Below are 112,088 nucleotides of genomic sequence, written 5' to 3' on the forward strand. Positions count from 1 at the left end.
AAATTCCTCATTTTTACCCCCTTTCTCTTAATTTTTCAATAAAAAAAGAATTAAGAAGTACATATTTCACTAAAATAGTGATTAAGTGTTCTCCTTAATTCTATTACTCCAGCTGCCAGCTTATATTTCTTATATTGCTTAACTGCAAAATGACTTGGGTCTTTCTTTTCAAGAGCTTCAAAGAGCCTATCAATTGGGTTCATATAGGTTTCGTCATCTTCTCTAACTTCACTTGCGTCAATCATATCCAAAAGCGTCTTAAAGTTTTTTTCTTCTTCTGGTGCTACATAATAGATATAACCGATGAGGGCAGTGTAATATAGCTTTTCAGCCTTTACCCAGAAATCTTCTCCTGCCTTTTCTCCATCTCCCTTGGTGTTGGCTATAATTGTTTGGACTAGCTTTAAAATATCTTTTTCACTTCTCAAATATGCAAAGGGATTGTATTTCATAGATTTTTTAAAGTTTATTGTGTTTAATATCTTTATGTCGTAGCCATTTTCATATAGCATTTTTCCACACTCTAACACAAGTGTCCCTTTAGGGTCTGTTACTACATAGGAAGAGTGCATTTGCATTAGATTTGGCTTTACATAAAATCTTGTCTTACCTGATCCAGAACCACCTATTACCAATACATTTTTATTTCTAGCGTATTTAGGATTTTTAGGTCTTGAGTTCATTGTTAGTCTTTCGGTATTAGTTATGAGAACATTGTTTTCAAACTTAGGGTCAATATATGGAGCAATATCCTTACTTTCTCCCCATCTTGCAGATCCATATTCTTTACCTTGCCTATATTTCTTTTTATTTTTACCTTTACTATAAACTATTAGCTTAACAAGACCAGCAACTGAAATACCCAATAACAAGTCCCTTGGATTAAGGCTTGGTACATAAGATAAAGTTCCTATATCAGAAATTCCCACCATTATTTTATCAATAATATCTCCTCCTACATAAGAATTGATGTGCTTAGAAAAGATATTTCCAATGTAGAAGAATGATAGATAGGGAATGTTTGATAATATAAATTTCTTTGGGTTGTCTATTTTAATTAGGTTTTTAATATCAGAAAGAATGGCTTCTAATATCTTATTCATCGTAGAAACCTTCACTATCTAATAAAATTAGTAGGTAGTGTCTTCCCTTTGGTGTTATTAATGTTTGTATTCCTACAAGTGTACCTAGTGGATCAATCCATTCTTTTACTTCAAAATATCCCTTGTTCTTATCTGCATAAGGTAAGAGTTTCTTTTTCTTATCTCTGTAAATTAATCCCTTATCCATTAGAAAACTTATAAATTGATTTTGTGGTATTCCTAACTCTTTGGCAGTATTTCTAAAGTTTGTAAGTAGGTTATAATCTACTAATTTGTCATAATAATCTGCCTTTGGTCTTAATTCTTCAATTTCTTCTTCTCTTTCGGCAATAATTCTATTGGCTACAAGAATTGCATCTGCAAATAGCTCTTCGTTAGTTTTCTTTTCTTGCCCTACTATATATCCTCCGTTTTTTCTAATACTTGGTAAGACTTCTCTAGTTACCCAAGCTTTAAATATTTTTGCTTGTGGCAGTTTTGATGAGAGGATAAGTGAATACAGTCCTGATTCGTTAATTATTGAAATATTCTGTATTCCTCCAGGGGTGTTCCATTTCGTTACACCCTTATCTTCTTCATCTACATGGTCATAAATAGCTTTTCTTGGATTGACGTATCCCAACATCGTTGCTACTTCATTTGCTATAAAGAAAAACTCACCGTCTTTTTCTATAACAGTGAGTTTCCCAAAATTCTTATTTTCAAATGTTTTTAAATTACTTATCATAAGCTTTGCTCCTTATGTTTATTTTTAACTTTATCTTTGCTAATAGTGTCCTTAGCCATATCTTTAAACTTATTTATAGTCTTTGTTATTGAATCTTTTCTATCGGACTTTCTTTCAGAAGCCTTAACTGCTTTTTTAAAGGCGTGTTCCATTACTTTTATATCCTTAGATTGAAAAAACACAGAGTGGTTACCAGTTTCCTTATCTTTCATAACAGAAAACTTCACTCCGTGCTTATTTAAAATTTTCTTTAATTCTTTTAACTCAGGATCCTTTAGATTAATTTCTTCTAACTGTCCCTTTTTAACCATATCCTTTAGCTTTACTTCTTCTCCATTATTTTTTATTACATTTTTCAAACCTCCTTGTTCTTCTATTTGCTTGTGAACTTTCTTTAAGACATCAAGAATTGCTTTACTCGTTGCTTTTGCAAGTCTTACTTCAAGATTAAGACTTGACCTAGATACTTCTTCATTAATCATCTATTCCACCTCCATATAAAAGTAACTCTTTGTATTTTCTTAACTTCTCTTGATGGATTTTTCTTCTAAAATCTTCTCCCGTAACTTTAACTGGTATTGTCATTTCAAGTATTCTTGAATATATCCTCTGATACTCAAGTTCAATATTAGGATTTTGAACAATTTCCAATGATAAGTTTGTAGTGAAAATTGTCGGCCTACCCTTTAAGTATCTTGAGTTTATAATGTTATATACCTGTTCTCTTGCATAAGATGTATCCCTTTCAATTCCAAGATCATCTAAAATTAACAAGGGAATATTTGATAGGTTATCTATAATTTCATTTGAATCTATCTTGAATGCAGATTTTTGTATTTGGTTTATAACTTGAGATAAATTCATAATCTTAACTTTAACTTGTTCTCTTTTGATTAATTCATTTGCAATAGAACAAGCAAGATAAGTCTTTCCACTGCCAACATCTCCATAAAATAAAAGTCCAACATTGTCTTTTTTCATTTGTTCAAAACTTTTAGCATAATTATAGGCAACCTTATAGGCTTGACCTTTTTCATTTAAGAATTTCTCAAAAGTATATTGGTGTTGGAGCGGCGATGAGAAGCAATCTCTTTTCAATGACGATATTCTCATTAGTCTTTCTCTTTCTTCATTTTCCTTATCTCTTTTTATTTCACATTCACATTTAATTCTTGGAATAAACTTTGTAAATCCAAGGTCAAGTAATTCTCCATCGACTCTTTTACCGCATACCTTGCAATAGATATACCCATTTCTTTCAATATCATTTTCTCTTAATACAAAATCTTTTAAACTTGTCATAAACTCTCTCCTATATCGTAATTCATTTTCCTTGTTGTATTATCATTAATGTTTTTCGACTGATCATTAAGATACCAATTGATTATCGTTGCCTTGTGGTCTTGATACTCTCTGTTATTTGCTTTCATATATGACGAGAGCCTATCAATGTATTCATTAATTCTACTTCCTAACTCATTTGTTAAGTCCTTGTATTCTTCATCAGTCAAAAATATATTTTTATATATTCCATAAGGCTTTTGACCTTTACTAAAATCATTCTTTCTTAACTCATTATTATTAATATTGTTATAGTTACCTTCCGATTTTCGAAAATCTTGACTTTCGATATTCAAATCTCTTGAATTTCGATTATCGAACTTCTGGAATTTTGTTTTTCGAACTTCTTGATTTTTTAATTCCTTATTATTAAATATGCTCATAAAGTCTTTAACATAAATTCTGTTAGGCTTTCCAAGTCCTTGTCTTTTCTTTTCAATCAGTCCTATTCCTGATTTAATATCAAGTTCAGCTATTAATTTATTTGCTTTTTCACTCGCACAATTAAATTGCTCTTTTATACTTTCAATTGTGTAGTAAATAAAGACTTTTTCATCTTCATCTATCCAGCCATTTTTATATGAAAGACCCATTCGATTAAGCATATATGAATACAAAACTTTAGCTTCAATAGAAATGCTCTCAAAAATCTCATCTTCCATTAATACCATAGGTAACCTAATAAAGTTATACATTTCAGATTGCCTATTATAAAAATAATCAAAATTCATCCTTACCTCCTTTCTTTGAAATAAAAAAAAGACGACAGAATTATTACTTTCTATCGTCTACGATTGTCTAATATTTATTTTTCTTCAAATTGAGTTTATTGTATATTTTAATAATTCTAATAATCCAATAACATATATACCTAATTTAGGTAATCCAAATGGACTAAATAAAAATGCTAATATTAGTGCTTCAATTACAATTTGCTTATCTCCTTGAAATATGCTAGCTAATCCAATTATAAAAATTAAAGTAGAAACTACGCTTAACAACGCAGTACTCAAACTTAATATGAAGGTTAAAAAAGCTATGAGCAAACTCAACACTAATCTTATCGGTAATAAAATTATTCTAATTATCCATCTCATACATACCCCTAAAAATTTAACTGGGATTCATAACAAACCCCAGTTTCATAATTAGCGTGTTCTTTAATATAATTTTGATCCTGCTGGAATATTATCATCCAACATTGTTAAGTTAAGTTTTTCTTCTCCGTCGTACCCGCAAATTTCAGATATAATCATACCTTCTGAGTCGATTCCCATCATCTTACGTGGAGGAAGATTACAAATCGCAAGCAGTGTCTTTCCAATTAAAGACTCTGCGCTGTAATATTCTTTAATACCAGATAAAATAACTCTTTCTTTTTCAGAAACATCATCTAATGTAAATTTCAAAAGTTTTTTTGATTTTGGAACTTCTTCGCAGTTTAAAACTTTTACAACTCTAAAATCAGATTTTGAGAATGTATCAAAATCAACCATATCTTCAAATAATGGCTCTACTCTTACTTTTGAAAAGTCGATTTTTTCTGTCGTAAGTTTGTCGTAAGTTTCGTAAGTTTCTTTTGACGAATCCTTATTTTCTGCCTTTTCTAAGCCTATTGGCTTCATCGTGGGGAAAAACAAAAGCCTGAAAAAAAGAAACCCCTTCGGGAACGCGTCCACGAAGAGGATTAAGGAAGACAGCCGTCTTCCTTTTTTATTTGTTATTCAACCTTTGTGACATCAGTCGAATTGTATTCTCTCATTATAAAAAAGGATCCATTGAGGATTGACTATCAACGGATCCTTTAAAGTCTTTCGTGGAATGCGACGCCGCAGCAATGTATCGTATAAGGCTAATGGCACCTTTAGACAACTTATTCTTTTTTCTCACCCAACAGGCATGAGACTAAGCCCAATCCGACGGGCACAAGGGGCAACGCCAAATAAGAAGGAATGCCGCCCATTGAAGGATCGAAATACTCGTGCCATAGTCTTATCAATTGCAAGAGAATGTAGGACAAGGCGATGAGATAAAGACAAATTCGACTTCTTTGGTTCATAACTCCTCCTTTACTGAACAATTGTGTTTTTTATTTTATATATTTATTGCAGACCTGTCAATGAGAAATTCGCACTCAAATGCGGAATACTTTATGGGGTCACTCTAGACGTTGGCTTTGCTTTTTTTGTGTCATTTTTCGATTGGCCGAAGCATTTTCTGTAAGCCGACGGAGATAATCCCGTAAACTGCTTAAAGGCACGAGAAAAATTCGACGGGTTGTCGTAGCCCACGGACTCGGCGATGTAGGTCATGGAGGCGTTGGTGTCGATTAATTGCCGCTCCGCTTCCATCATGCGCAAGTTCGCCAAGTATTTCATGGGAGTGTATTGGCAGGTGCGGATGAATTTGTTGATGATCGTAGATTTGGAGCAACCAAAGACTTCTTCCAGGCGGTCTAAGGTCACGGGCTCCTTTAAATTCTCCCGTAAGTACTGCTCTATTTCAGCAACAAATTCATCCTCCGTCTCTTGAAAATAGCGCTTGCGATTGGCGCTCACTTGCTCCTTGGAAATGGTGGAGAGCAGTCGAAAGGCCATGAGACCGATGCCGGCGCGATCCGCTTTTGCCAATGCGTCGATTAAGCCGCGGGCTTCATCCAGGGCATCTTTTCGCTTCACCGTAAAGCCCATGTCCTTGACCTCTTTTACCGCTTCGACAAAATCTCGGGACAGATCCGCCAAAAACGTGCGTCCCTCGATTTCATCGGGTGCCACCACGATATTAAAAGCGACGATGCCCTCTTGCGTACCGTAGGAAGCCTTGGCTTCGGGAATCGCTTTACCCACAAAAACTTCCGCCGAGGTGATTAACACTTTGCTTCCGTTAATGTGGGTGTAGTAGTTTCCGCTGCTGCAATAGGCGATGCGATAGCCCCGCCTGCCGCTGTGAGCGGCATTTTCCGAGCGGTAGCGGCTCTTTATGTTGATGTAATCGACGAAGACGCCGGGGGCGATGCGATAGGTGACCATGGTGTCATCGTCCCTTTCAATGCCTTCAAAAAACATGGTGTCCTCGTCGTAATCCACGACGCGAAACCCCCAAGACTCAACGCCGTCAACCCAATCTTCTAAATTTGTCAAAGTGAACAATCCCTTCATCTGTTCGGTTGATAAGCTCGTAATCGTGTGTAACGACGATGATGAGCTTCCCCGCTTCTTTCATTTTTTTCAGGGCATGGATGACGCGACACATGGTATCAAAACAGAGACCTGAGGTCGGCTCATCCAAAATAACCAGTTCTTTTTCGCTTCCATAGGCCTGCGCCATGGCGAGCCGCTGTTTTTCACCGCCCGATAAATTTTGCGGATGCGCGTCTTTTTTATGCCATAAATCAAAGGTTTTTAGCGCGTCTTCAATCTGCGCTCGGTCATTTACGACCAAGGCCACTTCCTTATATACCGATTCCGTGAAAAGCTGGTGATTCACGTCCTGCATCACGAGGGAAATGACTTTTCCCGGTTTCTTAATCACCCTTTGCTTCCAGTAGGTGACGCCTTTTTGTTTTTTGTTCAAGCCGCACATTTGACGGATAAAAGACGATTTCCCGATTCCATTGTCCCCGGTGATAAAATAAATGCCCGGCTCGAAAGAGATATTCATATCGTAAATCTCCCGAATTTCTTTCGTATAGGGATTTTTATACCGACAGCGGAAATTCTTACATAGACAAGCGGCTTTTTCATCACATACTTTCTCCCGCAAATCCTGTTGCCTGTACGTCTTATGACTCAGCTCGCATTCTTTCGGTGTTTCCAAGCATCGAAGGTGATGCTTTTCAATCACTTGCTCGTCGATCTCGCCGCGATTGTATTGAATGAGGCGGCCATGATCGATGATACACAAACTGTCCATCACATCGTTTAAATAGTACAGACGATGCTCTGCAATTAAGATGATCTTTCCGGCATCTTTTAACTTGACGATCACGTCTTTGATCTTTTGGATCGAATGCTGATCCAAGGAAGCAGACGGTTCGTCGAACACGTACACGGCATTATCCATCATGGCGACCGATGCAATGGCGACCCGTTGTTTCTCGCCTCCGGATAATGTCATTAAATCCTTATCCAGTAACTGTTTTAGTTCCAATTGATCTGCGTAATAATCAATGCGTCGCAAAATTTCCTCACGCGGTATTCCACGATTCTCCAAGGCAAAAGCCATCTCATCTTTTACGTTCACGGCATAAAATTGATTCTTCGGATTTTGAAAAACCGTACCGATCAATTGACTCCGCTCACTTATGGTCATAGGCAAAAGCGGTTTTTCGTTATAGTTTATCGTCCCGCTCAGATCAGCCGGTATGATTTCGGGAATAATCCCGTTCACGGCACGGATCAGCGAGGTTTTTCCCGAGCCGGATTTGCCTGTGATGACATGCACCGTGCCGGGAGAAAAAGCAAGGTTTACGCGATCCAAGATCTTCTCTGATTTTCCATAGGAAAGGGAAAAATCCTTAAATTCCAGCATACTTACTCCTTACTGCCAAGCCGATAACGACAAAGGCAAATGCAAGCAATACACCATCGAAACATCGTATCCGCGTGGTCGAAATACTGCTCCTGTTGCAATCCTCCGTCATGCCACGCGTCATGGCAGAAATAGCCACGTGATCGGCGGTATTCGATGTAATCATTAAAAGAGGCATGAAACGGTACTCCAAATACTCCACCGGTTTTGTCAAGAGGTCCTGTCTGCCCATGCCGTGCATCCACATCGCTTCTTTTATTTTTCCGTAATCTTCTTTAATTGAGTAAAAGAAACGAAACATAACGGAGACGGGAATTAAGATGCCGTTGGGCATATGCCATTTTTTTAATGCGCATACCAAATCGGACAAGGTTGTGGTCGTAATGGCATAATAGCCCATCATCACCCCGGGCAAGATCCGAAGGACGATGCCTGCGTATAAATTAAAACACAAGCTGAAAAATCCCTCTCCTTGCAAATAAAGGGTTGCCCCATAAGCCAAGGCCGAGGTGATCGTGCCCTTCAATACAAAGGACCATTTTCTATCCAATGCTCCCAACAAATAGGGAAAAAGACAAAGGATCGGTCCGAAATGCGGGTAACTGTGAGCGAGACTGCCTCCCACACATACAATCCCTACAACCAGTGTCAAGACCAGCTTCGTTCGAAAATCTAAGTTCATTTTTCCGTATCGATCGCCCGGGCATGTTTATTAATTAATTTCAAACCGATCGTACAGCCTAAATAACCGCCAAGCATTCCCAAAAGGACCACGGGAACAAAGGACCAATTCGGCATAACCGCGACCAATTTATCCACGAAATCCACGCCGTATCCTCGATCGACCAGGGACTGAATGTATTGATCCCGCGCAAAATAGAGAGGCAATAAGTTCGCCGCTGCAAAGAGCATAAATACCGTATAGGCCCGTCGCGCTTGTTTCGGACTGTTGTAGCCGCCTTTCTTCATAACCCACTCCGATAAAAGCGAAACGGCAATAATCAATGGCAGTGCCACGGCGCCGTGGCCTCCCAAGGAAAAGACCAGGCCGCAAACGACGCCCATGACGAGGATCATCCCGAATCGATGGATCTTGGTGGAATAAAGCATAAATACCGGTCCCGAAAGCAAGCCGCAGGCAAATGGGACGAAGGGCATGGCGACAGGAATAAAGCCGATCATGCCGCCGACCCAAATAGCCATTACCGTGAGCAGGGAAAATGCACCCGCGTTCACTAAATCTCGTACATTTAATTTCATGATAACCTCCTAATAGACATAGGCGTCTGAGCGCTCGAAGCTTTCGATCATGGTGCGGTAGGTGGGGCTTTCATCCAAAAGCGCCTCGTGCCGTCCGCAGGCTTCGATCTTTCCGCCGTTCATCACGATGATCTGATCCACTCCTTCGATGGATTTCATGCGGTGGGAAATAATCATCACCGTCTTATTTTTTATCAGCCGATTCAAGGATTCCTGAATGTATTTTTCGTTTTCCACATCCAGGGACGCGGCGATTTCATCCAAAAGAATGATTTCCGCATCTTTCAAAAAGGCGCGGGCGATGGAGATTCGCTGCCGCTGGCCGCCGGAAAGGCGGGAGCCGTTTTCGCCGATGATTGTGTCGTATCCCTGGGGCAATTGCTTTACGAAATCGTCGCAGCCGGCACGTTTCGCCGCTTCGTAGACTTCTTCTTCCGTGGCGTCGTATTTGCCGATGCGAATGTTATCGAAGACGGAGCCGTTGAAGAGGAGCACGTCTTGAAAGACCATGGACACGTGCTTAAACAGATCCTCCGTTTGAATGGAGGAAAGCTCTTTGCCGTCCACAGTCATATGCCCGGCGTCGTAATCGTAGAGGCGGCTTACCAAGCGGAGCAAAGTGGATTTGCCGCAGCCGGAGGGGCCCACCAATGCCGTTACCGTGTTTTGCTTCGCTTCAAAGGCGATGCCATCGATGACATTCTTTTTCTTATCGTAGGCGAAGCAGACATCTTCCCCGGCGATGTCAAAGCCGGTGAGGGCCGTCGGGCTTCCCGTTTGTTCCGGCGCATCCACCAAGCTTTTGATTTTATCGACGCTACTTGAAATGTAGGCGATTTCCGCGTGGGCCATGGTGAAGGCGGTGGTGGCGTCGATCAGGCGGGCCGCCGCAAAGACATAGCCGGCAAAGTAGAGCACGTTAATGGTGCCGCTTTGCAGAAGCCGGGTGCCCGCCACCATGGCAAAGCCCAGAGACAAAAAGCTAATTGCGCCGGAAAAGGTGACGGGAAGAGCCTGACCTAGCTCCGTGTGAATGTGCACGGCTTCGTTTCGCCGCACCAGTCGCGTCGCCTCACTTTTCTTTGTCTCGCTTAAATGGTAGGACTGAATCTCCTCGTGAAGATCGATAAGCTCCTGAAAGGCTTTCGAGGACTTGCGCTGACGAAGATAATACTTTTTCGTCGCTCGTTTTTGCATTTTTTGCGACAGATGGGCGAGAAAAATGCTAAGCACAATGGGCGCCAAGACGGCGAGCCCCAGAAGGGGTTGGCCGATGAGAAGCATGATGCCGATCACCGCCACCGTGGCAAGGTAGGCGTAGTAGGTCGGCACGGAGTGAGACAGAGCGTGTTCGATGGCCTCCACATCCTTCATCATGGTTTGGGAGACATCGGTTAAGTCCTTTTTATTAAAGGAGGACAGGGGCAATTGCCTGATTCCCTCGGCGATTTCCATGCGCAGATTCGCCGATTCTTTGTAGGTTTCGTTAAAGGTGGTGTGGTACTCCTTATTGATGACCAGAAACATGACTACGCCGATAAGCACAAAGCCGAGGGCGCCGTAGGCCCCATTGAAACCGCCGAAGCCCAAGAGACCGTTAGTGGCGTACATTAAGAGAAACATGGGGAGCATGTAGGTGATGTTTTTTAAAAAGCCGTAAACCGTCGCTCGCCACAGGCCGTCCGCTCCCCGTTCCGTGAGGGCGTAGGTTTTTCGTAAATACTCTTTCATCCGTCAATCCTCCATTCATTGGCCTCGTGATACAAGTTGACAAACCGGGCGTAGCGGCCGTCCTCTTTCATAAGGGCGTCGTGATTGCCTCTCTCCACGACCTTTCCCCCTTCGATAAAGAGAATCTCGTCGACGCCGCGAATGCTGCTCATGCGATGGGCGATCATGATGGTGGTGCGACCCTTCATTAAGTTCGAAAAGGCCTTTTGGATCTCGTATTCGTTTTCGGGATCTGCCGCCGCCGAGGCTTCATCCAGAATGAGGATTTTCGGATCTTTTAAAAACAATCGGGCGATGGCGACCCGTTGGCACTCGCCGCCGGAAAGCTTCACGCCCTCGGCGCCGATGACGGTGTCGTAGCCTGCGGGAAATTTCTCCTTAAACTCTTCGCAGCGAGCTAAGGCCAGCGCCCGATGCACTTCTTCCGGGGATGCCTCGGGGCCTGCAAGTTTCACATTATCGTAAATGGTGAGGCCTTCAAAAAGTTTCGCTTGTTGAAACACCATGCCCACCGTTTCCATGACCACTTCTTTGTCGTAGGCGGTCATGGATTTCTCGCCGATCATCACTTCGCCCTTATCCACCGGGTAGAGCCCGGAGACGAGCTTGGCGATTGTGGACTTGCCGCCGCCGGAGGGGCCGACGAAAGCGTAAATTTTTCCCGCATCCAAGTGGAGGGAGAAATCGGAGAGAATTTTTTCGTCCTCGTAAGAAAAGTCTACGTGGCTAAAGGTAATGGAGCCGTCTGCGAAGTCTTTTTCTTTTCCGAAGACCATTTTCTTTTCTTCCATCTCCTTAAACAGGCTCTCCAGAGTATCCACGGCGCGATTGGCCTGCGCGTGATACATGGACACATACATAATTTTCATAATGTTGGCAAAAAACATCCCCATAAACAGGGCGAAGAACAGGGCCTTTGCCGCCCACAGGCCGCCGCCGTCCCCTGCGCCCACGCGATAAACGGCGTAGAAAACAGGCACGACGATGAATAAATTCAACAGCCACTGAAAGGTGACATAGGGAATGCGACAGGACATGGAGTAGTTGTAAACCATGTCGGCGTAATCGTTGATGGTACTGTATAGTCGCTTAAAGCTCACGATGGGCGCGGCAAAAAGCTTCACCACCTGCATGCCCCGCACGTATTCCACGGCTTCGGCATTTAGCAGATCCAGCTGCTCCATATAGGCGCTCATAAATTCTTTTTCCCCCATCATTTTGAAGCAGAGGAAGCCCGACAAGAGGACGATGACGCCGAAAAAGCCCGCCAGCCGCAAATCCACCAGGCCGATGACGACAAACATAAGAATGGGCGTTAAAATGGCCACGGTCTGATCGGGAATCAAATGGGCCACGGCCATGTGGGTCTGCTCCACATTGTCGTCGATGATTTTTCGCACGCGACCCGATTGGTTTTTATCGTAAAAGGTATTGGACGCCGTCAAGAGATGATCGATGCCCTTTTCCCTCAGGCGGGTCTCCAAGCGAAAGGCCGCCAAGTGGCTCATCCATGTACCGAGAAAATAGAGAATCCCGTAAGCGACAAATGCCGCTACCACGCGAAGGGCGTAATCGCTGCCCGCACTGAAATCCTGTTGAATGAAAATGGCCTTTAGGGCGAGCCACAGACAGTAATAGCCGAATAAATGACAGCACACGGCGGCTATGGAAAAAATCGCCGATAAAAAGCCGTTGCTTCGCTTCTCCGGTATGTAAGCAAATAGTTTGCGATAGGTGTTCAAACAGATCTCCTTTCATTAATGATAGTGCTTATCTTTTGTCTTTTAAACACAGTGTAGCGATTTTCCTTTTCCTTGTCTATTCATAAAAGCGAAATTATTCATTTCGTATAGCGAAATCCACGCACGCCCGGCGATGCGAAGTCGGCCCGTCCGGTTGCCGCGGAAATGAATCCCATGGAGTGATTTTTCTTGATATAATAATAAAGAACCAAAGTGTTTTATAAGATGCGCGGCCCCCGTGCCGCCTCAGAAGGAGAGCACCATGTACCGAAAAGAGATCACGACCTATATCTTCTCGATTCTTTTAATTGCCGCGGCCGCGGCCGTTCAATTGGCAGAGGCCCGTGATGCATTGCCTTTTACGGGAAAGACTCTGGTGTTTTTTCTCTACGCCCTGATCTTTCTTCTCTGGGCGAAAAATATGGAAAATCGCGTGCTCCGCGCCGACGTGGCCCGGCGATTTAAGCTGATCGCCCTTTTGCTCATCGGCTATTTGGCGACGCGCACGGTGAAATACGAAATCCTCATCGCATCTTCCACGGCCGTTCGTTGGATTCGCTACATATACTACTTTTTCATCCTCACCACGGTCCATTTGGTCTTTTTTACGTCCCTCTACGTAGGAAAATCGGAGCGAGAACCCATAGACAGGCGCTGGTATCTCTTTTGGATTCCCACCGCATCGTTGATTCTTTTGATTTTGACCAACGATCTCCACGGCCTCGTCTTCGTTCCCTACGCCCACGCCTCGGGCTTTAAACAGTACGGCCCGGCGTATCTTCTCGTCAACGGCTACATCCTCCTTCTCGCCGCCCTGACTTTGATCATTACCTCGAAGCGGTCCTTGGCACAAAAGCGCCTGCGATCCATCGCCGCCCCGGTGGGGGTTTTGGCCCTTTGTTTTATCTACACCATGTTCTACATTGCGGATGCGCCCTCTTTTCACTATGTGAAGATCGCCTTTCAAAGTGCGGAGTTTAACAGCCTCACGGTGATTCTCTTTATCGAGTCCTTGGTCTTTACGCGGCTCATCGCTTCCAATCGCGGCTACGACACGTTTCTAAGTCTCTCGTCACTGAATATGGGTATGATGGATTTAAAGGGGCGCATGGTCGTAAAGCCAAACAAGGGCCCGGAGGTCAGCGCCGATGCGGTGATGCGGGCCGAAAGCCGCGCCATCGCCGTCGACGAAAACACGCTCCTCGAGAGTTCGCCCATTCACGGGGGCAGCTGTTTTTGGTTCGTGGATCTCACGGATTTCAACCGCCTGAAGGCACAGCTTCTCTCCGTCAACGAGGAAATGCTCAACGAAAACGAATTGCTCATGGCCAATAACAAATTAAGGGAAGAAATGGCCAAGGTGGAAGAGCAGAAGGAGATTCGCGCCGCCATTAACGAACATCTCAAGCCCCAATTCGCTCAGCTGAAAACCATTATGGCCGCGCTGCCCGAGGAGGAAGGGGCCTATGAAGACGCCTTAAAGGACGCCTGCCTTTTGAATGTGTACATTAAGCGCTTCTCCAATTTATTTTTACTGGGGCGAAACAAAAAGGGCCTTCCCCTTTCCGAGGTGCGCCTGGCCTTCGACGAATCCCTGGACTACCTGCGGCTGAAAGGCGTGATTACCTCCGACACCTGGACGGTGGAGGGCGTAGTGGATGCCGCTCTCGGCCTGAGCCTTTACGCCGCTTTTCAAATCATCTTGGAGGCCCATCTCCATTCCCTCTCGGCGCTATTTGTTCACTTTAAGGAAGACGACGGGGATCTTCTGCTTTCCATCTACGTGGAAACCGAGGAGAAAATCTCCCTGGAAAGAGAAATCCTCGAGGTGCTTCCCCCGGAAGGCGTCGCCTTTACGGAAGAATTTGAAGAGATGCTCTGCATTCGGCGCTTCTCCATCAGTAAGGCGGTGATGATCGATGCTTAATCTTTCCACCGCCGGCCTCGCCCTGTTGTTTATCGCAAGCCTCGTGATCCTTCTCATCGCCCTGGATCTTTCCGTGGAGGCGATCCTCACCTTACGCGTATCGACCCTCGTTCTTCTGAGCGCCCTCTTGGTCGCGGCCGCACTTCTTCCCGCCCAAGTGGTGGCGGAGCTGGGCACCGGGCACATGCACGTGGCCACGTATTTTCTGTCCATGCCCCTTTTTGGCTTCATCGCCTATCTCCTGCTTTTGCTCCTTCTTGAAGGCGCCCTGGCGCGAAAACTTTCCAAACTAAAAAAGGAACAGTTGGGGGTAAACTCCGTAAAAGAAAGCGTGGACAATCTTCCCGACGGGATTTGCTTTTCAAAACTTGACGGCACGCCTCTGTTGGTGAACCGCCAAATGCAGGAAATCAGCTACCAGGTCTTCGGCAAAAAGCTCGTCAACGACTTGCTCTGCGCCAGAGACATCGAAGCCAATCGCATCAAGCCTCGGACAAAAATTTTGCAGCGGGAGCCTTTGATCGTCGAAAGCAATTCCAAGGTGTGGCAGATTAAAATCATCCACCACGGCTTGGTGAAAGAAACTTTGGCCTACGACATTACCCTGGAGTGGGCGCTGTACGAGGAAATCGAAAAAATGACCCGGGCCAATCAGCGGATGAACGCCGAGTTAAAGGCGTACCGGGAAAAAATCGGCGAATACACGAGGCAGAAGGAAACTTTACAGGCCAAAATAAAAATTCACGACCGCCTGGGCCAGGCACTGATTTATTTCAGGCGCTATTTGGAAAAGGCGGAGAAGACGCCGGAGGATCGCCGCCGGTTGGAGACCCTGTGGGGGGAATGCCTTCTTCTTTTCGACGAAGAGGAGGAGCCTGTGAAAGTTGCCTCGGCCTGGGACAAGTTTATTACCACAGCGGGGGCCATCGGCGTGGGCGTCATGGTCCAAGGCGAGGTTCCCGAAAGCAAGGAAGATCAGGCGCTCTTGGTGGAATTGGTCCACGAGGCGTTAAATAACGCCATTCGCCACGGCCACGCCAAAAAGATTTGGATTACGCTGAAAGATCAAGGGCCCACATTTACCTGCTGCATTAAAAACGACGGCGACTTGCCCACGGGCCCGGTGGAGGAAAAGGGCGGCTTGAAAAACATGCGCCAACGCCTGGCCTATTACGACGGCAGTCTGGCCGTTCGAACAGAGTCGCTCTTTGAATTGGATTTATCCTGGACGAAAGGAGGTTTTCGTGACGTATAAACTCATGATCGTCGACGATCAATTCGTCTCCCGCGAGCTTTTTCGCCTGATTCTGGACAAAAGTCCCGATTACGAGGTGGTGTATTCCGTGGACACGGCCATGTTTGCCGACACCTACGTCCTGAACGGGGACTTGGATTTGGTGATTATGGACATTCTCATGCAAGACGGATCCAACGGATTGGATGCGGCGGAAAAGATAAAGAAGCTGAGGCCGGAGATGAAAATCGTCGCCGTCACCAGCATGCCGGAAGTTTCCTGGATGGATCGGGCAAAGGCCATCGGCATCGACAGTTTTTGGTACAAGGAAGCCTCGGAGGCCGGCATCCTCGAGGTAATCGGCCGCACCCTGGCCGGGGAATCCATTTATCCCGAGCAAACCCCGGTGATTCAATTGGGTCTGGCGAAATCCACGGAGTTTACGCCCCGGGAAATTCAGGTGCTGCGCCTTTTGACCACCGGCGCCGGAAACGACGAGATCGCGAGCAAATTGGAGATCTCTCTGAACACGGTGAAGACCCACGTCATGCACCTCATGGACAAGACGGGCTTTACCAGCCGCACCCAGCTGGCCATTCAGGCGCGCATTACGGGCTTTGTCATCGACGAAAGTGAACAATGAAGCCGCGGATATCCTCCGCGGTTTTTTTGTGCTCGCAAAAAAAGAGCCCGCCTCTGCGAGCTCTTTCGCGATTAATTTACCGCCACCACCTCTTCATAGCCGTCGGTGAGCGGATTGTATTCCATGATCACCGTGCCGGTTTTGTTTATAAAGAAATAGCACAGGTGATCGACGAGGTTTTTATCCACGGGATTGTCTTTGCGCAGGGCGACGAAGAAGCCTTCTTCCTTTAGATTCTTTTCATCCACCGTCACCGGCCGCGTGTCCGTAGCGTAGTAGCCCTCATCCAACAGGCCCATCTTCATCAGCCGATCGATCACTTCCGCCGCGGCGTTTTCGACATTCACATAGGGCTTTAAATAGTGATCGGGGGAGGAGATCCGCACCGCTCGCGCCGCCTCGTCCCAGGCCACATCCATGTCGAACATTTCCGCGATGGCCCGGAGGGGAAGCATGGTGCGATTATTTTTAATGAAGGCCGGCCCATCCAGAGGCACGGGGCCCGCCATCTCGGTCGTGCTGATGCGCATCTCTTTCTTTCCGATGGGGATGTAGATGAGCTTGTCGCCTTTTTCGATGGACACGGCTTTTTCATCTTTCAGATAAAAGACCTGCGCCCCTAAATTTTCGGCGATGACCCGCACGGGCACGAAGGTTCTGGAATTTTTAATCACCGGCGGCTGATCCGTCGAGATGATTTCGCCGTTCATATAGATCGTCACATCCTTCGGCCCTTTAAAGGCCAGGGCGAAAATCAACAGAGGCAAGAGCCATAACCATTTTCTGCGATCCGTCTTTTTCATGATTTTCTCCTTTCGGCCCGCGTGGTTCTTCTTTTATTATGCGCCCGGGAAATCTACTTCTTTTTCTTCTTCTCTTTCATGATCTTTTTCACGTCGTCGCCTTTTAAGTCCATGTAGTTTTCCTTCGCGATGCGGCTCGTGGTCACGCCGTGTTCCGAATGCAGGAACTCATCCACACAATCCAAATTGGAGACTTCGCTCTTCGTCTCGAATTCGTAGGTATGGCGGGCGTCTTGATTTCTATATTTTTTCACCATGCTGAAGAAGTAGATAAAACCGCCCACAAGCAGGAACCAGACAATGTCCCGTCCCTCTTGAATCTTCGTGCCGTCGAAGAAATCCATGGCTAAAATCAGTCGCAGGACGACGGCGGCAAAGAAGCTCGCGATTTCCACGAGAAGGGAGACGAGGGAGAGTTTGCCGTAGTTAATGGGGACGCTGCCCATGGTCTCTTTGGTTCTGGCGTTGACCGCCACGTAGTGGAGGAGCTGCTTCTTTCCCTTGATCTGCATGTAGCTGTAAAGCCACACGGGCAAATAGGCCGCCTTCCACGCGTCGCCTTTCACGGTGAAATCTTCCTGTTTCCAGTGGACGCCCCGGTCGTAGTCCATTAAGGTGTCTACAATGGCCAGGCGGGCCACGTCGGCGCCTTGCGCGTCGGTAATGTCTTTCAGACTCGTGATGTTTGTGTCCCGTTTCTCTGAAGTGTAGCCCCGAAGGTAATTGGCATTGTAGGCCACGCAATTTTCCGTGTCGAAGGGCAAAATGGAATTAATGATATTGGTGGTCTTGGTCTTGGATTTGTAATCCAATTTGTCGCTGCTGGATTCGATGGGGAGGTCGTCGATGGTAATGTCGAAGTCCCGCTCGACGTGGTAGGTGTCCACATCGTATTCCCTGTGCTCCCCGTCGTCGTCTTTCACCATGTAGCTGTTGGTTTCAATTTCCCCTTCCCCGGCCAGATTCATGTGGCCGTTTATATCCACCAGCATATAGGGAAGGTAGACGCCGCAAATATTTTCCGTGGTAAATTCCCTTGAAAATTTCGGATGAGCGAATTTTCTTCGCTCGCCGACGAATGCCTCGATTTCTTTTTGGGCCTCTTCTTTGGAGATGCTGAAGGGCAAAAGCACGTCGGGCACGGCGCCGTTGTCAATGACGTTGTTAATGGAAAGGGTGTTGCGGCACCAGTGGCAGCGAGCTTGGGTGGAGGAGGCCGTATCCACGACGACTTCCGCGCCGCAGCTTTCGCATTTTAAGGTGATGACATCCTCGGCATCGGCGTCGATGTCTTTGGCGCCGCCGCTTACGATGCTTCCCTTTAAGGTCTCGATGGCCGCATCGTCGGCCGCGCGAATCAGTTCAAATTCGTGACGACAGAAATTGCAGCGCAGCTTTCCTGTCTTCGTGTTGGTCTGAATGTCCGTGGCGCCGCATTTCGGGCATTTGATTTGGCCGTTGGCTTTGTCTTCTTCCGCGAGGGCGGTGTTCATCTTTTCATCAGCCATAATCCACCTCTAAAGTCCCAATAGTTCGGATTTGATTTTGTTGAATTCATCCTCGGTAATGACGCCGGCGTCCAGCAATTTTTTCATTTGAATGAGTTTTTCCGTGGGGTCCGCTTCCTGCGATGCAGGTGCCTGTTGTTGATTGTTCATTCCTTGATTTACCGGCTGCTGTGTCGCGCCCATGACATTCCCTGCCGCGCCCATGCCCATAAAGGCCATGTTGGCGCCGCCGCCGTTTTCTCCCGCCGCCTGCATGCCGCGAGCCACGGATTGTTGCATAAAGGAATTGCCTCGGGCCCCGGAAAGGGCATCGGCACGCTTCACATCTTTCATCATGGCCTTGGTGTCCTCGTCGTATTCCATGGCCAGGATGGCGGTCTTCACGATTTGAAGGCCGCGGCCCGTCTTCCATTGATAGCCTTCTTCCACGGCGTCGGTAAGGCTCTTGGCGAAGCCCATTTGATCCCCTTGAATGCGGCTCATGCGATTGCCCTTGGAGGGGTCGTTGGTGTAATTGGAGAAAGCGGCGGAGAGGGAGCCCACCACTTCGTTAAAGAGTTGTTCCGCCGCGTCGTTGTCCATGTCGCCGAAGTCGAAAACCGGCGCGTTTTGGGTCAGGAATTTTTGCGGTACGAAATTCTTTACAAAGAGCAAGGGATCCACAATCTGCAAGGTGTAGGTGCCTCGGGTCACGGCGCCGACTTGGGTGCCGAAAAAGGCGTCGTCCCAATAAATTTCACTTTGTGTGCCGAAGCGATTGTTCGGAATCTCCTTTAAATTGACGTAGAAGGCCAATTGTTGGGCGCCGGCTTGGCCGCCGAATTGGATCTTCTCCCAAGTCGACTGAATCAAGCTGCCCACGGGATCTTCCGTGGTGAAAATGCTTTGGGCGTTGGCGTCGTCGGTTTGATAGATGAATCCGCCGGGCTCTGCCACAATGCCGGTAATGGCGCCGTCTTCCATGGTAATGAGGGCCGTCCCTTCGGGTACGATGATCTTGCTGCCCGAAGTAATGATGTTGTCGTTGCCTTTGGTATTTTCACCGCGACCGTTGTTGGTTCCCTTGGGCTTGGCTGCAAAAATCGCTGCCGTGGCGGGGAGGCCTTCCGGCACCATGTAAAAATCTTTCCATTGATCGGCCAGGCTTCCGCCTAAAGCGCCGGTAAATGCTTTAATAAATCCCATCTTGTCCTCCTTTTTCTCTCATGACACTTCTTACTCTCAGCTGATCTTCTTATCCTTTCGGCAATTCCACTCTCGTTTCGTCGAGCAAGAGACGCACGGCCAATGCCACTGCTTCGCTGCGGCGAATCTTTCCGTTGGGGTTAAAGCGCATCCACTCGTCGCCTACGGCGACCCCCATGCGGTACATCTTCAGAATTTCTTGATGGTGGGGCGTGCTTCTGTCCACATCGGGAATGTCCGTTAAGGGCACGTCGGGATTTAAAAACGCCCGTCCCGGCCGCTGATCCACGTGGGCAAACATGCCGGCCACGTCCCTTCGCTTCGCCGGCGCGTTCCAATTTTCGCAGGCATAGAGTTTGACTTGGCCTTTTGCAACTTTTGGATTTCTGTAAATTCCATTTTCGTAACAGTAGCGCAGGTATTGCCCGTACCACGGCGCGGTGCGGTTCGCCTCAAAATCGGTATGTCTTTCCATTAATCGATCGTGCAGTTTCGCCGCCATGGTGGCCACTTCCCCCATGGTCACGTAGCCATCAGGGTCGAAGGTGGTCTCGGTGCGTCCGTTTATAATGCCCTCGTTATAAGCGCATTGAACGTAGAAGCCGTACCAGCTGTCCCGGTCCACGTCGATAAAGGGCAGGTATTCTTCCCCGTCGGGCATAATACCATTTCCTCCGGCATATGCGGTCGTTGAAACGAACGGGATGCAGACGAAAGCCGCCAGGAAAAAAAGGGCTATGGATTTCTTGTTCATAGAGGACTCCTTTCTTTTTTAACAATCTACAAATGCACGTCCTCTTTATGGCTTTAGTCTACTCTATTTACAGAAAGCATCCATCACCTGGAAGTATGAGATAGGGGTTTTTTGAAAAATTTCTTAGCTCTTGTAAATGCGCACAAAAAAAGACACCGCCCGTAAGCAGTGCCTCTATGTAGCCGGACGTGCCGGCTATTAAACCAATTCAATAATGGCCATTTCTGCGCCGTCGCCACGGCGGGGACCTTTTTTCAGAATGCGCGTGTAACCGCCTTGACGGTCGGCGTATTCCGGTGCAATTTCTTCGAATAATTTCGTCACGACGGATTCGTCGAAGATATAAGCCAGGGCTTGGCGTCTTGCGTGAAGATCGCCTCTCTTGCCGAGGGTGATCATCTTTTCAGCCATGCGTCTGGTTTCTTTTGCACGGGTCACTGTGGTTTCAATACGGCCTTCGCGCAACAGATCGGTTGTTAAGTTTCTTAACATGGCCCGTCTATGGGGCGTCGTGCGGCCTAATTTTCTGAGCTGTGCCACAATGGTTCCTCCTTTATTCTTCGTTTTCTCTGAGAGAGAGTCCGAGTTCGTCCAGTTTTTCTTGTACTTCTTCCAGGCTCTTCTTTCCGAGATTTCTAACTTTCATCATTTCGTCTTCGGTTTTGTCCGTGAGTTCGCTCACGGTGTTGATGCCGGCGCGTTTCAGGCAATTAAAGCTGCGGACGGAAAGATCCAACTCTTCCACGGTCATTTCCAGGACTTTTTCCTTTTGTCCTTCGGGTTTTTCAACCATAATGTCCATGTCGTTGACTTCTTCCGTCATGGAGACGAACAGATCCAAGTGTTCCATAAGGATCTTGGCTGCCAGAGACGTGGCCTCGTCGGCGGTCATGGAACCGTCGGTTTCCACATCCAGGATCAAACGATCGTAGTCGGTACGCAAACCGACGCGGGTGTTTTCTACATTCCAATTCACCATGCGAATGGGCGTGTAGTTGGAATCCACGGCGATGACGCCGATCTCGGTGATTTCGTCTTTCTTCAGTTCGCTTGGCTCGTAGCCTCGGCCTCGCTCGATGACGAGTTCCATATAAAAGTTTGCATCGTCGTTTAAAGTGGCGATGTGGTGCTCGGGATTGACGATTTCCACACCGGCCGGCAGGGTAATGTCTCCGGCGACCAGTTCCCCGGCACCGACTTTCTCTACGGAAAGGCGCACGGGTTCGTCTTGATCGCTTTTAAACACGATGCCTTTAATGTTCAGGATAATCTCCGGAACGTCTTCTAAGACGCCGTCGATGACGCTGAATTCGTGTTCGACGCCGCGAATGTTGACGAAGGAAACAGCACAACCCGGAAGCGAGGAGAACAGCACTCTGCGAAGGGAGTTGCCTAATGTGATCCCGTAGCCATTTTCCAACGGCTCGACGATAAATCTTCCCTTATTGCCGTCGCTTGATACTTGTTCAACTACAATACTAGGCTTTTCAATTTCAATCATGTTTTCCGCCCTCCTAGGAATGGATCTGTAGAGACTTTCTCGTGAGATGGTATGCTGTTTTACTATCAGACTCTACGACGCTTCGGCGGACGGCAACCGTTGTGGGGAATGGGGGTTACGTCTTTGATCATGGTAACTTCCAAACCGGATGCTTGCAGGGAACGGATGGCAGCTTCACGTCCGCTGCCCGGGCCCTTGACGAAGACTTCAACGCTCTTTAAGCCGTGTTCCTTTGCCTTGGTGGCCGCTTCTTGTGCCGCTTCTTGTGCTGCAAAGGGCGTGGATTTTCTGGAGCCCTTGAAGCCGAGTTGACCGGCGCTGGACCAGGAAATTACGTTGCCGCTCATGTCGGTTAAGGTCACCATGGTGTTGTTAAAGGAAGAAGCGATATGCGCTTGTCCTTTTTCTATATTCTTGCGCACTCTCTTTTTGGAGCGCGTAGCTCTACCTTGTTTAGCCATTTAGCCCTCCTACTTCTTCTTGGATACAATCTTCTTCGGACCTTTGCGCGTTCTCGCATTGGTCTTGGTCTTTTGACCGCGAACGGGCAGGCCTCTCTTGTGACGAATGCCGCGGTAGCAGTTGATTTCGCGCAGACGCTTGATGTTCATAGCGATTTCGCGACGTAAATCCCCTTCTACATGGTACTCGTCGATGACTTTACGAATCGAGGCGATTTCCGCTTCGGTTAAGTCTTTAATATAGGTGTTGAAGTCGACGCCGGCTTTCGTCAGGATTTCTTGGGCGCGGGAACGTCCGATGCCGTAAATATAAGTGAGCCCGATTTCAGCTCGTTTTTCTCTCGGTAAGTCAATACCAGCAATTCTTGCCATGCCTACACCCCCTTATCCTTGTCTTTGTTTATGCTTCGGGTTTTCGCAAATCACCATGACGCGTCCTTTGCGTTTGATGACTTTGCATTTATCACACATCTTCTTAACTGAAGGTCTTACTTTCATTTCGTCCCCTCCTAAACTATTTCTTTCTCCAGGTAATACGTCCGCGGGTTAAGTCATAAGGACTCAGCTCGACGGTCACCCGATCGCCGGGCAATATACGAATGTAGTGCATGCGCAATTTTCCGGAGATATGAGCTAGAATTTCGTGTCCGTTTTCTAACTTAACTTTAAAGTTTGTATTGGGCAGGGCATCGGTTACGACGCCTTCCACTTCAATGACATCTTCTTTTGCCATGGTTGCATCCTCCTTATGCCTCTTGGAAGCGAGACAGTTGTTTACGAATATAGCTATCGTTTAACGGTCTATCCTCAGGTTTCAGATCCACAAGAGAATGGGTTTTTTGCAAATGCATGGCCTTTTTCCGCTTGGGATTGTCCAATGTTCTTCTCTTGCCGTCTGCCAGAAGAAGATATCTGTCGTCAATAACTTCCAAGACCACAAAGAAACCTTCTTTGTCTCTGCCCGCCTTGGATATGACTACCTGACCGACCTTAATATCTGCGGTGCCGTTCATCGACGATTAGGCCTCGTTTTCGAGTCCACGTCGTATTTGTTCAAATACATCGTCGATGGCCTTGGAACCGTCGATATCCAGTAACAGTCCTTGCGCTTTATAATAGTCGATTAACGGGGAAGTTTGTCTTTCGTAGACGTCGATGCGCTTCTTCACCGTTTCTTCCGTATCGTCATCACGTTGAATGAGCTTCGTGTTGTCGTCGTCGCAAATGCCTTCCACTTTCGGTTTTTGGTTCTTCACGTGGTAGGTTCTGCCGCAGGTGGGGCATACCCGTCTGCCCACGGCGCGATCGATTAAAAGCTCGCTCGGCACATGAATATTAATGACACAATCCAGCTTGGTGCCCATGGCTTCTAAGGCTGCGTCCAAAGAGACCGCTTGATTGACCGTGCGCGGGAAGCCGTCTAATAAAAAGCCTGCTTCCACATCGGGTTTTTTCAGGCGATCCACGACGATGTCGTTGACGACCTCATCGGGAACGAGTTCGCCGCGATCCATGTAGCTTTTCGCTTTCTTGCCGAGTTCCGTGGCGTTTTTAATGTTTTCGCGGAAAATATCGCCTGTGGAAATGTGCACCACATTGTAGGTTTCGACGATGGATGCCGCTTGGGTGCCTTTGCCGGCGCCCGGCGGGCCTAAAATGACTAGTCTCATGTGATCCTCCTTATTTTAGGAATCCCTTATAGTGTCGCATCATTAATTGTTGTTCCAAAATTCGTGCCGTTTCCATAATAACGCCGACGACGATGATCAAACTGGTGCCGCCGAAGCTGAAGTGCATGCCCGTGATTTTTTCTAAAATCGTAGGCAGAACAGACAACAGGGCCAGGGCCAATGCGCCGGGGAAAACCAAGCGGTTTACCAATTGTTGCAGGTATTCCGATGTTTTCTTGCCGGGGCGAATGCCGGGGATAAAGCCGCCGTTTTGTTGTAGGTTTTTGGAATATTCCACCGTGTTGAATTGGATGGCCGTGTAGAAGAAGGTAAAGAAGACGATCAACAGAACCATGAAGATGCTGTAAATGAAGATCCCGATATTACCTGCCGGCGTAAACCACTTGGTCATGAACTTGGCCGCTTGCGAATTCGGGCCTTGGAACATGACGATAATCGATGGAATGCTCATAATGGTTTGAGCGAAAATGATCGGCATGACGCCGCTCATGAGAACTTTAATGGGAATATGGGTGCTTTGCCCGCCGTACATTTTCCGTCCCACGACGCGCTTGGCGTATTGAACGGGTACTTTGCGTTGCCCTTCGTTAAGCAGGACGACGAAGAAGACGATGGCAATGGCCAGGACGATGAATACAACGACCCAAACCCAGGATACCATGCCGGCTGCCGCCATGCGGAAGGAAGCCCATATATCAGCGGGGAATCTGGCTACGATCCCTGCAAAGATGAGTAAAGAGATCCCGTTACCGATTCCTTTTTCCGTAATCATTTCACCGATCCAAATCAGGAAGGTACTCCCTGCCACAACAGAGAGGATAATGACCACGTCTTGGAACGCGTTTTGGGTGTTCACCGCTTGTCTGTAAAAGCCGTAGGTGTAACCGATGGCTTGAACGGCAGCGAGAGCAACCGCTAAATACCTTGTATACTTCGCGATCTTTTTGCGTCCCACTTCCCCTTCTTTGCTCAGCGCTTCCAAACTGGGAATGGCGATGGTCAAAAGTTGAAGGACGATGGACGCCGTGATATAGGGATAAATGCTCGTCGCAAAGACGGAGAAGTGTCCGAAGTTACCGCCGCTCATTAAATCCAGGAACGAGAGTATACCACCTTGTTGTTGGTTGAAGATCTTCGCAATTGCCGCCCGGTCCATAAAGGGCACGGGAACGTGGCTGCCGAAGCGGAAGACCACAAGCATCAACAGGGTGAAGAGAAGCTTTTTACGAATTTCCGGGATCTTCCAAGCATCTCTAAAGGTTTGGATCATCTAGATCACCTCAGCCTTTCCCCCTGCCGCTTCGATTTTTTCAGCGGCGGATTTGGAGAAGTGGTTGGCCTTGACGTTAACAGAAACGTTAATGTCGCCGTTACCTAAGATGCGTAAGCCGTCTTTGGCATCGGCGCGTTTTACCATACCGCTTTCAATCAAGGATTCCAAGGTGACGGTGGATCCGTTGTCAAATTGGTTCAGTGCGTCTACGTTGACGATGGCGTATTGTTTTTTGAATACATTGGTAAAGCCACGTTTCGGAAGACGACGGAAAAGGGGCATTTGGCCACCTTCAAAGCCGGGGCGAACGCCGCCGCCACTGCGGGCCTTTTGACCCTTGTGGCCGCGTCCGGCGGTCTTACCGGTACCGGAACCGATACCGCGGCCGAGACGTTTCTTTGCCTTGACTCCTCCACCTTCTTGAGGTCTTAAATCATGCAATTTCATTACGTCCACCTCCTTAGTCGACGATTTCAACCATGAAGTCTACTTTGTTGATCATGCCGCGAATTTGAGGGGTGTCCTGTTTTTCTACGACTTGACCGACTTTTCTGAGACCTAAGGCTTTGATCGTCCGTTTTTGTTTTTCGATTCTTCCGATGGGGCTTTTCTTGAGTTTAATTTTAATGGTACTCATCTTGTCCCCCTTATCCTAAAATTTCGTCGACACTTTTGCCGCGAAGTTTAGCTACATTTTCAACGGTCTTTAAGGACGTCAACCCTTCCATCGTGGCGTTCACGGTGTTTCTCGGATTTGAAGATCCGATGCTGTGGGTGTAGATGTCTTTAATCCCTGCAAGTTCACATACGGCACGCACGCTGCCGCCGGCGATAACGCCTGTACCGGGACGAGCCGGCTTCAGGAACACACGACCGGCACCGAAGATGCCGGTGACTTCGTGGGGGATGGTGTTTCCGACCATATTAATCTTAACCATGTTTTTCTTAGCCGCTTGGCTACCCTTGCGAATGGCTTCGGGAACTTCCAGGGCCTTGCCTGTACCGATGCCGACACGACCGTTTCTGTCGCCGACGACGACGAGGGCAGAAAAACGCATATTACGACCGCCCTTGACGGTCTTTGCAACACGGTTGATAGCAACGACTCTTTCGTCGAGTTCCGTGTCTCTATCTCTGGTATTGTTTTTCGTACGGTTCAATCTTTCCCTCCTTAGAACTTCAGTCCTGCTTCGCGAGCAGCTTCGGCTAAAGCGGCGATGCGACCGTGGTAGACGTAACCGGAGCGATCGAAAACAACTTCTTCGATGCCGTTTTCCTTTGCTTTCTTTCCGATTGCTTCACCGACGGCTTTGGCCGCTTCTACGTTCTTCGTGCTTTCCAGGTTCAAGGACTTGTCCAAGGTGGAAGCACTGGCTAATGTCTTTCCGTTTACATCGTCGATCAGTTGAGCGTATAAATGGTGCGCACTGCGGTAAATGGCAAGACGAGGTTTGGATTCCGTTCCGTTAATCTTCTGTCTGACGCGAATATGTCTCGCTTTTCGATTGCCTTGGCGATCAACTTTTTTAAACAAAACACTCCACTCCTTTCTTACTTACCGGTCTTACCGACTTTTCTGCGTACGTATTCGTCAACGTAGCGAATGCCCTTGCCCTTGTAAGGCTCCGGCGAACGGAAGCTGCGAATATAAGCGGCGTAAGCGCCGACTTTTTGCTTATCGATTCCCCGCACGATGATTTGCGTGTTGGACGGAACTTCGACTTCGATTCCTTCGGGATCTTCGAGTTCGATGGGGTGGGAGTGACCGAGGTTTAAGTTCAGCTTTTTGCCTTGCTTTTGCGCACGGTAACCGGTACCGATAATTTCCATTTGCTTTTCGTAGCCGTTGACGACGCCTTCGATGTTGTTGGCGATGAGGGTACGATAAAGGCCGTGGAGGGCGCGAATGTTTTTGTTGTCGTTGGGACGCGTGACGACGACTTGATTGTCTTCGACGGCGACGGTAATGGCCGGATCGACTTCCGTTTGAAGGGCGCCCTTGGGGCCTTTCACTTCGACGATGTGGCCGTTGACCTTCACTTCAACGCCGGAAGGGATTTCGATGGGATTCTTTCCGATTCTGGACATCTTTTACTCCTTCCTTTACCAAACGTAGCAGAGAACTTCTCCGCCAACTTGTTCCTTGCGTGCATCGCGATCCGTCATAATGCCCTTGGATGTAGAGATGACGGCAATGCCTAAGCCACCTAATACCTTGGGGATTTCCGTGTTCTTTGCATAGACGCGAAGACCGGGTTTGGAAATGCGCTTGATGCCGCTGATTACTTTTTCGTCGTTTCTTCCGTATTTTAATTCTACATTAATTTTGCCTTGAGGTCCTTCTTCAAGCACGTCGTAGCCTTTAATATAGCCTTCCTCGAGAAGGATACGGGCGATTTCCGCCTTCATTTTCGAAGCGGGAATCTCAACAGATTTATGTTTTGCATCGTTGCCATTACGGATTCTCGTAAGCATATCTGCAATAGGGTCTGTCATCATAATCAATTCCTCCTTTCGGTTAGCCTTACCAGCTTGCCTTTCTTACGCCGGGGATTTGCCCTGCGTAAGCCAGTTTACGGAAACAAATTCTGCAAATACCGTATTTTCTCAGCACTGCGTGAGGGCGACCGCAAATCTTGCATCGGGTGTAGTTTCTGGCGCTGTACTTGTTTTTACGTTTTTGCTTCGCTACCATGGATTTCTTTGCCACAGTTTAACCCTCCTTCTTTGCAAAAGGCATGCCCATCTTTTCAAGGAAGGACTTTGCCTCTTCGTCGGTTTCGGCGGTTGTCACGATGGTGATATCCATGCCGCGCAACGTGTCGATTTTATCGTATTCGATTTCCGGGAAAATCAATTGTTCTTTGAGTCCCAGAGCGTAGTTTCCTCTGCCGTCGAATGCCGTGGGCTTGATGCCGCGGAAGTCGCGAACGCGCGGCAGGGCGACGTTCATGAGCTTGTCGAGGAAATCATACATTCTGTCACCGCGCAGGGTAACTTTGCAACCGATGGCGCTGCCTTCACGCAATTTGAAGTTTGCGATGGACTTGCGCGCTTTGGTAATAATCGGTTTTTGGCCGGCGATTAAAGTCAAGTCGTTGACGGCACTTTCCAGTGCTTTCGGATTGTCCTTGGCTTCGCCCAGACCGATATTAATCACGACCTTTTCAAGGCGAGGAATTTGCATGGTGTTGGCATACTTAAACTCGTCCATTAAAGCAGGTGCGACTTCGTTTTGGATTTTTTCTTTTAATCTCGATGTCATCACAGGCCTCCTTACTTATCAGAAATCGTAGCGCCGGAGGACTTCAGGACACGTACCTTCTTGCCGTCTTTAAACTCGTAGCCGATGCGGCTTCTGGTGTTGGTCTTTGTATCGTAATACATGACATTGGATACGTGGATCGGTGCTTCAACCTTGTTGATGCCACCGGGATTTTGCGGTCCTCTCGGTTTTTCGTGTTTCGTCACGATGTTGACACCTTCGACGACAACGCGGTCAAGTTTGGGAAGGGTGCGAACGACCTTGCCTTTTTTGCCTTTGTCCTTGCCGGAAATGACTTCGACGGTATCTCCTTTTTTGATGCGCATTCTATGCCACCTCCTTAAAGAACTTCCGGAGCCAAGGAGATAATACGCATAAAGTTTTCTCCTCTGAGCTCACGGGTTACCGGCCCGAAAATACGGGTACCTTGGGGATTTTTATCGTCCTTAATGATGACGGCTGCGTTGTCGTCGAACTTAATGTAGGTTCCGTCGGGACGACGAATGCCTTTTTTCGAACGAACGATGACCGCCTTGACGACGGCACCTTTTTTGACAACGCCACCGGGTGTTGCGTGTTTGACGGAGCAAACGACGATGTCGCCAATGTTGGCATAGTGACGGTTCGTGCCGCCTAATACCTTGATGACGCCCAGTTCTCTTGCGCCGGAGTTGTCAGCAACTCTTAATCTGGTTTCTTGTTGAATCATCCCGAGAACCTCCTTATTTCGCTTTTTCTACGATTTGGACGAGGCGGAATCTCTTATCCTTCGAAAGGGGACGTGTCTCCATTGCGCGTACGGTATCGCCGACACTTGCTTCGTTGTTCTCGTCGTGCACCTTGTATTTCTTCGTGTTTTTGAATCGTTTATTGTAAATCGGGTGACTCTTGAAGGTCTCGACGGCGACGACAATCGTCTTGTCCATGGCATCGCTTACGACCTTACCGGAGATCACTTTTCGTTGATTTCTTTCCATAAGTTACGCCTCCTTTTCCATGTTGAGCTCGCGCTCTCTTTGGATGGTCTTAACCCGCGCGATGTCTTTCTTCACGCTTTTAATGGTGGACGGATTGTCTAGTTGACCTGTTGCAAGTTGAAAGCGAAGGTTAAAGAGCTCGTTCTTCAACTCGGACACCTTTTTATTCAGCTCGTCACCGGATAAATTGCGGATGTCTTTAATTTTCATTGCTATCGCCCTCACTTTCTTCCTTATTCTTGGCGATAAAACGCGTTTTGATGGGAAGCTTCATGGCTGCGAGACGCATGGCTTCTCTGGCAACTTCTTCTTCGACGCCACCCAGTTCAAACAGAACGCGGCCCGGTTTTACGACGGCTACCCAGTATTCGGGTGCCCCTTTACCGGAACCCATACGGGTTTCAGCCGGCTTTTCGGTAACCGGTTTGTCGGGGAATACTTTGATCCAGATGTTCCCGCCACGACGAATGTAGCGGGTCATGGCACGACGTGCGGCCTCGATTTGATTGGAAGTGATCCAGGTCGGTTCCAATGCTTGGATGCCAAATTCACCGTAGGTGAGCGTATTGCCTCTGTGCGCAACACCTTTCATTCTCCCGCGATGTTGTCTCCGATATTTTACTCTTTTCGGCATTAACATAGTGCTTTCCTCCTCACTTACCGTCTATCTTGGCCTTGGCCTTGATTTCTGCGGTTGCCCCCGCGGCGCTTGTCGTTGTTGCCGCGACGTCTGTTGTCTCGACGATTTCTGCGTCCTTGAGGCGCTTCGGGGAGAACTTCTCCCTTATAGAGCCATACCTTGACGCCGATCTTGCCGTAAGTCGTGTCCGCTTCGGCAAAACCGTAATCGATGTCTGCGCGTAAGGTTTGAAGGGGGATGGTACCTTCGCTGTAGCCTTCGCGACGGGCCATGTCGGCGCCGCCTAAACGGCCGGAGCATTGGGTACGGATTCCCTTTACGCCTAAGCGCATAACCCGTTGGATGGTTTGTTTCATGGCACGACGGAAGGCGACGCGGCGTTCCAATTGTGCTGCAATGTTTTCGGCGATTAAAGTCGCATCCAGGTCGGGATTTTTGATTTCATCGACGTTGATGACGACGCTTCTGCCGGTTAATTTTTCAAGCGCTTGGCGAAGTTCTTCCACGCCGGTGCCGCCGCGGCCGATGACCATGCCCGGCTTTGCCGTGGAGATGGAAATCTTTACTTTGTTGGCAGCCCGTTCGATTTCGATGCGGGAAACGCCTGCTTGGAATAAATTCTTCTTGATGTATTTACGAATTTCGTTGTCTTCGACGAGGAGATCTCCAAAGTCTTTTTTGTCGGCATACCATTTGGAATCCCAATCTTTAATGATCCCTACACGAAGACCGTGCGGATTTACTTTTTGACCCATTCTTCTCCCCCTTATTATTCTCTTTCGGAAACGACAACGCCGATGTGGCTGGAGCGCTTCAGAATCGGATACGCCATGCCCTTTGCTTTGGGGCGGTAACGTTTCATCGTCGGACCGTCGTTTGCGTAAGCTTCCTTAACAATGAGATCTTCACGATCCAAGTTCAGGTTGTTTTCCGCATTGGCGACGGCGGAGTGAAGAACTTTATAAAGTTCACGGGCGCCGCGCTTCGGTGTGAATTTCAGAAGCGCCAGGGCTTCATCCACTTGTTTGCCGCGAATTTCCGCGCAAATGAAGTTGACCTTCAAAGGAGAAATGCGTACGTATTTTGCAATTGCTCTTGCTTCCATTCGTTACTCCTCCTTACATTCTCGTGGTTTTTTCGCCGCCGCCGTGACCGCGGAAAGTGCGAGTCATGACGAATTCGCCGAGTTTGTGGCCGACCATATCTTCGGTGATGTAGATCGGTACGTGTTTTCTACCGTCGTGAACGGCGATGGTGTGGGACACCATTTCCGGGAAGATCGTCGAACGACGAGACCAAGTTTTTACCACTTCTTTTTTGTTTGCTTCGTTGAGGGCGTCAATTTTCTTCAACAGATGTTCATCTGCGAAAGGGCCCTTTTTAATGGATCTGGACATTGCTTCCTCCTCCCTTATTTCGTTCTACGACGAACGATGTAACGATCGCTCTTCTTGTTTTTCTTACGCGTCTTAAGACCCAGTGCCTTCTTACCCCAAGGTGTCATCGGGGACGGACGACCGATGGGGGTACGACCTTCACCACCGCCGTGGGGGTGATCAACCGGGTTCATTGCGGAACCGCGGACGTGGGGACGAATACCTAAGTGGCGTTTCTTCCCGGCCTTACCTAAGTTAATCAGTTCGTGGCTGATGTTTCCGACGGTGCCGACGGTGGCGCGGCAGTTGACGCTGACGCGGCGGTATTCGCCGGAGGGCAGACGGAGTTGAGCCATCGTGCCTTCTTTTGCGGAAAGTTGTGCCGAGGTGCCGGCTGCGCGAGCGATTTGGCCGCCCTTGCCGGGGGTCATTTCAATGTTGTGCACCGTAGTACCGACGGGAATGGCGTGCAAGGGAAGGGCGTTACCGATTTTAATGTCGGCATCTTCGCCGGATTCCACTTTGTCGCCGACCTTTAATCCCTTCGGGGCTAAGATGTAGCGCTTTTCGCCGTCTGCGTAGTTTAACAGGGCGATGTAGGACGTACGGTTCGGGTCGTATTCGATTTGTGCAACCTTTGCGGGTACGCCGTCTTTGGCGCGCTTAAAGTCGATGATTCTGTATTTTTTCGCAGCGCCGCCGCCTCTATGGCGACTGGTGATGCGACCGTGTGCATTGCGGCCGGCCGATTTATTGAGGCTGACGACCAAGCTTTTTTCAGGTTTGCTTCTGGTAATTTCTTCGAAACTGGCGACGGTCATGCCTCTGCGGCCGTTCGTCGTCGGTTTATATCTTTTGATCTCCATGAATGTCCCTCCTTAGGCTTATTGCATGCTGTCGAAGAATTCAATCGGTTGGGAATCATCCGTTAAGGTGACGATGGCTTTCTTCCAGTTGGGACGCTTGCCTACATTCATGCCTTGACGTTTGACTTTGCCTGTCATGTTCATCGTGTTGACCTTGGCTACCTTGACGGAGAAGATCGCTTCGATGGCTTTTTTGATTTCCGATTTGTTGCTCGTCTTCGCTACTTCAAAGGTGTACTTGTTATTTTCCATGTCCATCATGGATTGTTCAGTAATGATAGGACGAATGATGATATCAAAGTTTTTCATTAGTTATACACCTCCACGATTTTGTCCAGCGCATCCTTGGTGAGGATCAGGGAGTCGTATTTTAAGATGTCGTAAACATTCATGGTGCCGACCGTAGAAACTTCTGCATTCGGAAGGTTTCTTGCACTTAATACGACGTTTTTGTCGCTATCTGCCGTGACGATCAATGCCTTCTTGGCGGCGCCCATGTTTTTAAGCGCTTCGCTTAATGCCTTGGTCTTGGGTGCTTCCAGCGCCAGTTGATCGACGACGATGAGTTCTTTTTCTTGAACCTTGGAAGTCAAAACGGATTTCATGGCCAAACGACGAACCTTTTTCGGGGTCGTGTAGCGGTAGCTTCTCGGCTTCGGTGCAAAGACGATGCCGCCGCCGCGCCATTGAGGCGAACGGATGGAGCCTTGTCTTGCACGGCCCGTACCCTTTTGTCTCCAGGGTTTCTTGCCGCCGCCGCGAACCTCTGCGCGAGTTTTGGCGGACTGTGTACCTTGACGTCTGTTGGCCAGAATATTCTTTACGACCAAATAGACGACGTGTTCGTTAATTTCTACATTAAAGATATCGTCGGAAAGTTCGATTTCTTCTAAGGACTTGCCGGCCATATCTATCATTTGGAACTTAGTCATTATTCGTGTCCTCCTCTCGCTTATTTACCGCTTTTAACCGTGGCACGAACGCGAACGAGTCCGTTTTTCGGTCCGGGAACGGCACCTTTAATTAAAAGGAAGTTGTTGTCGGCATCGACACGTACAACTTCGAGGTTTTGAACGGTGACACGTTCATTCCCCATGCGTCCCATCATGCGGTGGCCCTTCCATACGCGACCCGGGTAGGATGCAGCACCCATACCACCGGGCATTCTGTGGAATTTCGAGCCGTGGGTTTCACGACCGCGACCGAAGTTGTGGCGCTTAATGAGACCTGCGGTCCCTTTACCCTTGCTGGTACCGGTGACATCGACCTTGTCGCCTTCTTCGAAAACGGTGACGTTCAACTCGTCGCCGACGTTGAAGTCTTCGCCTTCAGCCAAGGGGAATTCGCGGAGCACCCGTTTGTATTCCACACCGGCCTTGTCGAAGTGGCCCTTCAAGGGTTTGTTGACGCGTTTTTCTTTTACGGCGCCGGTGGCGACTTGAATCGCTTCGTAACCGTCGATGTCCGTGGTCTTTCTTTGAACGACCACTTGGGGTTCAACCGCCACGACGGTGACGGGAACTTGTACGCCTTCTTCGGTAAAGATTTGGGTCATGCCAATCTTTTTACCCAATGCATATTTCATAAAATACCTCCATTACAGCGGATTGCCTGGCAATCATATAGTCCGACAGCTTACAGTTTTATCTCGATATCTACACCTGCGGGCAGATTGAGTTTCATTAAAGAATCCACGGTCTTTTGGTTCGGGTTCATGATGTCGATTAAACGCTTGTGCGTTCTTTGTTCGAACTGTTCACGGGAATCCTTGTGTTTGTGTACGGAACGAAGAATGGTGATGATTTCTTTTTCCGTGGGCAAGGGTACCGGACCGGATACGTCGGCGCCGCTGGCTTTTGTCGCTTCGACAATTCTTTGAGCGGAGCTGTCTAATAACTCGTGGTCATAAGCTTTCAAACGAATTCTGATTTTTTGTTTTACATTTGCAGACATTTAGTCCCTCCTAGTGCATTTTCCTCAACGATAAGGGAAGAGCGCCGATCAACTTAGCCGGGTGTTTTCTGTGCCCCGTAAAAAAAGTCGGGCGCTCCGTCGCCCAATTCTCGATTGGACATTCTCGACAATAATTCCCTTTTCCGCAAGCCTCCGATGCGAACACATCTTTGCGCCTGTTTCAAAGCCACCTATTGTGTCAACGCATGTCTCACGCATACCCTAGTATTATACATAAAAAAGAACCTGAAATCAAGGGATTTAGGCATTTTTCAGGGATTTTTGCAGGCCGAAGCCCTTCATCCCGTGTATTTACTTTGGCAACTCAGCTATAATAACCGAAAATTCCTACGATTGCAAGGCTTTTTTCAAAACTTTACATAACGAGCGGCTTATCTTTTTTCATTGCATCTCTCTGTGATAAAATACGAATGGAAAGGACGGTGTCTATGAAACTCTTAATTTTATTTGCAAGCCCCCGGCCTCGAGGAAACACGGCGCAGCTTCTGGACAAAATCACTGAACGATTCGACGAATCCGTCGAGATCACCCGCTTCGATCTCTACACCATGGATTTAAAAAGCTGCATCGCCTGCCGCCGCTGCCAAAGAGTGACCGACAGCTTCCACTGCGTGCACGACGACGACATGCAGAAAATTTTCGACGCGGCCCTCGAAAGCGATCTGATTCTTTTCGCCACGCCGATTTATTCCTTCTATTGTACACCGCCCATGAAAATTGTCATGGACCGTTTGGTCTACGGCATGTGCAAGTACTACGGCGAAACCATGGGGCCCTCTCTTTGGGTGGGCAAAACCATCGCCCTTCTCTCCACCTTCGGCTATCCGGAGGAAAAGGCCTCGGATCTGTTGGTCGAAGGGCTTCGGCGCTACGCGAAGCACAACAAATTAAATTTCCTCGGCGCCTACGGCGAGCGTCAGCGTTCCTACAAGGAACCCTTTATGAACGAGCAGGTAAAAGAAAGAGCCCGCGCCTTTGCCGAAAAGCTTATGGCCTTTGGCGAGACCTTAAATTAAACGGAAGGCATGACGTTTACCCTATCATCCAAAAAATCCCCTTTCCGCGCGGAAAAGGGGATTTTTGTTCGATGTTTTACAGTTCGATGCCGTCTAATTGTTTGCCCGCCATATTTGCGTAGGACAGGCTGACATTTTCCAAGGTGTAGATTTCGAAGACGTCGTCTTCCACGCTGTAACCGGCTTTCGCCAACATGGGCATGGCTTCCAAGGCAGCCTTTTTGGATTCCGGAGAAGTGATGAATTTCGCTTCGCCGGTGATGCGCAGGGTATTCATCTTACTGTCCAGGGCGCAGAATTCCGTTTTCGGATTGGCCTTCAATTGTTTGCACATTTTTTTGCGGTTGTCCGTGTAAAAAGCCAATTGGCCTTCAAATTCCATGACGAAACCAATGGGGCGAACGTGGGGTTGATCCCCGTCCGTGGTGGCTGCGTAAAATACTTTGGCGTTTTGTAAATACTCGATCACTTTCATTGCCAGTCTCCTTTTTTCTTTCAACTTCATCACAATTCTTCCTATTCTATACCCCATATGGCTTTCGCCACGCAAAAAACGCCCGAGATCTCTCGAGCGTTTTTGTCTTTGGTTTATTTTCTGATGACGTAATCGTCGCCGTCGATGGCGATTTCCAAATGATCTCCGTCCATAATGTCTCCGGCAATGAGAGCGCGAGAGAGTTTGGTTTCGATGTGGTTTTGTATATAGCGCTTCACGGGCCGTGCGCCGTAGAGCACATTGTAGGCTTCCGACAAGATTTTGTCTTTGGCTTCGTCGGTGGCGGCGATGTGAATATCTCTGTCTTCCAGGCGGCTTTCGATTTCCGCGAGATCCGTATCGATGATCCTGACAATTTCTTCCTTCAACAGGGGCTTAAAGAGGACGATCTCATCCACCCGGTTTAAAAATTCCGGACGGAAGTGTTCTTTCATTTCCCTGTTTACGGCATCTTTCGCTTCCTCGGAGATGGCGCCGTCTTCCGTAACCCCTTCGATTAAGTCTTGAGAACCGATGTTGGAGGTCATGATGATGACCGTGTTTTTAAAGTCCACGGTGCGGCCTTGGTTGTCGGTTAAGCGGCCGTCGTCCAACACTTGCAAGAGGATGTTGAAGACGTCGCGGTGGGCTTTTTCGATTTCGTCGAAGAGGATGACGGAGTAGGGCTTTCTACGCACAGCCTCGGTGAGTTGGCCGCCTTCGTCGTAGCCCACGTAGCCCGGAGGCGAACCGACCAGGCGAGAGACGCTGTGCTTTTCCATGTATTCGCTCATGTCGATGCGAATCATGTTCCGTTCGTCGTCGAAGAGGGCTTCGGTCAAGGCCTTGGCCGTTTCCGTTTTGCCTACGCCGGTGGGCCCTAAGAAGATAAAGCTTCCGATGGGGCGGTTTTGCGCCTTGAGCCCGGCCCGCGCGCGGAGCACGGCGTCGCTTACGGCTTTCGTAGCATCGGCTTGTCCCACGACGCGCTTTTTCAGGATCTCGTCTAAGTGGAGGAGTTTTTCCCGCTCCGTTTCGGCGAGCTTTGCCACGGGAATGCCCGTCCACTTGCTCACCACTTCGGCGATTTCTTCTTCGGTGACTTCCTCTTTGATGAGTTTTCCGTCGCCTTTTTCTTTGGTTTGCTCTTGCTTTAACTCTTCTTCCAATTTAGGCAGTTCGCCGTATTTCAAGGCGGAGAGCTTTTCCAAATCGTAGTTGCGTTCCGCTTCTTCGATTTCGTGGCGCACCCGGTCGATGGCTTCTTTTATATTCTTTTCGCCTTCCAGCTCTTTCTTTTCCGTTTCCCAACGGGCGATGAGGGCGTCGTAATCGGCCTTTTCTTCGGCCAATTCTTCTTCCAAGGCGGCAAGGCGCTTTTTCGAGGCCTCGTCGGTTTCTTTCTTTAAGGCTTCCCGCTCGATTTCCAGTTGGAGGATGCGGCGGCGGATTTCATCGATTTCCGTGGGCATGGACTCGATTTCCGTGCGCACCATGGCGCAGGCTTCGTCCATGAGGTCGATGGCCTTATCGGGCAAAAAGCGATCGGTAATGTAGCGATCGGAAAGCAGGGCCGATTGAATGACGGCCCCGTCGGAGATGCGAATGCCGTGATAGATTTCGTATTTTTCCTTCAGGCCGCGCAAAATGGAAATGGTATCTTCCACTGTGGGCTCTTGCACTTGCACTTTTTGGAAGCGCCGCTCGAGGGCCGGATCTTTTTCGATGTACTTGCGGTACTCGTCCAAGGTGGTGGCGCCGATGGTGTGGAGTTCACCTCTGGCGAGCATGGGCTTTAAGAGATTGCCCGCGTCCATGGCCCCTTCGCTCTTTCCGGCGCCGACGATGTTGTGAATTTCGTCGATAAACATGATGATTTCGCCTTCGGAGCTCTTCACTTCGTTTAACACGGCCTTCAGTCGCTCTTCAAATTCGCCGCGGTACTTGGCCCCGGCGATTAAGGCCCCCATGTCCAGGGAGAAGACGGTTTTGTTCTTCAGGCCGTCGGGGACGTCGCCCGCCACGATTCGTTGGGCCAAGCCTTCGACGATGGCGGTTTTCCCGACGCCGGGCTCGCCGATTAAGACGGGATTGTTTTTCGTGCGGCGGGAGAGGATGCGGATCACGTGGCGCACTTCGTCGTCACGGCCGATGACCGGGTCCATTTTTCCTTTGGCCGCTTCCGCCGTTAAATCCCGGCCGAATTTGTTCAAGGCCTCGTAGGTATCTTCGGGATTGTCGCTGGTCACGTGTTGATTGCCGCGAATTTCTTTTAAGGCGCCCATAAAGCTGTCTTCGTCGATGCCGAATTCCCTAAAGATCCGCTTGTTGTTCACCCCGTCGCCTTTAATCATGGCCAGGTAGAGGTGTTCCACGCTGACGTAGCTGTCGCTTAAGCGTTTCGCTTCTTTCAGTGCATCGGTTAAGACGCCGTTCATGGCGCTTGAGAGGCGGGGGCTGGCGCCGGTTTGTTTCGAGAGGCGGCCGATTTCCCTGTCCAAGGCGTTTTCCACTTCCTTGGCGTCCACGCCCATGTAGCTTAATACGCGGGGAATGAGGCCTTCGTCGTCGGATACCAAGGCCTTATTTAAGTGGAGGACGTCTACCTCCGGGTTTCCGTATTCTTGTGCCAAATTTTGCGCGCTTTCCAACGCGGCCATGCTTTTTTGTGTAAATTTATCAATTTTCATATGGCACTCCTTTCGTGCTTATTATTTTTACTTTATTTTTTGTGTTTTTCACTTAATTGTTTGTAGAGCGCTTCTTCTTCCGCGCTTAAATTTTCCGGGTTTACGATCACGAAGCGAACGTAGGCGTCGCCGGTGTGGCCCTTTAAATCCTTCAGCCCTTTTTTGGCCAGGCGCAATTTTTGGCCGCCCTTGGTCTTTTCGGGCACGGTAATGCGAAGCTTTCCGGCGGGGAGATCGCAGGTGATCTTGTCGCCGAAATAGGCTTGCCAGGGATAAATGGCCTGATCCACGACGAGGTCCAGGCCGTGAATTTCCACGCCCTTCGGTGCCGTGACGTGAATCTTAAAGAGAATGTCGCCGTCGACGCCGAATTTATCGCCGCGCACCTTCAGCTTCTTTCCGTCGGTAATCCCCGCCGGTACTTTCACGGGAATGTCCACGGCCTTTCCGCCGATGGTCAGGCTCACTTGCCGGTTCACGCCGTTGAAGGCGTCGTCCATGGAGATGGTGAGATCGGTGCTGTATTGGGTGCGCTGCGGCTTGTGGCTACGCCGCGATCCGCCTTTGAGGTCGCCGAAAATATCCCCCATATTGAAGGTGGTGCTTCTGCGCTTCGAGCCTGCGCCTGCGCTCGCGCCGCCGAAGAACATATCGAAGAAATCGCTGAAGTCGCCGGCCCCGCCGGTGGTGGTGTAGGTGTAGCCGTATTGAGACGGATCGAAATTCATGCCTCCGGAGAAATTGCCGGCACTGCCGAATTGATCGTAGGTCTGCTTCTTCTTCGGATCGGACAAAACTTCGTAGGCCTCGTTGATTTCCTTAAACTTTTCATGGGCCTTTTTGTCGTCGGGATGAAGGTCCGGGTGATATTGCTTCGCCAGTTTGCGGAAGGCTTTTTTTATCGTTTTTTGATCGGCGCTTTTATCCACGCCCAATGTCTTGTAATAATCTTTATATTCCATAAATCACCTCAGTTGACTTTCTTTGACCTTGATTCCATTATAACACCTTCCCAAGGGAATGCAATAGGTTTTTTGACCTTGTTTGACTTTTCTTTTCATTCACGCCTAAAACAAGAAAAGCCCGCATTCAGCAGGCTTCTTGAATTCATTTAAAATCGTTCCGCGTGGGTCACAAAGGCATCGACGAAGCCTTGCAGGAAGTCTTCCGTGTCTTTGACCAATGCCCCTTCTTTGTCGAAGAGCTCGTGAACGGAGGCCAAATACACTTCCGGCTGTTGCAGGGGAATGAGGTCGACGAAGATCAGATTTTGACGCAAACTGAAATTTGCCGCCATGCCGCCGGATGAGCCCACGCTGGCGCTTACGACGGCCGCGGGCTTTGTGCCCCATTTGCTCTTGCCATAGGGGCGGCTCGCCACGTCGATGGCGTTTTTAATGGCCGGCGCGCAGAGACGATTGTATTCCGGCGTAAAGAAAATGTAGCCGTCTTTTTCTTCCACTTCTTTTCGGAAGCGGCCGTAGCTTTCCGGTTCGTTTTTCTCTTTTTCGTAGTCTTCGTTGTATAAGGGCAGATCGCTGATTTCGATAAATTCAGCCTCATAGCCTTCCGGGAACATGGCTTTCACTTTTTCTGCGACTTTTCTGTTCCAGGACTCTTTTCTGAGCGAGCCCACGATTAAGCCGATTTTTTTCGTCATGGGAAACTCCTTTTCTTTCTCAAAACTGTGCTTTTTTCATTTATATCCGAAAGAAAAGAAAATTAAACATTACCGGTCCACGTAGCGCTTTAAGTCCCGTTCAATGTCCCGTTTCTTCATGGCTTCCCGTTTGTCATGAAGCTTCTTGCCCTTGGCTTCGGCGATGGAAATCTTTACTCGGCCCCGCGTCAAGTGTACGTTCAAAGGCACGATGGTAAATCCCTCCTGCTCCGTGGCCTTGGCCAGCTGGGCGATTTCTCTTTTGTGCATAAGGAGCTTGCGCTTTCTCAAGGGATCCAAGTTAAAGCGGTTGCCTTGTTCGTAGGGGGCCACGTGCATGCCTTCGATGAAGATCTCGCCCCCTTCGATGGAGCAGTAGGCTTCTTTTATAGCCACACTGCCCTTGCGAATGCTCTTTACCTCCGTCCCCTTCAAGGCGATGCCCGCCTCGTAGGTGGTTCCGATGTGGTATTCGTGAAAGGCTTTTTTATTGTTTGCCAAATAGTCTCCGCCGGTATTCTTCTTTTTAGCCACGGGCGTCCTCCTCTAATTGAAAGTCGATGCGCCCCAATATGGGATCGGCGCCGGCCACGACGATGCGCATGGGATCGCCCATGTGAATGCTTTTTTTCGTCCGCTCGCCCACGGCCACGTAGTGATCCTCGTCGAAACGATAGAAGTCGTCCATGGAGGCGTAGCCGATGAGGCCTTCCACCGTGTTGTCCAGTTCGCAGAAAATGCCGAATGAAGTAATCCCCGACACTTTCGCGTCGAAGCTTTCCCCGATGTGATCGGCCATGTATTGGGCCATCTTCACATCCACCACCTTGCGCTCCGCTTCTTGGGCGATTTTTTCCGTAGCGGAAATGTGATCGGCAATGTCCGGGAAAGTTTTATTGTAGTGGTCGATGAGTTTCGTGTCCAGAACGTGGTTCAGATCCTGCTTAATGACCCGGTGGATGGTCAAATCCGCATAACGGCGAATGGGCGAAGTGAAGTGGGAGTAGTACTTGGCGGCGAGACCGAAGTGGCCGGCGAGTTCCTCGCTGTAGCGGGCCTTTTGCATGCTACGAAGCACCATGGTTTGAACCAATGCCTCTTCGTCTTTTCCCTTGCAGGCCAAGGTCAGCTTTTGAATGTCCTTGGGATGAACGTCTTTGGTGAGATCCAAGTGGTAGCCGAAGGGGCGAATCACTGCGTTTAACAGGGTGAGCTTTTCAGCATCCGGCTCTTCGTGGATGCGGTAGAGGAAGGGCAGTTTCTTTTTGTGGTAGGCCTCCGACACGGTTTCGTTGGCGAGGAGCATAAATTCCTCGATTAAGTCGTTGGCGTCCCGATGATCCACCAGGCCGATGTGGGTGGGGTGGCCGTCGGCGTCCAGCTCGATGGCCGGCTCTTCGAAGGAAAAGTCAATATTTCCCCGCTTATCCCGCATTTTTTTGCGATTCTTGGCGATGGTGTTTAAGGTCGTGAGCTCTTCCGTAAGATCCTCCAGGGATTCGTGGACCTTGCCGTCTTCCAAAAAGTCGCTGACATTGGAGTAGATCAGGCGGCGATCGCTGTTGATCACCGTTTCGGCGATGTGGTAATTGTACACCGTGCCCTTGTCATCTAATTCAAAGATCACGCTTAAACAGAGGCGATCCACTCCTTCGTTCAGGGAACAGATACCGTTGGAGAGAGCCTTGGGGAGCATGGGAAGCACTTCGCTTAAAAGATACACGCTGTTGCCCCGATGGAGGGCCTCCCGGTCCAGGGGGCTGTTTGCCCGCACGTATTCCGCCACGTCGGCGATGTGCACGCCCACTTCCCAATGGCCGCCTTTCATGGGCCGCACGCTCAAAGCGTCGTCAAAGTCCTTGGAATCGGCACCGTCGATGGTAAAGGTGGGCGCGTCGCGGAAATCTTCCCTGCCGGCCACGGCGGAAAGGCTCACTTTTTGGGGAATGGCGTCGGCCTCTTCGATGACGTCTCGCGGAAATTCCAGATCCAGGCCCATGGCGTAGGCGATGGAGAGGATGTCCACGTTTTTGTCGTCGGGATAGCCCAGAACTTCCACGATTTTCCCCTCGGCCTTTTTGTTGGGTTCCGGATACTTTTCAATATCCACCACGACTTTTTGGCCGTCTTCCGCGCCGTTTTTCCATTTTTTCGGAATGAAGATGTCGTCGGGAATTTTCTTGTCGTCGGGGGTGACGAAGCCGAAGCGCATGGCGTCGTCGAAAACGCCTACGATGCGGTGATTGGCTCGCTCCAACACGGCGACGACGCGGCCTTCATCGCCCTTGTCCGGATCCTTCGGGGGAATTTTTTCCACGAGGACCCGGTCCTTGTTCATGGCGGAGTTTACCTTGGTGCGGTGAATGTACAAATCCTCCATGTCCTCGTCGTCGGGAACGAAGAAGCCGAAGCCCTTGTCGTTGCCTTCGAAGGTGCCGGTCATGAGTCCGACGCGAAGGCTGGCGTGGTAATTTTTATCCTCGTCCCGGTAAAGGGTGCCGTCTTTTACCATATCCTTTAAAAGGCCCTTCATTTCCTTTTGCAGATTGTCGTTGACGTCCAGGGCGCGGAAAATTTCCCGCTTGCTCAATCCGTCGTTTTTTTCCAAAGCCTCCAGTACCCGGTCTCGAATAGTCATAATGCCTCCTTTGGCTTACAGTTTGCTACCGTAGGTGGTTTTCGTAAACAAATTGGATTCGTAGCTGTAAGTGGTGTCCTTGCGTTCCTTTGCGCGAATTTCGCCCAGTTCGATGACTCGATTCAACAGCTCGGCGAAGGGAATGCCCACAGGCTCCCACAAGTAAAAGCCCATGGATCCCGGCAGGGTGTTGATTTCATTGACCACCGGACCGGCTTCGGTGACGAGAAAGTCGATCCGCGCCGTGCCGCAGGCGTCGATGGCGGTAAAGGCGCTTTTCGCCAAGTCTTCGATTTTTTTCTTTAAGTCCTCGTCCACATCGGCCGGGCAGTTTCTCGCATTCTTCCCCTTGCTCGGGCCGGTCTTTTTGCCGCCGCCCACGTATTTGTCGTCGAAGCTCAAGAGATCCTTCCAGCCCACGGGCTCTTCCAGTGCCGATGCGATCACGTCTCCTGCGTAGCCCATGACGGCGCAGTTGATTTCCCGGGGATTTTCCGCAGCCTTTTCGACCAAGATCTTCCGGTCGTAGCTCGCGGCGAGATCCATGGCATCGTCAAGCGCTGCGGCTTCTTTTACCTTCGTAATGCCGATGGAGGAGCCCAAGTTTACGGGTTTCACGAAAACGGGATAGCCCAGTTCGGCGACGGCCTTTTTCACATCGTCTTTTTCTTCGCGCCACTGGCGGCGATAAAAACATTTCCCTTCCATGACGGGAATATCATGGGCGCGGAAGACGTCTTTCATGATTTTTTTGTCCATGCCCACGGCGGCGGAGAGGGTGGAGCAGCCGATGTAGGGAATGTCCATGGTGTCGAAATAGCCTTGAATGGATCCGTCTTCGCCGAAGGTGCCGTGAAGGGCTACAAACACCATGTCCACGTCGGCGTAGACTTCTTCTTTCATGCCGCCTTTGGAAAAGAGGCCGCCTTTTTCCTCGACTTGTCTATAAAGTTTTCCGCCTCGACCTGCCTTAAAGTAGACCTCGTAGGCGTCATCGAAATTTCCCTCTTTAAAGGTTTTGAAATTCGACAGACTTTCCCCGCCTAAAAACTTGCCGTCCTTGGTGATGTAGACGGGCACAGCCTCGTATTTGGATTTATCTAAATTTTCGATCACTTGCATGCCGGTAATGACGCTGACTTCGTGTTCCACACTACGTCCGCCGAAAAATACAGCGATTGTTTTCATAATGCACGTTCTCCCTTCGTGGTAATTCTTTTTTTATTCTATCATAGACGGCGCGGGGAATAATAAAGATCCGTGAAGATTGCGTAAAAAAGATGCACAGAAAAAGCGGCCCGAAAGCCGCTTTCTATATTATTCGTCGTAGGAATCAGGAAGGTCGTTTTCGAAGAGCACCACGTCGCCCACTGTGGCCACATGGCCCAAGGAAGCCGTGGCCTCATCGAGATTTTTCGCCACGATCATCTTCTCTTCGCCAAAGCCCGCGTCCATCAAGCCCTTTTGAATGGGCGCCGTGCGCTTTTTGCCCACGAGAATGGCCACGTCGCAGACCCCTGCGATTTCCTTGCCCAGTTTGTAATTCTCTTCCTCTTCCATATCGCCGAGTTCCACCATGCCCGGGGTGACGATGATCTTCTTGCCCTTTTCGAATTGACCGAGCACATCCAGCGCCGCCCGGGCGCCTACGGGATTGGAGTTAAAGGCGTCGTCGATGACGATGATCCCCGTGCCCCCGTCGACGATGTTCAGGCGGTGTTCCACCGGTTCCACTTTGCCGATGCCACGAGCCACGGCCTCCGGCTCCATGCCCAACACGTAGCCCACGCTTGCAGCGGCGAGAAGATTGGAGATATTGTGCTTGCCTAAAAGCTTCGTTTCCGCCCTTACCTCGCCCTTGTCCTTAAAGCCCAAAGTAAAGGAGCTGCCCCGCTCGTGAACGGCGATGTCTTTCGCATAAACATCCAGCTTGTCGATGGCTTCCATGCCGTAGCGAATGGTGCGTTTTTTCGTCTTGTCCGCCAAGGGCTTCACGTAGTCGTTGTCGTAATTAAAAATGGCGATGTCGTCGTCGGCCAAGGCTTCGATGAGCTCGTACTTGGTCTTTTGAATGTTTTCGATAGTCTTAAACAGATGCATGTGGGTGGGCCCGATGGCGGTAATAATCCCGATGGAGGGTTGCACCAGCTCCGCCACTTCGGCGATTTCTCCGGGCTCTTTGGCGCCGAGCTCGGCGAGGAAGATCTCGTCCTTTTCGTCCAATTCGTTGTTGATGACCTTGGAAAGGCCCATGGGCGTGTTGTAAGAAGAAGGCGTGTTTTGCACGACAAAGGCCTCTTCAAGGACGGTGGAGGTGATAAATTTCGTGGAGGTCTTGCCGAAACTACCCGTAATGCCTACCACTTGCAGGCCCTTTTCCTTCAAATCCCGCACCTTTTTCTGCGCCGCGTCGTAAAAGCCCTGATTGATCTTCATTTCCTTGGGATAATTGATGCGATTGGCATAAATCAAGATGGCGTATTGGAAATAATAAATCCCCACACAGAAAATGGCAAAGACCACCGTCGCCAAGGTAGGCGACACACCGTAGGCGGCCACGGAGGCTAGAAGCGCCACAATGAGGAGCAGGCGATTCAATAAGCGATGTACATTAAAGAGCCGCGTGGCCCGATCCGTCATCACCAGAGGCGTCTTTTCCGAGGTGGGTGCGTAGCGGAACGCTTTAATCTTGTCGCCGTTTGCGCGAATCCACGCCTTGTATTCCCCTTCGTTGTAGCCTTCCAACTGAAGCATGTGCAGGGGATAGAGGGCCCGCTCGTTAAACACCTTGTAGAGCGCGAAGCTCAGCGCCAGGTAAATGGCCAAAAAGATCACGAAAGAAACTGAATGATACATAGAGACTCCTTATAAAAATGAACGCAACACGGCGTCAAATTGGCCGTAGGCGTCGAGGTAACTGAAGTGGCCGCCTTTCAGGACCACGAGACCCGCTTCGGGGATTTTTTCTTCAAACACCTTCGCCATGGATAGGGGCGTGGCGTCGTCTTCGTCGCCCCAAATTAACAGGGTGTCCGTCTGAATCCGCGGGAAATACTCTTCCGTGGACTCGTTCACCACCTTCACGAAAACCTTGCGCATGATTCCGTCCGCCGCCTTGTAATCGTCGGAGCCGAATTTCTTGTAAAAGCGCGCCATGGCCTTCTCCGTGTCCTGCCAGAAAAACAGCAATTTGTAGAGCTTTTTCAAAAACTTAAAGGTGTAAACCTTCCTATAATAAGTAAAAGACCGCTTGGGCAACACACCGGAGGCGTCCACCAAAACCAGCTTGTCCACCTTTTCGGGATAGAGGGCGGCGAAGACGGTCAATGTCTTTCCGCCGAAGGAATGGCCGATACAGGTGGCTCGGGCGATACCGTAGTAATCGTAGATCTTCTTCAACAGATCCACGTAATCGTCGCCGCCGATGACCGCATCGGGTTCGTCACTGTCCCCGTGGCCCAAGCTGTCGTAGGCAATGACACGGTAGCGATCCTTCAGACTGCTCACAATGGGCATGACCGATTCGATGTTTGCGCCCCAACCATGCAAGACAAAGGCCACATCATCTCCCGTCTTTGTGTCGTAAACGGCAATCTTTTTCCCGTCGATACGAATAAATTCTTTCTCCATGGCTTCCCCCTTAAAAATTGATTATACCATAGGAGCCGCCGCGGGCCGAGGCCGACGACGCATTTTTATAAAATTGAGGCTATGGAAACCCTTTGCTTAATACATATTGTATACAGTAGTGAAAATTGTAGACATTGTTTTTTCCTGATGTTATGATTGTATTCAAAGAATGTCTTTAAAGGAGGTTAGAGAATGGAATTTTTATCTTTAAAGGACCACGTTTATAATTTTATTGCCGAACAAATCCGTCTCGGCAAACTTAATTCCAATGAAAAAGTTAATGAACAAGACATCTGCCAGCAATTAAACATCTCCCGTACGCCGGTTCGCGAAGCGTTAATTCAATTGGCCGCGGACGGCTTTTTGGATTCCGCTCCCCGCAGAGGCTTTCGGGTAAAGCCCCTCACGAAAAAAGAAAGCGAAGATATCTACCGCATTCTCGCACCTTTAGACGCCTTGGCTGCGGAACTCGCCGCCAACTATTTAACCCCGGAAGATTTAAAATCCATGGAGGATTTAGTTGAGCTCATGGACTTTCACATCGACCGCTTCCAATTCGACGAGTACTTCATTTTGCAAGAGCGCTTCCACGATATCTACATCGAAAAGTCCCACAATGAAACCTTGATTAACACCATCGACCGCCTCCAACGGCGCTTCATTCGCCAAGGCCACGACATGGGCAGCAACGAAGAATTTCAAAAGCTTTTACACGACACCAATCAACAACACTCCCACATTACGGATCTTTTCCGCGAAAACAAAATTGAAGAACTGGAAGATTTCCTCGTCCATACCCATTGGACCTATCACTTTTCCGAAGTGGGTCAGACAGCCACAGACGACTAAGCAAAATACAGGGCGAGTCCCTGTATTTTTTATTTGGAGGATGACATGACCATTTACATGAATACCATCGCCTACGATTCGCCGGCCCACGAGGCGGCCATCGCCCTGAGAAAACACATCCTATTTAATCCCTACGACGAAGCCTTCGACGAGGCGCGAAAAACCTGGGACCGGGACAAGATTCTCTACGGCCTTTTCGACGACGACCATTTAATCGGCGCCGCCGTGACGAAAACGACAGAAGAAGGCCTCCATGTGGAGGAAATCCTCGTGGCCTACGACAAACAGCGCCAAGGCCTGGGCAAGCAGATGCTGGCCTTTTTGGAAAACCGTTTGGAGAAAGATCAGGTCCTTACCGCCGAAGGCCCCCTTTCCGCCCGCGCCTTCTACGAAGCCTGCGGATTCACACCGAAGTCCAAATACCACGGACCGAAAGACCGCATGCGTTTGGATTTCGAAAAAAAGGTGACGGGAAAGACGAAAAATCCCATTCCCCTTTTCGAGCATCGCCAAAACTTGCCCCTTATGTATTTCACCATGGGCACGAAAGATTTCGAATTGATTCCCGTGATCCGCAACCACTTCCCCAAGGAGCATCTTTTCGTCGTGGATCTTTTAAGAGACGACGCCCCTTGGCTTGATTTTGCCAAGGAAACCAAGCGCCGCACGGGGAAATACACCTTTATCGCCCCGTCCCTCTACGGCAACCGCGCCTTTCGTCCTTTAGACGACTTCAATCTTCCGGCGAAATGCGCCGCCGAAGCCGATCGCCTGAGCAAGAGCAAAACCGCTCTTTTGATCGGCACGGCCGATGAATTTTCCGCCAACGCCTACCGGGCGGCCTTCGATTCACAAAACGCTTCCCTCTCCACGGCGGAAATGGTTCTGGAAGCGGAGAATCTCAGCGGTGCCCACCATTTGGATGCGGATTTCTACAACCGCTTCGCCGAAAAAATCGACACCTTAAAGGAAAATCCCTTCGACACTCTGGCCGTCATCGACGTGCCCTTCTCCACTCAGGCCGACGCCATGGAAAAGTTTTTGGAAGAAACCCTTGCTAGAAAGCTTACAAAAATCGACGTCTTCGACCTATTCGTCACCGGGCTTCGTCGAGACCTGCTCGAGAAAAACTACTTGCGTCACGATGCAACCGAAGGCCAATTACGCATCTTTTCCGAAACGCCGGATCGGGCACGAGCGGAACTGGCGCGCATTCATCCCGCGGAAATGAGCGCAAAGGTGGAAACCATTCGATGATTCTTTTGATTCTCGCCGATCTGGATAACGCCATCGCAAAAGACGGCAAGCAGATCACTTTTATTCCGGAAGATTTGGCCCGCTTCAAGGCCCGCACCACAGGCCAGGTGATTCTTATGGGCAGAAAGACTTTGGAAAATGCGGGAAAGCTCCCCCATCGCATCACCGGCGTCATGACGCGGAAAAATCTCCCCGACGAAGAGGATCTCTTCTACTTTTCCTCGGAAGAAGAGCTGGACGAAAAACTCAAGGCCTACGGCGACAGAAAAATCTATCTCGTCGGCGGCGCGGGAATTATTCAGGCCCTCTTTCACCGCATCGAGGAAGCCTACATTACCCGGGTCAATTACCGCTCCGGCGGCGATGTGAAGATCCCCTCATTAAAGGATGATTTCGACTTGGTGGAGACAACACCCATCACCCATAAGGCCACGGAAGAACATTGGATACGGAAAAAATAAGAAAAGGCAGAGAACCGAATAGATTGACCCCATAAAGTTGGACTTAATCGAGTAAGCATTTCGCTTGCTCGATTTTGTTTTACATACTATTCTTTTTGTGCAGATTGCATGCGTTCAAGGTACTCTTTCGGACTCAAGCCTCCTAACTTTTTTGATTCGATCGTTATTGTAGTAGCGGATAAAGCGATCAATGGCTCGCTCGAGTTCTCCCCGACTTTGGTAGTCGTGTCCGACGTAGATTTCTCTTTTTAGAATACTGAAGAAGTTTTCCGTAGGTGCGTCAGTTCCAAAAACAAAGGCAGCTGCGTAGAATGTACTATTGAATATATAGTTCTTGCTTACTCTACCATCAATAATCTTATTTTTATTTATGCACTCCTTTCTCAGTTCATTAGTTGATTTTGGAATGGCAGAATCTATAATTTCTATCACACTATCTTTTAGTACTACAAAACCTTCATCTGTTCTTTTACATTTTCCCTCTATCAATCTATTTGACTTGCCACTTTTTCTGGAAAGATATAGTAATAGTTCTTTATCTCCATTATTATTTTTACTTGATTCTTTTGGTGTTCTATCACCTATAGCAACAAATAGTTTATATCCTAGTACACCAAGAACCATTTTTGAACACTCTATAAAATCTTCCACCTCTGATTCTTTTTCTTCTGTTACATTTCCAGGGTTTGAATCATTTCCATTCCTTACTTTGTACCTATCTACATCTATAGTCATGTTGGTGGATTTAATCTCTAGATATGAGATTTCTGTTGGTCCAAATGAGTTGTAAATATGATTTTATTTTGCATTAAATTTAAGAGGTCTTTTGCATAAACAGAATAATTGATATATAGGGAACAGAAACTGTTATAATGGTTAACAAGTGAATTTATTAGTGCTCGTTGGAAATTCAAAATTTTTGAGAAGGCTAAAAAATAACTGTTATAAAGATTTGAAAGTAAGAAGGCGATAATTTGGCATATAATATATTGATAATCGAAGATGATTTTGGTTTAGCTAAAAGCATTACGAATGTGTTAGAAAAATATAATTTTCGTTCTTCTATTCTAGATGATTTTGAAAACATCGAAGATATAGTAGTTGACACTAAACCTAGTTTAATAGTTTTAGATATTAATTTACCCTACTATGATGGGTTTTATTGGTGTCGTAAAATCCGGAAAATAACATCGAATCCTATTATGATAATTTCTTCAAGAGATAGTAATATGGATCAAATTATGGCTCTTGAATATGGAGCAGATGATTACATTACCAAACCTTTTGATGTTGAAATTTTAATCGCAAAAATTAATAGTTTGCTTCGACGTACATTTGGAGAATTATCGTCAATTACTATAAATGAAACATTAAAGGTTGGCAATATTATCTTGGATAAGGACAGACAGCAGCTGTTAGCTGGCGAGAATCAAATTGATTTGTCTGTTACAGAACTGAAAATACTCAAAAAATTGATTGAAGAATACCCTAACTCTGTATCAAGAGATGAATTGTTTTTTGAAGTATGGGATGAAAATAATTTCGTGGAGGAAAATACCTTGAATGTAAATATAGGAAGAATCAGAAGAAAAATAGACGATAATCAATTGCCTATTGGCATACGGACAATCCGGACTTTTGGATATCAATTAGTGGCAGAGGAAGATGGTAGATGAAGTTATTCATAAAGGACCATGTGAGTTTTGTTTTATTATATGTGATTAATTTTATATTTATACTGCTTATAATTTGGTTAAGTGGGGATTATCTTAGTTCACAACTGATAATTTATATGTTTTTATTATGTTTGTTCATTCTCTTTATATTTCTTACCATACGGTATTACAAGAAAGCTACAGTATATAAAACCTTAAGTATACCGTCTTCAAATTTAAAAAGTATGAAAAAAAGGCTACAAGGGATCGATTTGTTCACTGATTCATTTATTAAGCATGAAAATCAAAATTATAATCAATTCTTGAGTGAAATCGAAAATTATAAAAATAAAAATAGTGAGTGGAGAACTTATATCGTTCAATGGGTACACCAAATGAAATCTCAAATCAGTTCAATGCGTCTAACATTGCAGAACAGAAAGCATAACGAAGAGAACATGCAACTATTAGTTGAGTTGGATCAAATAGATAAGCAACTAAACAACATTTTGAACTTAGCAAGGCTAGAGGCAGTAGACAGGGATTTGAAAATTGAGCCAATAAACCTAAGTGAAAGTATAAATAGAGTAATCAACCAAAACAAGCGATTGTTTATTCAAAGGAATGTATTTCCTAAAATCCAGATAGAAAATACTGTCCCAACTGTGCTAAGTGATAAAAAATGGTTAGACTTTATCCTTGATCAATTAGTCCATAACGCTATAAAATTTTCTAATCCAACAGATCAAATCATTTTTAACATAAAGCAAATAGATAATAAGTGTTGTTTAGATATTAGTGATACAGGTATAGGAATTGTAAAAGAAGATATTCCTCGTATATTTGATTTGTATTTTACTGGAAAAAACGGACGTACTAATAATACCTCATCGGGTATAGGGCTTTATTTAGTTAAACAAATTTTAGAGCAATTAGGGCATAAGATTAAAGTTGAGTCTGAACAGTCAAAAGGAACGAAATTCACTATATATTTTGATTAAGAGGAAAAGGTGACAGAATTGTCATCTTTTTTTATATTTCTCGATATTATAATCAAAAAAAATCTTTTAATATGTGGATAAAGGAGTGATAGGAATGAATTTATTAGAACTAAATAACGTGAGTCATGTGTATGGAGATGTAGTGAAGTCGAGAGGTCTGGATAATATTTCCTTAACTACTCAAAAGGGTGAGTTTGTCGCCATTATGGGGCCTTCTGGAAGCGGAAAATCAACTTTATTGAATGTTATTTCTGGTATTTTGCCTGCCACCTCTGGAAGTGTTTTGCTTGCAGGAAAAAACATAGCTAATCTTCATGATGAAGAAGCAGCATTATTTAGACGAAGCACATTAGGATTTGTTTTTCAAGACTTTAACCTTGTTGAAACATTAACAGTAAGAGAAAACATTATGCTACCTTTGATGTTTAAGAATGAGGAAGTTGAATCTATGAAGGAAAAATCAGAGAAGGTAGCTGAATCGTTAGGTATTTCTCATATATTAAATAAGCGTACGCAAGAAATTTCAGGAGGACAGGCTCAAAGAACAGCAATTGCACGGGCAATTGTTCATCAGCCGGAATTATTACTGGCAGACGAGCCGACAGGAAACTTGGATTCTGCTAATTCTGACGAAGTTATGAAAATTTTTGAAGATCTCAACCGTAACTATGGAATGTCTATTTTTTTGGTAACCCATGATGTTAAGACAGCAACTTATAGTCAGAGAGTCCTATTTATAAAAGACGGAAAAATTTATAATGAAATCCGTAAAGGGAACGATTTTATAGAATATCAAGAAAATATTCTCAATGTTCTTAATGTAATTGGAGGTGTGTAGAATGAATCTCCGAGATTTTGCTAAAAATAATATACTAAGGGATAAAGAAACGTACATTGGCTATTGGCTAAGTTGCACGTTTACTGTATTTGTCTTTTTTATCTTTTCAGTAAATCAGTTTCACCCCGAACTTAATCAAGGTCCGGGAGCAGTTGCAACCATTATGGGGTCTGCTCAAGTGATAGTTGTGTTGTTTGCTATATTCTTCTTAGGATTATCAATCAATTCATTTTTATCTAGACGTGAAAATATGTTTGGTGTTTTACTTATGATGGGAATGTCGAAAAAACAACTGCGTCGATTAATTATCATAGAAAATATGATAATTGGATTTTCATCTATAATAGTGGGGATACTTCTCGGGTTAGCATTTGGACATATACTGGTCTTGTTGATGGCAAATATAATTAATCTAAGCTCAATCTCCTTTTATTTCCCTATGGAATCAATCGTTGTTACGATTATTGCTTTTAGTATTTTATTCTTTATGATTGCATTCTTCCGATCACAAGTTATATTAAAAAAACCAATATATAACCTATTAGATGTAAACCAGAATGAATACGGAAGTATAGCATATTATCGTTTTTTATCTATTACGGCTATAATCTTAATTCTCCTGGGATACGCCCTAGCTAATATTCATCCAATCAATCGATTAATACCACAGGGATTTGATATGCTGAATACTCTTCAAAACTCAGATATATTACATGTTTTAATTGGCGGATTGGTAACAATTGGCATGTTCTTATTTTTCACTCAATTCTCTAAGTATTTTACAGACAAAGTAAGAAGAAACGAAGAATACTATCTGAAAGATACGAGAGCATTATGGGTTTCTGAGTTAATGTATCGATTATCCAGTAATTCAAAAACCATGTTTATTTCAGCATTGCTATTAACTGTAGCTTTTATTACTACTATTGGAACAATTGCCTTAAACTCTACTGCTGCTGACGAAGTTTCCGAAACAACTCCCTTTGATATTTCCTATTTTTCGTTTCAACCGAATGAAAAAGAAGAGGAAAACATAGAGTTTATTAGTTCTAACCTTAGTGAAGCCGGCATATCTTTTCAATTAAATAGTGTACCTATTTTACAAAAAGACAATCAATCGAAAGAGATTGTCATTTCTCAAGAAGACTACAATAGTGTGTCTAATGAGAATGAAAAGATAGAACTGACTGGCAATGAGGCGGTAACATTATCAAATGGAGATTCTCAAGAAAAAATTTCTATAACTGATAATGTAATAATTACTAGCGTCGATAATCGCCCGAACATTTTTGATTCTTACCGTTACAGTAACATTTATGTAGTGAATAATGAGCTTTTTAGCCAATTATCACAAATATTCGAACATACGCAAACAGCCTTTTTGTATCATTTTTCAGACACTACTACAGATGAGCAAGCAAGGCAAGCATCAACAGTTAATAGAGAAGTTTTAGGGTCCGGTCGTTCTGAAGGCAATGATTTTCTCTTGATACAAAAAATTGAAAGAGTTGATTTAGAAAGATATACGTATCAAGTTTTAACGTATATTGGGATTATGCTAAGTGTAATCTTTATTCTTGCGGCGGGAAGCTTAATTTATTTCCGTCTATTAAGTAATATTAGAGGATCTAGTCCCACATATACTAACCTCTATAAAATTGGATTGTCTATTAATAAAATCCAAGAAGTGCAACGCAGGCAATTTACGATCTTATTCTTTGCACCCGTTCTATTTGCGATAGTCAATACGATTTTTGCGGTTAACATGTTATCCTATTTACTCGCAGCCTCCATATGGAAGCAAACTATTCTGATTGCCTTAGTATTATTGGTTATTCAGATTCTATATTTCTACTTTATGAATAATCGTTTCAAAGCAAAAATTGAGTTGATTCTAACTCAACTTTACCATTGATTAAAAACAATCTGTTCTTAATGGAATCGCGGAACAGTTAGAAATCTTATGCGATAAAAGAAAATAACTAATCTAACAGAAAATGATCGAAATGCTTTACAAGTTGTTCATAGAGATATGACCAAAAAATGTGACTATGATCTTTATTGGAATGCCGGGTATAGAAAAGCGATTGACTCGTTATCCTCAACTCTACTCGAGAATAGGTTTTGCCCATGAATTTGATAGGTTGAGTAAAGACGAGATTCATCATATTCTCGAATACAGATGGGGAGAGTTGGGATTATCTGTCCAACTGGAAGATTTTTCTAATTATGAAGCTGTCATTCGTGTTATTTAAATTACCAGTGGACATTTTCGGCTTATTCAACGAATCTTCGCCCAAATCGAAAGGATATTGAAAATCAATAACTTTGAAACTATCTCGACCGAAGTAGGTGAAGCTGTACGAGATACTTTAGTCATTGGAATAAAATAAGTAATAAAAAAGACCATTTTCTGTAGAGTGACCCCATAAAGTTGGACCTAATCGAGTAAGCATTTCGCTTGCTCGATTTGTTTTACATACTATTCTTTCTATGCCCCTTTCTTTTTTCCGTCCATGATCCCGCTTAGGAGCAAGAGACTACCGAGAAACGAGAAGGGCGGCTCGTTGTACCACATGATCACGATCCAGCCAAACATCTTCTCATTTCCCGAAAAAGCCAAATACACGCCGAGCAAGCTAAAGACCAAAAGTCCAAAGCCCCACAGAATTTTTTCTCCCCTGCCCATGTGGGCGATAAAGCCATAGGCCAGCAGCCCTTCGATAAACAAAAAGGCCAGGCGGAAGGTCCATTGGGCGGCGTACATATCGGGCCCGCTCACATCTTCGGCATAGCGCACGCCGATGAATTGCCACAAAAATCCCAGGCCGATCATCAGAGCGAGAAAGCCGATTCGCTTCAGTGATTTCATTCTGCGCCTCCTTCATTTCGAGGATCTATCTCCAAATAACCAAACACTTCATTTCTTTGACGCCGTATTTCTCTTTTGTTTATACCCCCCGCCCGGTCCAAACCTTCGGAGGCGCTCCCGCCGATCATTTTTTTGTATTCCTTCAGAAAAATACAGGTAAAAGCGTTTAAAAGTATGCCGATCTCTAGTATACTTAATGATGAATTAGGAGGTATACATACAATGAAAGAATACTCTGTCCGTGAATTGGTGTTCACGGCCCTATTTATCGCCCTGGTCTACGTCTTTACGTGGCTCGTGAAAATCCAATTGCCCTTCGCCCCCAACGGCGGCCTGATCCACTTGGGGAATGTGCCCTTTTTTATCGCCTGCATCTTTTTTTCCAAGCGGGTGGGTATGTTATCCGGCGCTTTAGGCATGGGCCTCTTCGATCTGACCAGCGGTTGGGTGGCTTGGTCGCCGATGACGGTGATCTCCGCACTGATTATGGGTTATATTATGGCCACCCTAAACACTCGGGACTTCCGCTTAAGCCGCTACGTCCTCGCTGCCGTTTTGGTCACTGTCGTCAAAGTGCTCACCTACTACATCGGCGAAGCCATTATGTTCAAATCCCTCTTGGTCCCCTTGGCCAATATTCCGGGAAATGTGCTGCAAATCACCGTTTCCGCCATTATCGTCGGCGTCCTTATTCCGCCCATGAGCCGAATCTTGAAAGACGTCAAGCTGTAATTTCATTCATGATGCAAAAACACAGGTAGGCGAAAGCTTACCCGTGTTTTTCTTTGCCCGAAATTTCTCTCACTCAATAAAAATGCCCCTATTCCGAAGAATAAGGGCGTTTTTTTATACATTTGTCGCCGGTCCGTGGTACTCGTTGCTTCCGAAGGCGGGAAAGAGCAAAAAGAAGGGGAAGAAGATGGCGAGAACGGCGAGGAGTGTGCTGCACTCGAAGTATTTCATCATTTTGTAATTGAGGACGGCGGCGTAAACGACATTGACGACGGGCACGGCAAAGAGCAGAGTGTACCAGTAGCTGTCGAAGACGATTTTCGACGCCACGGCCAAATTCACGATGGGAATAATGGCCAGGATGCCGGAAAAGCCCGCTTTGGAAAAGAGTTTCCACCAGGCGATGACGGTAATGATGCCGACGCCGGCAAAGAGCGCCGTGTTCGACGACGAGGCGTTCGCGAATTGTTCCATATTGTTCATGATTTCATCCTTTATTTTAATAGATCTTTGATCACGTCGGATAAGAGCCGGCGCTCTCGTAGGGTTATGCCTTCGATTTTTTGATCGGCGGTAAGAGGCGGCGTGTAGATGGTTTCAAAGCCCATGCGCACGGCCTCTTTGATGCGGCTCGTCATGGCCGGCACTTGTTTCAACTCGCCGGTAAGGCCCACGTCGCCGATAAAAAGTACATTGCCCGGGATGGGGCGATTGGCCACGGCCGATGCAATGGAAAGGAGGGTGCCTAAATTGGCGGCCCCTTCTTTTAGTCGCAAATTCCCCGTGGTCTTCACCACGACGTTTTTGTCGTAAAGACCCATGCCGCCCCGCTCTTCCAAAATAGAGAGGAGGACGCCCAGCTGTTCTCTGCGCAAACATTCGGAGATGCGCTGGGGATAGGGGGTGAAGCTTTTCGACACCAGGCTCTCGACCTCCACGATCATGCTGCGGGTGCCTTCCCGCACGATGCACATGGCGCTGCCCGGCACTTCTCTCCCCGCCGCCCGCGCGGTCATAAAGTGGGCGGAGGGATTGTCGATGGAGATCATGCCCCCTTCGGTCATTTTGAAAAAGCCCATTTCTCCCGTGGAGCCGAAGCGATTCTTCGTGGCCTGAAGGATGCGCAGCTCGTCTTGCATTTCGTGATCGATGAAAAGCACCGTGTCCACTAAATGCTCCAGTGCCCGCACGCCGGCGAGAGAATCCTGTTTCGTGAGTTGACCCACGATAAAGACGACCTTGGGCTTTTTCGTGTTTTTCGCCATGTCCACCAGACGATTGGCGCACTCCATGGTTTGTGTGGGGGTGCCGGCCCGGGCGGGAAATTCCTCCAAGGTGAAGGTCTGAATGCTGTCCAAAATGATGATGTCGGCGTCTACATCCTCAATCCAGTGGCACACATCGTCCATGGAGGTGCCGGCGTAGATCCAGATATTTTCGGCGATGGCCGGGGCGATGCGCTCCGCCCGCATTTTGATTTGGCTCTCGCTCTCTTCCCCGGAGGCGTAGAGCACCCGGTGGCCCTCCTCGGCCAAGGCGTTTGCAATTTGAAAGAGAATGGTGGATTTTCCGGCGCCGGGTTTCGCCGCCAGAATACTCACCCCGTCTTCCACGATGCCGCCGCCCATGACCCGGTCGAATTCTTCCATGCCGCTTTTCAGTCGCCGCTTGTTTTCCCCGGATACATCTTTCAGCCGCCGAGCTGTGCGATGGGCTGTGGTGCGGCCGCCGGATTTCTTTTCCTCCGACACTTCTTCGAAGGTGTTCCACTCGCCGCAGTTCGGGCACTTGCTGAAGTAGCCGGCGCTTTTGTAGCCGCAGCTCGTGCAGCAATAGGCCTTATGCTTCATTGCCTACGGTCTCCGCCACTTTTTCCTCTTCGAAGGTGAGACCGTCCTCTTCCACGTCGATGTGAATGGCCTTTTCCTTATGCACCTTGCCGGAGAGGATCTCGTCGGCCAGGCGGTCTTCGATGTTCTTGCGAATGGAGCGCACCAAGGGGCGGGCGCCGTATTCTTCGTCGAAGCCTTCTTTGCCGATGTAGTCCACCACGGCGTCGGCGAAGGTGACGGAAAAGTCGTTGTCTTCCAGGCGGGTTTGAAGATCCCGAAGCATGAGCTTCACAATTTCCTTCACTTGTTCTTTTTCCAAATACTTGAAGACGATGATTTCGTCGATGCGGTTTAAAAATTCCGGACGGAAGGTTTCCTTCAGGCGGCCCTGAATGGTTTCCACCATTTTGTCGTAGCCCTTCACGTTGCCTTCATCCGGCGCGCCGAAGCCCATGGTGTTTTGCTTTTTCAGCAAGGTGGCGCCCACATTGCTGGTCATGATCAACACGGTGTTTTTAAAATCCACCGTGCGACCCTGACCGTCGGTGAGGCGGCCGTCGTCTAAAATTTGAAGGAGGATATTAAACACGTCGGGGTGGGCCTTTTCGATTTCGTCGAAGAGCACGACGGAGTAAGGCTTTCTGCGCACGGCTTCCGTGAGCTGGCCCCCTTCGTCGTAGCCCACGTAGCCCGGAGGCGAACCGACCAATCGGGAAACGGTGTGTTTTTCCATGTACTCGCTCATGTCCACGCGAATCATGGCGCTTTCGTCGCCGAAGAGGGATTTCGCCAAACTCTTGGCCAAATAGGTCTTTCCGACGCCGGTGGGGCCGACGAAGATAAAGCTGCCGATGGGTTTGTCGGCGCTCTTTAAGCCCACGCGGGCCCGCTTAATGGCACGGGAGACGGCTTCCACCGCTTGGGGCTGGCCGATGACCTGACCGTTCAGCTCGTCTTCCAAATGGACCAGGCGCTCGCTTTCTTCCGCATTCATAGTGGTCACGGGCACGCCGCTCCACTTGCTCACGATTTCTGCGATTTCTTCCTCGTCCACGGTCATGTTTTGGCTGTGCTTTTCCTTGTCCCAATGCTTCTTTTCATCGTCCAAGGCTTCTTTTACCTTTTTCTCCTGATCCCGCACCTTCGCCGCTTCTTCGAAGTTTTGCGACGTGACCGCCTCTTCCTTTTCCTTGGAAAGCTTCTTCAGCTCGTCTTCCAATTCTTTTAAGGCGTTGGGGCTCTTAAAGTTTTCCACGCGCAATTTGCTCGCCGCTTCGTCGATTAAGTCGATGGCCTTATCCGGCAGGAAGCGGTCGTTAATGTAGCGGTGGGAAAGTTCCGCAGCCGCCGCCAGGGCTTCGTCGGTAATCTTCACATTGTGGTGGGCTTCGTATTTATCCCGGAGGCCCTTTAAAATCAAGATCGTGTCTTCCACCGAGGGCTCTTCCACCATAATGGGCATGAGCCGGCGCTCGAAGGCCGTGTCTTTTTCGATGTGTTTGCGGTACTCGTCGATGGTGGTGGCGCCGATGATTTGCAGCTCGCCCTTGGTGAGGGTGGGCTTTAAAATATTGGAGGCGTCCATGGCCCCTTCCGCGCCGCCGGCCCCGATAACCACGTGAATCTCGTCGATAAAGAGGATCACATCTTCCCGGTCTTCCACTTCGGCGATAACATCTTTCAGCCGCTCTTCGAAGTCGCCGCGGTACTTGGCCCCGGCGATTAAAGCGGAGACGTCCAGGGTGTAGATTTCCTTGTCCTTAATAATCTCCGGCACATTGCCTTCCACGATGCGTTGGGCCAGGCCTTCGGCGATGGCGGTTTTCCCCACGCCGGGCTCCCCGATTAAGACGGGATTGTTTTTCGTGCGGCGCACCAAGACTTGAATGATGCGCTCGATTTCGTCTTTTCTTCCGATCACGGGATCGATCTTTCCCTGGCGGGCCCGGTCGTTTAGATTGTAGCCGAACTCTTCCAAGGCGCTTTCCGATTCCAAGTCCTCGGCGTCGGGATTTTTCCCTTCCACCTTACGGATGGCCATGTAGATGCTTCGCTCGAGGACCGTAATGTCGATGCCTAAATTCTTGAGGGCCAACACCGCCACGCCCTTGCCTTCCCGCAAGATGGCGAGAAGCAAGTGTTCCGTGCCAATGTAATTGTGGCCGAGCTCGTTTGCGATCTCCAGAGCCAGCTCAAAGATTTTTTTCGTGCGGGGCGTGTAGGTGAGGGAGGTCACCGTCGTATCTTCCGGCGCCACGATTTCCGCAATGGCGTCTTTCGCCCGCTCGTAGTTGACGGCCACCTGGCCCAAAATCGACGAGGCGCCTCCCGGTTCTTTTAATATGCCGAGCAAAATGTGCTCGCTTCCTATATATGAATGGCCTTGTTCCCTGGCTTCCGACTGGGCGAAAACCATGGCCCGTTGACTTTTTTCGGTGAATTTTCCGAACATTGCCATTAAAATACCTCCTTTATAAATCGACGCACCTTGTTGGCGCGGTAAATATTGCTGCTCCTGTCGTCGAGAAAACTTTCCCGCTCCATTTGCAGATGGGCCTTGCCCATGTGGATCACCGCATCGTAAAGATCGAAGTCACGCATGGGTTTTAAGACGGACAGATCGATCCCGAGCTTCATGTGGCTTAGGTGGAGCATAGTCTCTTCGAAGGTAATGATGCGGGCGTTGCGCAAAATGCCGTAGCTGCGCCGCGCCATGTCCTCCAGCTCGATTAAGTGATCCAAATACATTTCCTTGCGCTTAATGCGCTCAAGAGCCGCCACTTCCTGAGAAATGGACTTGGCCCGCTTTAAAAATTCCTCTTCGCTGAGGCCCAGTGTGCGCTCGTTTGAAAGTTGATACATGTGCCCCACGATTTTCGAGCCTTCCCCGCGCATGCCCCGAAGGACAAAGCCCATGCGGGTAATGGAGCGCTCGATTTTATCCATGCCCAAGGTGTCCAGGGCCGGGAGATGCAGCATGCAACCGGCCCTCAGGCCCGTGCCTACATTGCTCGGGCAGGCCGTTAAATAGCCCAGCTCTTCGTGATAGGACACGGGGAGCTTTTCCTCGAAGAAGCGGGCCAGTGCGGCCACGGTGTCGTATTCTTCGTCTAGGTGAAAGCCCTTTTTCATGGCCTGAATCCGCAGATGATCTTCCTCCATCATCATGACGGAGCGGTGATCGTCTGCGAGGAAATAGGCGCCGCGGTCTCTGTTTTTTAACAGGGCCATGCTGATTAAATTCTCTTCCAAATCGTAGAGATTTTTCAAAGACCCGTCTTTTAATTGGTAGAGAGTCCAAAGATCTTCGTGTTCGTGAAGGGTATCGGTGATCTTTTCCCGAAGTTCCTCGGCTTGATCCAAGGTCATGGCCCCGGGATAGGGATAGCCCTCGATGTTTCGCGCCAGGCGAATGCGGGATGTGAGTAAAATTTGATCTTTATCCATGGCGCTCATCCTTTATGGCCTTGATCTCATCCCGCAAGAGGGCCGCATCTTCGTAGCGCTCTTCCGCCACGGCAGCGTCCAGGCGTTCTTTGAGCGCCTGCTCTTTCTCAGATGCCTCCCGATCCTTTCTGAAGGCTTCGGGCATGGCTCCCTCGTGACGTTCGGCCCCCTGCATGCGGGGCAGGAGTGCCTTGAGTTCTTCGGCAAAAGTGTCGTAGCAGCTGTCGCAGCCGAACATCCCCGTCTTTCGAAACTCTTTTAAACTCCGCCCGCACACGGGGCAGCGCCTGTCGTCTTCCACGCCCTCATCTTTTCCGTGAAACAGCGAGAGCAGCTCCTGAATCATGGGCTGAATGTCCACAGGCGGAATTTGCGAGGACGGAAATTGCTTCGCCAAAAATTCCTGGAAGCAAGAGGGGCACACGTGCTTTTGCCGCATGGCGTTTCCTTCCACCACGGTGTAGGTTATTTTCGCTTCATTTTCATGACAGTGTTCGCAAAGCATGGTGCACCTCCTTAAGAAAAGATACCCAATAGGATATTTTGTAAAAGATCGGCCCGCAGGGCGTTTCGTTTGTCCGAGGCCACCGCCAAGGCACGATCGGAAAGCGTAAGTCCCAAGAGATGATGCTCATTTTCCGTCATGTAATCCATCTCCTCCAGGGTGTCCAAAATTTGATTGGCCTTGGATTGGGTAATGCTTTTTCCCACAGCTTCCGTGAGCCGGTCGTAGAACTCGGCGTCGCTCTTGATTTCTACCTGGACGATGCGAATGAAACCGCCGCCGCCCCGCCGGGACTCCACGAAAAATCCCTGCACCGGCGTGAAGCGGGTGGTGAGGACGTAATTTATTTGGCTCGGGGCACAATTAAAATGCTCCGCCAAAACATTTCGCTTTATTTCGATCTGCCCTTCCCTTTCCAGCAAAAGGGCACGCAGATAATCTTCGATATGATTGCTAAGACGTGCCATAACTGCCTCCTATCTGATTTCAGTATACGTTTATAGTCAAAGAATGTCAAGATCAGATGGCGCGCCGCCTTTTCTTTCGACTGACATAAAAACACCCTCTCGGCGAGAGGGCGTCGTGTTTATTTGTTTAACTCAGGATCCCGTACCCACACATCTTCCGCCGCGTCGTATTTGTAAAATACGCTCGCGTTTAAATCCAGGCGGTAACGGGCGACGGTCACGATGTGATCCGGGTGATCTTCGATGACATCGTAGGCGTAGATATGCTTCTTCGCCAAAGCGTCGCGGTCGCTTAACATGGAGTCGATCAATTTAAAGGGCGGCTTTTTGTATTCCGCCGGCAATTTGCTGTACATCCATGCCCCGGCAATTTCCTCGTCGGTCTTGGCCACCTTTCCCTCGATGGATACCGTGGAAGTCCCGTCGTCCCAGGAAATTTTTTGATCGAAAAGTTCCACCACGGCCCGAAGAGGAATAAAGGTGCGATTTTCTTTGATGATAGGCTTCGTTTCCAATTCTACGGCTTCGGCCCGATCAATGTATTCCTTGACATCGGCCGGTTGGAATTCAAGCCGCGTCGTCGCCCCGTAAAAGGCGTCCACATCTTCCTTGGCGATGAGGAGGGCTTTCGCCGCGTCCGTTTTCAAAACCATGGCCTGTACCGGTTTGTTCGTATCGAAATCCATCTTCGTCAGCAGGATGTCGCGGCTACCCTCGTTCCACAGCACTTGATAGTCCAGAGCTTCGGCCACGAAGCGCACGGGAACCATGGTGCGATTGGCGGAAATAAAGGCGGCGGGCGTCGATACCACCGGTTTTCCGTTTACCTCTAGCTTCACATCTCTTTGGGCATAGGCCGCGGAGGGCAGGGCCATGAGGACCAGAGCCAGGGCCAGCACGTTTCTCTTTTTCATCTTCCACCTCTTTCTTTACTCCGAAATTTATCCTTGTTTTCAGTATACCCTTCGCGCCGTGTTTTTCCGCACAAAAAAACAACTCGCCGAAGCGAGTTGTCCAATAATTTGATCGAGTTGGATCGACTACATAAAGATGCCGCCGAATTGTACAAAGAGCGGTGCGAAGACCAAGGAAACGATGGTGATCAGTTTGATCAAGATGTTCAAACTCGGACCGGACGTATCCTTGAAGGGGTCGCCGACGGTATCGCCGGTAACGGCCGCTTTGTGTGCATCGGAGCCTTTGCCGCCGTGGGCGCCGCCTTCGATGAATTTCTTGGCATTGTCCCAAGCGCCGCCGGCATTACTCATAAAGATAGCCATTAAGACGCCGGTAACCAGTGCACCTGCTTGCAAGCCGCCTAAAGCTTCCGTACCTAAGAAGAAGCCGACGACTAAGGGAACAACAACAGCGATGATGCCGGGAACGATCATTTCTCTTAATGCAGCAGTAGTGGAAATGTCGACGCATTTTGCGTATTCCGGAGTCGCTTTTCCTTCCATGATGCCGGGGATGTCTTTAAATTGACGACGTACTTCTTCGATCATGGCCGTTGCCGCGTTGCCCACCGCGCTCATGGTTAATGCGGAGAAGGCGAAGGGCAACATGCCGCCGATGAAGGTCCCTGCGATAACGCCGGGCTTGGAAATGTCGATGCCTGCAAGGCCCGTGGCTTGAATGTAGGAAACGAACAAAGAAAGTGCCGTGAGGGCTGCGGAACCGATGGCGAAGCCCTTGCCGATGGCGGCCGTGGTGTTACCGACGGAGTCTAAGGAGTCGGTAATATCGCGGACTTCTTCGGGGAGTTCACACATTTCGGCGATCCCGCCGGCGTTGTCGGCGATGGGGCCGTAAGCGTCGACGGCGATGGTGGATGCGGTGGTAGCCAACATACCCACAGCGGCCAAAGCAATACTATACAGGCCGAAGACCGGGTTGATGTGGCCGCCGCCTAAAGCGTATGCGGCGATGATGCCGATAGCCAAAACGATGATCGGGCCTACGGTGGACATCATGCCCACGGAAAGGCCGGCGATGATGTTTGTGGATGCGCCGGTTTCGGATTCGTGTGCGATCCGTTGAACGGGCTTATATTCGTCGGCGGTGTAGTATTCGGTGATCTTGGAAATAATCAAGCCGACGCAGACGCCGATGATGACGGGCCAGAACAAGGTGAGTTCGCCGAAAATCATGTTTGCAATAATGCCGGAGACGATAATGGTGACGCCGGATGCAATATAGGTGCCCATGTTCAATGCTTTTTGCGGGTTCTTGTCGCCTTTTACGAAGAACATGGAAATAATCGATGCAATAATACCGATGACGGCGATGGAAAGGCCGTATTGGATCCCCTTGTCTTGAGCGGCCAAGAAGCCTAAGGTAATGACGGAAAGCAGTGCGCCGACATAGGATTCGAATAAGTCGGCACCCATACCAGCTACGTCGCCGACATTGTCGCCAACGTTATCGGCGATAACGGCCGGGTTTCTCGGGTCGTCTTCCGGGATACCTGCTTCGACTTTACCGACCAAGTCGGCACCGACGTCTGCAGCTTTGGTGTAGATACCGCCGCCGACACGGGCGAAAAGGGCGATGGACGATGCCCCTAAGGAGAAGCCGGTGATGATTTCAGCATCGCCGAACCACAGGTAGAAGACGGAAATCCCTAAAATACCTAAACCGACGACGACAAGGCCCATAACGGCACCGCCGGAGAAGGCGATGTCCAGAGCTGCCGCCATGCCCTTTTTGTGGGCGGCGTTGGCGGTACGAACATTGGCCTTGGTGGCCGTGTTCATGCCGATGTAGCCGGCGGTTACGGAGAAGATGGCGCCGACGATAAAGCAAATCGCGGTGCGCCAACCGATAGCGAATGTTAAAACGGCGGCCAATACGACGACGAAGACGACCAGCGCCTTGTATTCCCGTTGTAAAAAGGCCATGGCTCCTTCGTGGATATAGCCGGAGATTTCTTTCATCCGATCGTTACCCGGATCTTGCTTTCCTACGTAGGAAGATTTCATAAGACCGAATAAAATAGCTATAATACCGACGATAGGAGCGATGAATAAAATATTAATATCCATGATTCCTCCTGATTATTTCGTAACTGCGACGAGTAAAATAGTAGCGACAAAAAAGATTGTCGACGAAACCATCGTAATGCGCTTGAGCATTTCCTTGCGGCTGGTCCCGCGATTGGAGCCCCATTCCGACGACGGCGAGCTACCGTCTAAGGTACCCAAGCCCACTTGATTGGATTCCTGTACGACGACGGCGCAAATGGTTGCGATGGCCGACAGGGCGACTATAATGCTGATAAATGTAGTCAAACTAACACCTCCTCGATCCAAACTATCTATCAATAACATTACTATCCTAACATAATCCATTCTGTAATGCAATTAGAAGCTGCCGCGAAAAGGCTTGTTTTACGCATTTTACTGGTCAGTTTCCAATTAAAAGGCTATACTTTTCTTAAAGGAGTGAAGCCATTGAATCAAACCCATCCCTATTCGTCGAAACGCAGTTTAACCTACGGCCGCGCCATGGCCCTGGCATCCAATCCCTCGGCTGCCGCGGCGGGCCGAAAGATTTTAGAAGCAGGAGGCAACGCCGTGGACGCCGCCATCGCCATGGCCGCCGCCCAGGTGGTGGTCGAGCCCACCTCCAACGGCCTCGGAAGCGATCTTTTCGCCATCGTCGCCATGAACGATGTGCTCTGCGGCTACAACGGCAGCGGCAAAAGCCCTGCCGCCATTTCCCTCGCCGCCATGAAGGCGAAAGGCTACGATGCCATGCCCGATTTCGGCATCGAAGCCCCAGGCGTTCCCGGCGCCGTGCGCGCCTGGACGGACATTCACAAAAAACACGGCCGCCTGCCCTTTAAAGAGGTACTGGCCCCGGCTATAGAATACGCCGAGAAAGGCTTCGTCCTCTCCCCCACCGTGGCGCGGCTTTGGGCCATGGAGCTCGAAAAAAGAAAGGCCAATCTCGGCCATCTTTACGACGCTTTTTGGGCGCAGTTTTCTTTTAAAGGCGAGGCGCCGAAGGCGGGGGATGTGATTACTTTTCCGGACATGACCCGCACATTAAAATCCATCGCAGAAGACGGCGGGGTCGCTTTTTACAAAGGCACCATTGCGGAAAAAATTGAAGCTTTCATGAAAAAATACGGCGGCTTTATGAGAAAAAGCGATTTGGCGACGCAGGAAACATTGGAAGTAAAACCCCTCTCCCTTTCCTTCGAAGGGGCTGAGGTGTGGGAGCTTCCCCCCAACGGCCAAGGCATTTCCGTCCTCATGGCCCTGGAGATTTTAAAGCACAAGCCCACGTCCCCCGACGACGGCAAGAGCGCCCACGTCATCGCCGAGGCCATAAAGCGGGCCATGACCGACGCGGCGAAATACGTGGCCGATCCCGAATTCATGTCCTTCTCCCCGGAGGATCTTTTAAATCCCGATTACCTTCAAAAATGCAGCGACGCCATGGGCGAGGAGGCAGAAATCGTGCGCTACGGCAATCCCTTGGATCGCTCCACGGTCTATTTCTGCGCGGGCGATAAGGATGGCAATATGGTTTCTATGATTCAATCCAATTACGACGGCTTCGGGGCGGGCATCGTCGTACCGGAAACGGGGATTTCACTAAACAACCGCCTCTTAAATTTTACATTCGAAGAAGGCCACGACAATTGTTTGGCCGGGGGCAAACGCCCCTACCACACGATTATCCCGGGCTTTTTAACGAAGGAAGGCAAGCCCTACGGCGCCTTCGGGGTCATGGGCGGCTTTATGCAGCCACAGGGCCACGTGCAAACCCTCCTTCAGCTCCTGCGCTACGGCAGAAATCCCCAGGCGGCCCTGGACGCGCCCCGCTTTATGTGGACGGGGAATAAAGACCTCGTCGTGGAAGAGGATTACGACGCGGATGCCGTTGAGGAATTGATTCGCCGCGGCCACCGAGTGATTCGCCCGCCCCACGATCTGGACATGGGTCGGGGCCAATACATGCTCTACGACCGCGATCGAAAAGTCTACATCGGCGGCACGGAAAAACGCTGCGACGGCACCATTTCCGTAGTGGAATAACAAAAAAACGAATTTTTTCCATTCAAAAACCGGAGACAAATCACGTCTCCGGTTCTTTTTTAACACCTTTACCAGGTGCAAAGGCCCGTGGCCTCCTGGAATTTCCACAATGGGCGAATGAGCACCCGCTCGTCCTTATATTCTTCAAAGGGCAAGGTGTACTCCCCGCCCTCATTGGTCCAAATGCGGCGGAAGTAATCCTCCATAGCCCGATGCATGGGGGAATTGCGCTCCATTTCCACAGCCACATCCGTTTCCAAATTGTAGTTGTCCAAATTCCTGCGGGTGAAATTGCCGCTCCCTAAAATCGCGAGAGGCTTTTCTTCTTTAAAATCGAAGTAAATCATTTTCGTATGGTACTGCTCGCCCTGTGTGTTGTACCAGCGGATCTGCGTGCTCGGGGCCTTTTCCTTCAGCTCGCTCAGTGCCGGCCGATTGGGGGCGCCGTTTTTCTCCAGACCGAAGGCGTCTTTGTTTAAGTCGGCGACGATCTTTACATCCACGCCCCGATTGGCCGCCGCCTCCAAATCCTTAAGCAAGCGAAATTCCGACAAATAGAAAATGCCGATGTTGATCTTATCGCCTTTTTCGCACTTGTTGATGTTTTCAGAAATGGCGTCGTAGATCTTCCCTTCGGTGATCACTTTCAGCCGATCCGGCGACGAGACTTCCTCCGCCTTATACTCTTTCACAACAGGAGGAATCGCTTTATAAAAGATGCTTTCTGAGCGAATCAAATCCTCCACGACCTTCCCGCGGAAGAGGACGGCCACATTGGAGTGGTAGGCGCTGGGATCGTGGGGATTGGCGGAAGCCACCATGGCTTCTTTCTCGGAAATCACCACTTTTCGGTGATTGCCCTTGAAATTCAAAAGCTTCAAGACGGAGCGCACCGTCACCTTCTCCCCTTCTTTGGCGAAGAAATTTTTCACGCGGCCATTCCCCGCCGTGCCAAACCACTGCATGTAGGCGCGGTAAATGCCGGAGAACAGGGGATTGGAATCACGCATGCGATTTAGATCCGTGACCACCACCTCGATGCCGGCGTCTTTCAGCCGCTTTATATTGGCCTCTTCGTAGGCGCCGTAGAAGTTGTTAATCGGGTCTGTCACAAACAAAATGGGCATGGCGGGATTTTCTCTCTTCTTTTCGATTAAGAGGTCCGTCATGGCCGCCACCTGTTTCGGACAGTCCACGTCCTGATCGTAGGTGGCGTTAAAGAGGAAAAAATCCACCATGAGAAATTCCTTGGCCTCGCGAATTATTTCCATCTCCCGATCAAAAATTTTCTGCTCGTGCACTTTCTTGCCGTCTTTTACATAGCTCAAGTCGTAAATAAATTCCGCCTCCGCCGGAGAAAATTCGCCGGAGATATTGGTTCCCTCGGGATTTTTCGTGTTTAGGCTATAAGCCGTGGGAATCAACCACATCAGAAGAAGAATCCACAGGACAAGTTTTTTTCTCGATAATTTCTTCAAGAGGCCCCTCCTTTTTCACCATTATAACAAAAATGCACCGGCCCTCGGCGAAACAGTTTCCGCGGGGAGTCGGTGCATTCATTTATTTGCAGTGGGGATCCATGGGCGGCACCGCCGAGAGGAGCTTTTTCGTGTAGTCGTCTCGAGGATTTTCCATAATGCTGTCCCGGTCGTTGATCTCTACCAATTGGCCGCGGTACATGACGCCGATGCGATCGGCGATGTGTTCCACCACGGCGATGTCGTGGGAGATAAAGAGGTAGCTTAAATTTCGCTCCTCCTGCAGCTCTTCCAATAAATTGATGATTTGGGCCTGAATGGACACGTCCAGTGCCGAGGTGGGCTCATCGGCCAAAATCAATGTAGGCTCCACCACCAGGGCTCGGGCCACGCCGATGCGCTGCCGCTGGCCACCGGAAAATTCGTGGGGAAAGCGGCCGAAGTGGGCTTTTGATAGGCCGCAGAGACTCAAGGTCTCCCGGGCTTTTTCGCGAATGTTTTCGCCGCCCAAATTCCTCAAAGGCTCCATGACGATTTCCTCGGCGGTCATTTGAGGATTCAGGGAACTGTACGGATCCTGAAAAATCATCTGCACGTCCCGGCGAATGGCCTTCAACTCTTTCGCATCGGCCTTCAGCACGTCCCGGCCCTTGTAGAGGATCTCTCCTTCGGCGTCGGGATAGAGGCCCAAGATGCAGCGGGCCAAAGTGGATTTGCCGCTGCCGCTTTCCCCGACGATGCCCAGGGTTTCCTTTTCGCCTAATGTAAAGGACACGTCGTCGATGGCGGTAAACATCTTTCGTTCTTTGGAGAACAGAGCTTTTCTTCCCACGGGAAATTTCTTTACTACGTGATTTAATGTCAACAGATCAGTCACAGCACGCCTCCCCTTCGTAGAGGAAACAGGCGACACATTGGCCCGGCCTGTGTTCCCTCAAGCGCGGCACTTCCCTGCCGCAGATGTCCATACGCTTGTCGCAGCGGGAGTAGAAGGGGCAGTGCCCTTCCATTTCCGACGGCGGCGGCACATTGCCGGGAATGTTGTAGAGTTTTTCCCCGCGATTTTCAAGCGTGGGCCGCGCCCGCAAAAGCCCGATGGTATAGGGATGAAGGGGCCGGTCGAAAATCGTGCACACGTCGGATTTTTCCATGACCCTGCCCCCGTACATAACCACTACGTCGTCGGCCATTTGAGCCACCACGCCGAGATCGTGGGTAATGAGCATAATGGCCGTGCCCATTTCCCGCTGCAGACTCTCCATAAGCTCCAGCACTTCTTTTTGAATGGTGACATCCAGAGCCGTGGTGGGCTCGTCGGCGATTAAAAGCTTCGGCGAAGAAGCCAATGCCATGGCGATCATGACCCGCTGCCGTTGGCCGCCGGAAAGTTCGTGGGGATAGGCGCGCGCCTTGTTTTCGGCGTCTTTAATCTCCACCATCTCCAGCATTTCCACGGCTTTTTTCTTCGCTTCTGCCTTGGAAAGGCCCATGATGCGGCGGTAGACTTCCTCGATTTGAAAGCCGATCTTCAGCGCCAGATTCAAACTGGTCATGGGCTCTTGAAAGATCATGGCCAGATCTCGGCTGCGGAGCATGCGCCGCTCTTCTTTTTCCATGGATAAAATGCTTTTGCCCTTGTAGAGGATGTCGCCCTCTTCGATCTTCCCGTAAGGCCTCGGCAAAAGCCCCATAAGGGACAGGGCCGTGACGCTCTTTCCGCTGCCGCTTTCTCCCACCACGGCGGTGGTGGAGCCTTCTTCGATGGAGAAGGTGACGCCGTTGACGGCGTGAACCGGGCCGGAATCGGTGAAAAAGGTCGTATGCAGATTGTTAAATTCAATGAGTTTCGACATATTAGCCCCTTTGCGTTGCATCCAGCGCGTCTCGCAAGCCGTCGCCGAAAAGATTCAGAGAAAAAATCGTGAGGGCGATGGCGAGACCCGGAAAAATGGTCATGTGCGGATAGTCTTGAATGTAGCTTCTGCCTTGGGAAAGCATGCCGCCCCATTCCGGCGTCGGCGGTTGCACGCCCAAGCCGATAAAGCTCAAGCTTGCCGCCTGCAAAATGGAGGTGCCCACGCCCAGTGTGGCCTGAACAATGATGGGGCCCAAGCAGTTGGGCAGAATGTGGCGGAAGATCAGGCGGAAGTTGGATGCGCCGCCGATTTTCGCCGCCTCCACGTATTCCTGCTCCTTCACCGAGAGCACGCTGGCCCTGACGATGCGGGCGTAATTCGTAATCCCCGAAAGGGACACGGCGAGAATCAAATTGCGAATCCCCGTGCCCAGTACGGTGGAAATGGCGATGGCCAAGATCAAGGACGGAATGGAGAGAATAATATCCACGAGGCGCATGAGCACATTGTCCACGCCGCCGCCGAAAAAGCCCGCCACGGCGCCGATGACGGTGCCGAAGATCACGGAGAGGATCGTTGCGAGAAAGCCGATGAAAAGGGAAATCCGCGCCCCGTAAACCACATTGGAAAAAATATCCCGGCCGAAATTATCCGTGCCGAAGAAGTGTTGGCTCGAGGGCGACTGGAAGCGATTGGCGAGATTTTGCTCGTAGGGAACCTGGGTGGCGATCAGCGGCGCAAAAATTGCCACAGCAATCATCACCGCGATAATCACAAAGCCCATGACGGCCATTTTATTTTTCTTAAACAGGCGAAGGAGGTCGTAGAATCTGGATTGTTTTGAAATCATAGGGCCTCCTTATTGGTACTGACTGCGCACGCGGGGATCCAAGAAGCCGTAGAGAATGTCCACGATGAGATTGAGCACGCAGTAGGATAGGGAAATTAAGAGCACCGCCCCTAAAATCATGGGGTAGTCCTGGGCGGAAATACTTTGCACCATGTGGCGGCCGATGCCCGGAATGGAGAAGATGGTTTCCGTTAAGACGCTGCCGCCGATTAAGGAGCCGGTCAAAAGCCCGGCGCTGGTGAGCACGGGAATCATGGCGTTTTTCAAGGCGTGAACGAAGAGAATGTAGCGTTCCCTCAGCCCTTTGGAGCGGGCCGTGCGAATGTAGTCCCTGCTCAATACCTCCAGCATGGAGGAGCGGGTTTGGCGCATAATGACGGCCATGGATTGAAACCCGAGAGCGAAGCCCGGCAGAATCAAGTGTTTAAAGGAGCGCAACCCCGAGGAGGGCAACCAGCCCAATTTCACGGAAAACAGGAGAATGAAAAGCATCCCCGACCAGAAGATGGGCATGGACAGGCCGATCATGCCGAAAAACATGGAGATCTTGTCGATCCATGAATACTTGTACACGGCACTTAAGACGCCGAATAAAATTCCGAAGATCACGGCCACGGCCAGAGAAAAGACCGTGAGCTTGACCGTGGCGGGAAAGTATTCTCTCAGCGTGTCCCCCACATCGGCGCCGGAGAGATAGCTCTTGCCCAAATCCCCGTGAAGGGCGCCTTTCATGTAGCGGCCGTACTGCACGATAAAGGGATCGTTCAGCCCCAACTTTTCCCGATAGGCCTCGATGGCTTCCGGAGGCGCCTGTTGTCCCAACTTGGCCACCGCCGCGTCGCCGGGGGTCAGGTACAGGAGGCCGAAAATAATGAAGCTGACGCCCAACATGGTGGGCACCATGAGTAGGAGTCGTCGAAGGATAAATTTGCTCATGCTCTCCCCTTTCCATTCATTTATGTAATAAAGACTCCCGAAGGAGCCTTTATCGTCGTGGTTTATTCAAACGTAATGTGGTAAAACTCGTTGCTACCGCAGGGATCGGGCTCGAAGTTTTTAATGTACTTTTGCGCGCCGATAATTTGCTCGCCGTAAAGGGCGAAGATGGCAGGGTGTTCTTTAACAACCAACTCTTGGGCTTCTTTGTAAATGACCGCCCGATCCTCACCAGACGCCTGCAGACCTTTTTCGATTAAAGCATCCAATGCAGGATTGCCGTAGAACATAAAGTTCGGGCCCACGCCTTTTTTCGCCGTGGCGTAGGTGGCGTAGAGGGGATAGTGGGGATCCACAATGGAAGGCGACCAGCTCATAATGAACATATCGTGTTCGTGGTCGGCCTTGCCGAGGGCGGACATGTAGGCGTTCCATTCCATGGCGTTGATTTCGACCTTCAGGCCGACTTCGGCCAATTGCGATTGAATGATCGTGGCCATGTCCTTGCGGTCTTGTTGGTCGTGAACGTAGAGCTTGATCGCATCCCCTTCCTTGACCCCGGCTTCTTTCAAGAGGGCCTTGGCCTTTTCGATGTCCCGCTTTTCGGGCTTAATCGAATCGGAAATGGAGTAGGGAATGTTCGGGTTCACAGGTCCCGTAGCGATCTTGCCGTGGCCCATGTATACGGCGTCGATAATGGCCTGCATATCCAAGGCGTAGGTCATGGCTTCTCTGGCCTTCGGATCCTTGAAAATGCCTCGGTCCACGGTGAGGCCGATAAAGTGAACGGAGTTGTCCAGCTTCGTGTAGAGGGCGAGATCTTTATTTTCTTCTACTTTGGATGCGTCGTTGGGAGCAACTTCCATGGCGATGTCCGCCTGTCCGCTGTCCAATTCGATGACGCGGTTGGCGTCTTCCGGAATAATGCGGAAGACCATTTTCGTGAAGGCCGGCTTTTCGCCCCAGTAGTTTTCATTGTAGCTGAGGGCGGTGTTGTCCAGCTTCTTCCAGTCGTCCAGCTTAAAGGGGCCGGTGCCCACGGGATTGGTTCCCAAAGCTTCCGGATCTTTTTCCGTGGTGGTCTTGTCTACCATGGATGCTGCCGGGTGGGCCAGAGCCGCCGTAAAGGTGGCATCCGGTGCCTTCAATTTAAATTTAATGACGTGAGGATCCGAGGTGTCGTAGCTGTTCGGATCGATTTGGCCGAAAATATAGCCGTAGGCGTCCGATTGGGCCACGCGGTTTAAGGTGTAGGCCACGTCTTCAGAGGTAAAGTCTTCGCCGTTGGAAAACTTCACGCCTTCTTTCAGCTTGATCACGTAAGTGACGTCGTCGGGCTGTTCAATGGATTCCGCCAGGCGATTTTCCATGGTGCCGTCGGGTTTACGAACCACCAGAGGATCGTAAATTTGCTTAATAATGTTTTCGGCGTAAATACTGTTTTGAATGGTCGGGTCCATGGACTCGGCATCGGAGGCTTGGGCGATGACCAGGGTATCCTTGTCTTTTTCCGCCGTCTTCGCGCCGCCGCCGCCACCGCCGCCGCAGGCCGTGAGCAGCATGGTCATAGCCAGGGCAACTGCCACAAATTTTTTCTTCATGAGCGATCACTTCCCTTTCATCATGGTTTCGTTAAGACTGTACATGGTTTGAGTGAAGTATACCCGAAAGAAAAGTTAGGGAATCAAAATTTCTATTATATCTCTTCACTTTCCACTCGGGAAATGACGGCGCCGAGGTTTCTGAATTTCTCTTCGATGTCTTCGTAGCCCCGGTCGATGTGGTAGATGTCGTGAATATGGGTCTTGCCTTCCGCCACGAGGCCGACGAGAATCAGTGCCGCACCGGCGCGCAAATCGCTGGCGCGGACGTGGGCGCCGTGCAGGCGCTTCGGACCGATGACCACGGCGCTTCGGCCGTCGATTTTTATATCGGCCCCCATTTTTTCAAATTCTTCCACGTGCATAAAGCGGTTTTCAAACACCGTTTCGATGGCCACATTGCTGCCCTTGCACTGAGTCATGTAGGCCATAAACTGGGCCTGCATGTCCGTGGGAAATCCGGGATAGGGCAGGGTCTTAATGTCGATGGCCTCGGGAAGGGGCCGGCCGATGACGCGGACGTTCTCCCCTTCTTCGATGACTTCGGCGCCGGATTCCTTGAGCTTGGCGATCACGGGCTTGATGTGATTGGTAATGACATTTTCCACGAGCACATCGCCCCCGGTAATGGCCGCCGCCACCATAAAGGTGCCTGCTTCGATGCGGTCGGGAATAATGGCGTGGCGGGCGCCGCCTAAACGGTCCACGCCGACGATTCGAATGGTGGAGGTGCCGGCGCCGGTAACTTTCGCCCCGAGCTTTCGAAGGAAATTGGAAAGATCCACGATCTCCGGCTCCTTGGCCGCATTGTCGATGACCGTTTCACCCTTGGCCAAGACCGCCGCCATCATAATATTTTCTGTGGCTCCCACGGAGGGGAAGTCCAGATAGATCTTTTCGCCCACGAGCTCGTCGCAGGAGGCCGTAATGTTTCCCAAGTCCTCGTGAATTTCCGCCCCCAATGCGCGGAAGCCCTTTAAGTGGTAATCGATGGGCCTCGCGCCGATGGAGCAACCCCCCGGGAGGGAGTTTTCCGTCTTGCCCATGCGGGCGAGCAAAGGCCCCATGACGAGAAAAGAGGCCCGCATTTTATTCATCAATTCAAAAGGCGTCTTGTATTCCTTCAGATGCGCCGAATTAATCTTGAGCTTGCCTTTCCCCAAGACCTCCACTTCGCTGCCCAAGGCCTCCAGCACCTGACACATAATGTGCACGTCCTGAAGCTCAGGCACTTCTTCTAAATAAATGTCCTCCGTACCCAAAAGGCAGGCGGCCAAAATAGGCAGAGCCGCATTTTTCGCTCCGCTGATGCGCACGCGCCCCTTGAGGGCGGGACTTTTTTCCACGACGATTTTTTCCAAAAATATTCTCCCCTTACTTCTGCTGATTTATTGAAAGGACCTGCGTCCTCTATATACAAATAGAACGCCGGGAGCATACACTCCGAGCGTTCTTATTGTATCATATTTAAAGCCGTCGCAAACCACGGTTTGCGGCTTTTGTCCTTAAATCCCTCGGCGAATCACTTCCGTCTTGTAGCCGTCGGGATCCGTGACGAAAAAGTAGCGGGGCACCTCGCCGGGCAGGCCCATCAGCTCCGTTACATCGAAGCCTTCCGCCTTCATTCGGGCGTGGTCCGCCTCCAAATCGTCGCTTTCCACGGCCACGTGGCCGTAGCCGTCGCCGATGTCGTAGGCGCCGTGGCCGATATTGTAGGTGAGCTCAAGCTCCGCCTTGTCCCCTTCAAGGGCCAAATACACCAGCTTAAAGCCGTCGGCGGTGTGATCTTTTTCCCGCGTCACATGATAGCCCAGGGCCTTTTCGTAAAAGGCGATGGAAGCCTCCAGATCCTTTACCCGTATGCAGGTATGGGCGTAATTCACGATCTCACCCTTTCAATTTTGTCTACATAGATGCCCTTGTCCACGATGGGATCGTATTCGATTTTGTGAAGGCTCGCTTTTCTCACAGGCATGACTTCACCGGTGACCTCTTCGATAATGTAGCCCAAAGAGGGTTGATGGGCGATAAATAAAATGGGCTCGTCGGTAATATAGGTCTTCATATTTCTCCAGCGGGTGGCGTCTTTGTAGCTCACGATCTTCACGTCGTGAACGCCCAGTTTTTCCGCCATAACTTCCGCCGTTTCCACGGCGCGCTTGTATTCCGAAGCGATGATTTTTTGAGGCAGGGGCCATTCCCGTCTCAAAAAGGCTTCCGCCGTGTCTTCCGCTTGAAAAATCCCTTCTTTGGTCAAGGCGCGCTCTTCGTCGCGGGAAGCCACATCTTCCGCCTTGCCGTGTCGCATTAAATATAAAATCATAATGTCCTCTTATCTAAACAGATTTCTTCCCTCGTAGCGGGCCAGTTCGCCCAATTCATCTTCGATGCGAAGGAGTTGATTGTACTTGGCGACGCGATCGGTTCTCGCCGGCGCGCCGGTTTTAATTTGTCCCGTGTTTAAGGCCACGGCCAAATCGGCGATGGTGGCATCTTCCGTTTCGCCGCTTCGGTGACTGATCACCGCCGTCATGGAGGCTCTGTGGGCCATGTTCACGGCATCGATGGTTTCGCTCAGGCTGCCGATTTGATTGAGCTTGATCAAAATGGAATTGCCCACGCCTTCTTCAATGCCCCGCGCCAGGCGCTTCACATTGGTGACGAATAAATCGTCGCCTACCAATTGAATCTTCTCGCCCAGGCGTTCGGTGAGCATTTTCCAGCCTTCCCAATCGTCTTCGTCCAGCCCGTCTTCGATGCTCTTCACGGGGAAGCGGCTCGTTATGTCTTCGTACCAGGCCACCATTTCTTCCGCCGTAAGCTCCTTGCCTTCGCCCTTTAAGACGTAGACCTTTTTGTCTTTATCGTACATTTCCGATGCAGCCACATCCAGGGCAAAGACGATGTCTTCTCCCGGCACGAGACCCGCTTCTTTCACGGCTTCCACGATGAGTTCCAAAGCTTCCACATTGCTCTTTAAGTCGGGGGCGAAACCGCCTTCGTCGCCGACGCCGGTGGAAAGGCCCTTGGATTTAATGACCTTTTTCAGATGGTGGTACACTTCGGCGCCCATGCGCAGGCCTTCTTTAAAGCTTTCTGCGCCTACGGGCATAATCATAAATTCCTGAATGTCCACATTGTTATCGGCGTGTTCCCCGCCATTTAAAATATTCATCATGGGTACGGGCAAGGTGCGGGCGCCGACGCCGCCGATGTATTGATACAGGGGTAGGCCCAATTCGTCTGCAGCGGCCTTGGCCACGGCGAGAGACACGCCTAAAATGGCATTGGCCCCGAGCTTCGCCTTGTTTTCCGTGCCGTCCAAGTCCAAGAGAGCTTCGTCGATGCCCAATTGATCCAAGACGTCGTAGCCGAGAATTTCCTGTGCGATGACTTCGTTCACGTGGGCCACGGCATTTTCCACGCCCTTGCCCATGTAGCGATCGTCGCCGTCGCGCAATTCGATGGCTTCGTAGGCGCCGGTGCTGGCGCCGGAGGGAACGATGGCCCGTCCGAAACCGCCGGCCGCCGTGTACACTTCCACTTCCACCGTGGGGTTTCCGCGGCTGTCTAAAACTTCGCGACCATAAACTTCAATAATGCTGCTCATATTTGCTCCTTATTTCCATAAACTGCGGCCGGTCATGGCCTCGGGTTGTTTTATATTCAGCTCCTCCAACATGGTGGGGGCGATGTCGGCGAGGACGCCGTCATTCAGTTCGCGTTCAAATCCCACGGGAATGAGGAACACGGGATTGGTGGTGTGGGAGGTGACGGGATTTCCCGCCCCGTCCTTCATCACGTCGCAATTGCCGTGATCCGCCGTAATCAGAGCCCGTCCGCCTTTTTTGCCAATGGCGCCCACAACGGATTCAAGGCATTTGTCCACCACGCCCACGGCTTGAATGGCCGCATCGAGATTTCCCGTGTGGCCCACCATGTCGGGGTTGGCATAGTTCACGATGTAGACATCGGCTAGATCCTTTTCGATGGCGTTGATTAAGTGGCTGCTCACCAGCTCCGCCCGCATCCCCGGTTCCAAATCGTAGGTGGCCACTTTCGGCGAGGGAATTAAAATGCGGTACTCCCCTTTCAGGGGATTTTCCCTGCCGCCGTTTAAAAAGAAAGTGACGTGGGCGTATTTTTCCGTCTCGGCGATGCGCAGCTGCTTCAGGCCTTCCCGAGACAGGACTTCGCCGAAGGTGTCTTTAATTTCTTCCTTGGGATAGATCACGTGGGTGTTGGGGATCGTGTCGTCGTAGTCGATCATGGTGACCACGTGCATGGAGGGATAGACCTTTCGCTCGAATTGATCGAATGCTTCATCGGCAAAGGTACGCACGATTTCTCTGGCCCGGTCCGGGCGGAAATTGTAGAACAAGAACACGTCGCCGTCTTCCATGCGGCCCACGGCCTTGTTATCCCGCTCAAGATAAGCGGGCTCGAAAAATTCGTCGGTGTTGTCCGCCGAATAGGAAAGGGCAAAGACCGAATCGAAATCATTGTATGCGCGGCCCACGCCCGATGTAAAGAGGTCGTAGGCTTTTTCCACCCGTTCCCAGCGATTGTCCCGGTCCATGGCGTAGTAGCGGCCCACGAGGCTCACGATCTCCCCGGTGCCCCATTCGTCCAGCTTGGCCTGAAGGGCCTTCACTTCTTCCCACGCCGCCGTCGGGGCCACGTCCCGGCCGTCTAAGATCGCGTGGATATAGATTTTTTCCACACCCGCCGCCTTCGCCAATTGAATCAGAGCGTAGAGATGGTCCCGATGGGAGTGGACGCCGCCGTCGGAGAGCAGGCCCACCAAATGGAGGGCCGATTCCTTCGCCTTATCAAAGGCTTCTTTCAGCACCACATTTTCGGCCAATGTGCCGTCCTTCGCATCTTTCGTAATGCGGGTGAGCTCCTGATACACGATGCGGCCGGCACCGATATTCGTGTGGCCCACTTCGGAATTTCCCATTTGCCCCGCGGGCAGGCCCACAGCTTCGCCGGATGCCTCGAGCTTGCCGTAGCCTTTTTCCATAAGGCTATCTAAAAAGGGCGTATCGGCCATGTAAAAAGCATTGTTCGGCCCCGCTTCGGCGAGGCCCAAGCCGTCCAATATGGCCAAAAGCATGGGCTTAACCATGGGACGCCTCCCGAACGATGGCCTTAAATTCGTCGGCCTTTAAGCTGGCGCCGCCGACGAGTACGCCGTCGATGTTTTCCGTCGCCACAAAGCCCGCCACATTGGAAGACTTTACGCTTCCGCCGTAGAGAATCCGCACTTTATCCCGAATGGCGGGATCCAGAGCGGCCCGCACCTGGCCGATCACTTCATCGGCATCGGCGGCATCGGCGGTTTTACCCGTGCCGATGGCCCAAATGGGTTCGTAGGCCAAAGTAATTTTATCTAAATCTTTAATTCCCTCAAGGGAAGCTTCTACTTGTTTCTTTAAAAAGTCCACGCGCCCCTCGGATCCGTAGATTTCTTCGCTTTCGCCGAAGCAGATAATGGGAAGAAGCCCCGCATCCAATGCGCGGGCGGCTTTTTTCGCCACGGTGGCGTCTTCTTCGCCGCGGCCACGGCATTCGCTGTGCCCCACGATGACGTAGTCCACGGAAAGATCCGCGAGCATTTCCGCCGCAATCTCCCCGGTGTGGGCGCCGTAAGTGTCTTCGGAGACATTTTGCGCGCCGATGAATACCTTTGTGCCCTCAAGTGCCCTGGCCACCCGGTCGATATGGGTAAAAGGCGGGGCCACGAGGACGTCCAAGGAATTTGTGTCCACGTCCCGAAGGGCTTCGGCCAAAGCTTCGCCTTCGCCTACGGTGGTGTTCATTTTCCAGTTTCCGGCAATTAACAAGCGTCTCATCTTACACCTCTTCCATGACGGCAATGGCGGGAAGGACTTTTCCTTCCAAAAATTCCAAGCTGGCGCCGCCGCCGGAGGAGATGTGGCTCATCGCATCTTCCAGGCCAGCCTGCTTAATGGCCGCCGCGGAATCGCCGCCGCCGATAACCACTTCGGCATCTAAATCGCCGAGGATTTTCGCCAGGGCCACGGTGCCCTTATCGAAGGGGGCCGTTTCAAAGACCCCGGCCGGCCCGTTCCACACAACGGACTTGGCTTGCTTCAATCCTTCGCCGTAAGCCTTCACCGTTTCTTCGCCGATATCCAAAGCCATTTCGTCGGCCTGAATATCGTCCAAAGACGCAGTGCGGGCGGTCTTCGGTTGGTCGATGCCCTTGGCAACGACCAAATCCACGGGGAGATTCAACGCCACGCCTTTTTTCTCGGCCTTGGCCATGAGTTCCTTGGCGTGATCCACTTCGTCGGCTTCCACGAGGGATGCGCCCATGTCGTGGCCCTTCGCCAAAAGGAAGGTGTTGGCCATGGCGCCGACGATAAAGATCTCGTCCACCACATTCATTAAATTGTCGATAACGGAAATTTTATCGCTCACCTTGGCGCCGCCTAATATCGCCATAAAGGGACGCTTGGGTTTTTCGATTAAATCGGAAAGCACCCGCACTTCCTTGCCCATTAAAAAGCCTAAAGCGGCGGGCAATTTCTTCACGATGCCCACATTGGATGCGTGGGCACGGTGGGCCGTGCCGAAGGCGTCGTTGACGTAGCAGTCGGCGAGAGAGGCCAGCTCATCGGCAAATGTGTCGTCGTTTTTCTTTTCTTCGTTTCTGAAGCGCAGATTTTCCAAAAGGCCGATCTCACCCGGTTTCAATTCACGGGCCATGCGGAGCACATTTTCGTCCACCACGGCGCCGGAGAACATGGGAATGATCTTGTGATCCAGCACTTTTTCCGCCGCCTTCAACACGGGCTCCATGGAAAAAGCTTCGTCGTAGGTGCCCTTGGGGCGACCACGGTGGCTCATTAAAATCACCGATGCGCCCTTATCCAGAAGGTAGTCGATGGTGGGGCGGGCCGCTTCGATGCGGGTCACGTCCGTCACCTTGCCGTCTTTTACCGGCACATTAAAATCCACGCGCACCAAGACGCGTTTATCCTGAACGTCCAATTGTTTTAAATCCATAATTCCTCCAAAAAAATCGAGCCCCCGAAGAGCTCGACTTCCTATTACATCTTTTCTGCAACTAAGCTTGCCAAGTCGATGACTCTTTGGCTATAACCCCATTCATTGTCGTACCAGGAGAAGAGCTTCACGAAATTGCCGTGGGCCAAGGTAAGGGACGCGTCGAAAATCGAAGCGTGGGGATTGGCGATAATGTCGGAGGAGACGATGGGCTCTTCCGTATATTCCAAAATTCCCTTCATGGGGCCTTCCGCCGCCTTCTTAATGGCTGCGTTAATTTCTTCTACCGTGGCGGGTTTTTTCAGTTCAAAAACCATGTCCGTAATGGATCCCGTGGGCACGGGCACGCGAAGGGCGTGGCCGTCAAGTTTGCCTGCAAGTTCCGGCAAGACCTGTGCCACGGCTTTGGCCGCGCCGGTGGAGGTGGGGATGATATTTTCCGCCGCCGCACGGGCTCTGCGCCAGTCTTTTTTGTGTTTAGCGTCGTGGATCTTTTGGTCGTTGGTATAGGCGTGGACCGTGGTCATCATGCCCTTTTCAATGCCGAAGGTATCCAGTATAATCTTTGTCACCGGCGCCATGCAGTTGGTGGTGCAGGACGCGTTGGACAGGAAGTGGTGTTTTTCGTTGTCGTACAGATCGCTGTTGACACCCATAACGATGGTAATGTCTTCGCCCTTGGTCGGCGCCGAGACGATGACCTTCTTCGCGCCGGCCTTAAAGTGTTTTTCCGCGCCTTCGCGGTCTTTAAATGCGCCGGTGGTGTCGATGACGATGTCCACCTTGTTTTCTTTCCAAGGAATGTTTTCAGGATCCCGTTCGTCGGAAATAATAATGTCTTTGCCGTCGATGTTAAAGCCCTTGTCCGTGACCTTCACAGTGCCGGGGTAGTTGCGGTAAATGGTGTCGTGGCGGAACAGATGGGCCATGAGTTCCCAGTCCCCACTGGCATTTAATTGAACCAACTCGAAGGGCAGGTCGTCTCGTAAGCAAATTCCGCGAACCACGTCGCGGCCGATGCGGCCAAACCCATTAACACCTACACGAATAGTCATTGTATCCTCCTTGTATCGATTGTTACCGAATGTTATCTGTTTAAATGATACCCAAAGGCGGGCATAATCACCGCCTTCGGTCATAAAAATCCATCCGTTTCATCATATCAGAAACTGCTCTTCATTGCGATATGCAATGAAAAATAGAAAGGACAAATTATGCTCTTCGTCCTCCAGGGCCCCTCCGGATCGGGAAAAACCACCCAAGCCGCCCACTTGGCCCGCGAAAAAAACTTTGAAAAAATTATTACCGCCACCACGCGGCCGCCTCGGGCGGGAGAAATCCACGGCCGGGACTACTATTTTCTCGACGAAAAAAACTACGACGCCTGTCTCAAAAAGGGAGAGCTCTTGGCTCCCACCGCCATTCACGGCGCGCGCTACGGCATCCCGAAGGCGGATCTTCTTTCGATTATCGGGAGCGATACGCGCCACGCCGTCGTGATTTTAGACGCCAAGGGGGCGGAGGCGCTTCGCGCCGAAGGGGCTTATGTCATCGGCCTTCGCCTGGATGAAGCCACCCGCCACGCCCGCCTCGTGAAGCGCCGGGAAGAAGATCGCTTCGACAAAGAACACTTCGATCTTCAATGCGACGCCACCCTCGACGCCTCGGGAAGCGAGGAAGCGGTGTTCAGCGAATTGGTCGCAGTCATAAAAAAGGCCATTCGGGAAAGAAAAAAGTAGCGCCCTTTCGAAAATTTTTTCGTTTCACCGAATTTTTCTTCTTTTTTTCCGCCGCTCTATGAAATTTTTGATAGAATGGTTCGGGGTGACATTATGAATTACTTATACGTGTTCGCAGCTGCATTTTTGTTTTCGTCCATGGAGGTCGCCATTAAATTTACCGGCGGCGCCTTTAATCCCGTTCAATTAAATTTCATCCGCTTTCTGGTGGCGGGGATACTGCTCTATCCCATTAGCCGCAAAGAGCTTTCAACGCTTACATACAAATTGGTGAAGAAAGACTACCTCCACTTCGCCTTTACGGGCTTTTTGTGCATCGTCGTGTCCATGACCTTCTACACCTTGTCCGTTTCCTTCCTCGACGCCCACGTGGCCGGCGTGCTCTTTTGCGCCAACACCTTTTTCTCCATGCTCCTGGCCCATTTCTTTACGACGGAAAAAATGAACCGGCCCATGCTCTTCGCCGTGGGCCTTTCCTTCGTGGGCTTTCTCGTGCTCGTTAATCCCGCCCACTTCAAGGGCTCCCTCTTGGGCGTCGTCATCGTGTTGATCTCCGCCCTTTCCTTTTCCTTCTACGCCTTGGTGGGAAAAATCCTCTACAAAGACGCCCCCTTTAAGGCGCCCACCATTACCTCCCGCTCCTTCCTCTTCGGCGTGGCGGAACTTTTCATCTTGATCATGATCTCACGCACGGCCCCCGTAGCCGGCGCGCTGAAATCCGCGGGTCTCGATGTCTTCGCGAATATTCCCATTCTGAGCGGCATCGCCTCGGACAACATCCTCATTCTTCTCTACATCTCCGTCTTTGTCACGGGCCTTGGCTTTGCCAGCCACCTCTTCGCCGTGGAAACCAATCCCGTGGCCGTGTCCTCTCTGGTCTTTTTCGTAAAACCCATTCTCTCGCCGATCCTGGCGGCGATCTTTCTCGGAGACATTATTTACAAACACGAAATCTTCGGCATCCTCCTCATCGCCGCGGCATCGAGTTTGATTATTTACGAACAGCACCGCCGGGAGCAAAAAGCCCTCGCGGAAAAATAAATACAAACAGCCTTTCGGGGCACGAAAAAACGGAGGCGCGAACCTCCGCTTTTTTCTATATAAAATCTTTGTTTAATGAGCGATTTCAACAGTGGAAAGAATTTCCGGCAATTCTTTTCGCGCGTCATTGTAGGCTTTTTGTAATTCCTTGTTTTCCAAGCTGGTTTGCACGTCGGAGGCGCAGATAAAGATCAAATACTTATCCCCGATCCGTCCCACGACGTAAGAGGGAATGTCGCCTTCCGGTTTGTCGGCGATGTCGAAGCAGCCCACCCAACCGATGGCTTCATCGGCGGCGTGGTTTTTCTTTTCGTACAGGCTCTTTCTCAAAAAGCCGTCATCCATTTTTTCTTCCTTGTACAGGAACATGTCTTTCTTGTCTTCGGGAATGGTGACGGTGACGTTTTTATAGACCTGAATTTTTTCGCCCTTCACCTTCTTGCCGATTTCCATGTCACCAAACAGGGCCGTGCGGTTCTTTTCGTCCCATTGAACCTTCACGCCGAGGGCTTCGGAGACGAAACGCATGGGCAGATAGGTGCGGTTTTTGGAAATCCGCGGCACCGTGTCCATGGTCTTCTTTACGCCGTTGATCGTGTAGGCTTTCTTGCCGATGGTCATGACCACCACGTTCTTGTCGTGGGTCAAGGTAACTTCTCGGGTCTTTTCGTTCCAGTCCGCTTTTCCGCCCAGGCCTTCGGCGACGACGCGAACGGGAAGGGTCACGCGATTGTCCTTCATTTCCACGCCGGTGAAGCTTTCGTACATGGCGGCTTGTTTGCCCTTAATGTAGACGTCGATGGGATATTCGTCGTCATCTTCCGGGCCGTTGGCAAAGGCCAAGGCGGGAATAAAGCACAGAGCCAGCAAAATAAGTATAAATTTTTTCATGTTTTCTCCTTCCTACAACAGTATCTACATTAGTATTGTACCCCCCCCGATAAAAATACAACCGATAAAAATAAATTGCATTCAGCCTTTCAACGGCGTATAGTATTTCCCGGAGATCGTATTTTTTTAAACGATACTCGCCCTTTAAGGGGCAGGAAGACACAGCGGAATTTCCGCCGACAATTTTATAAGGAGAATTATGCAAGTAGAAATGTTACAGGGCAAAATTCACCGGGCGACGGTGACCCAAGCTGAACTTAACTATGTGGGAAGCATTACCATCGATGAGGCACTCCTGGAGGCCTCGGGCATTAGAGAGTATCAGAAGGTGCAAGTGGTGGACATCGACAACGGATCCCGTTTGGAAACCTACACCATTGCCGGCGAGCGAAACAGCGGCGTGATTTGTTTAAACGGCGCCGCCGCGCGACTGGTCTCTGTGGGAGACAAGGTGATTATTATGAGCTACGCCGCCTACGAAGCGGAGGAGCTTACGGACTACGCGCCGAAGGTGGTCTTCGTGGACGAAAACAACGGCATCAAGCAAATCGCGACCTACGAAAAACGCGGCACCTTGTCTTAAAGCTATTGATAATAAGGCCGGATGATCAATCGGCCCACGAAAAAACCCGCCTCGAGGCGGGTTTCAATAGAATGATGAAGGAAGGCTTCCCCCTTCCTTCTTTTTTTGTGCATATCCTTAGGACAAAATCAGGTTTTGAATGTCTTCTTCCACGGTCCCGTTGGGAGCGATGTTGAAGTTTTCAACCAGGACCTTTACCACATTTTCGCTTAAGAAGGCGGGCAGAGTCGGGCCAAGGTGAATGTTTTTCACGCCCAGAGACAAGAGGGCCAGAAGAACGATGACGGCCTTTTGTTCATACCAGGCGATGTTGTAGACGATGGGAAGTTCGTTAATGTCCGCGAGTCCGAAGATTTCCTGCAGCTTCATGGCGATGACGGCCAGGGAGTAGGAGTCGTTGCATTGGCCGGCGTCCAGTACGCGGGGAATGCCGCCGATGTCGCCCATGTGCAGTTTGTTGTAGCGGTACTTGGCGCAGCCCGCCGTTAAAATTACCGTATCTTCAGGCAGGGCCTTGGCAAATTCTTCGTAGTAATTGCGGTCCCTTTGGCGCCCGTCGCAGCCACCCATGACCACGAATTTCTTAATGGCGCCGCTCTTTACCGCATCCACCACTTTATCCGCGAGAGCGAAGACTTGATTGTGGGCGAAGCCGCCGACGAGGGTGCCTTCTTCGATTTTTTCAGGCGCTTTGCATCCCTTGGCCTGTTCGATAATGGCACTGAAATCCTTGTGGCCTTTTTCGTCTTCGTCGATGAATTTCGCGCCGGGATAGCTTGCCACACCGGTGGTGTAGAGGCGATCCAGGTAGCTGTCGTCTTTCGGGGGCACGATGCAATTGGTGGTCATGAGAATCGGGCCGTTGAAGGAGGCGAATTCTTCTTTTTGATGCCACCAGCTGCCGCCGTAATTGCCCACGAAGTGATCGTATTTTTTAAATGCGGGATAGTAATTGGCGGGGAGCATTTCCGAGTGGGTGTAGACGTCCACGCCGGTGCCTTTCGTTTGTTCGAGGAGCGCTTCCATGTCCTTTAAATCGTGGCCGGAGATTAAAATCCCGGGATTGTTCCGCGGCTCGAGGGATACTTCCGTGATCTCCGGATGGCCGTACTTCGTCGTGTTGGCTTCATCCAATAAGGCCATGGCCTTCACGCCGTTTTCGCCGGTCTTTAAGGTGAGGGCTACGAGATCGTCCACCGACAGGCTGTCGTCGGTGATCTTTTCCAGCGCTTCCGCCATAAATGCGTGGACTTCGTCGTCTCTAAAGCCCAGCACATTGGCGTGGCGAGTGTAGGCGGCGGTGCCCTTTAAGCCGTAGGTAATGAGCTCGCGAAGAGAGCGAATGTCTTCGTCCTTCGTGGCGAGGACGCCGATGGCATCGGCCTTCGCCGCTTCCGTGAGCCCTTCCCGCACGTCGAATGCGGCTTCGGCGGGAAGATCGCTCATGCCTTGGGCCAATTCCTTCTTCATATCCAGGGTCTTTACGATGTAATCTTCCACCGTCTTCGGATTGAAATTCGCGTTGGTAATGGTGGTAAAGAGATTGTCGGCGATGCGGTCTTGTACCGCTTCTTTCTTATCGCCTAAATCCCCCTTGCGATTTGCCACTTGGGCCAGGCCCTTGGTGACGTAAATGAGCAGGTCCTGCAGATCCGCCACGTCTTTCGTCTTTCCGCAGACCCCTTTTACCGTACAGCCTTTATTGCCGGCTGTTTCCTGACATTGAAAACAAAACATGTGCTACCTCCTAATTCTTCTTTGCTTTATCGTAGTTTCAGTATAGACCCCGGCAAAAAAAATAGACGTAACTTTTGTTACGTCGCGGCGATTAAAATAATAAACTTTCCAAATTTTCCGGATCGAAGGACACCTTACGTCCATCCAAGTCGATCAAGCCCTCCCGATGCATTTTCATCAAGGTGCGAGACAGAGAGGGCCGGGGCACGGCCAGGTAATCGGCCAGGGCCTCCCGGTTCATCAGCTCAAAATCTTCGCCCGTGGGATTCACAAAGAGCAGGTGGCGGGCGATCTTTTTTTCCATGCTCCCCGCCGACAGCACCACCATTTTTTGATTGAGAAAATACGCCTTCTTCGCCAGCACCCTGAGCATATTGGCCACCAACTGCTGTGCCACGGCGCCCCTCGCGGGATCGAAGGCATCCTTCGGCACAAAGAGCAGGCGACTGTCTTTCACGACGCGGCAAGCGAAATCGTAGGGCCTGTCTTCTAAAAAGAGATACACCTCGCCGAAGACCGTGTCCTTTTCCCGAAAGCGATTCACCATTTGCCGCTTACCGGAAAAATCGTTTTTCTCCACTTCCACGGCCCCGTCGAGAAGGATGAATAGCCCCTTCGCCTCGTCGCCTTCGCGAAAAACATAATCGTCGGCGGGAATTTCTTTCTCCCTTGCGCCGTATTTCGTTAAATGGGCCCTTAAGTCTTTCTCATTTACACCTGAGAATAGATTGTTTTTATCGGCCACGCCCTTCACCTCGTCTCATCCGGCGCAGACGAAAACTCGTATCGTGCACGGCCCGGGACAGATCGGCCTCGGTAAAAAAGCGCCTGCGGGACGAAAGCCTGGCCCGTTGAATCCTTCGGGAAAGATACAGGGACCTGCGCCTGTTTGAAAGGCTGCGCAAAAAGGCCGCCGCCATCGCCGCCGACGCCTTTTTCCCGAGAAGGGGCAAGACCTTCTCCTGCTCCCGCTTCTTGAAACGGCGCACCGCATTTTCTATCTCTGAAGATTTTTTTAATCCCTTGTTATCATTTATACTACGGGTGTTCAATGAATGTTTTCTCATATGGCCCTCCCTGAACAGATATCTTACTATAAAAATAACCGAAAACGCCACTTCTTAAACTATTTGCCGAAAAAATAGATGTAATTTGCTAAATTGAAGTCACTCCTTTCGTTATTATCTTTTATATGGTATATTGTCTTTAGCAGAAAACGTTACCCGATTGATTAATGTTTTCTCGCTGCGATTCTTTAAGAAAGGAAGAAACTATGGATTGGAAGAAGCATCACAGGATTCTCATTATTACCGGCCATTTCGGTAGCGGTAAAACGGAAATGTCCATCAACTTGGCCCTCAAATTACGCGAGGACAACGAAGAGGTGGCGGTCGTGGATTTAGATATTATTAATACCTATTTCCGGATCAGAGACAAGGACGATCTCATGAATGAAAAGGGGATCCGCACCCTCTCGACCGGCGTCAAGGCAAGAGCCGTGGATATTCCCGCGCTGGATCCGGCGATCGACGCGATTCTTTTGGACAAAAGCACGCGGGTCATCGTCGACGTCGGCGGAAATCCCTCCGGTGCTCGCGCCCTCGCACGCTATCGCCCCACGTTGGAGGAAACGGGTTACGAACAAATCTTTGTCATTAACTCCAACCGCCCGGAAACGAAAACACCTGAGCAAGTCATCAAATTTATGGAAGACACCCAGGCGACGAGCGGAACACAAATTACCGGTTTGTTTAACACTGCCCACTTCCTGAAACACACCACGGCCGACGACGTCATCGAAGGCCTGAAGTTGGCCGAAGCGGTCAGCGACCAAACGGGCTTGCCCCTCTTGGGCACGGTCTGCATGAGCAATTTGGTCGACGAGGTCAAAGCGCGTACGAACGATCTGTATATTCTTCCCATCGATCTCTATTTCCGAGATCAATGGATGCTATAAGGAGGAAAACCAATGGCAAAAGGAAAAGTCACTTTCGATCAAGAGTACTGCAAGGGTTGCGCCCTATGCGTCTCTGTCTGCCCCAAGGATGTCTTGGCTCTTAAAACCGACGAATTAAACCCGAAGGGCTACAGACCTGCCTACGCAAAAAACCCGGATGATTGTATCGCATGCACATCCTGTGCGATCATCTGCCCCGACTCTGTCATCAGCGTCTACCGCATCGAAGAGTGAAAGGAGTCTCACATGTCTGAAAAAATTCTAATCAAAGGTAACGAAGCTGTCGGCGCGGCACTTATCGCTGCCGGTTGCAAAACATATTTTGGCTACCCCATCACACCTCAATCCGAAGTTCCCGAATACTTAGCAAGAGAACTGCCGAAGATCGGCGGTACTTTCCTGCAAGCCGAATCGGAAGTTGCAGCTATTAACATGCTTTACGGTTCCGCCGGTACCGGTACCCGCGTAGCAACCAGCTCCTCTTCTCCCGGGGTATCCCTTATGCAAGAAGGCATCAGCTACATCGCTGCTTGCGAACTTCCCTGCATGATCATCAACATGATGCGTGGCGGCCCGGGCCTCGGCTCCATCCAACCGTCTCAAACCGACTATTTCCAATCCACGCGCGGCGGTGGTAACGGCGACTATCGTACCTTAACCTTAGCACCGGCATCCATCCAAGAAATGGTCGACTTAATCCACTTAGGCTTCGACTTAGCTGACCAATACCGTACCCCGGTCATCATGTGCGGCGACGGTATGCTCGGCCAAATGATGGAACCCATCGAATTCAAGGAATTCGAAACCAAGACCTTCGACAAATCCGACTGGGCAGCCACCGGTACCGAAGGCAAACGGGAACCCCACATCATCAACTCCCTCTTCCTCTCTCCCGATGAATTGGAAGCGCACAACAAGAAGCTCATCGAAAAATACAAAGCCATCGTTGAAAACGAAAAACGCGCCGAAGTGATCGATGTCGAAGATGCCGATATCGTCTTCACCGCATTCGGTACCACCAGCCGTATTTGTAAGTCCGCCGGCGAATTATTGAAAGCTAAAGGTTACAAGGTCGGTTATGTCCGTCCCATTACCCTCTGGCCTTTCCCCGACACAGCTTACGACAAAATCGGTGACAACTGTAAGGTCATCTTAGACGTGGAATTAAACCAAGGTCAAATGGTCGAAGACGTACGTCTCTCCGTCCTCGGTAGAATCCCCGTTGAATTCTACGGACGCCAAGGCGGTATGATCCCCACGGCTGAAGAAATCGCAGACGTAGCTTTAAAGTTATTGGAGGCGTAAAATGGAAAAACTCATCTATTCGAAAAGCAAAGCATTAACCGATGTCCCTACACACTACTGCCCCGGCTGTACTCACGGCGTTATCCACAAACTCGTGGCTGAATGCTTGGAAGAATTAGGCCTTACCGGCAACGCCATCGGGATTGCACCGGTCGGTTGTGCCGTACTCGCATACAAATACTTCAACTGCGACATGTACGAAGCAGCCCACGGCCGTGCACCGGCTGTCGCTACCGGTATTAAACGCTCCACTCCGGACAAATTCGTCTTCACCTACCAAGGCGACGGCGACTTGGCATCCATCGGTTCCGGCGAAATCGTTCAAGCGGCTCACCGCGGCGAAAAGATTTCCACCATCTTCGTTAACAACGCCATCTACGGTATGACCGGCGGCCAAATGGCCCCCACGACCCTGATCGGCCAAAAGACCACCACTTCTCCCACCGGTCGTCAAGTAGACTGGTCCGGACGCCCCATTCGCATTGCCGAAATGCTCGCTACCATCGACGGCGCAAAATTCGTCGAACGTGTTGCAGTGAACACACCGGCAAACATCCGCAAAGCGAAAAAAGCCATCAAACGCTGCTTCGAAATTCAATTAGAAGGCAAAGGCTTCGGTATCGTCGAAGTTCTTTCCGCTTGCCCGACCAACTGGGGTTACCCGCCGGCAGAAGCGTTGAAATGGTTAGAAGAAAACATGATTCCCTACTATCCTTTAGGAAATCTGCGTAACGGGGAGGATCTATAATGACTACAAACAGAGTAATTGTTTCCGGCTTCGGCGGCCAAGGCGTTATGGGTATCGGCCAATTATTGACCTATGCCGGCATGTTCGATGACAAACACGTATCCTGGTTACCTTCCTACGGTCCCGCCATGCGTGGTGGCGCTGCGAACTGCTCCGTTATTATTTCCGACGAACCCATCGGCGCACCGAACATTTCTACCGCCGATGCAGCCATCGTTATGAACGAACCTTCTCTGGACAAATTCGAATCCTACGTCGCACCGGGCGGCCACATTTTCATTAACAGCTCCCTGGTCAGCAAGGACACCTCCAGAAAAGACATCACTTCTCACCACCTGCCCGTCAACCAATTAACCGAAGAATACGGCAACCCGAGAGTTCTCAACATGATCATGATCGGCGCATTTAACACGGTCCTGAACATGGTTAGCCAAGAAGCCCTTGAAAAAGCCGTCGACAAACTCTACGGCAAAAAAGGCGAAAAGATCATGAAGATGAACTTAGATGCCCTGAAATTCGGCGAAAACAAAATGAAGGAGATCCTCAATGCGTAATGAAGTTGAAATCTTAAGACAAGCCATGCTCAACGAAGTGGAAGGCGCTGAATTCTACAAACTGTCTGCAGATAAATTCGCTCCCTCTTCGACGAAAGACGCGCTCTTAGACTTGGCCCGCCAAGAAGAAGATCACATCGAATATTTAAAGAGCCTTTCCGAAAAGCTCATCGACGACTCCAGAAGCATTAACTTCGATCCCGAAACCCTGAAAAAAGAAGTTCCCTCTCCGGGCATCTTCAAATGGGACAAGGTAGACGAAGACATGGTTCGCCTGGCAGTTACCGTCTTCTCCGTAGGCCTGAACATGGAAAAAGATTCCGTGAAGTTCTACACCGAAGCAAAAGACAAAGTTGAAAGCGAAGAATCCAAAAAGCTTTTCGACATCTTAGCCAAATGGGAAGAAAGCCACGTCGAAACCCTTCAAAAACAATACGACATCTACCAACAAGAATGGTGGAACATGCAAAACTTTGAACCCTTCTAGAGAGAAGAGTTTCCTTACGAAAGAGCCCGCTTCGGCGGGCTTTTTTCGTTGCACTTTCTTTGTTTGTTCAAGGCAAATTTCCGCTCGCCGCTTTATCTATGAGACTCCCCATAAACGGCGGCAGAATTTCGTGGTACAATACATATAAGACCACTCGTTCATGTATTGAACGCAAACTGAAGTGAAAAACAAATGAGAGATGAACATGAATCAAACAGACCCTATTCAAGCATTTATCGAAAACAATCCCGTCCCCGAAGCCTATAAGAGCCGCATCCCCGATCCCCGCTTCCGCTACCACGGCGAAGCCATCCTGCGTGCCGCCACCGCCGCCATTTTATCCGGAAAAAATTTGCTCCTCGTCGGCGAAAAGTCCACGGGCAAAAACGTGCTGGCGGAAAATTTGGCCAAGCTTTTTCAGCGGCCGTTGTGGAACGTGTCCCTGCACATGAGCATCGACGCCGCGGCCCTCATCGGCGACGACAGCTTAAGAGACGGCAATGTCTTCTTCCGAGAAGGCCCCATTACCGTTGCGTCGAAAGTCGGGGGCTTCGCCGTCCTCGATGAGATCAACATGGCGAAAAACGAAGCCCTGGCCGTGCTCCACTCCACCCTGGACTACCGCCGCATCATCGACATGCCCGGCTACGACCTCATTAAAATCCACCCGGCCACCCGCTTCATCGCCACCATGAACGAAGGCTACGAAGGCACCCGTGACTTAAACGAAGCCCTGCTCTCCCGCTTTGTCGTGTTGAAAATGCCCGCCATGGTCGAGAGTGATCTCAAACAATTAATCGAGGAGACCCACCCGCGTCTGAAGCCCGCCTTTGTTCGCGACCTGGCCCGCCTCGTAGCGGATATGGACAAAAAAGCCGCCGCCAACGAAATCCCCCGCCACGCCGTGGACATTCGCGGCCTCTTCGACGCCCTGGACCTCGTAAAAGAAGGTCTGGAGCTGAACGACGCCCTCGCCATGACCTTGTCAAACAAGCTCTTCGATCCCTTCGAAGAAGCACTCCTCGCCGATCTCTTCAAGGCCCGCTTCAAAGCCCCCTTGTACCTCGCCGATCTCACGGACTGACCCATGAAAAGCCACGGAAAAAACAGAATCGACAATCTCCAGTGGGCCGGGGCGGAAAACTACAACTTCTCCCCCGTTCTCTACGGGGAAGATCTGGCGGGCAATCCGGATTTCTACTTAAACCTCATCCTCGGCCTCGCCGCAAAATACTTCGGCGCCGACACACTGGAGCGCCTCTTCGCCTCTTGGTCCGGCCAAATGCAGCGGGAGAAATACGATCTCTTCGCCCTCTACCTCTTGGAAGAAGCCGTCTATCGCCGCGAAGTCGATGCGCGCCCGGTCCTGTCGGATTTAAGGCGCGACTTCGCCCACCGCTTTTTAGACGACGCCCACGACCTGCGCCGGCGCACCCTGGCCCTTCGCGTGCCCCTTTTCTACGCCATGGAAATGAAGCGCACCCACGACATCCTGGGCCGCCCCTACAAAAAGCTCAACAAAAAAGAGACGGCCATCTACGACGTGCTTCGCCTCCCCGAAGACACGACGGCAGAAAATCTCAAAGCCCATGTGCTGGATCTATTCGCCCGCTGCCTTCGCTACCGAGAACGCACCCGGCGCCTGCCGCCTTGGCTTCCCGCCATTCACCTCTTCTCCATTCCCGGTTACATCTCCATCGAGCGGTCCAATGTGCCTGGCATGTTTCACAGAGAGGGCGAAGGAGGCGACATGCCCGTCGTCTTCAATTTCCTTCGCCGCATAAAAAAAGACCGGGAAGAGGAAATCGAAAAAACCTTCGGCAGAAACCTCTTCTCCGACGAAAAGAGCCTGGCCCTGAACCGCGCCATTTGCACGGAAGGCCACAGAAAATCCCGCATCTACTTTACCCGAGGGATCGACGAGAAAGACAAAAGCCAGGATCAGGAATTAAACGCCCGCACCGTGCGCCGCCACCTCATGAAATTTCAGGAAAACAAAAACAGCTACAACCGCGCCATCAGCGACTTGACCCGGGCCTTTAAGCTGAAACTGGCCTCTGTCACCACCACGGGCGGCGAGACGGCACGCCGGGGCAAGCTCATTTCCCGCCGCGCCTTTCGCGCCGAAATCTCCAACCGCGCCGCCATCTTCGAGCGGAAAAACCTGCACCCGGCGCCGAGCTTTCGCGTGGATCTCATCCTCGACGCCTCCGCCTCCCTCCTGGCCATGGAATCGACCATCGCCATCGAGGCCTACATTCTCTCCAAATCCCTGGAAAACAACGGCATTCAAAACCGCATCCTCTGCTACCAAACGGTGGAAGACACCACCGTCATTACCATCTTGAAAGACTACGACGACGGTGCCGACATGAAAAAAATCTTCCGCTACAAATCCATGGGCTGGAATCGGGACGGCCTCTTTTTCAAGGCCTATCCCGTCCTCCTCGACGGCAAAGGGCCGCAACTTTCCATCGTGCTCACCGACGCCAATCCCTGCGACTTTCATCCCCTCATGGGAAAAGGCCTGCGCCTGAACAAATCCTATTTTGAAGAGCCGGCCCTCGACGACACCGCCCGCTACCTGGACGCCCTGGCACGAAAAAACGTGAAAATTCTCGCCCTCTTAAACAGCGACCACGTGGACAACGCGGAAAAACTGTTCCATCACCGCTTCGTGAAAATACAAAAAATCGAACAGATCGCCCACGTGGCAGGCAAATGGATCCAAAAAGAACTGGTGAAAATGAATTAGTAGCTACGCAAAAAGGCGCCGAAATCGGCGCCTTTTTCCTATGGCGAAACAACCGGGTTCACGTCTCGGCTGCCTTCTTATTCTGTTATCGGATAATTAAATTCATACAATTGATCGCAAAGAGTTTCTATGAAAATTCAATTGCTACTCCACTTCATTTTTACTTTTTACGCTCCAATAGCCGTCTTTCGCACTCCCTACATACTCAATTACATTCTCATCTGTTAATTTCTTCAGATCCCTTTTTATCGTAATTAATGAAACCGAAAACAGCTCCGACAACTCGAGAGAGGTGATTTCCGACTTATTCCTCATAATCTCAACGATTTTTTCACGCCGTACGTCGGGTTTTAAGCGTTTGCTTCTGTTTTGAGTGTCATTTTGGGTGTCATTTTGGGTGTCATTTTCGGTATCATAATTTAAATTCTTTAGGATGGTTCTAAATGAGGATTCCGTCGATCGAAATAGCGGTATAAACTTGCTTTGATAGCCCTCCTCCAATTCATAGGCCTCCACAATTTTGCGAAGACCGGAGCCCCGCCGTTCCATTAAGCCCATTCTCGAAAATAAATCCGCTAAGATTGGATTCCTTCGAATGGAAGATACATCCAAAGGGTCCAGCTCTTGAATAAAACTACCATCACACATTCCGCCCGGAGAATATATTTCTAATCTATCATCGTAAATATCCACGTGGACTTCACTTCCAACCACCGAATAATCCCTATGAATAAGGGCATTCACCAGCGCTTCTTGCACCGCTCTTTCAGGGTAATCGGGGTACTCAACACGATAAACGGGCCCCTTCTTCCACATCTTTTTTGAATTTCTTTTCACAAAATCCATCGACGCCTTTAAAAGGTAGATGATATTGCCTTCGAATTCTTCATCATCAAAAGCATCCATTCGTCCATTTGCCTTTGTAAGCCCGTTCCAACGTGTGCAAAATACCCTTGATTGATAAACTTGATATCCATCGGCAAACAACGCACCTGCGTTAGTAAGTTTGTCCTCATCATTGACTAAACCAAAAGATTTCAAATCTCTTTCGACAAGCTCCCGGTTCACCCTTTCTTTATACTCTAGAGAAAGCTCTCTAAAAGTCACATCATCTAATTTTTCTTTCGATTCTAAAGAGTCATAACTGATATGCTCGCCTTTCAACGAAAGATTAAATAAATCAATTCGATCCGCAGGGATACTTTGATTGCCCACCCTTTTGTAAGCTGTCCTCGTACCACCATCTAAAACAAAATAGGGCGTATTTTTTCCGGGAAAGATCGTTAGAACCAGAATAAATTTTCCATTTATCTCTTTTATTTCCATGTCAAAATCGGGAACAGAATCCATTTTAGTTTTAATAATCTCACTAATGTTTTCAGAGTCTTTTTTGTAGTCTTCAAGCCCGAGAACGACATTGTCTTCTTTAACTCCAAAGAATAATTTTCCTCCACGACTATTGGCGAAAGCTGATACAGATTTTAACCAAGACTTTGGTTTGTTCGTTTCCAACTTTTCTTTTTTATCATACAAATTTGTTTCTCCCGGATAATCTTTCAGATTCAAAGTAGTCCCCCTCTCAGCGATTATATTTTATTATATCATGTTCCTCGGTTTGCCATTCTCCCATAAATTCAACAAAAAAGCCCGCATCAGCGAGCTTTCGTGAGTCATTTACTTTGTGAAGAACCGCCTTCTTTAAAAAGATCCATCCCGTTCAGCACAATTGAAACTATGGTCAGAATCCACAGGGCGCGGCTCAAGGTGGGCATGGTGTCCATAAGCCCGCCCCAATCGCCACGGGCGACTCGGGCGGCGCCGTCACCGTAAAAAGCGCAGAGGGCCAGGGCCGTGAGGGACAAGCTCGCCCAACGAAAGATTTCCCGATGCTTGTCGAGCTTTACGAGATTGAATAGGGCGAACGCCGCGGCGCCGACGCCGAATACGAGCCACATCGTCTCAGTCCTTTCCTTCCGTCATCTGTTTCTGCGCCAATTCTTCCAGGGCCTTCACATCCCCTTCCCGCACCACCGTCTGCGGTATATCCATTGCGAAAAATTCATCCTTCGGCTTTTGCGCCTCGCCCTTTTCGTTCACTCTATTTTCTGAAGTCAGGTCGACGGTATAGGCAGTCACATTCAAGCCTTCTTCATCCATAATCCCCTGAGCCCGTTGCAACACGGCCATGGCCGCTTTCGCCGCAACCTCGTCCCCCACGCCCTTTATCTGCGCTTGCAGCTTAAAGGGCAAATGCTTCATGTCCACGGGCTGATCCACCGTCAAATAGTCCCTGGGATCCACCTTGTCCCAAAAAGATAAGGTAATCTGATAGGGAAAGTCGTAGGCCTTCTCCAGCCCGCGGCCGTGATCGCGAATGGCATCGTCAAAGCGCATCATCGTATTAAAAATGCGTTCGCCGTATGTATCCTCCCTAAGGCGACCGAAGGAATCGAAACACAATTCAAAGGCCGAATCCTCGCTGTTCTTGTCCTGCAAATGCACCACATACTCGGGCTGCTTAAAATTATAAAACACCTTCTCCCGAGACAAATCCAAATCGCTATACTTCGCCGCGATCACCTTGTCCGCCCCCCGCTCCGCCAAAGCCTTCGAAACAGGGTTGCCGTACAGGGCATTCAGCACGACAAGAGCGATGGCAAAGATAATGCCGAAGGCAATCTTATCAACATGTTTTTTCATCGCAGGCCTCCCAAAAAACTACCCAAAAGGGCCAAGGCGCCGTAAATCGCCACGTAAATCAAGGCCGATTCATTGTAAAAAATCCAAATCGACGGCAAGAAACACAAACACACCGCCAAAGGATAGAGCACATGAAAGCCACGCATCCTGCCGTAAGCGAAAGAAATGGCGAGGCAAAGGACGGGCATGGCAAAGAGCAAGACCATCATCGCGCCCGCCGTGTTCCTCATAAAAAGAGGCAAAAGATAAAATACCGCGACGATTCCCACAAGAAAGGGAACCATATTTTTAAAAACCTTCATAGCGCCTCCAAATACTTGCACAACGATTCTTTCCTTCATTATACCCGCCGGAGAAAATTAATGGATCGGTCTCTCGCCATTCTTAGACGAAACACCCACATTGTAAAGGAATTGTTCCCAAGGAAAAAGGCACCGCCTCCGGTGCCCTTGCCTTCATCAATTGTTCGGCGATTCGTATCTGTGCGATAAACTCTATTCTCCGCTTGCCCGCAAGCTCTTATAAATCTCGCTGAGGAAAATCCCCAGCACATCCTTCTGCACCTCGGGATGATCCAAGAGATAGCTGAAAAAGCCCTGGTTTTGTCCCAGACCCTGAATCAAAGCGTCCTCCACATTGGAGAAGTAAGAGAATTTAAAATCACTCTCCGTATTGTTCTTGGCGGAAGTTTTTAAGTCGTCGGACTTCATCATAATGTCGCGAATCTGCATTGCAGCATTTATGGCCAGATCCACATCGTAATCGGAGCCGGTCTTCGCATTAATCTCCGCAATAATTTCCGACAACAGCTCCCGCTTGTCCCCGGGAAGCACAATGGGCTCCGCCACGGGAAGAGACACGAAAGGCTCGGGCGTGATCGGTTCATTCTCCCGAGTTTCCCCTTTAATTTGTTGGATGCGATCGATCTTCACCTTCCCCCTCAAGTCGAAGCCGTCGCCGGCATCGTCGATGGAGAGAAGCTTCAAGAAGTAAGTGATGTAGATATAAAACTTGTGCACATCGGGATCTTCAAAGCAAGATACCTGAATCAAATACTCGTAGAAGCGCTTGAAATTTCGCAGCTTCGTCAAGTATTCCCGTTGCTTCTCTTCCCTTAACTCGTTGAAGCGACCGACAGAAGACATGAGGCATCGTTCCAAAGACCGCTGTTCGCCGGAGGAAAGGGTCGTTTTGCCCTTTTTAAAGATCAGTTCGTCGAAACGCTCCACATCCAAGGCATCGATGACGTAGTACCCGTCCAAACTGATTAACAGCTCCTTGATCTTGCTCGCCGACAAATCATTGGCCAGAAGCGTCGTCGTGTAATAAGGCGCAAAGGCCTTTTCCATCTCCTCGTAAGAATTGGCAAAGTCCAGAACGAATACCTTCTTGTCATGAGGCGGACACACCCGATTGAGGCGGGATAAAGTCTGTACCGCATTGACCCCTTTCAGCCGCTTCATGACGTACATAGCCGATAGCTTCTTTTGATCGAAGCCCGTTTGATACTTGTTGGCCACGATCATCACATTGTACTCACGGGAATCGAAGGCGCCGGGCACAGAATCTTCGCTCATTTGATTCATGCCCACCTCCGTGTACACCTTCTCGTCCCCGTCCAACTGCACCTTGCCGGAAAAAGCCACCAGGGCGTGAATATCATCGTAGCCCTTTTTCGCCACATAGTCCTCGAAAGCCTGCCTATACTTCACCGCCGCCTGCCGAGATGCAGTGACCACCATGGCCTTCGCCTCGCCGCCTAAACCTGCCATGACATGATTTTTAAAATGCTCAATAATAATTTCAACACGCTGAGAAATATTCGTCTCGTGAAGCTCCACAAAGCGGGCGATCTGCCGCTTCGCCGCCATGGTCTTCAGCTCCGGATCGTCTTCGATCTCTTTATTGATTTGGTAATAGGTTTTGTAAGTGGTGTAATTTTGAAGCACGTCGAGAATAAAGCCCTCTTCAATGGCCTGCTTCATGGAATACAAATGAAAGGCCTCGTAATGGCCGTCGGGATTCAGGCGACCGAACATCCTCAGCGTCGTCGCCTTCGGCGTCGCCGTAAAGGCAAACATGGACACATTCTCTTGCTTGCCGGTTTTTCTCAACTCATCCAAAATCACATCGTCGAAATCCTCAACGTCCGCCCCGTCGGAGCCCAGAGCGCGGGTCACCGCCTGCATGTTCCGCCCGGACGTAGAGGAATGGGCCTCGTCGATGATTACGGCGAAGCGCTTGTCCTTTAGATTCTTCAGCTCGCTGACAATGTAGGGAAACTTTTGTATGGTGGTGGCCACGATCTTCGTGTTTCCCTCCAGGGCATCCTTTAAATCCCGAGAGGAGCAATTCTTGTCCATGGTGCGAATCAGCCCCCGGGCGTGATCCAAACTCGTCACCGCCTTTTGCAACTGCCGATCCACCACCACACGGTCCGTGACGATAATAATCGTGTCGTAAATCACTTCGTTGGCCTCGTCGTGAAGGGAAACCAAGCGGTGGGCAAGCCAGGCGATGGAATTGGTCTTCCCCGAGCCCGCCGAGTGCTGAATCAAATAATTCAGCCGCGTCTTATTCACCGCCACATCGGCGAGAATCTTTCGGATTAAATCCAATTGATGGTAGCGGGGAAAAATCACCGTCTCCTTGATCTTCGTCTTCTCCCCCTCTTCCACCTCTTTGCGCTCGATAAAAATAAACTTCTTAATGAGCTCGAGAATGGAATCCTTCGTCAGCACCTCTTTCCACATATAGGACACCTGGTCCTCGTCTTGCAAAGGCGGATTTCCCGCCCCGGTATGGACCCCGACCCCATTGCCCTTATTAAAGGGCAAAAAGAAGGTCTTCTCGCCGTTCAGCTTCGTGGTCATCATAACATTTTGCGTGTCCATGGCGAAGCACACGAAACAGCCCGCCTTCCATAGGAATAAGCGGGATTTCGGATCCCGATCCATTCGATACTGCTTAATGGCGTTGCGGTAATTTTGCTGGGAGAACTCGCTTTTAAATTCGATGGCGATAATGGCCAGACCGTTTAAAAACAACACCGTATCCACCCGCTCGCCGGCCTTGGCGTAGACCTCTTCCATGACGGAGAAGCGATTGTTTTCGTACTTGGCTTTGAGATCCTCGTTGAAATCCGTGGCGGGCTTCGTGTACATGAGCTCCAGCTTCCGATTGGCGATCTCCACGCCGTTTTTCAACACGTCGATAAGGGAAGAGCCCTTTTTCGTAATCTCCCCGTTAATGAAATTCACCACAGTTTCCCGCAGATCCTCTTTAAACACCGATTCCAAATCCGCCATGACTTCTTCCTGAGTGGCGTAGAGAAATTCGAAGAGCATGTCCACGTCCATGGCATAGGCGGCGTTGAAATTTTGGCTTCCTCTGGCGATAAAGCCGTTCTCTTCACTTAAATGGGCGGCAAATCCTCGTTGAAATTCCCTTCGCTCATCTTTCGCTTTGGTCATGAAATCCATTTAGACCTCCCTCTTTCCCGTCACATACTCGTAAATCAGCGACTTCTTATACTCGTCGAGAACGGCTAGCTGCTTACGTTTTATGGCGATGGTATCGTCGATGGCTTGTGTTTTTTTGTCGAGATAATCAGCTATTTGTCTTTGTTCACCCAAACTTGGAACCGGCGCTTTAATAGCTCCAAATTCCGTTTCATTAAAAGAACTCCTGAGATTTTTTGACAAATGCAGCAATTCTTTGGTTTCGTCGAGCATCAAATAGAAATAATAGTAATAATCTCGTACAGCCAAGTTGTTCATTACATACTGGCTATATGCGGGACTTGATAATCCATTTTGTTCAATTTTACCTACCGTCCTTGGGGTAACATCGTAATCAAACAAACACAGTAATAAATTCCCTTCGCTTAAAATCTGATAGCCATCAAAGCTTGTCGGAAATTTTCCCCCACCTTCTAAATCTCTGACTATGACACCTTTTTTTGTCAATGATAAAATTGGTTCTCCCTCATATTTGCTCTTAATTATTTTAACCTTTTCCATCAGGTACTTATTTGGCAAAACCTTCCATTGCTCGGGGATTTCCCCGATCCAAGGGAACCCCGAGTCCTTCATTTCCGCATTTTTATCCAGCCCCTTGGTCACCGCCTCGGTAATCACCGACTTCTTGTATGCTTCCAGAACGGATAACTGATTCTCTATAATGGCTATGTCATCGTTGATAGATCCACACTTCTCGTCTAAGTGATTCGCTATTATTACTTGCTCTTGTATTGGAGGCACCGTTAAAGTTTGTTCCCTTACTTCTTGCCACGATGTTCTAGGCATTTTTACTCCATAAGTCATACTATTGACGAAATCGATAAATTTATGAGATAAAAGCAAATATTTGTAATACTTATTATACTGCTCTTCATTAAACTTTATCCTTATCAATTCGCTAGTGCAAAAACCTCTTTGTTCAGCTAAGAAACCTTTGGCTAAATAGGGTCTCAGTTTAGAAAATAAAAAGTCGCCTTTTTCAAAAATCGGTGTTTCACATTCGTCGTAATCTACGTCTTGACCTATAATGTTGCCGTTAAAAGAGTCCACGTGTTCCAGACCTATGAATCGCTCACCTTTTTTATAAATAGCGGTCTCATTTTTAGAAGCGCCTATATATTTTAATTTCTCAACTTCCCAATCCTCCGGTATTTTGCCGATCCATTCCACGCCGGAATCTTTCATTTTCCGCACCACGCTACACCTCCTCGAATAGGTCTTTCACCTTTTCGTTGACCATCTCTTCCAGTGCCAAGAATTCCTCGGCCAATTCCTCGGAGGGGCGAAGCGCTTCGTATTTATAGAAGTAGCGGGTAAAGGGGATCTCGGCGCCGCTTTTAATCCGCGGCGTCTTGGCAGTGAGATCTTCTTCGAAAAAGGCCTTGGCGTCGGGAATATGGGGCAGCACTTCCCGGGCCATGTAGTCTTCCACATCTTCCTGGATGTTGACGATCTCCGTGTCTTTCGTGTCCTCGTCGTAAAGGATATTTCCCTCCTTGTCCAATTGAATTTCCGCTTCCTTGTCCATGACGGAAAGGCCGTCGAGAATTTTCGTCAATTGCGCCTTAGGCAGGGCCACGGGCTTTAATAGATCCTGCAAGAAAGGTTCGAAAGCTTCTTTCGATAGGAATTTTTCTTCGGAGACGTGGGCCTCCAACAGGCGGAAGATTTCGTCGTAGACTTCTTTGTTTTCTTCGTATTTCTTTAAATTCTTCGCCTCGGTTTTCTTCAAGGCTTCGCCGGATTCCGACTTTTCTGCCAGCTCCTCGTGTTTCCTGGGATCGTAGAAGCTGTTTAGCGCCCCGGACGCCGCCAAGGCCTCGATCCGCTCGTCGCTTACGGCATAGGCCCGTTGCAGGGGCTGCATCACCGTGTATTCCCGGTAGATAAATTCTTCGTTGTCGTGGATTTGGCTGCGCTCGTTTTCTTCAAAGGCGGCGTAGAGCTCCGTAATGGCTTGTCGATCGGCGGCAGTAAATTCCCTCCGCTTGTTGCCCAAAGATTTTCTCAGGGGATGATAGATTTCCGTGGCGTCGATGAGTTGAATTTTGCCCCGTCGCTCCGCCCGCTTGTTCTTGGAAAGGATCCACACATAAGTAGCGATGCCCGTATTGTAAAAGAGGTCCGTAGGCATGGCGATTATGGCTTCGATGAGGTCGCCTTCCAAGAGGCGGCGGCGAATTTGGCTTTCTCCCGAGGAGACGCCGCCGTTAAAGAGGGGGGAGCCGTTGGTAATGATGGCACCGCGGCCCACAACATCGTCCATTTTGTTTAATGCCGACTGCATAAAGAGGAGCTGGGAATCGCCCCCGGCGGGAAGCCCCGCCGGCCAGCGGGATTTTTCCCCTTTGGCGTAGTCTTCCATGACGGCATCTTCCTGGCCGATTTTTGCATCGGCGCCTTTCCAGGGCGTGCCGAAGGGCGGGTTTTCCAGCACGAAGCGCATTTTCGTGTCTTTGAAGCAGTCTTCCTTAAAAGTGTCGGCGTGTTTGAAATAAGACGCGTCCTGATTTTTAATGAGCATTTCCGCCAAGCCCACGGCGTAGGATTGACCCATAAGTTCCTGGCCGAAGAGGCGTATGTCCGCCGAGGGATTCAGTTGTTTTAAGTGGCTGTAGGCGGTAGAGAGCATGCCGCCGGTCCCGCAGGCTTGATCCAGTATGGTAATGACTTTACCTTCGTCGAAGACGTCGTCGGTGCCTTCTGCCGTGAGCACGGAGACCATCATTTTTATAATGTCTCGGCCCGTGTAAAATTGCCCGGCCTCCACATTTTGGTAGAAGCGGCCGATGAGGTTTTCAAATATGTAGCCCATTTTAATGGAATCGAAGGTTTCTTCGGAAAGATCGATCTCCGAAAAAGCTTTGATCACGTTAAAGAGGCAATTCTCCTTGTCCATCTTTTCGATATGGGATGTGATCGAAAGTTCGTTGAGGATGTCCTGCACATTGGCGGAGAAGCCGTCGATGTAGGCCTTAAAGTTTGCCGCGATGTGATCCGGGTCGTTGCACAGCTCTTTCAGATTGTAGCGAGAAGTGTTGTAAAATTGCTTTCCGGCGATGCGGGCGAGGGCGCGGGCCGGGTAGGCTTTGTTTCCTTCGTAGGTTGCCACCACTTTGTCTTTCGTCGGCTCAAGCACGCATTCGAAGCGGCGGATGACGGTCATGGGAATGATGACGTCGCCGTATTTGTCGGGCATGTACGCGCCGCGAAGTTTATTGGCGATGGACCAAATAAAATTCGCTTCCTGAGTAATGTCCACGGATTCGTCTTCCATGGTGGTAAATAAATTGTCTTCCATTTCCGTCCTCCTGCTCTTGTCTTTCATCTATTTCAATGGTTGATGGCATACGATTTCATTTTAATTTTAACATAGACTTCCAGATAGAAGAACATCAAATCCGCCACGCTCTCGCCCTACAAAAAATCCACCGGGTTTCCCCGATGGATGCTTATTTCTCCCTTACCCGGTAGATGAAATCGCCGCGGTAAAAGATGTCCATATAGATTTCCAAAGCCTCGTCGCCGCGGCTCAGGAAGCCGGTGATGAAGCAGTTTTTATAGCCGTGGTAGGTGCTCATGATGTCCATGGCCTTGAATTTTGAATGGAAGGCGTCGTAAAAAGTGGTGAGGGTCATTTTTTCGCCGACGAAGCTTCCCACATTGCCCGTCAAGACGTTTTTGTATTCCATGATATAAATATAGGAATCTTCCGCCGACACGCCGGTGATGACGACCTCCCCGTCCACCATGGCATCGGCGGCGGTGTCCACGAAGCCGTATTGGGGCAGGAGGCGCAGCTCGCCGCTGTCGTAATCGTAGTCCATGGCGATGATGTGGGCGTCGTGGAGGCTAAAGCGGTCCCCTGTGTCTTTTGTTTTCTTGTAGTCGGTCATGTCGTCTCCTTTGTTACCTACACCGGTCGGGCGAATAGGCGCGTTGCGCGCACAGGCCTTGTTTGCGGCCGTTGCTTTCGCCGCCTATGTCCGTGTCTCTCTTTTTCTTTCCCCACGTAAAACAGCCACAGAGGCGTTCTCCGTGGCTGTATTCCTTACAGATCTCTGATTCCCACCAGTTCCGATTTCACCAAGAGGCGCTTGTTATTTTTCGGATAGGGGTGGCAGCTCATGAGGTAGAGCTTGGTCTTGTCCTCTTCGCGAATGAAGCGGCTCCAGTCGTCGGGCTCCACCACCTCATCGCCCATGACTTTGTAGTAGAGGACCTGTTTGCGGGTGGTGATTTTTATTTCGTCGCCGGGCTCCAGTTTGTTGATGTGCAAAAAGAAATCCAGTCCCTTGCCCGATCCCCGATGGCCGGCCAAGACGGTGATGGTGTTTTTCGACCTGCTCGGCGGATCCGTGGTTTTCACCACGCCGACGCCGAGGAGCAGATTTTTTTTGCTCGTGTTGTCGAATATGGGGAGCACCACGTCGATTTTGTCGATGCGGATCACGCCCAGGGCGTTTTCGTAGGTGATGGCGTCTTCCTGAAGGGATTTCGCCGCACCGGCATCTTTTTCGGCAGCTGCCGGCTTTTTGGCAGCGGCTTTTTTCTTGCTCGCCTCTTTCAGCATGGCTTCTTCCATGGCCAGGGCGACCTTTTTCTGCTTTTCATTTTTTAAATGCACCTTTACGGGAATCGCCGCCCCGATAAGGAGAAGGGAAATCCCCAGAAGTATCAGGAATTTCCCTTGTCTGTTTTTGTGTTTACTTGACTTCATCGACGGATTCTCTCCGTTTTTTAATGCCGATGCCGAGGATCACCGCGCCCACTGCGGCGAGGCCCACGGCGTAGAACACGGGGCTGATGCCGTCGCCGGTCTTGGGCAAACGGCCGTTGCTCGCTGCGGCGGTGGTGCCGCTCGTGCGCGTGCCCGTCGCGGAGACGGGATCGCCGTAGACGACGATTCTGCCGTCTTTTGCGGTGACGGTGTCGCCGGATTGGAGCTTGCCCAGGGTAATGCTGCCGTCGCGATTTACGGCAAAGTTAAAGTCGCGGGCCAGTTGATAGCCTTGGGGCGCCGTCTTCGTGTGGAAGCGGTAGCTGCCCGGTTGCAATTGGGTCTTGTAGCCCGTGTTGGAGGTGGTCCAGCTTTCGAGCAGTTTGCCGTTTTGGTAAATTTCCACGACAGCGCCTTCCAGGAGGGTGCCGTCTTTTTTCGCCACGTCGAATTCAACCCAGTGGTTTTTGGCTTGGGCTTTCTTGTCGGTGGTCGGTTTCTTTTGATTGTTTTGTCCCGGTTTTTCCTCGGGCTTCTTGTTGGGATCTTCCTCGAGCTTGCCGCCCGCTTCGCCGACGCAGATGTGGCCGCCTTCTTTCAGTTTCACCATTTCGCCTAATTGAATGCCGCGGAGGACGATGGAACCGTCGGTTTTCACTTCGAATTCAAAGTCTTTGGCGATTTTGTGACCCAAGACGACAGCGGCTTCGTGGTATCTGTAGACGCCGGCTTCCAGTTCCAGCTTGTGGTGGTCGGATCCGCTCTTCCAGGAGTCGATTTTGGTTCCGTCTTTGTAGATTTCGATTTCGACTCCGAGAAGGATTTTGCCGAGGGAATCGACTCTTGAGAAAGTGACGACGCGCTTGGCGCTTTTGCTGACAAGGGCCAATTCTTGATAGGAGCCTAAATTGGTCAGGCCGTAGCTGGCATCGACGATTCGTTGGTCTTCCACGGTAAAGCGAATGGGCTCTGCGGCAGAATGGCCGGTGGTTTGCGAGAATTCGTAGACGCCGTCGGCGAAATCGGAAATGTTAATTCCCTTCGCGTTCTTTTCGCTAAACCATTTGATTGTCCTGCCTGCGCTGTCTTTAATTTGCAGTTCCCGCCCGATGATGTCCTTGCCGTTGCTGTCCTTTAGTCTGAAGAAAAATTGCTTTTCAATCGGCTCCGCTTTTAGGAACAGGGTTTCGTTGCCGTCTTTGGTTTCCAGATATTCTTTATCCGCTTCGGCAGGTACGACTTTACCATCCTCTTTGATTTCAAATTTGATGGTGTCTTTTTCAAGCTTATAGCCCTCGGGCAACTTGGTAACGATCAGTTCATATTCGCCCTTATCCCGCGGCAATTCAGTAGGCTGATCCTTCGTTACAAATGTTCCATCAAACGTCTTACCGTCTTGTTTTATTATGACATTTGCTCCGGACAATTCCTTGCCGTCGATGCCGCGAAGACTGAAGAAGAGTTTGCCCGTTTCTTTTTTAGCTTCAAGAATCAAATATTGATCATTGTCGCTGTCACTGGTCTTTAATCTGTCGGACTTGGTGCTGATTTTTCCGTCTTTATCAATCGTAAATTCAATGGGATCGGCTTGCTCGTAGCCTTTAGGTGTTTCACTTTGTAAAAGAAAATAGTCTCCGGGGTCCAATATATAGACCTTAAAACCTTCGCCGCTAGGCCATTCATGTAGCGCTGCCTCTTTGCCTTTTTCCTTAATTTGCAACGTCGCGCCGGCTACTTGTTTTCCGTCCTTGTCCTCTATACCGTAGAAAGTTTTACCATCTTTTTTTGCTGCTTCTATAACCAGCATATTTTTTCCATCGAATTCTCCTAAATTCTTATCGGCACCTTCGACTTTTCCATCAGCGGTAACTGTAAAGTCTATAGGTTCGCCTGACTTGTATCCCCTGATGGGAACCTCTTGCAGGAATTTGTAATTCCCTGCCGCCAAGCTACGTTTAGTCGGTGTTCTTCCGCTCGACCATGGCTTTAGATTAGAACGATCTTTTTCATCTACGACGAGCAGTGTAGCACCGTCTAGGTAATCACCATCTTTGTTACGTACAGCAAAGTAAATATCAAACGTCTCTTTCTTTTCCGGGTCCGGCGTCTCATCCTTCCCTTTGGGTTCCGGTGCCTTCATCATCTTTCTCTTACCGGCTCCTACCCTTTCTTCGTCGGGTTTATCCTCTTTTACAGAAAACAGACTCTTTACGGCCGCTAAAGGTTTCCTACGCCGCTTCGACTTTTCCACAGACACAGTGGCCGTCTTATTTGACGATGCATTCGCCTGCTTGCTCGCCGCCATCGTCGGGGCCACGGTGGCAAAAACAAAAGTCATGGCTAACAGTAGAGCTGTTAATTTTCTCTTCATTTCGTCACTCCTTCTAAAACAACTAAGGCTCGAGAATGCCGGTCGAAACGGTTTCCATGGGCGCAGTGCTATGTACATGCTCCGCTCCGCGATCCGCACTAATCGAAAAGGACAATCCTTCTATAATCAAATAAAGCCTTTTTCCAAATTCATCTCGGTTGCCCTTATTATATCACGATTTATTTATCTTATGTGTATAAATGCCATATTCCTTCCCTTATCCGCGTTTCCCCTTCCGGGCGGCAATTTTTGCAATCGTCTCCCTTTTTCTTTTCGGGCATAAAAAAACGCACCCTTTCAGGTGCGCAATTTGGTGGACAGTACTGGACTTGAACCAGCGACCCCTACGATGTCAACGTAGTGCTCTACCAACTGAGCTAACTCTCCAAACCGTTTCGGTAGCTATTAGTATACCAAGCTTTTACAAAAATGGCAAGAGAATTTTACAGCGTTATTTTCCCTTAAGCAGAAGGGCCATTTTCATTCTTCCCTCGCTTCCACAGAATGAAGGCCCCCTTTTTCAAAGTAAATCATATCTCCGGCCTTCAATATGTGTGCGGTTTCTTCGTAAACGACATTTGGCTCCCCTTCTAAGGAGATGAGCATGGCATCGCCCGGCGCTCGGTGTAGACTAAATTTTTCCCCGCCGTCAAAGGCCATCACAATTAGTTTCATGCCTCCATTGCAGGCGATTTCTTTTTGAGGACGGTGTTCGCTTGGTAGTGGACGCATTCTTTTAGTGTAGCGACGTCGCCGCCGTGAAATAACATATTCATGGTTTCACCTTTTCATTTAACGCTTCTTCCACCCATGCTTTTAATACACGGGCGTGATTGATTTTTTCACTCTTGGCACCGTAAACCAAGGTGACGGACCCATGGCGCAGGCCGTCGATGACGGATTGGCGCCACGCTTTCGCCTCTTCCGATCCATTCAGTTCTTCGAGGTACTTGTCGGTAAATTCCGTAAAGCGGTCTTCCCTGTGATCAAACCATTTTCTGAGTCCCGTGGAGGGGCACACTTCCTTCGCCCAACTGTCGAGATTCGCCCGCTCTTTGCTTACGCCTCGCGGCCAATAGCGATCCACGAGAATCCGCGCCCCGTCGTCGGGATCCGCCTTTTCGTAAGCTCGTTTTATTTTTATAGGATACATTATCATCACCAAGTTCATACTAGTTCTTTTTTAAAACCTATGCCGTATCATTTGTTACACTACTTCCCGGCGGATGGCGTCAGTTCCACAAAAAAAGCCCCTACCCATGGGGTAAGAGCTTTTTGAAACGAAATGATTAGTCGATTTCTTCCTTGGCGGCTTTTGCCTTTTTGTATTGTTCGATTAATTTCGGCAATACTTTGTGCAAGTCACCAACGATACCTAAGTCAGCTACATCAAAGATCGGTGCGCTGTCGCTCTTGTTAATCGCGATGATGAGGCCCGATTCTTCCATCCCTGCCAAGTGTTGGATGGCTCCGGAAATACCGAGAGCGAAGTAGATGTCGGGGCGAACGGTTTTACCCGTTTGACCGACTTGACGTGCTTTTTCGATCCAGCCTGCGTCGACGGAAGCACGAGAGGAGGAAATTTCACCTTCCATGGCTTCTGCCAATTCAGCCAACAAGTCGAAACCTTCCGGTCCACCGAGACCGCGACCGCCGGAAACCAGGATTCTGGCTTCGGTAATGTCGAGTTTCTTCTTTTCTTCTTTCGCTACTTCGATGATCTTGACGTTCATGTCGGCATCCGTTAAACCGACATCTTCCATAATGACTTCGCCCTTGCGATCGTTGTCGTTTTCCATAGGGGTCATAACGCCGGGGCGAACAGTAGCCATTTGAGGACGGAAGTTTTGGCATACGATGGTAGCCATTAAGTTACCGCCGAATGCGGGACGGGTCATGCGAAGCAATCTGGTTTCAGAGTCGATTTCAAGACCTGTACAGTCAGCCGTCAGACCGGTGTGGATACGAGCGGCCAAACGGGGTGCCAAGTCACGACCGATGGAGGTAGCGCCGAAGAGCACGATTTCCGGGTCGTATTTTTGAACGATGGTGTAAATGGACTTTGCGTAGGGCTCGGTCACATATTCTTTTACAAGGGGATGATCGACGACGATAACCTTGTCGGCACCGTGGTGGATCAAAACGTCGGCTTTTGCCTTGACGTTTTCGCCTAATAAGATGGCGTATACTTCTTGGCCAAGGTCGTCGGCTAATTCTCTGGCCTTACCAATAAGTTCCGTCGATACTTTTTGTAATTCTCCATCTCGCTGTTCAGCGATGACAAATACATTTTTACTCATTTCTTTCACGCTCCTTGTTTGGCCAATGTTAAATCAAGTACTTTTCTTCCAACTTGGAGATGATGGCGTGTGCTGCCTCTTCGGGCGAGAGATCGCGGAGAACTTCGCCGGCGCCCTTGCCTTGTTTTGCTTCGGACTTAACAACCTTCGTCGGGGAGCCCTTCAAACCTAAGTTGGACACATCTACATTGTCTTTTACATCATCTAAAGACCAAACAGTTACGTCTTTTTCGTATGCATCATAGACGCCGGAAACGGTCATGTAGCGCGGTTCGGCCAGTTCAGCCAACGCGGTGATGACGCAGGGAGTCTTGATTTCGATTAAGTGGTAGCGGTCTTCGAATTGACGTTTTACACGGATGGTGTTTTCGTCAACAACTTCTAAACCTTCGGCATAAGATACTTGAGGCAGACCCAAGTGTTCAGCCATTTGCGGACCGACTTGCGCCGTGTCGCCGTCGATTGCTTGACGTCCGGCGAGGATTAAGTCGAAATCGCCGATGGTCTTTAAGCCGGCAGCGATGGTTTGGCTGGTAGCCCACGTATCGGCACCACCGAATGCGCGGTCGGATAAAAGGATCGCTTCATCGGCACCCATAGCTAAAGCTTCTCTTAAGAGATCTTCCGCCTGCGGGGGTCCCATGGAAAGAACCGTTACCGTGGTGCCCGGGTTTTCGTCCTTAATACGCAAAGCCATTTCGATGGCGGCCTTGTCGTCCGGGTTGATAATACTCGGAACACCGTCTCTGATCAGTGTATTCGTCTTCGGATCCAAACGGACTTCCGTTGTATCCGGTACCTGTTTTGCACAGACAATAATTTTCATGGTAAACGCCTCCTGTTATTTAACACCCATCCAGCCAGCAATAACCATACGCATAACTTCCGAAGTACCTTCGTAGATTTCGGTAATCTTCGCGTCGCGCATCATACGTTCAACCGGGTAGTCCTTAATGTAGCCGTAACCGCCGAGAAGTTGAACCGCTTTGTTGGTTACTTCCGATGCCGTTTCAGCAGCAAACAATTTTGCCATGGCTGCCATGTGGCCGTAGGGAATCTTCTTGCCTTTTGCATCGGCTGCGCGGTAAACCAAAAGTCTGGCTGCATCGGCCTTGGTTTGCATGTTGGCCAAGGTGAATTGCGTGTTTTGGAATTGAGATAACCGCTTACCGAATTGCGATCTTTCCTTCGTGTATTGAACCGCTTCGTCGATGGCGCCTTGAGCGATACCTGCTGCTTGGGAAGCGATACCGATACGGCCGCCGTCTAAGGTCTTCATAGCAACGGCAAAGCCCTTGCCTTCTTTACCTAAGAGATTTTCCTTGGGAATGCGGC

General features: G+C 49.6%; 124 protein-coding genes, 1 tRNA gene and 2 pseudogenes (1 of these 127 running past the window's edge). 25 read left to right on the forward strand and 102 right to left on the reverse strand.

Features of this window, described 5'->3' with window-relative positions:
- Nucleotides 1-107: 107 nt before the first annotated feature.
- The 14 genes and pseudogenes from OCV31_RS02520 to OCV31_RS02585 all read right to left on the reverse strand — a co-directional run.
- Nucleotides 108-1,103, reverse strand: a pseudogene (locus OCV31_RS02520) (type IV secretory system conjugative DNA transfer family protein); the annotation flags it as partial.
- Nucleotides 1,096-1,830, reverse strand: coding sequence for a BRO family protein (locus OCV31_RS02525; RefSeq protein ID WP_148472344.1), 735 nt, complete (start codon nt 1,828-1,830; stop codon nt 1,096-1,098). The pseudogene OCV31_RS02520 and the gene OCV31_RS02525, both read right to left, overlap by 8 nt.
- A complete protein-coding gene (locus OCV31_RS02530) occupies nt 1,827-2,312 on the reverse strand; it encodes a PcfB family protein (protein ID WP_148472346.1) in 486 nt (161 codons plus the stop codon). The genes OCV31_RS02525 and OCV31_RS02530 overlap by 4 nt, the downstream gene beginning before the upstream one ends.
- On the reverse strand, nt 2,305-3,132 hold the full coding sequence (locus OCV31_RS02535) for an ATP-binding protein (protein WP_148472349.1): 828 nt from the start codon (nt 3,130-3,132) through the stop codon (nt 2,305-2,307). Before OCV31_RS02535 ends, OCV31_RS02530 begins: the two co-directional genes overlap by 8 nt.
- Nucleotides 3,129-3,902 (reverse strand): replication initiator protein A, encoded by a 774-nt coding sequence (locus tag OCV31_RS02540; RefSeq protein WP_148472351.1) that lies wholly within the window; start codon nt 3,900-3,902, stop codon nt 3,129-3,131. Before OCV31_RS02540 ends, OCV31_RS02535 begins: the two co-directional genes overlap by 4 nt.
- An 84-nt stretch (nt 3,903-3,986) precedes the next feature.
- On the reverse strand, nt 3,987-4,268 hold the full coding sequence (locus OCV31_RS02545) for a CD1845 family protein (RefSeq protein ID WP_148472354.1): 282 nt from the start codon (nt 4,266-4,268) through the stop codon (nt 3,987-3,989).
- 63 nt (nt 4,269-4,331) lie between these two features.
- Nucleotides 4,332-4,814: pseudogene (locus tag OCV31_RS02550) on the reverse strand (lysine--tRNA ligase); the annotation flags it as partial.
- Between the two features lie 230 nt (nt 4,815-5,044).
- Entirely contained in the window at nt 5,045-5,230 is a 186-nt protein-coding gene (locus OCV31_RS02555; RefSeq protein WP_148472358.1) for a hypothetical protein, read from the reverse strand.
- 91 nt (nt 5,231-5,321) lie between these two features.
- The gene (locus OCV31_RS02560; protein WP_267303764.1) at nt 5,322-6,311 is read right to left on the reverse strand and encodes a helix-turn-helix domain-containing protein; all 990 of its coding nucleotides are present in this window, start codon (nt 6,309-6,311) and stop codon (nt 5,322-5,324) included.
- The gene (locus tag OCV31_RS02565; RefSeq protein ID WP_148472362.1) at nt 6,286-7,701 is read right to left on the reverse strand and encodes an ABC transporter ATP-binding protein; all 1,416 of its coding nucleotides are present in this window, start codon (nt 7,699-7,701) and stop codon (nt 6,286-6,288) included. The genes OCV31_RS02560 and OCV31_RS02565 overlap by 26 nt, the downstream gene beginning before the upstream one ends.
- On the reverse strand, nt 7,688-8,251 hold the full coding sequence (locus tag OCV31_RS02570) for an energy-coupling factor transporter transmembrane component T (RefSeq protein ID WP_267303765.1): 564 nt from the start codon (nt 8,249-8,251) through the stop codon (nt 7,688-7,690). The genes OCV31_RS02565 and OCV31_RS02570 overlap by 14 nt, the downstream gene beginning before the upstream one ends.
- A 128-nt stretch (nt 8,252-8,379) precedes the next feature.
- Entirely contained in the window at nt 8,380-8,961 is a 582-nt protein-coding gene (locus tag OCV31_RS02575; RefSeq protein WP_394800633.1) for an MptD family putative ECF transporter S component, read from the reverse strand.
- Nucleotides 8,962-8,970: 9 nt separating this feature from the next.
- The gene (locus tag OCV31_RS02580) at nt 8,971-10,692 is read right to left on the reverse strand and encodes an ABC transporter ATP-binding protein (protein ID WP_148472369.1); all 1,722 of its coding nucleotides are present in this window, start codon (nt 10,690-10,692) and stop codon (nt 8,971-8,973) included.
- On the reverse strand, nt 10,689-12,434 hold the full coding sequence (locus OCV31_RS02585; protein ID WP_148472371.1) for an ABC transporter ATP-binding protein: 1,746 nt from the start codon (nt 12,432-12,434) through the stop codon (nt 10,689-10,691). The genes OCV31_RS02580 and OCV31_RS02585 overlap by 4 nt, the downstream gene beginning before the upstream one ends.
- Before the next feature lie 262 nt (nt 12,435-12,696).
- Here OCV31_RS02585 and OCV31_RS02590 point away from each other — a divergent pair, with 262 nt between their 5' ends.
- The 3 genes from OCV31_RS02590 to OCV31_RS02600 are packed head-to-tail and all read left to right on the forward strand — an operon-like array spanning nt 12,697 to nt 16,238.
- Nucleotides 12,697-14,361, forward strand: a complete 1,665-nt coding sequence (locus OCV31_RS02590) for a histidine kinase N-terminal 7TM domain-containing protein (protein ID WP_148472373.1) — start codon at nt 12,697-12,699, stop codon at nt 14,359-14,361.
- On the forward strand, nt 14,354-15,616 hold the full coding sequence (locus OCV31_RS02595; protein WP_148472375.1) for a sensor histidine kinase: 1,263 nt from the start codon (nt 14,354-14,356) through the stop codon (nt 15,614-15,616). The genes OCV31_RS02590 and OCV31_RS02595 overlap by 8 nt, the downstream gene beginning before the upstream one ends.
- Nucleotides 15,606-16,238, forward strand: a complete 633-nt coding sequence (locus OCV31_RS02600) for a response regulator transcription factor (RefSeq protein WP_148472377.1) — start codon at nt 15,606-15,608, stop codon at nt 16,236-16,238. The genes OCV31_RS02595 and OCV31_RS02600 overlap by 11 nt, the downstream gene beginning before the upstream one ends.
- A gap of 71 nt (nt 16,239-16,309) precedes the next feature.
- On the opposite strand, the gene OCV31_RS02605 is transcribed toward OCV31_RS02600, so the two are convergent.
- From OCV31_RS02605 to rpsJ, 34 genes are all read right to left on the reverse strand, one after another.
- On the reverse strand, nt 16,310-17,041 hold the full coding sequence (locus OCV31_RS02605) for a copper amine oxidase N-terminal domain-containing protein (protein WP_148472379.1): 732 nt from the start codon (nt 17,039-17,041) through the stop codon (nt 16,310-16,312).
- Between the two features lie 53 nt (nt 17,042-17,094).
- Nucleotides 17,095-18,549: a PDDEXK family nuclease gene (locus OCV31_RS02610; protein WP_148472382.1), complete on the reverse strand. Its 1,455-nt coding sequence runs from the start codon at nt 18,547-18,549 to the stop codon at nt 17,095-17,097.
- A 9-nt stretch (nt 18,550-18,558) separates the two neighbouring features.
- Nucleotides 18,559-19,734 (reverse strand): SHOCT domain-containing protein, encoded by a 1,176-nt coding sequence (locus OCV31_RS02615; protein WP_148472384.1) that lies wholly within the window; start codon nt 19,732-19,734, stop codon nt 18,559-18,561.
- A 49-nt stretch (nt 19,735-19,783) separates the two neighbouring features.
- Nucleotides 19,784-20,488: an S-layer homology domain-containing protein gene (locus tag OCV31_RS02620; protein WP_148472386.1), complete on the reverse strand. Its 705-nt coding sequence runs from the start codon at nt 20,486-20,488 to the stop codon at nt 19,784-19,786.
- 198 nt (nt 20,489-20,686) lie between these two features.
- The gene (gene rplQ, locus OCV31_RS02625) at nt 20,687-21,028 is read right to left on the reverse strand and encodes a 50S ribosomal protein L17 (RefSeq protein WP_108832120.1); all 342 of its coding nucleotides are present in this window, start codon (nt 21,026-21,028) and stop codon (nt 20,687-20,689) included.
- 13 nt (nt 21,029-21,041) lie between these two features.
- Nucleotides 21,042-21,989, reverse strand: a complete 948-nt coding sequence (locus tag OCV31_RS02630) for a DNA-directed RNA polymerase subunit alpha (RefSeq protein WP_108832119.1) — start codon at nt 21,987-21,989, stop codon at nt 21,042-21,044.
- A gap of 65 nt (nt 21,990-22,054) precedes the next feature.
- A complete protein-coding gene (rpsK, locus tag OCV31_RS02635) occupies nt 22,055-22,450 on the reverse strand; it encodes a 30S ribosomal protein S11 (RefSeq protein WP_108832118.1) in 396 nt (131 codons plus the stop codon).
- Between the two features lie 9 nt (nt 22,451-22,459).
- A complete protein-coding gene (gene rpsM, locus OCV31_RS02640; protein ID WP_108832117.1) occupies nt 22,460-22,822 on the reverse strand; it encodes a 30S ribosomal protein S13 in 363 nt (120 codons plus the stop codon).
- Nucleotides 22,823-22,834: 12 nt separating this feature from the next.
- Nucleotides 22,835-22,948 carry a 50S ribosomal protein L36 gene (gene rpmJ, locus OCV31_RS02645; protein ID WP_007556223.1) on the reverse strand — a complete coding sequence of 38 codons (114 nt, stop codon included), beginning with the start codon at nt 22,946-22,948 and terminating at the stop codon, nt 22,835-22,837.
- A gap of 16 nt (nt 22,949-22,964) precedes the next feature.
- On the reverse strand, nt 22,965-23,183 hold the full coding sequence (infA, locus tag OCV31_RS02650; protein ID WP_068368873.1) for a translation initiation factor IF-1: 219 nt from the start codon (nt 23,181-23,183) through the stop codon (nt 22,965-22,967).
- Between the two features lie 13 nt (nt 23,184-23,196).
- A complete protein-coding gene (locus tag OCV31_RS02655; protein WP_108832116.1) occupies nt 23,197-23,463 on the reverse strand; it encodes a KOW domain-containing RNA-binding protein in 267 nt (88 codons plus the stop codon).
- Nucleotides 23,464-23,469: 6 nt separating this feature from the next.
- Nucleotides 23,470-24,120 carry an adenylate kinase gene (locus OCV31_RS02660; protein WP_148472388.1) on the reverse strand — a complete coding sequence of 217 codons (651 nt, stop codon included), beginning with the start codon at nt 24,118-24,120 and terminating at the stop codon, nt 23,470-23,472.
- Between the two features lie 10 nt (nt 24,121-24,130).
- Nucleotides 24,131-25,411: a preprotein translocase subunit SecY gene (gene secY / locus OCV31_RS02665; RefSeq protein WP_148472391.1), complete on the reverse strand. Its 1,281-nt coding sequence runs from the start codon at nt 25,409-25,411 to the stop codon at nt 24,131-24,133.
- Complete coding sequence (rplO, locus tag OCV31_RS02670; protein ID WP_108832113.1) at nt 25,412-25,861, reverse strand: 50S ribosomal protein L15; 450 nt, start codon at nt 25,859-25,861, stop codon at nt 25,412-25,414.
- Nucleotides 25,862-25,874: 13 nt separating this feature from the next.
- Nucleotides 25,875-26,051 (reverse strand): 50S ribosomal protein L30, encoded by a 177-nt coding sequence (rpmD, locus tag OCV31_RS02675; protein WP_108832112.1) that lies wholly within the window; start codon nt 26,049-26,051, stop codon nt 25,875-25,877.
- Between the two features lie 10 nt (nt 26,052-26,061).
- Nucleotides 26,062-26,574 (reverse strand): 30S ribosomal protein S5, encoded by a 513-nt coding sequence (rpsE, locus tag OCV31_RS02680; protein ID WP_148472393.1) that lies wholly within the window; start codon nt 26,572-26,574, stop codon nt 26,062-26,064.
- An 11-nt stretch (nt 26,575-26,585) separates the two neighbouring features.
- On the reverse strand, nt 26,586-26,948 hold the full coding sequence (gene rplR, locus OCV31_RS02685) for a 50S ribosomal protein L18 (protein ID WP_108832110.1): 363 nt from the start codon (nt 26,946-26,948) through the stop codon (nt 26,586-26,588).
- Between the two features lie 17 nt (nt 26,949-26,965).
- The gene (gene rplF / locus OCV31_RS02690) at nt 26,966-27,502 is read right to left on the reverse strand and encodes a 50S ribosomal protein L6 (RefSeq protein WP_108832109.1); all 537 of its coding nucleotides are present in this window, start codon (nt 27,500-27,502) and stop codon (nt 26,966-26,968) included.
- A gap of 15 nt (nt 27,503-27,517) precedes the next feature.
- Nucleotides 27,518-27,913, reverse strand: coding sequence for a 30S ribosomal protein S8 (gene rpsH / locus OCV31_RS02695; protein ID WP_108832108.1), 396 nt, complete (start codon nt 27,911-27,913; stop codon nt 27,518-27,520).
- A gap of 25 nt (nt 27,914-27,938) precedes the next feature.
- On the reverse strand, nt 27,939-28,124 hold the full coding sequence (locus tag OCV31_RS02700; protein WP_082941287.1) for a type Z 30S ribosomal protein S14: 186 nt from the start codon (nt 28,122-28,124) through the stop codon (nt 27,939-27,941).
- A gap of 3 nt (nt 28,125-28,127) precedes the next feature.
- On the reverse strand, nt 28,128-28,679 hold the full coding sequence (gene rplE, locus OCV31_RS02705; RefSeq protein WP_108832107.1) for a 50S ribosomal protein L5: 552 nt from the start codon (nt 28,677-28,679) through the stop codon (nt 28,128-28,130).
- A gap of 11 nt (nt 28,680-28,690) precedes the next feature.
- Nucleotides 28,691-29,005 (reverse strand): 50S ribosomal protein L24, encoded by a 315-nt coding sequence (gene rplX, locus OCV31_RS02710; RefSeq protein ID WP_148472395.1) that lies wholly within the window; start codon nt 29,003-29,005, stop codon nt 28,691-28,693.
- A gap of 14 nt (nt 29,006-29,019) precedes the next feature.
- Nucleotides 29,020-29,388 carry a 50S ribosomal protein L14 gene (rplN, locus tag OCV31_RS02715; RefSeq protein WP_148472397.1) on the reverse strand — a complete coding sequence of 123 codons (369 nt, stop codon included), beginning with the start codon at nt 29,386-29,388 and terminating at the stop codon, nt 29,020-29,022.
- A 13-nt stretch (nt 29,389-29,401) separates the two neighbouring features.
- Nucleotides 29,402-29,656 carry a 30S ribosomal protein S17 gene (rpsQ, locus tag OCV31_RS02720; RefSeq protein WP_148472399.1) on the reverse strand — a complete coding sequence of 85 codons (255 nt, stop codon included), beginning with the start codon at nt 29,654-29,656 and terminating at the stop codon, nt 29,402-29,404.
- Nucleotides 29,657-29,659: 3 nt separating this feature from the next.
- Complete coding sequence (gene rpmC, locus OCV31_RS02725; RefSeq protein WP_108832103.1) at nt 29,660-29,866, reverse strand: 50S ribosomal protein L29; 207 nt, start codon at nt 29,864-29,866, stop codon at nt 29,660-29,662.
- Nucleotides 29,856-30,296 carry a 50S ribosomal protein L16 gene (gene rplP / locus OCV31_RS02730; protein WP_108832102.1) on the reverse strand — a complete coding sequence of 147 codons (441 nt, stop codon included), beginning with the start codon at nt 30,294-30,296 and terminating at the stop codon, nt 29,856-29,858. The genes rpmC and rplP overlap by 11 nt, the downstream gene beginning before the upstream one ends.
- Before the next feature lie 17 nt (nt 30,297-30,313).
- Nucleotides 30,314-31,051, reverse strand: coding sequence for a 30S ribosomal protein S3 (gene rpsC / locus OCV31_RS02735; protein WP_108832101.1), 738 nt, complete (start codon nt 31,049-31,051; stop codon nt 30,314-30,316).
- A 14-nt stretch (nt 31,052-31,065) separates the two neighbouring features.
- Nucleotides 31,066-31,401, reverse strand: coding sequence for a 50S ribosomal protein L22 (gene rplV / locus OCV31_RS02740; RefSeq protein WP_108832100.1), 336 nt, complete (start codon nt 31,399-31,401; stop codon nt 31,066-31,068).
- 13 nt (nt 31,402-31,414) lie between these two features.
- Nucleotides 31,415-31,693, reverse strand: a complete 279-nt coding sequence (gene rpsS, locus OCV31_RS02745; protein ID WP_108832099.1) for a 30S ribosomal protein S19 — start codon at nt 31,691-31,693, stop codon at nt 31,415-31,417.
- Between the two features lie 14 nt (nt 31,694-31,707).
- Nucleotides 31,708-32,538, reverse strand: a complete 831-nt coding sequence (rplB, locus tag OCV31_RS02750) for a 50S ribosomal protein L2 (protein WP_148472401.1) — start codon at nt 32,536-32,538, stop codon at nt 31,708-31,710.
- 18 nt (nt 32,539-32,556) lie between these two features.
- Nucleotides 32,557-32,847: a 50S ribosomal protein L23 gene (gene rplW, locus OCV31_RS02755; RefSeq protein WP_108832097.1), complete on the reverse strand. Its 291-nt coding sequence runs from the start codon at nt 32,845-32,847 to the stop codon at nt 32,557-32,559.
- Nucleotides 32,847-33,470, reverse strand: coding sequence for a 50S ribosomal protein L4 (gene rplD, locus OCV31_RS02760; protein ID WP_108832096.1), 624 nt, complete (start codon nt 33,468-33,470; stop codon nt 32,847-32,849). Before rplD ends, rplW begins: the two co-directional genes overlap by 1 nt.
- Before the next feature lie 20 nt (nt 33,471-33,490).
- On the reverse strand, nt 33,491-34,123 hold the full coding sequence (gene rplC, locus OCV31_RS02765; protein WP_148472403.1) for a 50S ribosomal protein L3: 633 nt from the start codon (nt 34,121-34,123) through the stop codon (nt 33,491-33,493).
- A 50-nt stretch (nt 34,124-34,173) separates the two neighbouring features.
- Nucleotides 34,174-34,491: a 30S ribosomal protein S10 gene (rpsJ, locus tag OCV31_RS02770; RefSeq protein ID WP_068368942.1), complete on the reverse strand. Its 318-nt coding sequence runs from the start codon at nt 34,489-34,491 to the stop codon at nt 34,174-34,176.
- Between the two features lie 449 nt (nt 34,492-34,940).
- Between rpsJ and OCV31_RS02775 the strand changes: the two genes are divergently transcribed.
- Nucleotides 34,941-35,528, forward strand: coding sequence for a flavodoxin family protein (locus OCV31_RS02775; protein WP_148472405.1), 588 nt, complete (start codon nt 34,941-34,943; stop codon nt 35,526-35,528).
- A gap of 76 nt (nt 35,529-35,604) precedes the next feature.
- Here OCV31_RS02775 and OCV31_RS02780 read toward each other — a convergent pair whose 3' ends face one another.
- The 9 genes from OCV31_RS02780 to OCV31_RS02820 all read right to left on the reverse strand — a co-directional run bounded on the left by OCV31_RS02780 (nt 35,605) and on the right by OCV31_RS02820 (nt 46,621).
- Nucleotides 35,605-36,003, reverse strand: a complete 399-nt coding sequence (locus OCV31_RS02780) for a pyridoxamine 5'-phosphate oxidase family protein (protein ID WP_148472620.1) — start codon at nt 36,001-36,003, stop codon at nt 35,605-35,607.
- Between the two features lie 113 nt (nt 36,004-36,116).
- Nucleotides 36,117-38,693 (reverse strand): ATP-dependent chaperone ClpB, encoded by a 2,577-nt coding sequence (gene clpB / locus OCV31_RS02785; protein WP_148472407.1) that lies wholly within the window; start codon nt 38,691-38,693, stop codon nt 36,117-36,119.
- A gap of 32 nt (nt 38,694-38,725) precedes the next feature.
- Nucleotides 38,726-39,655 (reverse strand): DnaJ domain-containing protein, encoded by a 930-nt coding sequence (locus tag OCV31_RS02790; RefSeq protein WP_148472409.1) that lies wholly within the window; start codon nt 39,653-39,655, stop codon nt 38,726-38,728.
- Nucleotides 39,656-39,804: 149 nt separating this feature from the next.
- Nucleotides 39,805-40,353 (reverse strand): NADPH-dependent FMN reductase, encoded by a 549-nt coding sequence (locus tag OCV31_RS02795; protein WP_148472411.1) that lies wholly within the window; start codon nt 40,351-40,353, stop codon nt 39,805-39,807.
- A gap of 69 nt (nt 40,354-40,422) precedes the next feature.
- Complete coding sequence (smpB, locus tag OCV31_RS02800; RefSeq protein ID WP_148472413.1) at nt 40,423-40,887, reverse strand: SsrA-binding protein SmpB; 465 nt, start codon at nt 40,885-40,887, stop codon at nt 40,423-40,425.
- Complete coding sequence (rnr, locus tag OCV31_RS02805; protein ID WP_148472415.1) at nt 40,880-42,991, reverse strand: ribonuclease R; 2,112 nt, start codon at nt 42,989-42,991, stop codon at nt 40,880-40,882. Before rnr ends, smpB begins: the two co-directional genes overlap by 8 nt.
- A 15-nt stretch (nt 42,992-43,006) precedes the next feature.
- The gene (locus tag OCV31_RS02810; protein ID WP_148472417.1) at nt 43,007-44,179 is read right to left on the reverse strand and encodes a D-alanine--D-alanine ligase family protein; all 1,173 of its coding nucleotides are present in this window, start codon (nt 44,177-44,179) and stop codon (nt 43,007-43,009) included.
- A gap of 129 nt (nt 44,180-44,308) precedes the next feature.
- A complete protein-coding gene (locus tag OCV31_RS02815; RefSeq protein ID WP_148472419.1) occupies nt 44,309-45,847 on the reverse strand; it encodes a UDP-N-acetylmuramoyl-tripeptide--D-alanyl-D-alanine ligase in 1,539 nt (512 codons plus the stop codon).
- A 9-nt stretch (nt 45,848-45,856) separates the two neighbouring features.
- Nucleotides 45,857-46,621 carry an alpha/beta fold hydrolase gene (locus tag OCV31_RS02820; protein ID WP_148472421.1) on the reverse strand — a complete coding sequence of 255 codons (765 nt, stop codon included), beginning with the start codon at nt 46,619-46,621 and terminating at the stop codon, nt 45,857-45,859.
- A 192-nt stretch (nt 46,622-46,813) separates the two neighbouring features.
- Here OCV31_RS02820 and OCV31_RS02825 point away from each other — a divergent pair, with 192 nt between their 5' ends.
- Genes OCV31_RS02825 through OCV31_RS02835 form a run of 3 tightly spaced genes read left to right on the forward strand, consistent with a single transcriptional unit; the run spans nt 46,814 to nt 49,188 of the window.
- Entirely contained in the window at nt 46,814-47,470 is a 657-nt protein-coding gene (locus OCV31_RS02825) for a GntR family transcriptional regulator (protein ID WP_148472423.1), read from the forward strand.
- 45 nt (nt 47,471-47,515) lie between these two features.
- Complete coding sequence (locus OCV31_RS02830; protein WP_148472425.1) at nt 47,516-48,727, forward strand: GNAT family N-acetyltransferase; 1,212 nt, start codon at nt 47,516-47,518, stop codon at nt 48,725-48,727.
- Nucleotides 48,724-49,188, forward strand: a complete 465-nt coding sequence (locus tag OCV31_RS02835; protein WP_148472427.1) for a dihydrofolate reductase — start codon at nt 48,724-48,726, stop codon at nt 49,186-49,188. Before OCV31_RS02830 ends, OCV31_RS02835 begins: the two co-directional genes overlap by 4 nt.
- Nucleotides 49,189-49,302: 114 nt before the next feature.
- Here the strand turns inward: OCV31_RS02835 and OCV31_RS02840 are convergent, their stop codons facing one another.
- Nucleotides 49,303-49,923, reverse strand: coding sequence for an IS3 family transposase (locus OCV31_RS02840; protein ID WP_148472429.1), 621 nt, complete (start codon nt 49,921-49,923; stop codon nt 49,303-49,305).
- A gap of 239 nt (nt 49,924-50,162) precedes the next feature.
- Here OCV31_RS02840 and OCV31_RS02845 point away from each other — a divergent pair, with 239 nt between their 5' ends.
- The 5 genes from OCV31_RS02845 to OCV31_RS09755 all read left to right on the forward strand — a co-directional run bounded on the left by OCV31_RS02845 (nt 50,163) and on the right by OCV31_RS09755 (nt 54,937).
- Nucleotides 50,163-50,864, forward strand: coding sequence for a response regulator transcription factor (locus OCV31_RS02845; protein WP_148472431.1), 702 nt, complete (start codon nt 50,163-50,165; stop codon nt 50,862-50,864).
- Nucleotides 50,865-51,088: 224 nt separating this feature from the next.
- Entirely contained in the window at nt 51,089-51,844 is a 756-nt protein-coding gene (locus OCV31_RS02850; protein WP_267303766.1) for a sensor histidine kinase, read from the forward strand.
- Nucleotides 51,845-51,938: 94 nt separating this feature from the next.
- A complete protein-coding gene (locus OCV31_RS02855; RefSeq protein WP_148472435.1) occupies nt 51,939-52,682 on the forward strand; it encodes an ABC transporter ATP-binding protein in 744 nt (247 codons plus the stop codon).
- 1 nt (nt 52,683) lies between these two features.
- Nucleotides 52,684-54,597 carry an ABC transporter permease gene (locus OCV31_RS02860; RefSeq protein ID WP_148472437.1) on the forward strand — a complete coding sequence of 638 codons (1,914 nt, stop codon included), beginning with the start codon at nt 52,684-52,686 and terminating at the stop codon, nt 54,595-54,597.
- 136 nt (nt 54,598-54,733) lie between these two features.
- Nucleotides 54,734-54,937 carry a hypothetical protein gene (locus OCV31_RS09755; protein ID WP_394800634.1) on the forward strand — a complete coding sequence of 68 codons (204 nt, stop codon included), beginning with the start codon at nt 54,734-54,736 and terminating at the stop codon, nt 54,935-54,937.
- A 236-nt stretch (nt 54,938-55,173) separates the two neighbouring features.
- Here the strand turns inward: OCV31_RS09755 and OCV31_RS02870 are convergent, their stop codons facing one another.
- Nucleotides 55,174-55,554: a hypothetical protein gene (locus OCV31_RS02870; RefSeq protein WP_148472439.1), complete on the reverse strand. Its 381-nt coding sequence runs from the start codon at nt 55,552-55,554 to the stop codon at nt 55,174-55,176.
- A 222-nt stretch (nt 55,555-55,776) separates the two neighbouring features.
- On the opposite strand from OCV31_RS02870, the gene OCV31_RS02875 reads away from it, so the two are divergent.
- Entirely contained in the window at nt 55,777-56,286 is a 510-nt protein-coding gene (locus tag OCV31_RS02875; protein ID WP_108831649.1) for an ECF transporter S component, read from the forward strand.
- A gap of 114 nt (nt 56,287-56,400) precedes the next feature.
- Here the strand turns inward: OCV31_RS02875 and OCV31_RS02880 are convergent, their stop codons facing one another.
- From OCV31_RS02880 to secG, 9 genes are all read right to left on the reverse strand, one after another.
- Nucleotides 56,401-56,769, reverse strand: coding sequence for a DUF5684 domain-containing protein (locus OCV31_RS02880; RefSeq protein WP_148472441.1), 369 nt, complete (start codon nt 56,767-56,769; stop codon nt 56,401-56,403).
- Nucleotides 56,770-56,780: 11 nt separating this feature from the next.
- Entirely contained in the window at nt 56,781-58,136 is a 1,356-nt protein-coding gene (locus OCV31_RS02885; RefSeq protein ID WP_148472443.1) for a DNA repair protein RadA, read from the reverse strand.
- Nucleotides 58,126-60,576 (reverse strand): ATP-dependent Clp protease ATP-binding subunit, encoded by a 2,451-nt coding sequence (locus OCV31_RS02890; RefSeq protein WP_148472445.1) that lies wholly within the window; start codon nt 60,574-60,576, stop codon nt 58,126-58,128. Before OCV31_RS02890 ends, OCV31_RS02885 begins: the two co-directional genes overlap by 11 nt.
- On the reverse strand, nt 60,576-61,565 hold the full coding sequence (locus OCV31_RS02895; RefSeq protein ID WP_267303767.1) for a hypothetical protein: 990 nt from the start codon (nt 61,563-61,565) through the stop codon (nt 60,576-60,578). The genes OCV31_RS02890 and OCV31_RS02895 overlap by 1 nt, the downstream gene beginning before the upstream one ends.
- A complete protein-coding gene (locus OCV31_RS02900; protein WP_148472449.1) occupies nt 61,558-62,070 on the reverse strand; it encodes a UvrB/UvrC motif-containing protein in 513 nt (170 codons plus the stop codon). The genes OCV31_RS02895 and OCV31_RS02900 overlap by 8 nt, the downstream gene beginning before the upstream one ends.
- An 11-nt stretch (nt 62,071-62,081) precedes the next feature.
- A complete protein-coding gene (locus OCV31_RS02905) occupies nt 62,082-62,537 on the reverse strand; it encodes a CtsR family transcriptional regulator (RefSeq protein WP_148472451.1) in 456 nt (151 codons plus the stop codon).
- Between the two features lie 119 nt (nt 62,538-62,656).
- Nucleotides 62,657-63,451, reverse strand: a complete 795-nt coding sequence (locus OCV31_RS02910; RefSeq protein WP_148472453.1) for a copper amine oxidase N-terminal domain-containing protein — start codon at nt 63,449-63,451, stop codon at nt 62,657-62,659.
- A gap of 126 nt (nt 63,452-63,577) precedes the next feature.
- Entirely contained in the window at nt 63,578-65,581 is a 2,004-nt protein-coding gene (locus OCV31_RS02915) for a sodium-translocating pyrophosphatase (protein ID WP_267303768.1), read from the reverse strand.
- A 12-nt stretch (nt 65,582-65,593) separates the two neighbouring features.
- Nucleotides 65,594-65,827 carry a preprotein translocase subunit SecG gene (gene secG, locus OCV31_RS02920; protein ID WP_148472455.1) on the reverse strand — a complete coding sequence of 78 codons (234 nt, stop codon included), beginning with the start codon at nt 65,825-65,827 and terminating at the stop codon, nt 65,594-65,596.
- A 162-nt stretch (nt 65,828-65,989) separates the two neighbouring features.
- On the opposite strand from secG, the gene OCV31_RS02925 reads away from it, so the two are divergent.
- Nucleotides 65,990-67,585 (forward strand): gamma-glutamyltransferase family protein, encoded by a 1,596-nt coding sequence (locus OCV31_RS02925; RefSeq protein WP_267303769.1) that lies wholly within the window; start codon nt 65,990-65,992, stop codon nt 67,583-67,585.
- Nucleotides 67,586-67,653: 68 nt separating this feature from the next.
- On the opposite strand, the gene OCV31_RS02930 is transcribed toward OCV31_RS02925, so the two are convergent.
- From OCV31_RS02930 to gap, 14 genes are all read right to left on the reverse strand, one after another.
- The gene (locus tag OCV31_RS02930; protein WP_267303770.1) at nt 67,654-69,063 is read right to left on the reverse strand and encodes a phospholipase D family protein; all 1,410 of its coding nucleotides are present in this window, start codon (nt 69,061-69,063) and stop codon (nt 67,654-67,656) included.
- 82 nt (nt 69,064-69,145) lie between these two features.
- Complete coding sequence (locus OCV31_RS02935; RefSeq protein WP_267303771.1) at nt 69,146-69,940, reverse strand: ATP-binding cassette domain-containing protein; 795 nt, start codon at nt 69,938-69,940, stop codon at nt 69,146-69,148.
- Nucleotides 69,933-70,916 carry an ABC transporter ATP-binding protein gene (locus OCV31_RS02940; RefSeq protein ID WP_148472457.1) on the reverse strand — a complete coding sequence of 328 codons (984 nt, stop codon included), beginning with the start codon at nt 70,914-70,916 and terminating at the stop codon, nt 69,933-69,935. Before OCV31_RS02940 ends, OCV31_RS02935 begins: the two co-directional genes overlap by 8 nt.
- A gap of 1 nt (nt 70,917) precedes the next feature.
- Complete coding sequence (gene nikC, locus OCV31_RS02945; RefSeq protein ID WP_108831631.1) at nt 70,918-71,769, reverse strand: nickel transporter permease; 852 nt, start codon at nt 71,767-71,769, stop codon at nt 70,918-70,920.
- A 9-nt stretch (nt 71,770-71,778) separates the two neighbouring features.
- A complete protein-coding gene (locus tag OCV31_RS02950) occupies nt 71,779-72,705 on the reverse strand; it encodes an ABC transporter permease (protein WP_148472459.1) in 927 nt (308 codons plus the stop codon).
- A gap of 62 nt (nt 72,706-72,767) precedes the next feature.
- The gene (locus OCV31_RS02955) at nt 72,768-74,306 is read right to left on the reverse strand and encodes an ABC transporter substrate-binding protein (protein WP_148472461.1); all 1,539 of its coding nucleotides are present in this window, start codon (nt 74,304-74,306) and stop codon (nt 72,768-72,770) included.
- Nucleotides 74,307-74,401: 95 nt separating this feature from the next.
- On the reverse strand, nt 74,402-75,667 hold the full coding sequence (murA, locus tag OCV31_RS02960) for a UDP-N-acetylglucosamine 1-carboxyvinyltransferase (RefSeq protein WP_148472463.1): 1,266 nt from the start codon (nt 75,665-75,667) through the stop codon (nt 74,402-74,404).
- Between the two features lie 144 nt (nt 75,668-75,811).
- The gene (gene gloA / locus OCV31_RS02965) at nt 75,812-76,189 is read right to left on the reverse strand and encodes a lactoylglutathione lyase (RefSeq protein WP_148472465.1); all 378 of its coding nucleotides are present in this window, start codon (nt 76,187-76,189) and stop codon (nt 75,812-75,814) included.
- Nucleotides 76,186-76,629 carry a SixA phosphatase family protein gene (locus OCV31_RS02970; RefSeq protein ID WP_148472467.1) on the reverse strand — a complete coding sequence of 148 codons (444 nt, stop codon included), beginning with the start codon at nt 76,627-76,629 and terminating at the stop codon, nt 76,186-76,188. Before OCV31_RS02970 ends, gloA begins: the two co-directional genes overlap by 4 nt.
- A 9-nt stretch (nt 76,630-76,638) precedes the next feature.
- Nucleotides 76,639-77,916: a phosphopyruvate hydratase gene (eno, locus tag OCV31_RS02975; RefSeq protein WP_148472469.1), complete on the reverse strand. Its 1,278-nt coding sequence runs from the start codon at nt 77,914-77,916 to the stop codon at nt 76,639-76,641.
- 9 nt (nt 77,917-77,925) lie between these two features.
- Complete coding sequence (gpmI, locus tag OCV31_RS02980; protein WP_148472471.1) at nt 77,926-79,437, reverse strand: 2,3-bisphosphoglycerate-independent phosphoglycerate mutase; 1,512 nt, start codon at nt 79,435-79,437, stop codon at nt 77,926-77,928.
- Nucleotides 79,430-80,164: a triose-phosphate isomerase gene (gene tpiA / locus OCV31_RS02985; RefSeq protein WP_148472473.1), complete on the reverse strand. Its 735-nt coding sequence runs from the start codon at nt 80,162-80,164 to the stop codon at nt 79,430-79,432. The genes gpmI and tpiA overlap by 8 nt, the downstream gene beginning before the upstream one ends.
- 1 nt (nt 80,165) lies before the next feature.
- Nucleotides 80,166-81,344: a phosphoglycerate kinase gene (locus OCV31_RS02990; RefSeq protein ID WP_148472475.1), complete on the reverse strand. Its 1,179-nt coding sequence runs from the start codon at nt 81,342-81,344 to the stop codon at nt 80,166-80,168.
- A gap of 44 nt (nt 81,345-81,388) precedes the next feature.
- Nucleotides 81,389-82,399: a type I glyceraldehyde-3-phosphate dehydrogenase gene (gene gap / locus OCV31_RS02995; RefSeq protein ID WP_148472477.1), complete on the reverse strand. Its 1,011-nt coding sequence runs from the start codon at nt 82,397-82,399 to the stop codon at nt 81,389-81,391.
- A gap of 159 nt (nt 82,400-82,558) precedes the next feature.
- Between gap and OCV31_RS03000 the strand changes: the two genes are divergently transcribed.
- Nucleotides 82,559-83,083 (forward strand): nucleoside/nucleotide kinase family protein, encoded by a 525-nt coding sequence (locus tag OCV31_RS03000; protein ID WP_148472479.1) that lies wholly within the window; start codon nt 82,559-82,561, stop codon nt 83,081-83,083.
- A gap of 93 nt (nt 83,084-83,176) precedes the next feature.
- Nucleotides 83,177-84,124: a DMT family transporter gene (locus OCV31_RS03005; RefSeq protein WP_148472481.1), complete on the forward strand. Its 948-nt coding sequence runs from the start codon at nt 83,177-83,179 to the stop codon at nt 84,122-84,124.
- 72 nt (nt 84,125-84,196) lie between these two features.
- Here OCV31_RS03005 and OCV31_RS03010 read toward each other — a convergent pair whose 3' ends face one another.
- Nucleotides 84,197-85,015: a copper amine oxidase N-terminal domain-containing protein gene (locus tag OCV31_RS03010; RefSeq protein WP_148472483.1), complete on the reverse strand. Its 819-nt coding sequence runs from the start codon at nt 85,013-85,015 to the stop codon at nt 84,197-84,199.
- Between the two features lie 199 nt (nt 85,016-85,214).
- Between OCV31_RS03010 and panD the strand changes: the two genes are divergently transcribed.
- Nucleotides 85,215-85,598 carry an aspartate 1-decarboxylase gene (panD, locus tag OCV31_RS03015; protein ID WP_148472486.1) on the forward strand — a complete coding sequence of 128 codons (384 nt, stop codon included), beginning with the start codon at nt 85,215-85,217 and terminating at the stop codon, nt 85,596-85,598.
- A gap of 117 nt (nt 85,599-85,715) precedes the next feature.
- Here panD and hcp read toward each other — a convergent pair whose 3' ends face one another.
- The 3 genes from hcp to OCV31_RS03030 all read right to left on the reverse strand — a co-directional run bounded on the left by hcp (nt 85,716) and on the right by OCV31_RS03030 (nt 88,402).
- Entirely contained in the window at nt 85,716-87,335 is a 1,620-nt protein-coding gene (hcp, locus tag OCV31_RS03020) for a hydroxylamine reductase (RefSeq protein WP_148472488.1), read from the reverse strand.
- Between the two features lie 91 nt (nt 87,336-87,426).
- Nucleotides 87,427-88,080, reverse strand: a complete 654-nt coding sequence (locus OCV31_RS03025) for a Crp/Fnr family transcriptional regulator (protein WP_267303772.1) — start codon at nt 88,078-88,080, stop codon at nt 87,427-87,429.
- Nucleotides 88,070-88,402, reverse strand: a complete 333-nt coding sequence (locus OCV31_RS03030) for a hypothetical protein (RefSeq protein WP_148472492.1) — start codon at nt 88,400-88,402, stop codon at nt 88,070-88,072. Before OCV31_RS03030 ends, OCV31_RS03025 begins: the two co-directional genes overlap by 11 nt.
- A 206-nt stretch (nt 88,403-88,608) precedes the next feature.
- Between OCV31_RS03030 and OCV31_RS03035 the strand changes: the two genes are divergently transcribed.
- The 8 genes from OCV31_RS03035 (at nt 88,609) to OCV31_RS03070 (ending at nt 95,141) form a co-directional block, all read left to right on the forward strand.
- Complete coding sequence (locus OCV31_RS03035; protein ID WP_267303773.1) at nt 88,609-89,292, forward strand: nucleotide-binding protein; 684 nt, start codon at nt 88,609-88,611, stop codon at nt 89,290-89,292.
- Between the two features lie 12 nt (nt 89,293-89,304).
- The gene (locus tag OCV31_RS03040) at nt 89,305-89,526 is read left to right on the forward strand and encodes a 4Fe-4S dicluster domain-containing protein (RefSeq protein ID WP_108831611.1); all 222 of its coding nucleotides are present in this window, start codon (nt 89,305-89,307) and stop codon (nt 89,524-89,526) included.
- Nucleotides 89,527-89,538: 12 nt separating this feature from the next.
- Nucleotides 89,539-90,597, forward strand: coding sequence for a 3-methyl-2-oxobutanoate dehydrogenase subunit VorB (locus OCV31_RS03045; protein WP_148472496.1), 1,059 nt, complete (start codon nt 89,539-89,541; stop codon nt 90,595-90,597).
- 1 nt (nt 90,598) lies between these two features.
- Nucleotides 90,599-91,345 carry a thiamine pyrophosphate-dependent enzyme gene (locus OCV31_RS03050; protein ID WP_148472497.1) on the forward strand — a complete coding sequence of 249 codons (747 nt, stop codon included), beginning with the start codon at nt 90,599-90,601 and terminating at the stop codon, nt 91,343-91,345.
- Complete coding sequence (locus tag OCV31_RS03055) at nt 91,345-91,899, forward strand: 2-oxoacid:acceptor oxidoreductase family protein (protein WP_148472499.1); 555 nt, start codon at nt 91,345-91,347, stop codon at nt 91,897-91,899. Before OCV31_RS03050 ends, OCV31_RS03055 begins: the two co-directional genes overlap by 1 nt.
- Nucleotides 91,892-92,386: a ferritin-like domain-containing protein gene (locus tag OCV31_RS03060; RefSeq protein WP_148472501.1), complete on the forward strand. Its 495-nt coding sequence runs from the start codon at nt 91,892-91,894 to the stop codon at nt 92,384-92,386. Before OCV31_RS03055 ends, OCV31_RS03060 begins: the two co-directional genes overlap by 8 nt.
- Before the next feature lie 205 nt (nt 92,387-92,591).
- Entirely contained in the window at nt 92,592-93,470 is an 879-nt protein-coding gene (locus tag OCV31_RS03065) for an AAA family ATPase (RefSeq protein WP_148472503.1), read from the forward strand.
- 3 nt (nt 93,471-93,473) lie between these two features.
- Entirely contained in the window at nt 93,474-95,141 is a 1,668-nt protein-coding gene (locus OCV31_RS03070; protein ID WP_148472505.1) for a VWA domain-containing protein, read from the forward strand.
- Nucleotides 95,142-95,285: 144 nt separating this feature from the next.
- Here OCV31_RS03070 and OCV31_RS03075 read toward each other — a convergent pair whose 3' ends face one another.
- The 16 genes from OCV31_RS03075 to OCV31_RS03150 form a co-directional block, all read right to left on the reverse strand.
- Nucleotides 95,286-96,707 (reverse strand): AlbA family DNA-binding domain-containing protein, encoded by a 1,422-nt coding sequence (locus OCV31_RS03075; protein ID WP_148472507.1) that lies wholly within the window; start codon nt 96,705-96,707, stop codon nt 95,286-95,288.
- Nucleotides 96,708-96,811: 104 nt separating this feature from the next.
- The gene (locus OCV31_RS03080) at nt 96,812-97,096 is read right to left on the reverse strand and encodes a hypothetical protein (RefSeq protein ID WP_108831603.1); all 285 of its coding nucleotides are present in this window, start codon (nt 97,094-97,096) and stop codon (nt 96,812-96,814) included.
- 4 nt (nt 97,097-97,100) lie between these two features.
- Nucleotides 97,101-97,841, reverse strand: coding sequence for a YfjL-like protein (locus OCV31_RS03085; protein ID WP_148472509.1), 741 nt, complete (start codon nt 97,839-97,841; stop codon nt 97,101-97,103).
- On the reverse strand, nt 97,838-98,143 hold the full coding sequence (locus OCV31_RS03090) for a hypothetical protein (protein ID WP_148472511.1): 306 nt from the start codon (nt 98,141-98,143) through the stop codon (nt 97,838-97,840). The genes OCV31_RS03085 and OCV31_RS03090 overlap by 4 nt, the downstream gene beginning before the upstream one ends.
- Before the next feature lie 192 nt (nt 98,144-98,335).
- Nucleotides 98,336-101,323, reverse strand: coding sequence for a type I restriction endonuclease subunit R (locus tag OCV31_RS03095; protein WP_267303774.1), 2,988 nt, complete (start codon nt 101,321-101,323; stop codon nt 98,336-98,338).
- Nucleotides 101,324-102,559, reverse strand: a complete 1,236-nt coding sequence (locus OCV31_RS03100) for a restriction endonuclease subunit S (protein ID WP_148472513.1) — start codon at nt 102,557-102,559, stop codon at nt 101,324-101,326.
- 1 nt (nt 102,560) lies between these two features.
- A complete protein-coding gene (locus tag OCV31_RS03105; RefSeq protein WP_148472515.1) occupies nt 102,561-104,663 on the reverse strand; it encodes a type I restriction-modification system subunit M in 2,103 nt (700 codons plus the stop codon).
- A 151-nt stretch (nt 104,664-104,814) separates the two neighbouring features.
- Nucleotides 104,815-105,258 carry a hypothetical protein gene (locus tag OCV31_RS03110; RefSeq protein WP_148472517.1) on the reverse strand — a complete coding sequence of 148 codons (444 nt, stop codon included), beginning with the start codon at nt 105,256-105,258 and terminating at the stop codon, nt 104,815-104,817.
- 155 nt (nt 105,259-105,413) lie between these two features.
- The gene (locus OCV31_RS03115) at nt 105,414-106,082 is read right to left on the reverse strand and encodes a class C sortase (protein WP_148472519.1); all 669 of its coding nucleotides are present in this window, start codon (nt 106,080-106,082) and stop codon (nt 105,414-105,416) included.
- Nucleotides 106,069-108,453 (reverse strand): MSCRAMM family protein, encoded by a 2,385-nt coding sequence (locus tag OCV31_RS03120; RefSeq protein ID WP_267303775.1) that lies wholly within the window; start codon nt 108,451-108,453, stop codon nt 106,069-106,071. The genes OCV31_RS03115 and OCV31_RS03120 overlap by 14 nt, the downstream gene beginning before the upstream one ends.
- A 311-nt stretch (nt 108,454-108,764) precedes the next feature.
- A tRNA-Val gene (locus OCV31_RS03125) sits at nt 108,765-108,840 on the reverse strand.
- Between the two features lie 93 nt (nt 108,841-108,933).
- Entirely contained in the window at nt 108,934-109,128 is a 195-nt protein-coding gene (locus tag OCV31_RS03130; protein WP_267303776.1) for a cupin domain-containing protein, read from the reverse strand.
- 97 nt (nt 109,129-109,225) lie between these two features.
- The gene (locus tag OCV31_RS03135) at nt 109,226-109,606 is read right to left on the reverse strand and encodes a DUF488 domain-containing protein (protein WP_148472526.1); all 381 of its coding nucleotides are present in this window, start codon (nt 109,604-109,606) and stop codon (nt 109,226-109,228) included.
- A 136-nt stretch (nt 109,607-109,742) separates the two neighbouring features.
- Nucleotides 109,743-110,753 (reverse strand): electron transfer flavoprotein subunit alpha/FixB family protein, encoded by a 1,011-nt coding sequence (locus OCV31_RS03140; RefSeq protein WP_148472528.1) that lies wholly within the window; start codon nt 110,751-110,753, stop codon nt 109,743-109,745.
- 28 nt (nt 110,754-110,781) lie between these two features.
- A complete protein-coding gene (locus OCV31_RS03145) occupies nt 110,782-111,579 on the reverse strand; it encodes an electron transfer flavoprotein subunit beta/FixA family protein (RefSeq protein ID WP_148472530.1) in 798 nt (265 codons plus the stop codon).
- Between the two features lie 15 nt (nt 111,580-111,594).
- Nucleotides 111,595-112,088, reverse strand: partial view of an acyl-CoA dehydrogenase gene (locus OCV31_RS03150; RefSeq protein ID WP_148472532.1) — the end only. The gene runs 649 nt beyond the window's last position; the window shows 494 of its 1,143 coding nt (coding positions 650-1,143); the start codon falls outside the window, past its right edge; the stop codon is at nt 111,595-111,597.

Origin of the sequence: Aedoeadaptatus acetigenes, from assembly GCF_025566985.1 — a bacterium.
Classification (GTDB): domain Bacteria; phylum Bacillota; class Clostridia; order Tissierellales; family Peptoniphilaceae; genus Aedoeadaptatus; species Aedoeadaptatus acetigenes.

What these genes read in the sequence shown, in the direction of transcription:
- clpB (WP_148472407.1), bottom strand. Translation starts at nt 38,693, where the DNA reads ATGAAAATTGATAAATTTACACAAAAAAGCATGGCCGCGTTGGAAAGC.
- OCV31_RS03050 (WP_148472497.1), top strand. Translation starts at nt 90,599, where the DNA reads ATGGAAAAACTCATCTATTCGAAAAGCAAAGCATTAACCGATGTCCCT.
- OCV31_RS03090 (WP_148472511.1), bottom strand. Translation starts at nt 98,143, where the DNA reads ATGAAGGTTTTTAAAAATATGGTTCCCTTTCTTGTGGGAATCGTCGCG.
- OCV31_RS02790 (WP_148472409.1), bottom strand. Translation starts at nt 39,655, where the DNA reads ATGGAATATAAAGATTATTACAAGACATTGGGCGTGGATAAAAGCGCC.
- rplO (WP_108832113.1), bottom strand. Translation starts at nt 25,861, where the DNA reads ATGAAATTGCATGATTTAAGACCTCAAGAAGGTGGAGGAGTCAAGGCA.
- OCV31_RS02860 (WP_148472437.1), top strand. Translation starts at nt 52,684, where the DNA reads ATGAATCTCCGAGATTTTGCTAAAAATAATATACTAAGGGATAAAGAA.
- OCV31_RS02905 (WP_148472451.1), bottom strand. Translation starts at nt 62,537, where the DNA reads ATGGCACGTCTTAGCAATCATATCGAAGATTATCTGCGTGCCCTTTTG.
- OCV31_RS02595 (WP_148472375.1), top strand. Translation starts at nt 14,354, where the DNA reads ATGCTTAATCTTTCCACCGCCGGCCTCGCCCTGTTGTTTATCGCAAGC.
- OCV31_RS03085 (WP_148472509.1), bottom strand. Translation starts at nt 97,841, where the DNA reads ATGAAAAAACATGTTGATAAGATTGCCTTCGGCATTATCTTTGCCATC.
- OCV31_RS02915 (WP_267303768.1), bottom strand. Translation starts at nt 65,581, where the DNA reads ATGGATATTAATATTTTATTCATCGCTCCTATCGTCGGTATTATAGCT.
- OCV31_RS02815 (WP_148472419.1), bottom strand. Translation starts at nt 45,847, where the DNA reads ATGTATCATTCAGTTTCTTTCGTGATCTTTTTGGCCATTTACCTGGCG.
- OCV31_RS02540 (WP_148472351.1), bottom strand. Translation starts at nt 3,902, where the DNA reads ATGAATTTTGATTATTTTTATAATAGGCAATCTGAAATGTATAACTTT.
- OCV31_RS02990 (WP_148472475.1), bottom strand. Translation starts at nt 81,344, where the DNA reads ATGGATTTAAAACAATTGGACGTTCAGGATAAACGCGTCTTGGTGCGC.
- hcp (WP_148472488.1), bottom strand. Translation starts at nt 87,335, where the DNA reads ATGTTTTGTTTTCAATGTCAGGAAACAGCCGGCAATAAAGGCTGTACG.
- OCV31_RS03055 (WP_148472499.1), top strand. Translation starts at nt 91,345, where the DNA reads ATGACTACAAACAGAGTAATTGTTTCCGGCTTCGGCGGCCAAGGCGTT.
- OCV31_RS02535 (WP_148472349.1), bottom strand. Translation starts at nt 3,132, where the DNA reads ATGACAAGTTTAAAAGATTTTGTATTAAGAGAAAATGATATTGAAAGA.
- gap (WP_148472477.1), bottom strand. Translation starts at nt 82,399, where the DNA reads ATGACTATTCGTGTAGGTGTTAATGGGTTTGGCCGCATCGGCCGCGAC.
- rplC (WP_148472403.1), bottom strand. Translation starts at nt 34,123, where the DNA reads ATGAAATATGCATTGGGTAAAAAGATTGGCATGACCCAAATCTTTACC.
- OCV31_RS02900 (WP_148472449.1), bottom strand. Translation starts at nt 62,070, where the DNA reads ATGCTTTGCGAACACTGTCATGAAAATGAAGCGAAAATAACCTACACC.
- OCV31_RS03095 (WP_267303774.1), bottom strand. Translation starts at nt 101,323, where the DNA reads ATGGATTTCATGACCAAAGCGAAAGATGAGCGAAGGGAATTTCAACGA.
- OCV31_RS02545 (WP_148472354.1), bottom strand. Translation starts at nt 4,268, where the DNA reads ATGAGATGGATAATTAGAATAATTTTATTACCGATAAGATTAGTGTTG.
- rplP (WP_108832102.1), bottom strand. Translation starts at nt 30,296, where the DNA reads ATGTTAATGCCGAAAAGAGTAAAATATCGGAGACAACATCGCGGGAGA.
- rpsH (WP_108832108.1), bottom strand. Translation starts at nt 27,913, where the DNA reads ATGATGACAGACCCTATTGCAGATATGCTTACGAGAATCCGTAATGGC.
- OCV31_RS02890 (WP_148472445.1), bottom strand. Translation starts at nt 60,576, where the DNA reads ATGGCAATGTTCGGAAAATTCACCGAAAAAAGTCAACGGGCCATGGTT.
- rplV (WP_108832100.1), bottom strand. Translation starts at nt 31,401, where the DNA reads ATGGAAGCAAGAGCAATTGCAAAATACGTACGCATTTCTCCTTTGAAG.
- rplD (WP_108832096.1), bottom strand. Translation starts at nt 33,470, where the DNA reads ATGACTAAGTTCCAAATGATAGATATGGCCGGCAAGTCCTTAGAAGAA.
- OCV31_RS03060 (WP_148472501.1), top strand. Translation starts at nt 91,892, where the DNA reads ATGCGTAATGAAGTTGAAATCTTAAGACAAGCCATGCTCAACGAAGTG.
- rplB (WP_148472401.1), bottom strand. Translation starts at nt 32,538, where the DNA reads ATGGAGATCAAAAGATATAAACCGACGACGAACGGCCGCAGAGGCATG.
- OCV31_RS02855 (WP_148472435.1), top strand. Translation starts at nt 51,939, where the DNA reads ATGAATTTATTAGAACTAAATAACGTGAGTCATGTGTATGGAGATGTA.
- OCV31_RS09755 (WP_394800634.1), top strand. Translation starts at nt 54,734, where the DNA reads ATGATCTTTATTGGAATGCCGGGTATAGAAAAGCGATTGACTCGTTAT.
- OCV31_RS02630 (WP_108832119.1), bottom strand. Translation starts at nt 21,989, where the DNA reads ATGATTGAAATTGAAAAGCCTAGTATTGTAGTTGAACAAGTATCAAGC.
- OCV31_RS02655 (WP_108832116.1), bottom strand. Translation starts at nt 23,463, where the DNA reads ATGAACGGCACCGCAGATATTAAGGTCGGTCAGGTAGTCATATCCAAG.
- OCV31_RS02565 (WP_148472362.1), bottom strand. Translation starts at nt 7,701, where the DNA reads ATGCTGGAATTTAAGGATTTTTCCCTTTCCTATGGAAAATCAGAGAAG.
- OCV31_RS02910 (WP_148472453.1), bottom strand. Translation starts at nt 63,451, where the DNA reads ATGAAAAAGAGAAACGTGCTGGCCCTGGCTCTGGTCCTCATGGCCCTG.
- OCV31_RS02880 (WP_148472441.1), bottom strand. Translation starts at nt 56,769, where the DNA reads ATGAACAATATGGAACAATTCGCGAACGCCTCGTCGTCGAACACGGCG.
- OCV31_RS02875 (WP_108831649.1), top strand. Translation starts at nt 55,777, where the DNA reads ATGAAAGAATACTCTGTCCGTGAATTGGTGTTCACGGCCCTATTTATC.
- rpsQ (WP_148472399.1), bottom strand. Translation starts at nt 29,656, where the DNA reads ATGGAAAGAAATCAACGAAAAGTGATCTCCGGTAAGGTCGTAAGCGAT.
- rpmC (WP_108832103.1), bottom strand. Translation starts at nt 29,866, where the DNA reads ATGAAAATTAAAGACATCCGCAATTTATCCGGTGACGAGCTGAATAAA.
- OCV31_RS03110 (WP_148472517.1), bottom strand. Translation starts at nt 105,258, where the DNA reads ATGACCGACTACAAGAAAACAAAAGACACAGGGGACCGCTTTAGCCTC.
- OCV31_RS02895 (WP_267303767.1), bottom strand. Translation starts at nt 61,565, where the DNA reads ATGGATAAAGATCAAATTTTACTCACATCCCGCATTCGCCTGGCGCGA.
- gpmI (WP_148472471.1), bottom strand. Translation starts at nt 79,437, where the DNA reads ATGGTTAAGCCCATGCTTTTGGCCATATTGGACGGCTTGGGCCTCGCC.
- rplN (WP_148472397.1), bottom strand. Translation starts at nt 29,388, where the DNA reads ATGATTCAACAAGAAACCAGATTAAGAGTTGCTGACAACTCCGGCGCA.
- OCV31_RS02775 (WP_148472405.1), top strand. Translation starts at nt 34,941, where the DNA reads ATGAAACTCTTAATTTTATTTGCAAGCCCCCGGCCTCGAGGAAACACG.
- rpmJ (WP_007556223.1), bottom strand. Translation starts at nt 22,948, where the DNA reads ATGAAAGTAAGACCTTCAGTTAAGAAGATGTGTGATAAATGCAAAGTC.
- OCV31_RS02660 (WP_148472388.1), bottom strand. Translation starts at nt 24,120, where the DNA reads ATGAGACTAGTCATTTTAGGCCCGCCGGGCGCCGGCAAAGGCACCCAA.
- OCV31_RS03105 (WP_148472515.1), bottom strand. Translation starts at nt 104,663, where the DNA reads ATGGAAGACAATTTATTTACCACCATGGAAGACGAATCCGTGGACATT.
- OCV31_RS02950 (WP_148472459.1), bottom strand. Translation starts at nt 72,705, where the DNA reads ATGAGCAAATTTATCCTTCGACGACTCCTACTCATGGTGCCCACCATG.
- OCV31_RS02555 (WP_148472358.1), bottom strand. Translation starts at nt 5,230, where the DNA reads ATGAACCAAAGAAGTCGAATTTGTCTTTATCTCATCGCCTTGTCCTAC.
- rpsM (WP_108832117.1), bottom strand. Translation starts at nt 22,822, where the DNA reads ATGGCAAGAATTGCTGGTATTGACTTACCGAGAGAAAAACGAGCTGAA.
- OCV31_RS02795 (WP_148472411.1), bottom strand. Translation starts at nt 40,353, where the DNA reads ATGACGAAAAAAATCGGCTTAATCGTGGGCTCGCTCAGAAAAGAGTCC.
- rpsK (WP_108832118.1), bottom strand. Translation starts at nt 22,450, where the DNA reads ATGGCTAAACAAGGTAGAGCTACGCGCTCCAAAAAGAGAGTGCGCAAG.
- infA (WP_068368873.1), bottom strand. Translation starts at nt 23,183, where the DNA reads ATGGCAAAAGAAGATGTCATTGAAGTGGAAGGCGTCGTAACCGATGCC.
- rnr (WP_148472415.1), bottom strand. Translation starts at nt 42,991, where the DNA reads ATGACTATTCGAGACCGGGTACTGGAGGCTTTGGAAAAAAACGACGGA.
- tpiA (WP_148472473.1), bottom strand. Translation starts at nt 80,164, where the DNA reads ATGAGACGCTTGTTAATTGCCGGAAACTGGAAAATGAACACCACCGTA.
- OCV31_RS02605 (WP_148472379.1), bottom strand. Translation starts at nt 17,041, where the DNA reads ATGAAAAAGACGGATCGCAGAAAATGGTTATGGCTCTTGCCTCTGTTG.
- rpsS (WP_108832099.1), bottom strand. Translation starts at nt 31,693, where the DNA reads ATGTCCAGATCCATTAAAAAGGGCCCTTTCGCAGATGAACATCTGTTG.
- OCV31_RS02780 (WP_148472620.1), bottom strand. Translation starts at nt 36,003, where the DNA reads ATGAAAGTGATCGAGTATTTACAAAACGCCAAAGTATTTTACGCAGCC.
- rpsJ (WP_068368942.1), bottom strand. Translation starts at nt 34,491, where the DNA reads ATGTCTGCAAATGTAAAACAAAAAATCAGAATTCGTTTGAAAGCTTAT.
- OCV31_RS02840 (WP_148472429.1), bottom strand. Translation starts at nt 49,923, where the DNA reads ATGACTATAGATGTAGATAGGTACAAAGTAAGGAATGGAAATGATTCA.
- OCV31_RS02530 (WP_148472346.1), bottom strand. Translation starts at nt 2,312, where the DNA reads ATGATTAATGAAGAAGTATCTAGGTCAAGTCTTAATCTTGAAGTAAGA.
- OCV31_RS03005 (WP_148472481.1), top strand. Translation starts at nt 83,177, where the DNA reads ATGAATTACTTATACGTGTTCGCAGCTGCATTTTTGTTTTCGTCCATG.
- OCV31_RS02580 (WP_148472369.1), bottom strand. Translation starts at nt 10,692, where the DNA reads ATGAAAGAGTATTTACGAAAAACCTACGCCCTCACGGAACGGGGAGCG.
- OCV31_RS02955 (WP_148472461.1), bottom strand. Translation starts at nt 74,306, where the DNA reads ATGAAGAAAAAATTTGTGGCAGTTGCCCTGGCTATGACCATGCTGCTC.
- OCV31_RS03040 (WP_108831611.1), top strand. Translation starts at nt 89,305, where the DNA reads ATGGCAAAAGGAAAAGTCACTTTCGATCAAGAGTACTGCAAGGGTTGC.
- rplW (WP_108832097.1), bottom strand. Translation starts at nt 32,847, where the DNA reads ATGAAAAACTTTGATATCATCATTCGTCCTATCATTACTGAACAATCC.
- OCV31_RS02575 (WP_394800633.1), bottom strand. Translation starts at nt 8,961, where the DNA reads ATGAAATTAAATGTACGAGATTTAGTGAACGCGGGTGCATTTTCCCTG.
- OCV31_RS02525 (WP_148472344.1), bottom strand. Translation starts at nt 1,830, where the DNA reads ATGATAAGTAATTTAAAAACATTTGAAAATAAGAATTTTGGGAAACTC.
- OCV31_RS03115 (WP_148472519.1), bottom strand. Translation starts at nt 106,082, where the DNA reads ATGAAGTCAAGTAAACACAAAAACAGACAAGGGAAATTCCTGATACTT.
- OCV31_RS03070 (WP_148472505.1), top strand. Translation starts at nt 93,474, where the DNA reads ATGAAAAGCCACGGAAAAAACAGAATCGACAATCTCCAGTGGGCCGGG.
- rpmD (WP_108832112.1), bottom strand. Translation starts at nt 26,051, where the DNA reads ATGAGTACCATTAAAATTAAACTCAAGAAAAGCCCCATCGGAAGAATC.
- OCV31_RS03000 (WP_148472479.1), top strand. Translation starts at nt 82,559, where the DNA reads ATGCTCTTCGTCCTCCAGGGCCCCTCCGGATCGGGAAAAACCACCCAA.
- OCV31_RS02835 (WP_148472427.1), top strand. Translation starts at nt 48,724, where the DNA reads ATGATTCTTTTGATTCTCGCCGATCTGGATAACGCCATCGCAAAAGAC.
- OCV31_RS02940 (WP_148472457.1), bottom strand. Translation starts at nt 70,916, where the DNA reads ATGTCGAAACTCATTGAATTTAACAATCTGCATACGACCTTTTTCACC.
- rpsC (WP_108832101.1), bottom strand. Translation starts at nt 31,051, where the DNA reads ATGGGTCAAAAAGTAAATCCGCACGGTCTTCGTGTAGGGATCATTAAA.
- nikC (WP_108831631.1), bottom strand. Translation starts at nt 71,769, where the DNA reads ATGATTTCAAAACAATCCAGATTCTACGACCTCCTTCGCCTGTTTAAG.
- OCV31_RS02885 (WP_148472443.1), bottom strand. Translation starts at nt 58,136, where the DNA reads ATGAAGCATAAGGCCTATTGCTGCACGAGCTGCGGCTACAAAAGCGCC.
- OCV31_RS03035 (WP_267303773.1), top strand. Translation starts at nt 88,609, where the DNA reads ATGGATTGGAAGAAGCATCACAGGATTCTCATTATTACCGGCCATTTC.
- OCV31_RS02870 (WP_148472439.1), bottom strand. Translation starts at nt 55,554, where the DNA reads ATGAAATCACTGAAGCGAATCGGCTTTCTCGCTCTGATGATCGGCCTG.
- OCV31_RS02970 (WP_148472467.1), bottom strand. Translation starts at nt 76,629, where the DNA reads ATGATTTTATATTTAATGCGACACGGCAAGGCGGAAGATGTGGCTTCC.
- OCV31_RS02825 (WP_148472423.1), top strand. Translation starts at nt 46,814, where the DNA reads ATGGAATTTTTATCTTTAAAGGACCACGTTTATAATTTTATTGCCGAA.
- OCV31_RS03140 (WP_148472528.1), bottom strand. Translation starts at nt 110,753, where the DNA reads ATGAGTAAAAATGTATTTGTCATCGCTGAACAGCGAGATGGAGAATTA.
- OCV31_RS03030 (WP_148472492.1), bottom strand. Translation starts at nt 88,402, where the DNA reads ATGAGAAAACATTCATTGAACACCCGTAGTATAAATGATAACAAGGGA.
- OCV31_RS02620 (WP_148472386.1), bottom strand. Translation starts at nt 20,488, where the DNA reads ATGAACAAGAAATCCATAGCCCTTTTTTTCCTGGCGGCTTTCGTCTGC.
- OCV31_RS03045 (WP_148472496.1), top strand. Translation starts at nt 89,539, where the DNA reads ATGTCTGAAAAAATTCTAATCAAAGGTAACGAAGCTGTCGGCGCGGCA.
- OCV31_RS02820 (WP_148472421.1), bottom strand. Translation starts at nt 46,621, where the DNA reads ATGGAGAAAGAATTTATTCGTATCGACGGGAAAAAGATTGCCGTTTAC.
- secY (WP_148472391.1), bottom strand. Translation starts at nt 25,411, where the DNA reads ATGATCCAAACCTTTAGAGATGCTTGGAAGATCCCGGAAATTCGTAAA.
- panD (WP_148472486.1), top strand. Translation starts at nt 85,215, where the DNA reads ATGCAAGTAGAAATGTTACAGGGCAAAATTCACCGGGCGACGGTGACC.
- OCV31_RS02590 (WP_148472373.1), top strand. Translation starts at nt 12,697, where the DNA reads ATGTACCGAAAAGAGATCACGACCTATATCTTCTCGATTCTTTTAATT.
- rplE (WP_108832107.1), bottom strand. Translation starts at nt 28,679, where the DNA reads ATGACATCGAGATTAAAAGAAAAAATCCAAAACGAAGTCGCACCTGCT.
- OCV31_RS03080 (WP_108831603.1), bottom strand. Translation starts at nt 97,096, where the DNA reads ATGTGGCTCGTATTCGGCGTCGGCGCCGCGGCGTTCGCCCTATTCAAT.
- OCV31_RS03135 (WP_148472526.1), bottom strand. Translation starts at nt 109,606, where the DNA reads ATGTATCCTATAAAAATAAAACGAGCTTACGAAAAGGCGGATCCCGAC.
- OCV31_RS02830 (WP_148472425.1), top strand. Translation starts at nt 47,516, where the DNA reads ATGACCATTTACATGAATACCATCGCCTACGATTCGCCGGCCCACGAG.
- OCV31_RS03010 (WP_148472483.1), bottom strand. Translation starts at nt 85,015, where the DNA reads ATGAAAAAATTTATACTTATTTTGCTGGCTCTGTGCTTTATTCCCGCC.
- OCV31_RS03145 (WP_148472530.1), bottom strand. Translation starts at nt 111,579, where the DNA reads ATGAAAATTATTGTCTGTGCAAAACAGGTACCGGATACAACGGAAGTC.
- eno (WP_148472469.1), bottom strand. Translation starts at nt 77,916, where the DNA reads ATGAGCAGCATTATTGAAGTTTATGGTCGCGAAGTTTTAGACAGCCGC.
- OCV31_RS02610 (WP_148472382.1), bottom strand. Translation starts at nt 18,549, where the DNA reads ATGGCTGATGAAAAGATGAACACCGCCCTCGCGGAAGAAGACAAAGCC.
- OCV31_RS03120 (WP_267303775.1), bottom strand. Translation starts at nt 108,453, where the DNA reads ATGAAGAGAAAATTAACAGCTCTACTGTTAGCCATGACTTTTGTTTTT.
- rplX (WP_148472395.1), bottom strand. Translation starts at nt 29,005, where the DNA reads ATGCGCATCAAAAAAGGAGATACCGTCGAAGTCATTTCCGGCAAGGAC.
- rplF (WP_108832109.1), bottom strand. Translation starts at nt 27,502, where the DNA reads ATGTCCAGAATCGGAAAGAATCCCATCGAAATCCCTTCCGGCGTTGAA.
- OCV31_RS02615 (WP_148472384.1), bottom strand. Translation starts at nt 19,734, where the DNA reads ATGGGATTTATTAAAGCATTTACCGGCGCTTTAGGCGGAAGCCTGGCC.
- OCV31_RS03130 (WP_267303776.1), bottom strand. Translation starts at nt 109,128, where the DNA reads ATGAAACTAATTGTGATGGCCTTTGACGGCGGGGAAAAATTTAGTCTA.
- OCV31_RS02850 (WP_267303766.1), top strand. Translation starts at nt 51,089, where the DNA reads ATGAAAAAAAGGCTACAAGGGATCGATTTGTTCACTGATTCATTTATT.
- OCV31_RS02810 (WP_148472417.1), bottom strand. Translation starts at nt 44,179, where the DNA reads ATGAAAACAATCGCTGTATTTTTCGGCGGACGTAGTGTGGAACACGAA.
- OCV31_RS03065 (WP_148472503.1), top strand. Translation starts at nt 92,592, where the DNA reads ATGAATCAAACAGACCCTATTCAAGCATTTATCGAAAACAATCCCGTC.